The following is a 111,813-nucleotide window of genomic DNA, read 5'->3' on the forward strand; positions in this document are numbered from 1 at the left end:
CGCAGCCTGTGTGCTGCGATGGGGTTTTTGGGTTTGTGGGTCTGATTTGTGCATCGGGCGTTTCGAAAACGCCCGACCTGCGTGCCGCTTAGAAAATGTGGCGGAAGCCCACGGCGGCGCCGATCTGGTGGTTCTTGCCGGCGATTTCGTCGCTGGCGGCGCTGCTGACCTTGTTCCAGTCCACCGTGCCGTACACCTGCGAGCGCTTGGACAGCGAATATTCGGCCACCGCGACCAGGGCGTAACGCTTGCCCTTGTCGCCGTCTTCGACCACGTTCTTGCTTTGGTCGTAGTAGCCCGCGCCGGTAATGGCCCAGCGCGGCGTGGCTTGCCACGTGGCGCCCACGAAATAGCCGTTGTCCTTGCGGTCCAGGCTGGCGGTGGTGGTGCCGCCCATGACGGCGTTGACCCAGCCCGTTTCGTCGCGGCCATTGAAGTAACCGGCGAACACCTTGGTGGTTTCAAACTGGTAGGACGCGTTCAGGTTCCACACGCGCTGGCGCAGGTCGGAATCCAGGCCGTCGTAGGTCTGCTGGTAGGCCGCGCCCAGACCCAGCTTGCCGATCATGTAGCGCAGGCTGGCGCCGTATTGCTGGCCGGCCTTGTGGTCTTCCCAGCTTTCGCCGTTGGCCCACGACAACGCCAACGACAGGTCGCCGATGGTGTTGGAATACTTGGTCATGTTGTTGGTGCGCACGCGCGACATCGCGGCGGGCAACCAGGCGTTCTGATCGTAGTTGCCCACGGTCAGCGGATCGAAGTAGTCGGCCAGCAGGTCGAACATCGGCGTGTTTTGCAGACCCAGCGTCAGCTGGCCGATGTTGCCGCCGTCCAGGCCCACGTAGGCCAGGCGGCCGAACGTCTTGCCCGTGGCCGACGAATTGCCGTTCTGCATGTTGAAGCCGTTTTCCAGGCGGAAGAAGGCACGGTTGCCGTTGCCCAGGTCTTCCGAGCCGCGCAGGCCCCAGCGGCTGTTCGAGATGGCGCCGTTTTCCATCGACACACGGCTGCCGTCTTCGCCCACGCTGCCGGCGCTGGTGCTCAGGTAGCGGATGCTGACGTCGGCGATGCCGTACAGGGTGACGCTGGTTTCCGCCGATGCGGCGCCCGCGGCCAGGCCCAGGCCTGCGGCGGCGAGCGTAAGAGTGATGCGTTTCACTGAGGACTCCTCCTGTGTAGCTGTTTTGTAGTGTGTGACCTGGCTTGTGGCCGGGTTGACCGCGCCGGGCGGATCGTCCGACGTTGGGCCGTTGCACCGACGCTGCTTGATGGCAGCGCGGGTCCGGAGCATTGGCCCAAAAGGTTGGCTGCCACGGCATTGCGCCAAACTGGTGCAAGGGGGCAGCGCCTGGGGATTCTAAAAAAGTTACGGGATGTGCAGGGCCAAATTGTTTTTGGCGTTTTCCCTGGTTTACAGATCAAAAAAATAGTCGGGCGCCGGGACAATGGCGCGATTGTTCCAAAAAAAACCCCGGTTCAGGACCGGGGTTCTTGGAGGTCGTGCCTGGGCGTGCAGGCAGCGGCATCACAGCATTACAGCGTCATAGCGTCACAGCGTCATGTGCAAGGGCAGCCACGTGGCAATGCCCGGAATGAAATACAGCAGCAGCACCGCCACAATCATCAGCAGGAACATGGGCATTGACGCTCGCGCGATGTAAGGCAATTCACGCCCGCTCATGCCGGACAGCACGAACAGGTTGAAGCCCACCGGCGGCGTGATTTGTGCCATTTCCACCACGAAAACGATGAAGATGCCGAACCAGATCAGGTCGATGCCGGCAGCCTGCACGGTGGGCAACAGCACGCCCATGGTCAGCACCACGATGGAAATGCCGTCCAGGAAGCAGCCCAGCACCACAAAGAAGACCATCAGCGCCATGATCAGACCGAACTGCGACAAGCCCAGTCCGCCGATCCATTCCGCCAACGCGCGCGGCAGGCCGATATAGCCCATTGCCAGCGTCAGGAACTGTGCGCCGGCCAAGATCAGCGCAATCATGCAGTACAGCCGGGTGGCGCTCAGCAGCGATTGCATGAAGGTCGAGCGGTTCAGCGAGCCTTGCAGCGCCGACAACAGCAGTGCGCCCACCACGCCCACCGCCGCCGCTTCCGTGGCGGTGGCGATGCCGCTGTAGATGGAGCCGAGCACCGCGCCGATCAGCACCATGACCGGAATCAGGTGGCGCGATTGCGACAGCTTCTGCATGAACGACATGCCGGGGTCCGCCGCCGGCACCTGCCCGGGGTTGCGGATGGCCCACCAGCCGATATAGCCCATGAACAACAGCGCAAGCACGATGCCGGGGAAGATGCCCGCGATGAACAGCTTGGCAATCGACACGTCGGCCGCCACGCCGTACACGATCATGATGATCGAAGGCGGAATCAACAGGCCCAGGGTGCCCGCGCCCGACAGCGTGCCCAGGATCTTGTCTTCGGGGTAGCCACGGCGCGTCAGTTCGGGAATGGTCATCTTGCCGACCGTCGCGCAGGTCGCCGCGCTGGAGCCCGACACCGCCGCGAAAATCGCGCAACCGATCACATTGGTGTGCAGCAGCCGACCCGGCAAACGGTTCAGCCACGGCGCCAGACCCTTGAACAGGTCTTCGGACAAGCGCGTGCGAAACAGGATTTCGCCCATCCACAGGAACAAGGGCAGGGCGGTCAGCGTCCAGCTGGACGAAGCGCCCCAGATGGTGACGGCCATGGCGTCGCCGGCCGGACGGCTGGAGAAAATCTCCATGCCGATCCACGCCGTGCCTGCCAGCGTCAGGCCGACCCAGACCCCGCAACCCAACAGCGCGAAGATCGAAACGACCAATAGGGTGATGACAAGAAGTTCATTCATGGGTTTGCTGCGAAGTAGCGGCGGCCACGCCGCGTGAACGACGGATCAATTCGTCGACAAGGGCGACCAGGAACAACACCGTGCCCACCGCCATGCTGATCTGCGGAATCCAGAGCGGCGTGGCGTCGTTGGACGTGGAGATGTCGTTGTACAGCCAGGAGTCGTACGTCAGCTTGATGCTGAAAAAGGCAAAGGCCGAGGCCAGCAGCGAGCCCACGGCCAGCGCAAAAATGTCCAGGCGGCGGCTGCCCGCCGGTGCCAACGAATTGAGCAACAGCGTGACCCGGATGTGTTCGCCGTGCTTGAACGTGCTGGATAACGCCAGGAACCCCGCCGCGGCCATGAAGTAGCCTGCGTACGCATCGGTGCCAGGAATGTTCAGGCTGAGCTGGCGGGCGATGATCGCCGCCAGCACCGAGACCAGAACGCCGATCGTGCACAGGCCGGCCAACAGGCCGGCCGCGCCGTAAAGACCATCTAGAAAGCGGCGCATAAAAAGATCACTGCTTCTTGTAGGCGTCGATCATGGCCTGGCCGTCGGCGCCTGCCTTCTTCAGCCAATCATCCAGCATGCGCTTGCCGATTACCGACAGGCCTTCCTTCAGTTCCACGGTCGGCTTGATGGTTTCCATGCCGTTCTTGGCCAGCTCTTCCTGGTACCACTTGTTCTTTTCCTGCGACAGCTTCCAGCCGCGTTCCTCGGCTTGCGCGGCAGCCTTCTTCAAGGCGTCTTGCGTAGCCGGGTCCAGCGCGTCAAATGCCTTCTTGTTGACGATGATGGCGTTCTTGGGCAGCCAGGCCTGCGTGTCGTAGAACTTCTTGATGTACTCGTACGTCTTGGTGTCGTAACCGGTCGAGGCCGACGACATGTACGAATCGATCACGCCGGTAGCCAGCGCCTGAGCCAGTTCCGCCTGCTGCACCGTGACCGGCTGCGCGCCGACCAGTTCGGCGATCTTGGCGGTGACGGGGCTGTAGGCGCGCCACTTCAGGCCCTTCATGTCGCTGATCTGCTTGATGTCCTTGTTGGCGAAGATGCCTTGGGGCGGCCACGCCACGGCGTACAGCAGCGTCATGCCTTGCGAGGCCAGCTTCTTTTCCAGGAAGGGCTTTTGCGCCTGGTACAGCTTGAACGAGGCTTCGTAGCCGGTGGCCAGGAAGGGCAGGCCGTCCAGTTCGTAGATCGGGTCTTCGTTGGCGAAGTTGGTCAGCAGGATTTCGCCGATCTGTGCTTGGTTGCCTTGCACCGCGCGCTTGATTTCCGGCGCCTTGTACAGCGAAGCGTTGTTGTGCAGCTGGATCTTCAGCTTGCCTTGCGACAGCGTGTCCACGTCCTTGATGAACGTGGTCAGGTTTTCAACGTGGAAGTTGCTGGCGGGGTAGGCGCTGGGCAGGTCCCATTTGGTTTGGGCCTGTGCGCCCGCGCTGAACGCCAGGACGATGCTGCCGGCCAGCAATGAGATTTTCTTGTACATGGAAGGTCCTTCTGTGCGAATGGTGAAGACGGGTTTTGCCCGATAGGCATTCTTGAAAGAGACTGCTGCGCGGATGACGCGCGGCCTAAAAGCCGTGCCATTCTATGGTGCTGCGCGGCAACAACGCGCACAAAAAATGGGGTTTTACGGGTTAATCCTAGGCCCGGACGCGACACATCGTTGAAGGCTAAAACTTTGCGCGCGCACCGTCCGCGACACCTTTACGCACCGATTTTTCTTCTAAGATTGCGGGATCGAAGCGTGCTGCAGAGGCTCTAGTGAATTTCGTTTTCCGCCGTGATGAATTGCTGGTCGAAGAAGCGTCCAGCGTGTTGCCGGATTTGGCGTTGTGCGAACGCATCGGTCTGGCGTCGCCGGCCTTGCAAGCCATCTGGTCCGTACCCGATTCGCCGTATCGCACGGCGCACGTGGACCCCACGCTTGAAGCGCCCGAGGGTTACGCGTTCAAGAAGCTGCGTTCGCTGTTCGGCGTGCTGGACGATGAACGCATGGCCCTGGCCGGCCGGGCGTATCAAATCGCCGAATGGGCTCGCACGCACCGGTTCTGCGGCGCCTGCGGCACGCCCGCCGAGCGCGTGCCGCACGAGTTCTGCCTGCGCTGCCCCGCCTGCGGCTTTTCCGCGTACCCGCGCATTTCGCCCGCCATGATGGTGCTGATCCGTAAAGGCGACAGCATCCTGCTGGCTCGGCACACCACGACCGCGACTTCGCGCTATACGGCGCTGGCCGGTTTTGTCGAACCCGGCGAGAGCATCGAAGAGACCGTGCACCGCGAAGTCTTCGAGGAAGTCGGCCTGAAGGTCGGCAACCTGCAGTACTTCGGCAGCCAGCCCTGGCCCTTTCCGCATTCGCTGATGGTGGCGTTCACAGCTGACTACGTGTCGGGCGAGATCCGCGTGCAGGAAGACGAGATTGCCGATGCGCGCTGGTTCGGCCCCGGCGACCCCATGCCGGACATCGCGCCGCGCATTTCGATTGCCGGCTGGCTGATCCGGGCCAATCTGCCGCAGGGCTGGTCGGCGCCATAACGGTGTCATAACGGCGGGCCCAGTGCCCACGCTCCCCCCGCTGGAACGTTCGAAACGCTAGGGGATTTCCCTTGAAATGGCTGTTTACGGCCGTTTTTGGCCGTCCAGGTCATATTTTTTATGGATGAAATACACATAAATTATTAGTATTTCATCCATATAAACTTGGCTTGAGCGTTCCATGAGCCCCACGTTGATCGCGTCGTCAGCCCACTTGGCTGGCGGCAGCGCGCCCGATTTGTCCGAGGTCGAATTCGGCCTGATGATCGCCAGCCACGCCTTTGACCGCTGGACGGTGCGCTGCATGGCAGCCGCCGGCCTGCCGGACCTGACGCCCACCGACGTCATGGTGTTTCACCACGTCTACCACCGGCAACGCGCCAAGAAGCTGGCGGACATCTGCTTCACGCTCAATGTCGAAGACACGCACATCGTCAGCTATGCGTTGAAAAAGCTGGAGCGGCTGGGCGTGGTCAAGGGCGAACGCAACAGCAAGGAAGTTTTCTACAGCGTTACGCCCGACGGCGCGGACATCCTCAAGCGCTACGGCGACATCCGCGAACAATGCCTGACGTCCGGCCTGGATGGGCCGGGCGGGGGCGGGCTGGATTTCAGCCGCCAATTGGCCCACGCCTTGCGCTCGCTGTCCGGCCTGTACGACCAGGCCGCAAGGGCGGCAACCTCACTCTGAACCTGATCGGGCCTGGCCCGGCACACCGCAACCCGACCGCGGCGGCACCCGCCGTGGCCGTTTGTTTTCAAGGATTACGCATGAAGAAGTGGCAATTCTGGATCGATCGTGGGGGCACCTTCACCGATATCGTGGCGCGCCGCCCCGATGGCACCACCACCACGGCAAAGATGCTGTCGGAAAACCCCGAGCAGTATCGCGACGCGGCCGTGGCCGGCATCCGCAAGCTGCTGGGCGTGGCGCCCGGACAGCCGGTGCCCGTGGACCAGGTTGAATGCGTGAAGATGGGCACGACGGTGGCCACCAACGCCTTGCTGGAACGCAAGGGCGAACGCACGCTGCTGGTGACCACGCGCGGGTTCCGCGATGCGCTGCGCATTGCGTATCAGAACCGGCCCCGGCTGTTCGACCGCAACGTCGTGCTGCCCGAAATGCTTTACGAATCGGTCGTTGAAGCCGATGAGCGCGTGGCCGCCGACGGCGAAGTCATTCGCGACCTGGACGAAGCCGGCTTGCGGGCCGGCATGCAAGCCGCCTACGACAGCGGCATCCGCGCCGTGGCCATCGTGTTCATGCACGCCTGGCACGCCACGGACCACGAGCAGCGCGCGGCGCGCATCGCCCGCGAAGTGGGCTTCACCCAGGTGTCGGCCTCGCACGAGGTCAGCCCGCTGATCAAGTTCGTGTCGCGCGGCGACACAACGGTGGTCGACGCGTATCTGTCGCCCATCTTGAAGCGCTATGTGGATCAGGTGGCGGGCGAACTGCCCGGCATCCGCCTGATGTTCATGCAATCGAGCGGTGGCCTGACGGACGCGCACCGTTTCCGCGGCAAGGACGCCATTTTGTCCGGCCCGGCCGGTGGCATCGTCGGCATGGTGCGCACCAGCGAGATCGCGGGGTTTCCCAAGGTCATCGGCTTTGACATGGGGGGCACGTCCACCGACGTGTCGCACTACGCGGGCGAATTCGAACGCGAATTCGAAACCCAGGTCGCCGGCGTGCGCATGCGCGCGCCCATGATGAGCATCCACACGGTGGCAGCAGGCGGCGGGTCTATCCTGCATTTCGACGGCGCGCGCCTGCGCGTCGGCCCGGATTCGGCGGGCGCCAACCCCGGCCCCGCCTGCTATCGCCGTGGCGGCCCCCTGGCCGTGACGGACTGCAACGTCCTGTTGGGCAAGATCCAGCCCGACTTCTTCCCCAATGTGTTCGGCCCCGACGCGAATGAAGCGCTGGACCGCGACGCGGTGGTCTCGCGCTTCACCGCGATGGCCGACGAAGTGCGCACGGCCACTGGCCGCGAGATGACGCCGGAGCAATTGGCGGAAGGCTTCCTGGAAATTGCCGTGGGCAACATGGCGGAAGCCATCAAGCGCATTTCGGTGCAGCGCGGCCACGACGTCACGGAATACGCCTTGACGGTGTTCGGCGGCGCCGGCGGCCAGCACGCCTGCCTGGTGGCCGACGCCTTGGGCATGACGACGGTGTTTGCGCATCCGCTGGGCGGCGTGTTGTCTGCCTACGGCATGGGCTTGGCCGACCAGACCGATATGCGCCAAAAGACCGTTGAAAAGGTGCTGGACGCCGGCCTGATGGGCGAGCTTCAGGACGAACTGGATGTGCTGGCCGGACAAGCCGTGGGCGAACTGCGCCGCCAGCATGTGCCCGACGGCGATATCTCCGTGCAACGCCGTCTGCATCTGAAATATCGCGGCACCGACACCGCGCTGGAAGTGGCGTTTTCCACTTTGGAGCAGGCACGCAGCGACTTCGAGGCCGCCTATCGCCAGCGCTATTCCTTCTTGATGCCCAACCGCGAATTGGTCGTGGAGACCATTTCGGTGGAAGCCACGGGCGGCGGCGAACGAGTCAGCGAAGCGGCCGTGCCGCGTACCCGCGACGGCGCCTTGGCGGCCCGCCGAGTCGTCAGCATGTACAGCGCGGGCGAGTGGCGCGACACGCCGCTGTACGTGCGCGAAGACATGGCCGGCGGTGACGTGGTGACGGGCCCCGCCATCATCTCCGAGCCCAACCAGACCACGGTGGTGGAACCGGGCTGGCAAGCGGAATTGACGTCGCAAGACCATTTCGTGATCCGCCGCATCGAAGCGCGCGCCGATCGTCGCAGCATCGGCACGCAAGCGGATCCGGTCATGCTGGAGGTGTTCAACAACCTGTTCATGTCGATTGCCGAGCAGATGGGCTACCGCCTGCAGAACACGGCGTACTCGGTGAACATCAAGGAGCGGCTGGACTTTTCCTGCGCCATTTTCGATTCGCAGGCCCGCCTGATCGCCAACGCGCCGCACATGCCGGTGCACCTGGGGTCGATGGGCGAGTCGGTGCGCACGGTGATGAACGCCAACGCCGGGCGCATGATGCCGGGCGATGCCTATGTGGTGAACGATCCTTACCACGGCGGCACGCACTTGCCGGACGTGACGGTCATCACGCCGGTGTTCGATCACGCCGGCCGCGAGATCCTGTTCTACGTCGGTTCGCGTGGTCACCACGCGGATATCGGCGGCACCACGCCGGGCTCCATGCCGCCGGACTCCAAGACGGTGGAAGACGAGGGCGTGCTGTTCACCAATTTCCAATTGGTCAAGAACGGCGAATTCCGCGATCAGGCCGCGCGCGACATCCTGGGCTCGGGTCGTTGGCCCGCGCGCAATCCGGATCAGAACATCGCCGACATGCACGCGCAGATCGCCGCGAATGAAAAGGGCGTGCAAGAGCTGCTGCGCATGTGCGACCACTTCGGGCTGGACGTTGTGCGCGCCTACATGGGCCACGTGCAGGACAACGCCGAAGAAGCGGTGCGCCGGGTGATTTCAGTGCTGAAAGACGGCAGCTACGAATACCCGCTGGACAACGGCGCGGTGATCCGCGTGGCCGTCAAGGTGGACACGCAGGCACGCAGCGCGGTGGTCGATTTCACCGGCACGTCGCCGCAGCTGGACAATAACTTCAACGCACCCGGCGCGATTGCCGTGGCGGCGGTGCTGTATGTGTTCCGCACGATGGTCAACGACGACATCCCGCTGAACGACGGGTGCCTTGCCCCGCTGTCGATCATCTTGCCGGAAGGCTCGATGCTGCGTCCCAACCCGCCGGCCTCGGTGGTGGCGGGCAACGTGGAAACGTCGATGTGCATCGTGAACGCGCTGTATGGTGCGTTGGGCGTGCTGGCGGCCAGCCAGGGCACGATGAACAACTTCACCTTCGGCAACGCGCGTCATCAGTATTACGAGACGATCTCGGGCGGTACGGGCGCGGGGCCGGTTCGCATCGACGCGGCGGGCCCGCACGACGAAGGCTTCGCGGGCACGTCGGTGGTCCAGGCGCACATGACCAATTCGCGCCTGACGGACCCCGAAGTGCTGGAATTCCGGTTCCCGGTGCGGCTTGAGTCTTACGAAATCCGCAAGGGTTCGGGCGGTGCGGGGCGCTATCCGGGCGGCGAGGGCGGCGTGCGCCGGATCCGTTTCCTGGAAGACATGACGGCGGCCATCCTGTCCAACAACCGCCGCTACGCGCCGTTTGGTTTGGCGGGTGGGGAACCGGGCGCGATGGGCCGTAACTCGATCGAACGGGTGGACGGCACGATTCAAGAGCTTGGCCCGCAAGACAGCGCCCAGCTGCATCCGGGCGACATCTTCGTCGTCGAAACCCCCGGGGGCGGAGGCTACGGCGCGGTGTGATGGCGGGGGGTGTGATGGCGCTGACTACAGAGCCGGGTCATTCCGGCTCTGACATCACATCCAACGCAATGTCCGCCATCGTGCGGCGGTCATAGACGCGCAGCGTCACGTCATCGTCGCGGATTTCGAACACGGCGGTGGCCAGTGTGTTTTCGCCGTCCGGATCCGCGGCGTCCGTGCGTAGGATGGGCAGGGCGCCCAGCGTATCGTGCAGCGCGGCCAACAGGTCCGCGCTGCCGGTCTGCGGCGACCAGCCGTCCACGATGCCTTCGATTCTGTTCTGCCGGTCGCGCGATGACTCGGTCACCACCTGGGGTTGCGCCCGGGTCTTGGCGTGAATCATATGGTTGGCATGGCCGTAGCGCGTGCCGATGTCCAGCACCGACACCGCGCCCGGGGTTACTTCGGCGCTGATCAGTCGCGGGTCGGTTGCGCTGCCCAGCGTGTGGTGAAAGCCGCCGGAATGGGGCAGGTCGCGCAGCAGCGCAAGGGCCTCGTCCAATGTGGCGCAGTCCAGCACCGCGCGCGCCAGGAACATGCGCGGCACGCCGGGATGGCGTTGGCGGGTGCGCAGGTTGTTGATGGTCTGGACGAGCCCCGCGCGGTTGGCGCCGAAGGTGTGGCCGGGCAACGACCCCGGGTAATAGAAGCTGACGTAGCCCGGCGCGTCGTCCAGCGCCACGTCGACCAGATGGCAGCGTCCATACAGATAGGGGTCGCCGTCTTCGTTGTGGCCGATCCACCGGGCGCCGTCCGCGCCTTTTAACGCGACGGTCGTGCAACCATCGTTCGTGCTGTGCAAGAGATCGCCACGGCAGTTCCAGAGCAGCACGTCCTGGACCGGCATGCGCAGCCCTTCCGCCATGCCTTCCAGTTCTTCCCATATTGCCGGCAGCGCCGTCTGCGCATGCTGGGCCAATTCTTCCACGTATCGATGATCGCGCCAGCGCCGCAGCGCTTCCCAGGTGCTGCTTTGCGCCAGGTAGACCGACATGAGCGGGCGGGCCAACTTGCCCAGCGCCAGGCCGACCTGACGCCGGTTTCCGGCAATGCGTACATATTTGTAGGGCATGGGGATTCTCCGGGGTGTCATGCGGATTGTAATTTTTCTAAGCTCTGCCGGGTGGGGACGGATGCGTTAAGATCGCCGATAAGCCGCGCCGGAGACCCCGGCGCCGCCCAGGAATCATGCCCCTACAACAACCCCGGGGTGCCGACGGTCCCCAAGAGGAGAGTTTCATGATCAAACGTAAAGTCGCCGCCGCCTTGGTCGGCCTGTCCGTGGCCATGTTCGGCGCTGCCTCCGGCGCGCAAGCCCAAGGCAAGGAATTGGTGGTGGCCACCGATACCGCTTTCGTGCCGTTCGAGTTCAAGCAGGGCAATACCTACGTGGGCTTTGACGTAGACCTGTGGGCCGCGATCGCCAAGGAACTCAAGCTGAAGTACAAGCTTCAGCCGATGGACTTCAACGGCATCATCCCGGGCCTGCAAACCAAGAATATCGACGCTGCGCTGGCGGGCATCACGATCCGCGACGACCGCAAGAAAGTCATCGACTTCTCGGACCCCTACTATGAAAGCGGCCTGGCCATTCTGGTCAGCGAAAAGAACACCGACATCAAGGACGCCAAGTCCCTGGCCGGCAAGACCGTCGCCGTCAAGACGGGCACCGCCACCGTCGACTTCCTGAAAGCGCAGGTGCCGGACGCCAAGTTGAAGCTGTTCCCCAACATCGACAACGCCTACCTTGAACTGGCCACCGGCCGGGTCGATGCCGCCGTGCACGACACCCCCAACGTGCAGTACTACGCCAACTCGGCCGGCAAGGGCCGCGTGAAGGTCGTGGGCTCGGTCAAGAGCGGCGACTTCTACGGTATCGCCTTCCCCAAGGGCAGCGAATTGGTGCCGCAAGTGAACAAGGCGCTGGCCGCACTGAAGGCCAACGGCCAGTACGACGCCATCTACGAAAAGTGGTTCGGCAAGAAGCCGTAAGCAGATAGGTGTTTTTGGCGCCGCCCGTGGGAATTGCCCGCGCGCGGCGCCGCCATGATGCGGCGCCCGTCGGTGCCTTGGGGGGAAGATCGTGGAGTTTGACTGGACTGTAATCGAGGGCGCGTTACCCAATCTGCTTGAGGGTACGCTGATGACCATCAAGATCACGTTCTGGGGTTTGTTTGGTGGTTTTCTGCTGGGCGCGCTGTCGGGCGTGACGCGGGCCTACGGCAATATTGTCCTGTCGGTCATCGCGCAGGTTTATGTGGCGGTCATTCGCGGCACGCCGATTGTCGTGCAGGTGATGTTCATCTACTTTGCCTTGCCGTTGCTTGCCGATATCCGGGTGGATGCGGAATGGGCGGCCATCGTCACATTGATCATCAACTCGGGCGCCTATATTTCTGAAATCGTGCGCGGCGCGCTGTTGTCGGTGCACAAGGGGCTGAAAGAAGCCGGGCAGGCAATGGGCCTGCCGTTTCACAAGATCTTGTTCCACATCATCGGACCGGTGGCGTTTCGCCGCATGATCCCGCCGCTGGGCAACCAGTGCATCATCAGCTTGAAGGATTCCTCGCTGTTCATCGTGATCGGCGTGGCTGAACTGACGCGCCAGGGCCAGGAAATCATGGCCAGCAACTTCCGCGCGGTCGAAATCTGGTCCGCCGTGGCGATCGTCTACCTGATCCTGACCGGCCTGATGGCGCTGACGCTGCACATGGTGGAAAGAAGGATGCGCATATTATGAGCATGGTTGAATTTCATAACGTCACCAAGAACTTCGGCGAATCGATGGTGCTGAACGGCATCTCGCTGAACATCGATGCAGGCGAGGTCGTAGTGGTGGTGGGGCCGTCGGGTTCGGGCAAGTCCACCTTCCTGCGGTGCATCAACGTACTGGAGACCATCAACGATGGCGATCTTCTGGTCGATGGCCTGAGCGTCAAGGGCGACGCCGCGCAGGTGCGCGAAATTCGCCGTGAAGCGGGCATGGTGTTTCAGCAGTTCAACCTTTTCCCGCAAATGACCGCGCTGCAAAACGTGATGTTCGGCCCCGTGCACACGCGTGGCCAAAGTCGCGACGAAGCGCGCGAGCTGGCGATAGGCTTGCTGGACAAGGTGGGCTTGGCCGAACGCATGAACCACTTTCCGTCCGAGCTATCCGGTGGACAGCAGCAACGCGTGGCCATCGCGCGCGCATTGGCCATCAAACCCAAGCTGATGCTGTTCGACGAACCCACCTCGGCGTTGGACCCGGAACTGCGTCACGAAGTGCTGAAGGTGATGCGCGATCTGGCGGAAGAGGGCATGACGATGGTGGTCGTCACGCACGAGATGGAATTTGCCCGCAAGGTGGGCAGCCGCTTGATCTTCATCGACGCCGGCAAAATCGCGCACGACGGCCCGCCGGCTGAACTGCTCAGCAACCCGCCCAGCCAACGCTTGAAGGACTTTCTGCAACACGTGGCCTGATGGCGGTTGCGGTGGGACGGCGCGGGAATTGCGAATTGAGCATGGCGAATTGCTGCCCAGGCGCCGCCTGAAAGTTCGAATGCCCGAGTTGCTACGCGAGAGCCCTTCAGCATTCAGCATTCAGCGCACATAAAAAAACCGGCATCTGCCGGTTTTTTTAAGTCGCGCGGTGTGGATGCGGCTTCAACCCTTTACCCGGACGATCTTCTGCACCTGCGGCACATGCCGGATGGCGCGGATGACCTGCGCCAGATGCTTGCGGCTGTCGACCTGGATGGTCAGGTGCAGAGACACCGTGGACACCGCGTCATCGTGCATGGTTACGTGCATGATGTTGGCGTCGGCGGCGGTGACTTCCGCCGCCAGTCGGCCAAGCACGCCGCGTTCGTTGCGGGTGATGATGTCCAGGCGGGTGGCCAGGTGCTTGGCCGTGTGCGCGTCCCAGGCCACATTGATCCAGCGTTCGGGTTCGCGCAGGCGCTGGCGCATGGCGACCGGGCAGTCGGCGGTATGCACCACCAGCCCGTGACCCATGCGCATGCCGGCCACGATGGGGTCGCCGGGCAGCGGGCCGCAGCAAGGCGCCAACTGCACGGCCTGGCCTTCGTTGCCCTGGATCAGGATGGGCGCGCTGCGCGCCGAGGTCAGTTCGTCAACTGCCGCCGCCGTGGTGGCAACCAATTGATGTTCAGGCGCGAAGCGGCGGGCCACCACGGCGGCCAGTCGCTTGCCCAGCCCGATATCGGCCAGGATCTCTTCGCGCGAGCTTGCGCCCGTGCTGCGCGCCAGTTTTTGCCAGGCCGGGTCGTCGGTCGCCGGCATCGGCATGTGCAGTTCTTGCAGCGCCTGGCTTAGCAGCCGTTCGCCGAACGCCACGGATTCCTCGTACTTGACGGTACGCAGGTAATGGCGGATTTCGGAACGGGCGCGGCCGGTGCGCACGTAATTGAGCCACTGCGCGTTGGGGCGCGAGGCCGGCGAGGTCACGATTTCCACCGTGTCGCCGCTGTTCAGTTCAGTGCGCAGCGGCACGAATTCGCCGTTGACCTTGGCCGCCACGGCCTGGTTGCCGATGTCCGTGTGGATGGCGTAGGCAAAGTCCACCGGCGTTGCGCCGCGGGGCAGCGAAATGATCTTGCCGCGCGGCGTGAACACATAGACCGCGTCCGGGAACAGGTCGACCTTGACGTGCTCAAGGAATTCGCCGGAATCGCCCGTCTGGCTTTGAATGTCCAGCAGCGATTGCAGCCATTGGTGCGTGCGCTTTTGCAGGTCGTTCAGCGTCAGGTCGGCGCCCTTGTACAGCCAGTGCGACGCCACGCCTTCTTCGGCCACATGATGCATGTCGCGCGTGCGGAACTGGAATTCCACCGGCGTGCCGTACGGGCCAACCAGCGTGGTGTGCAGCGACTGATAGCCGTTTACCTTCGGGATGGCGATGTAGTCCTTGAACTTGCCGGGCACCGGGCGATACAGCTGATGCAGCGTGCCTAGCGCCAGATAGCACTCGGGCAGCGTGTGCACGATGACGCGAAAGCCATAGATATCCAGCACGTCGGAAAACGATTTTTTCTGGTCCACCATTTTGCGGTAGATGCCATAAAGCGTTTTCTCGCGGCCGGTGACTTCGGCTTCGATGCCGGCGGCGGGCAACGACGCCCGCACGGAATCGGCAATTTTGGTGATGACTTCGCGCCGGTTGCCGCGCGCGGCTAGCACGGCCTTGTACAGCACCTGATAGCGGTTCGGGTACATCGCCGCGAAACACAGGTCCTGCAATTCCCGGAACAGCAGGTTCAGGCCCAGGCGATGGGCAATGGGCGCGTAAATATCCAGCGTTTCGCGTGCAATGCGCCGGCGCTTTTCGGGGTTGACCGCGTCCAGCGTGCGCATGTTGTGCAGGCGGTCGGCCAGCTTGATGAGGATGACGCGCACATCGCGCGCCATCGCCAGCAGCATCTTGCGAAAGCTCTCGGCCTGCTGCTCGGCCTTGGTGGCAAAGTCCAGGCGGTCCAGCTTGGACAGCCCATCAACCAGCTCGGCAACTTCAGGGCCGAATTTTTCGGCAAGCTCGTGCTTGGCGATGCCCTGGTCTTCCATCACGTCATGCAGCAGGGCCGCCGACAACGCGTTGACGTCGAGCTTCCAGCCTGCGCAGATTTCCGTGACAGCGATGGGATGCGAGATGTAGGGCGAACCGCTGGCGCGGAACTGGCCCAGGTGTGCCTGGTCCGCGAAGCGATAGGCTTCGCGCACGCGCTCTACATCTTTGGGATCGAGATAGCTGCCGATGATTTCGGTCAGCGGTGCCAGCGAAGCGACCGGCGAGGCGGTCGCGTCCGCCGCTTCTTGCGCGGCGACGGACGGTGGCGTAGCGGGGTTTTTGCCTTTCTTACCCGTGCGGCGCCCAAGACGGGAGCCGGCACGTAGCGCGGCAAGCAGACCAGATGAAGCGTACTTCAGCCCGGGAAAAGCCATACTTGCCGCCCCCCGAGACTATCAGGTGGGAACTTTACGCAGCATTTCCACGCCGGTTAGGCCGCCCGCGATTTCGCGCAGTGCAGTGACCGTGGGCTTGTCTTTGCTGTCCAGGCGCGGGGCATGGCCTTGCGCCAACTCGCGGGCGCGATACGTCGCGGCCAGCGTGAGCTTGAAACGATTGGGGATTTGATTCAGACAGTCTTCGACAGTGATGCGAGCCATTAGGACACCTGGTGCTGATGGATGATAGGGAGAATGCAGTCGGCTCAATGCTCGGCAGGGATGCCAAGTTGCGAGAACAACTGAGCGTGCCGGGCGGCCTGAGACGAAAAGCGCAGCCTTGCGGCACTGACGATTTGTATCAGCTCCGACAAGGCTACGCTAAATTCTTGATTAATAATAACATATTCGCATTCAGGCGCGTGGGCGATTTCGCCGCCCGCCGCCATGAGCCGGCGCGCAATCACTTGCGGCGCATCCTGGCCCCGCGCCTTCAGGCGGCTTTCCAATTCTTCGATCGACGGCGGCAGCACGAAAATGCCGATTGCGCCCGGAAAACGCTGCTTTACCTGACGCGCGCCTTGCCAATCGATTTCAAGCAGCACATCGCGGCCTTCCCGCGTTGCGGTGTCGATACGGTCGCGCGGCGTACCGTAAAAATTGCCATGTACTTCGGCCCATTCCAGCAGGTTTTGCCCGTCGCGCATCTCTTTGAAATCGTCCGTCGAGACAAAGCGATATTCGCGGCCGTCTTCTTCGCCGGGGCGAGGCGCGCGCGTGGTGCACGAGATGGAAAGTTCGATGGAAGGGTCTTGCGCTAGCAAGGCCTTCACCAGGCTGGATTTGCCCGCGCCGCTGGGAGCGACGACCATGAAGACGTTTCCGGGATTGGCGTACATGAATAAAGACCGGCGTGTGATGCTAAGACCGGAAGTCTAGCAAATCAGACGGCAGGGCAGGGGAAAACCCGCTGTCACGCCGCCTGTTCGCCGTTGCGGTAGCGCCTGGACCAGGCTAGCCGGCCGGTTTGGCCGCCGCTTGGATCAACTTGCCGCCCGGTGCCGGGGAATCGCTACCCAACAGGTGCCCGTTGACTTCAATGCCGTAAAGCGAGTCGTCGGAGTCATGGTATTTGGCCCGGGTTGCCGCAACCGAGTCCTTGTAACGCGGGTCTTGCGGCCGTTCGTGCGCATTCATGAAGTAGGCCACGTCCCAGGCTTCCTGGTCGCTCAGCATGCCGGCTTGACCCAGCGGCATGTTGGCCTTGATGAAGCCGGCCGCGTTGCCGATCTGGTGCATGCCCGCGCCCCAGTTAAACGAATCGGCGCCCCACAACGCCGGGAAGACCCAGTGCTGGCCGTTCTTTTGGCCCTGGCCTTGCGTGCCATGGCAAACCGCACAGTACTGCCCATAGACCTCGCTGCCGCGCACGTAGTCGGCCTTCTGCGCCGGCGCGGGCAGTTTGCGATATCCCTGGCCTTGCAGCACGACGCCCGTGGGCGCTTTGCTGGCCAGCCAGAACATATAGCTTTGCAACGCGACCAGCGTGGAATCGTCCGCCGCCGGGGCCTTGCCGTTCATGCTGAAACGAAAGCAGCCCTGCAGGCGTTCCGCGAGCGTGTTGACGTGTTCGTTCTTGGCGCGATAGGCCGGATACAGCACGTACGCGGCCCACATCGGCGCGGAGTCCGGGCGGCGGCCGGCATCCAGATGGCAGCTGGCACAGGTCAGGTCGTTGCCCACGAATTTGCCTGCCATTTGCGGGGTGTGCAGGAAAATCTGCTCGCCTTGGCGCACGATCTTGCCGAATTCGGTGTCGGGCAGCGACGATGCCGAGGGCGGTGTGAAGGCCGGGCGCGGTTCGGCGGCCGGCGCATTCGCGGCGGCAAGCAGCCCCAGCGCGGCGGCGGCCGCAAGCACGGCGCGGCGAATTGCGCCCGACGTGATGGCGCCGGACGTGATGGCCGACTCGGCCTTGATGGCGGCTTCGCGCACGTTGTCGGGCGTGGCAGTCCGGGTGGATACAAGCGTCATGGGCGGGCTCCCGGCACGGCCGGTGCTTGCGCGGCCAGTAAATCAGCGGCCTTGGGCAGGCCGGCGTAGTAGGCCGAAACGGCATCGATTTCGGCATCGGTCAGCCGTGTTGCCACCGCCGGCATCAACGCAAGCGGTCCGGGCGGGCGTTGCCCTTGGCGCCAGGCCCGCAGTTGACCCGCTATGTACGCGGCCGGCTGGCCGGCCAGACCAGGGAAATTCTCGCCCACGCCGATGCCGCCGGGGCCGTGGCACTGATTACAGGCCGGGACGTTTTTGTCCCACGCCCCACGCGTCGCCAACCAGGCTCCCGTATCGGCCGGCGTGACGGGATTCATCGCCGTGGCCGCCAAACGGTCGATGTTCAAAGGCGAGGGCAATGACGCGTAATAGCGCGCCACCGCCGCCTGCTGCTCGGCGTTCAGCGCCTTGGCGGTTGCCGCCATGACCGGGCTTACTCGCGACCCGTTAGCCATGGCTTGCAGTTGTTCGGTCAGATACTTGGCGCCGATGCCCGCCAACTGCGGGAACCCCGCAGCGGGGTTGCCTTCACCGCGTGCGCCGTGACAGGTCACACAGGCAGGCGCGCCATTCGCGCCTTGCATACTGATCTGCTTGCCGTCGGGACCAGCCGCGCCCTGCGCCTGTGCGGCAGCAACGCCCGCCAGACTCAAGAGCAACGCGGCGGGTAAAGACCGTGGGGTCATGGTTGCCTGCTCCGATATTGTTATTGACTATGGGTAATAAGCTAATTGCCGCAGATTATATAAAGACTTGTGACAGATCTGCGCATTTGTCTGATTTCGCGCGCGTGTTCCGCTCGCTTCCTCTCGCAGGAACCGAGCCAGAACTGTGTCTGATTTGGAAACTTTGCTTGCAGCATCGCGCTAATGATTGCGGTAGCATCTCGCCGATTGATAACAAGGAGAATCCGATGCACGCAAACGAGATCGAACCACCACGCGTGGCCCTGGTAACCGGTGCAGGGACGGGAATTGGCCGCGCCGTGGCGCTGGAATTCCTGGCGCAGGGCTATCGCGTCGTGCTGGCGGGACGCCGCCGCGACCCGCTGGAAGCTACCCGCACGGCTGCGGGCGAAGACGGCGTGCGAGCGCTGGTGGTGCCGACCGACGTCTCGGACGAGCATGCGGTGCGTGATCTTTTCGACACGACGCAGCGTGAATATGGCCGGCTGGATGTGCTGTTTAACAATGCCGGCCGCGGCGCGCCCGCCATGCCCATCGAAGAACTGCCCGTGTCGGTGTGGCGCGAAGTCGTCGACACCAATCTGACCGGCATGTTCCTGTGCGCGCAAGCGGCTATCCGCGTGATGAAGGGGCAAACGCCGCAGGGCGGTCGCATTATTAACAACGGGTCGATTTCGGCGCATGCGCCGCGTCCGTTCTCGATTGCCTACACGGCAACCAAGCACGCCGTGACCGGCCTGACCAAATCGATTTCGCTGGATTGCCGGCCGTATGGCATCGCCTGCGGGCAGATCGACATCGGCAATGCGGCCACCGACATGACCGAGCGCATGGCCAACGGCATCTTGCAGGCCGACGGCAGCACCAAGGTCGAACCGCGCATGGACGTCGCGCACGTGGCGCAGGCCGTTGCCGCCATGGCGCGCCTGCCGCTGGACGCGAATGTGCAGTTCATGACCATCATGGCCACCAACATGCCCTTCGTGGGCCGGGGCTGAATGCGGAACAGCCTGTCGGGAAATTCCCGACGGGCTGCTTGCTTACCCCTGATCGTCAGGCGCCCGGCAGGCGCCTTTTTTTCGTCCGCGGTTTGGCGAGATTTATCGCGACGCCTGGGCCAGCATCTGGCCCTGCGTGGTGTCCAGATAACGGCGGGCGCCAACGTAGCGCTTGGTCCAGTACGGGTTCTTCATCTCGTCAACGCGCACTTTCGTGCCACGGCGGGGAGCATGAACGAATTTGTTCTGGCCAATATAGATGCCGACGTGCGAGGTGACGCCGCGACCGCGCGTGGCAAAAAATACCAGGTCGCCAGGACGCAGTTCTTTTTTGTTGGGCACGGATTTGCCCTCGCTGCGCTGGGCACGCGCCGTGCGGGGCAGTTCAAGACCGGCGATTTCGCGGAATACGTACAGCACCAGGCCGCTGCAATCAAAACCTTCGGCGTCGTCGCCACCCCAGCTGTAGGGGGTGCCAATGGCGTCCAGGCCGGCCTGCACGACGCGTTCACTCAGGGTGGGAACGGTGGGCTCTTGCGCCAGGCGCAGGCCGCTAAGCGTCGGGCGGGCTTGTTCGGTGGGCAGTGACGCCTGGGCGGCGTTGGGCAGCCACGAAAGGGTCAGTGCAAAGAGGGGGGCTGACAGGAAAACGGGAATGCGGAAACTGGCAAATCGGACTTTTCGCGTGGGCGGAGTCATTACGTCACTTCAAAAATCGGAGTAGGCGGCATGGCTTTGCCTAAGGGGGCAAGCCGGCGGAAAGGGGGCGTCCCGGGCCACGCAAGCCACGGAAGCCGTTGAATTATAATGGAATAAAGTTTCATTACATTTGTAGTGCAATGCAGCATTATCGCCGCCTCGTCGTTACTTTCGGCCGGGAAACGTTGTAACGGGCGCAGCAATTTCGGCTGGACGCGGTGACCGGCCCGCCCGAGCAGGGCAGTGGCAAATATGACGCTTCATGCGCGAACGCCTCGGGCATAATCGACCGCATCGGCGCTGGCGGGCCTGACAGACCCCGGGCGCCGAGCAAACCGATAAGACAGATAAGAAGCGGAGCAGAGCTCAATGATGAATGCAGTACACCCCGTGTCTTCGATGAACCGGCCCGATGCCTTGCCCTTTGAACCCTTTCAGGACGCCCGCGCCGCCGTCGCCCGGCTGGCCGAGATCTACGCGCGCAACACGGCATTCCTGCGGGCGGCATTCCGCGAGGTGCTGAAGGAAGGGGCGAAAGAGCACGCAAAGGAAGGCGCAAAGGAAGGCGCAAAGGAAGGCGCCAACGAGGGCGCGAAGGAAGGCAGCGGCACCGCGCCTGAGCGTGCGCGGGCCTACTACCCGGCGATCCGTATCGTGGTGGAAACCTACGACCCCATCGATACTCGCTTGTCGTACGGCCACGTGGCCGAACCCGGCATCTACCAAACCACCATTACCCAGCCCGAACTGTTTCGCGACTACCTGATCGAGCAGGTCGGCCAGCTGCTGCAAAACCATCGCGTGGCAGTCGAAGTGGGCGAGTCCGATTCGCCTATCCCGCTGCATTTCGCCTTCCCGGAAGGCGCGTATGTCGAGGGCGAGCACCTTGAAGCCTTAAAGCGCCCGCTACGCGACCTGTTCGATGTGCCCGACCTGGCCGTTACCGACGACGCCATCGTCAACGGTTCCTGGCGCGGCAAGGACGGCGAGCCCAAGCCGCTTGCTCCGTTCACCGCCCAGCGCGTTGACTACTCTTTGCACCGTTTGCAGCACTACACGTCAACCGCGCCGGCGCATTTTCAGAACTTTGTGCTGTTCACCAATTACCAGTTCTACGTCGACGAATTCTGCGCGCGCGCCCGTGCGCTGATGGCCAGCGGCAACGAAGACTACGAGATGCTGGTAGAGCCCGGCAACCGTATTACCCGGCGCGGCGAAAACGGCCCGGGCGACGAAGGCCAGGGCGTGCGCCTGCCGCAAATGCCCGCCTATCACCTGGTGCGCGGCGACCATTCCGGCATCACGCTGGTCAATATCGGCGTGGGCCCGTCCAACGCCAAGACCATCACCGACCACATTGCCGTGCTGCGTCCGCACGCCTGGCTGATGCTGGGCCATTGCGCCGGCTTGCGGGATTCCCAGCGTTTGGGCGACTACGTGCTGGCGCACGGCTATGTCCGCGAAGACCATGTGCTGGATGCCGATCTGCCCACCTGGGTGCCGGTGCCCGCGCTGGCCGAAGTGCAGGTGGCGCTGGAACAGGCGGTGCAGGAAGTGGCGGGGCTGTCGGGCTGGGACTTGAAGCGCATCATGCGTACTGGCACCGTGGCCACCATCGACAATCGCAACTGGGAACTGCGCGACCACGTTGAACTGGTGGAACGTTTTGCGCAGTCGCGCGCGATTGCACTGGACATGGAATCGGCCACCATTGCCGCCAACGGTTTCCGCTTCCGGGTGCCGTATGGCACGTTACTGTGCGTGTCAGACAAGCCCCTGCATGGCGAACTGAAACTGCCCGGAATGGCCAGCGTGTTCTATCGCCGGCAGGTCAACCAGCATCTTGAAATTGGCATCCGTGCCCTGGAGCGCCTGCGGGACATGCCGCCGGAACGCCTGCATTCCCGCAAGCTGCGCACCTTCATGGAAACGGCCTTCCAGTAGGCGCGATCCGTCCCCAAACGGCCGCCATTTTTCGAGGCGAGCCCGTTTGCGCTATTCTCGCGCGTTGCTCGGTAATCCCAGGCTTTCGCGAGATGTCCGCGCGGACGCCTTCAAGACGTGAAGGAATGCATTTTGGCTCCATCGGAACACGATGATCGCCGCTCTGGCGGCACGCGCGCAGCGAAGGCGAATCCGCCTTCGGAACTGCGGCGCACCTTGTCCGCGCGCCATCTGACAATGATCGCGGTGGGCGGGTCCATCGGCACCGGCCTGTTCGTGGCGTCCGGCGCCACCATTGCTCGCGCCGGCCCCGGCGGTGCGCTGCTGGGCTATGTGCTGATCGGCGTCATGGTCTATTTTCTGATGACCAGCCTGGGCGAACTGGCCGCCGCCATGCCCGTGTCGGGCTCGTTTTCCACCTATGGCGCGCGCTACGTCGAAGACGGTTTCGGCTTCGCGCTGGGCTGGAACTATTGGTACAACTGGGCAGTGACGGTGGCCGTGGATCTGGTGGCGGCGCAGCTGGTCATGGCCTATTGGTTTCCCGACGTGCCCGGCTTCTACTGGAGCGCCTTGTTCCTGGCCATCACCTTCGGCTTGAACGCCATGTCGGCGCGCGGTTTCGGCGAAGCGGAATTCTGGTTCGCGCTAATCAAGGTCGTGGCGGTGCTGGGTTTTGTCGCGATGGGCGTGATGATGCTGCTTGGCATCATCCGTGGCGGCGAAACGGGAGGGTTGGCGAATTGGACGGTGGGCGACGCGCCCTTCGCGGGCGGCTTTGCCGCACTGATCGGCGTGGCGATGGTGGTGGGCTTTTCGTTCCAGGGCACCGAATTGATCGGCATTGCCGCGGGCGAATCCAAGGACCCCGCGCGCAACCTGCCGCGCGCCGTGCGCCAGGTTTTCTGGCGCATCCTGCTGTTCTACGTCATGGCCATCCTGGTGATCGGCCTGCTGATCCCGTACACCGACCCGCACCTGCTGCGTAACGATGTCGAAGACATCAGCGTCAGTCCGTTCGCGCTGATCTTCGAACGCGCCGGCTTGCTGGGCGCGGCCTCCGTCATGAACGCCGTGGTGCTCACTTCGGTGCTGTCCGCGGGCAATTCGGGCATGTACGCCGCCACGCGCATGCTGTACAGCTTGGCCCGCGAGGGCAAGGCACCGCGCATTTTCGGTCGCATTTCGCGTAACGGCGTCCCGCTGTGGGCTCTGCTGGCGACCACCGTCGTGGCCGCCTTGTGCTTCTTCACGTTTATCTTCAGCCCGAACGCGGTCTACATCTGGCTGCTGAACACCTCGGGCATGACGGGTTTCATCGCGTGGCTGGGCATCGCCATCAGCCATTACCGATTCCGGCGCGGCTACGTCAAACAGGGTCACAGCCTGGCTGACCTGCCGTACGTGTCGCCGTTCTTTCCCTTCGGTCCGATTTTTGCCTTTGTACTGTGCCTGATCATCACGCTGGGCCAGAACTACCAGGCGTTCCTGCAGGACCGTATTGACTGGGGCGGCGTGGTGGCCACGTATATCGGCATCCCGCTGTTCCTGTTGATCTGGCTGGGGTATCGGGTCACGCGCGGCTCGCGTTTCATCAGCTACCGCGACATGCGTTTCCCGGATGCGCGGGCTCGCAGCGAATATCTGGATTCCGCCTTGCGAGGCGAACCAGCGGCAGGCGAGGCGCGCTAGTCGCTCCTTGCCCCAGGACAACCGCCCTTAGATGATGTTCTTTTCAAGCAGGGGGCGGTTGTCCAGAACGCGCTGGAACGACAGGGCAGACAAGTCCAGGCTGCGGTAGGCGCCGTACCGTAGCAGCTCTGCGATGCCTCGTCCGGTAGCGGGCGCCTGCTGAAGCCCATGGCCCGAAAAGCCGTTGGCGAAATACAGGTTGGGGCAATCGGGATGGGCGCCGATGATTGCGTTGTGGTCGAACACGTTCATTTCGTAATAACCGGCCCAGGCGCTGCGCACGCGCACGGCCTCGAACGCGGGCACCCGGGCCGCAAGCGCCGGCCAGACGCGGTTGTCGAACGCATCGAGCTGGGCGTCAAGCGGCAAGTCGTCGGCGTCGTCCGCCGCGTCAGGCGAATAACCGCACAGAAATTTGTCGCCGTCCGGACGAAACCAGATGCCCGACGGGTCGATCAGCAAGGGGCAGTGCGGCAGCGCCTGCGGGCAGCTGAAGCTGAACACGGTACGGCGGCGGGCGCGCACGGGCAACGCGATGCCAGCCCATTGGGCCACGCGTGCCGCCCACGGGCCTGCCGCGTTGACGGCCACATCGCAGGGCAGGGCGGCGCCGTCGCTTGTCCAAACCCCGTTCACGCGTGCGCCGTCGCGCAGCAAGCCCACCGCTTGCGCGCGCCGGTACGTTACGCCTTGCGATATCGCCTTCTTGCGTAGCGCCTGCATCAACCCGTAGCCATCGAACCAGCCTTCGCCGGACAAGCCCAGCGCGCCCAGCGCCAAGTCGGCAGTATTCAGCCACGGGAATCGCGCTTGCAATTGAATCGGCTCAAGCAAGGCGACGTCGACGCCTTGCGAGCGCTGCGTGTCGTAGTTGCTACGCAGCGTGGCGCAGCCGGCGGCGCTGGCCAGGTACAGATAGCCGGGCTCGGTCAAGCCGATATCGGGCGCCGGATCGTCCACATACAAGGTAGCAGCCAAGTCGCGCAGGAACGCAATGCCCATTTGCGACATGCCGATATTGACGGGCGTCGAGAACTGCTGACGAATGGAACTGGCCGATAGCGCGGACGAAGCCTGGGCATACGTCGGGTCACGTTCCAGCACCGTGACGTCAAAAGCGTCCGGACTTTGGCTTAGAAAGTAGGCGATAGAGCTGCCAACGGCACCTCCGCCAATGATGACGACGCGTTGCAAGGCTTGTAGTCCCGTTTTGTATCCAGGGCCAGTTCGGCTTAGCGGCAGCTTGACGGCTTCTGTGCAGCGGCGCAAGCCCCTGCGCGTGTGGCGCCAAGCTGCCCACCGGGTGGGGCGGCGCTTACGGCGCCACGCGGCATTGCTCCAGCATCCAGGCGCCAAATTCGCGCACCAGCGGCGATTCGGCCTGGGTATGGGGATAGACGAAGTAGTAGGCGTCGGCGCTGCTGAGCGCTTGGGGAAACAGCTGGATGAGTTCGCCGGTGTCCAGTTCGCGTTCCACCAGGAAGCGCGGCAACAAGGCCGCGCCCAGGCTGGAGGCGGCCGCTTGCGCCAGCATGGACGCCTGCTCGAACTGAGGGCCCTGCATGGCGCGCGCCGCGCTGGCGCCGTGTTGGTCAAACCACGAGGCCCATTGCGCGGGGCGGGACGTCTGGTGCAGCAGCACGACGTTGGACAGGTCCGCGATGTGCCGGATACCGTGCAAGCGTTGATAGCGCGGGCTGCTGACGGCGATGACCTCTTCGTGCATCAGGTACTCGCACACGGCGCCAGCCCAGTAAGGGGCGCCGAAATGGATCGCCGCGTCAAACGGCTCTTGCGAGAACTCAAAGGGCAGGGTGCGCGACGTGAAGTTGATGGTGACTTCGGGCTTGCGGGCCATGAAATCCCCCAGGCGCGGAATCAGCCAGCGGGTGCCCAGCGTGGGCAGCACCGCCAGATTGAGCTGGTCGCGGCGCGTGCAGGCCATGGTGCGGCGGGTGGCTTCGGAAAGCTGGTGCAGCAGGATGCGCACCTCGGACGCGTAGGCGCGGCCGGCATCGCTTAGGACCACGCGCTGGCGCACGCGGTGGAACATCGTCACGCCCAGCTGGGTTTCAAGCTGGTGGATCTGGCGCGATACGGCGCTTTGGGTCAGGTGAAGTTCGTCCGCCGCGCGCGACACGCTGTTGCGCCGGGCGACTGCTTCGAAGGCCAGCAGGTTGGCGACGGGCGGCAGAAAGGTCTTGCGGAACATGGGGCTTCCTAATGGATACAGCCTTGGAATACAGCCTTGACGTAAACCCCCCATGACAACACGCCCTTGCGGCCGACCCTATAGGAAAAGTCTGGAATGCAAAGAGGCCGCTTGCGCGGCCCCTCGAATCGCATCAAACCGCCATGGCTTATTCGATGTTCTGCGCCTGTTCGCGCATCTGCTCGATCAGCAGTTTCAGGTCCATGGCGGCGCGGGTGACCTCCATGCTGCCTGCCTTGGAACCCAGCGTATTGGCTTCGCGGTTCATTTCCTGGAACAGAAAATCCAGGCGCTTGCCCGCGCTGCCGGCGTTTTTCTTACCCGATGCGGACTTGCCGCCGCCGTCGGTCAGCAGGTGACGCAATTCTTCCAAGTGGGAACGCAGCCGCGACAGTTCTTCCGCAACGTCGATACGCAGCGCAAACAGGTTGGCTTCTTGCGACAGGCGTTCGGACAGCTCGGTACCCGAGATGTGCGTGAAGCCGCCAGGGAAGGCCGATTCCACGCTTTCGCGAAGCTTGGCGGCCAGCTTGTCGCGGTGGTCCGACAGCAGTTGCGGCAGATGCGCCTGGACGATGTCGACCACGCGGGCGACGCCGTCGGCGCATTCGCGCATCATGCCTGCCAGGCGTTCGCCTTCGCGCGCGCGGCCCTCCTGCAATTGGGTCAGCGCTTGCTGCGCCGCTTGCAGGCACGCCGCGCCCCACACCTGCGGGTCCAGCGCGTCGTTGCCGCGTTGGCCGGGCCAGTTGAACAATTCCACCAGCCGGGGGGGCGCGATGTCGGGAACAATGCGGCGGGCGGCCTGCAACTGCTCGGCCAGGCTTTCCAGCCACGTCGGGTCCAGCTTGGACAGGTCGGTGCTGGCGTTGCGCGTGAATGACACCCGGATCTCGACCTTACCGCGCGCCAGGTTGGCGGTCAGCAGTTCGCGCAGCGGCGTTTCAACGTGCCGCAACTCGTCGGGCAAGCGGAAATACAAATCAAGGAAGCGGCTGTTGACGCTGCGCAGTTCAATGGCAAGCGTGCCTTGTTCTAGGTCTGCTCGGGCGTTGCCGAATGCGGTCATGCTGCGAATCATGGTCGTGTCCTGGTAAAGCTTGGGTAAGAGCCGGTTGCGCCGGGGCCCGCAGCGCCCCGGTAAAAGGGGGCGGGTCTGTGTTTTCAACCGGATATATCGCGGCAGGATACTCCAAGCGGCAATTTCCTGCGGCGCCTGCCCGTACAATGCCGCGAACCAATATCTAGACTGGAGTTTGCCTGTGACCACTACGCCCACCATCGCCCGTCCGTCCGGCCGCGCTGTAGACGAACTGCGGCCGTTCAGCCTGGAACGCGGCTTTACGCGCTATGCCGAAGGCTCGGTGCTGGTCAAGGCCGGCGACACCCACGTGCTGTGCACCGCCAGCGTGCTGGAAAAAGTACCGCCGTTCCTGAAGGGCAAGGGCGAAGGCTGGGTCACGGCGGAATACGGCATGCTGCCGCGCGCCACCCATACGCGTGGCGACCGCGAGGCGGCCCGTGGCAAGCAAAGTGGCCGCACACTGGAAATCCAACGCCTGATCGGCCGCAGCCTGCGCGCCGTCTTCGACATGCGCGCACTGGGCGAACGCACGCTGCATTTGGACTGCGACGTGTTGCAAGCCGACGGCGGCACGCGCTGCGCCAGCATTACCGGCGCGTGGGTGGCGGCGGCCGATGCCGTCGCCTTGCTGATGAAGCGTGGCGACCTGGCCGTCAACCCGATCCGCGATGCGGTTGCCGCCGTGTCGGTGGGCTTGGTGCAAGGGCGTTCAGTGCTGGACCTGGACTACCAGGAAGATTCCGCGTGCGATGCCGACGTCAACGTCATCATGACGGGCAGCGGGGCCTTTGTTGAAGTGCAGGGCACCGGCGAAGGCGCCACGTTCACCCGCGCGGAATTGGACACCATGCTGGTGCTGGCCGAAAACGGCATCGCCAGCCTGGTCCGTGCCCAGCGCGCGGCGTTGGTGTAAGCAGCAGTCGTGAAAAGGGATCCGGGCAAAGCCTGCGCGGATCCCATAAGTAGGCGGGCATACCGGTACCGGTTCCCGCCCGTCTCAGCCGGGCAGCAACGCGCCAAGCTTGTCAATTTTCTCCAAGCCCCAGATCGACGCGATCAACGTGCGCAGTTCCGCTTCCGTTGCGGCGTCGGCGTAGCGGCCCAGGCTTAGCGTCTTGTCCTCGATTTCCGCGCGGCTCAAGGTATTGCCCGGGTCGCCCTTCGGCTCGTCGACGCGGCCTTGCAGCGTGCGGCCATCTTGCGTGGTGACGGTGACCTTGCCGATCCAGCGTTGCGGATAAGCGTTGTCCACTTCCTCGTCCAGCACCATCTCGACCTTGCCCCGGAACGCCGCCACGGCCGGGTCGTCCAGGCCGGCATCAAATTCAGCCAGCCCGGCGCGCCCCTGGCGAGCGATCAGGCCCAGCACCGTTCCCATCGAAAACTTGGACTGATGCACCGTCTGCGGGTTGACGACGGGCCCCAGCACGTCGATGGCGCCTTGATGCACATGCGCCACCACGCGCGCCACGTCGGACTCAGCCAGCTTGTGTTCGCGCAGCACCTGTTGCAGCGCATCCGCTGCCGGGTGCGTATGGCGGCACGACGCATGGAACTTGAATGAGGTTTCGGCCAGCGCCCAGCGTTCGCCCAGGCGGTCGCACAGCTTGGACGGGTCCGCGTCGGATGACATGCCCGCCGCCATCCCCTGCGGACCTTCCAGGATGTGGCGCGCGCCCGTGAAGCCCTCGCGCGCCAGATAGGCGGCGGTGATGCCGTCCGCCGCCGCCTTGGCGGTGTGCAGTTGCTTGGAGTCGGCGGCATCGCGCAAAAATTCCCACAGCCCGGCGGCCTGCGTGCCCGCCGAACCCAACGCATGCAGCATCTGTTCAGGCGTCAGCTTCAGCAAGCGGCCGGTAGTGACGGCGGCGGCCAGGGTGCCGGCCGTGCCCGTCGTGTGGAAGATCTTGTAGTGCGAACGTCCTAAAAATTCCCCCACGCGAATGCCGACTTCGTAGCCGGCCACGGCGGCCACCAGCACGTCGCGCCCCGAACTACCCAGGGCCTGGGCCACGGCCAACGCCGGCGGAAACACCACGGCGGCAGGGTGGAACACCGAGCCATTGTGCACGTCGTCCTGCTCCACCACGTGGGCGGCGGCCGCGTTCACCATGGCGGCGAACAAGGGCGTGGTGCGGCGCCGCGTGATCAGCACTTCGCTGGGGCCGTCGGCCGGGCCCATGGCGCCGGCGTAGCGGTCGATGGCTTGCACCGCGCGCGCGGAGGCGCCGGCAAGTATCGACGCCAGGCAATCCAGCAGCAGGTCTTCGGCGCGGCGCAATACGGGCGCGGGGATGTCTTCGTAGCGCAGGTTGGCCGCAAAGGCGGCAAGCTCGGCGCTAAGGTGGGGCGTGTCGTTGGCAGCGGTCATGGTCCGGGGCAGTTGGTGGTGGCGTCGGGTCAGAACGAGCGGGGCAGACCCAGGATGTGTTCGGCGACGTAGGACAGGATCAGGTTCGTCGAAATGGGCGCCACCTGATACAGCCGCGTCTCGCGGAATTTGCGTTCCACGTCGTACTCGGTGGCAAAGCCGAAACCGCCGTGAAATTGCAGGCAGGCGTTGGCTGCTTCCCACGATGCGTCGGCGGCCAGCAGCTTGGCCATGTTGGCCTGCGCGCCGCAAGGCTGGTGCGCGTCGAACAGGCGGCAGGCTTCATAGCGCATCAGGCTGGCGGCTTCGACGTTGATGTGGGCGCGCGCGATGGGAAACTGCACGCCCTGGTTCTGCCCGATGGGGCGGCCGAACACCATGCGTTCCTTGGCGTAGGCGGTGACCTTGTCCACGAACCAATAGCCGTCGCCGATGCACTCGGCGGCGATCAGCGTGCGTTCGGCGTTCAGGCCGTCCAGGATGTACTTGAAGCCTTTGCCTTCTTCGCCGATCAGGTTTTCGACGGGAATTTCCAGGTTGTCGAAAAACAGTTCATTGGTTTCGTGATTGACCATGTTCGGAATCGGCCGGATCGTCATGCCATGCTTGACGGCATGATGCAGGTCCACCAGAAAGATCGACATGCCTTCGGACTTTCGGGTCACCTGGTCCAGCGGCGTGGTGCGCGCCAGCAGGATCATCAGGTCGGAATGCTGCACGCGCGAGATCCAGACTTTCTGGCCGTTGATGACGTAGCGGTCGCCACGGCGCACGGCGGTGGTCTTGATCTTGGTGGTGTCGGTGCCGGTGGTGGGTTCGGTAACGCCCATCGATTGCAGGCGCAGCTCGCCGGCTGCGATGCGCGGCAGGTATTCGCGCTTTTGCGCTTCGGACCCGTGCCGCAGCAAGGTACCCATGTTGTACATCTGGCCGTGGCAGGCGCCGGAGTTGCCGCCGCTGCGGTTGATTTCTTCCATGATGACCGACGCTTCGGTCAGCCCCAGGCCCGAACCGCCGTATTCCTGCGGGATCAGCGCGGCCAGCCAGCCGGCCTCGGTCAGTGCGCGGACAAAGTCTTCGGGGTAGCCGCGTTCTTCATCGATCTTGCGGAAATACTCTGACGGGAATTGCGCGCAAAGGTCGCGCACGGCTTCGCGGATGTCCTGATAGTCGTGTGAGGCGTGGGGCATAGGGCTGCTGTGATAGGCAAAGGGATGGTTCGGTTCAGCATCGAATGTGCCGCATGGGCGCGGTGCTGCCAATTCACAATTGCTTAATACGGGGTTCCTGTTCGCAAAAGCGCATTCATGACGGGCGTGCGTTCGCCCATCGGGCGGCGGCGCCGGCAGTTGTGTCAAGAAATTGCCAAACTGCGTGTCCATAATCCGAGGCACTGCGCCCCAGGGCGCCTGGTTATAGATGGATGGATATGCGTAAAAATCTCAGGGTCACCACGGCGGTATCGGCCATTCTGGCGTTATTCGTGCTGCTGTTTGCCATAGCGGCCGGCGCCGGCATCGCCGTCCTGCGCGAGAACCGGGCGGATATCGAAGCCTTGGGCCGGGGCAGCGTGGAACGCGCCAGCGACCTGGCCGAACTGACCAGCCGGCTGTTCCAGGCACGCGCGGCGTTGACCGACGCCAAGACCAGCATGGAAGGCGGGCTTGAAGACGCGCGCAACGCATCGCTGGCGCAGGCGGACGCGCTGCTCAAGCAGGCCGGCGCCAGCCTGGCGCGCCTGCGTGCCAACCCGGACACCAGCGCGGCAGGCGGTGCGCTGTTCGACCAGATGCTGGCCGCCCACGCCGCGTTCGCCGACCAGACCTTGGCGCCCATGCTCAGCGCCATCCAGGGCTGGAACGGGATCGAGGTCAACCGGTTGGTGGACAAGGTGCTGCCCGCCAGCGGCGCGGCCTACGTGAAGCAGGCCGACGGATACCAGCGCTATGCGCGCGAGCAGGGCCAGGCCGCCGTGGCCGATGCCAGCCGCACGCTGGAGCGGGTAAGCGCGGTGGCCGCCGCCGTATTGGCCGTGGTGTTGCTGCTGGCCGTGCTGATCCGCTTGGCGTTTCGGCGCGGCATCCTGCGCCCGCTGAACGAAGCCGGCGCGCATTTTGACCGCATCGCCGACGGCGATCTGACGGGCGCCATTGCCATGCGCGGCGACAACGAGATCGGCGTGCTGTATTCGGCGATGCGCCGCATGCAAACGGGGCTGTCGGCGGCGGTGGCCTCCGTGCGCCGGGGTGTCGAAGAGATCCATACCGGCTCGGGCGAGATCGCGGCGGGTGGGGCCGATATGTCGGACCGCACCGCGCGCCAGGCCGGTTCGTTGCAAGAGGCCGCCGCCAATATGACGCAGTTGGCGCACACCGTGCAGGTCACGGCAGGCAACGCCGACCTGGCCAGCCGGCAAGCGCAAAGCGCCACGCAGCTGGCCAAGCAGGGCGGCCGCGCGGTGGATGAAGTGGTGCAAAGCATGCAAGGCATTGCCGAAAGCGCGCGCCGCATCGGCGAAATCGTGGGCGTGGTCGACAGCATTGCCTTTCAGACCAACATCCTGGCGTTGAACGCGGCGGTTGAGGCGGCACGCGCGGGCGAGCAGGGCAAGGGGTTCGCTGTGGTCGCGGGCGAAGTGCGTTCACTGGCGCAACGCAGCGCGCAGGCCGCCAAGGAAATCAAGGGCTTGATCGACGACTCGGCCCTGCGTGTCCAGGCCGGCGTGCGCCAGGTGAATCTGGCGGGCGACACCATGCGCGACATGGTGGTGTCGGTGGATCGCGTGACCCAGATCGTCGCCGAGATTTCCAGCGCGACGGCCGAGCAGGCCGCCGGGATCGCCTCAGTGAACGACGCGGTGGCGGACATTGAACGGTCTACGCAAGAAAACGCCGCCATGGTCGAGCAAACGGCGGCTGCGGCAGCCGCCTTGGAAAGCCAGGCGCAAGGGCTGCGCCGCGCGGTGGCCGTGTTCCAGATCGAACAGGCGGTGCGCAATGCCACCGCCGTCGAGGCGTCCGTGGGCGAATTAATCGGACAGCTGGGACAGGATGCCGCCGCTGTAGCGCTCGATCACCAGCGACAGGTTCCCATGCTTGACCTTGTGCTTGACGTGCGCGGCAGCCGACGCGATGTCTTCCGGGCGGATGCGCTCGCATAGCGATGGCGTAACGGTCAATGCGCCCACGCCCAAGGTCACGAACGGGAAGAAGCGCGGCACGCCGTAGCGGTCTTCGGCCTCGATGCCGCCGTTCTGGCGGCCTTGGTCGTCGTACAGCGCCGTGGCCTGTTCGTTGAATTCGGCGATGATGCGCTGGACGCGTTCAGCCCAATCGGCGCTGCGAAACAGCACCACAAAATCGTCGCCGCCCACGTGTCCGACAAAGTCGCGCAGCGGGTCGCAATGCTGCTTGATGACTTCGGCGGTCAGCATGATCATGTCGTCGCCGCGCCAGTAGCCGTAGACGTCGTTGAACGGCTTGAAGTTGTTCAGGTCGCCATAGCAGACGGTGAAGTCGGCGGCGTCTTCCAGCAGCGTGGCGATGTGGCGGCTGATGGGGATGTTGCCCGGCAGCGAGGTCAAGGGGTTGGCGTAGCGCGCAGCCTCGATTCGCATTTCGGTCACCGAACGCACCAGGGTCTCGCCGGTAGCCAGGCCGTCGTAGCGGCCGTCGCGCGTAATGATCAGGCCGTCCATCAGGTAGCGCTGGTCTTCCGAGATCAGCACATGGCTGAGCTGGTCGATGGACACGTTCAGGTCCACCAGTACCGGTTCGGCATTCATGAAGGTGGAGCAACGGTCGCGGCCGAACAGTTCGCGCGTGTAGCGCTGCGCATAATGTTCGGAAAAATCGCGGCGGTTGATGATGCCGACGGGCCGGTTTTCGGCGTCCACCACCGCCACGGCATGCATGGTCTTGTGTTCGATAAACAGCCGGTGCACGTCATCGTTCGTGTGCTTGTCCAGCAGCGCGGCCGGCGCTTCCACGCGCAGGCTGGCCGCGGTGCCGCCCGCTGCGCGCTGCGACAGGGGCGCCGAGCTGCGCGCGCGCAACGAGTCGCGCAGCGGCGGCGTCAGTTCGGTCAGCAACGTTTCTTCCGGGCGGCCCAGGAACCAGCCCTGCGCATAGCGGATATCCAGCTCGCGCACCATGGCCAGGTCCTCGGCGGTTTCGATGCCCTCGGCGACGATCGCGGTGCCCAGGTGCTGCGCCACTTTCAGAATGGCGCGCACCATGCTTTGCTTGCGGTCGTCATGGCCGATGCCGTCAAAGAAGTAGCGGTCGATCTTGACCAGGTCCGGCTGCATTTCCGACCACAGCTGCAAATTGGAATTGCCCACGCCGTAGTCGTCCAGCGCGATGCGCATGCCGTGTTCGCGCAGGCAGGCAAACGCGCTGCCCAGTTCGCTCATGTGGTCTGACAGCGGGTCCTGTTCCGTGAGTTCGACGATGATGCTGGAGGCGGGCAGGGCGCAATCTTTCAGCAGCCGCTCCGGCATGTCGGCGCCCCACAGCGTCCAGAAGTGAATCAGCGCCGACCCCGACAGGTTCAGGAACAGCTTGCCGGGGGCGTCCTGAAAACCCTGGGCGCCCGCCCGAAAACTGGCCAGTTCCAGTTGCGGGTGCAGTCCGCGTCGGCGGGCTTCGGCAAACAAGGCATCGGGAAAGTGCAGGGCGGTGTCGGCAGGGCCGCGGATCAGGCTTTCATGCCCATAGATGCGGCTGTGGGACAGATCCACCACCGGTTGATAGCGTGGCCGCAGCAGGCGGTCACGCAAGATGCCGGCCAGGCCGACGGGTGCGGGCGCATCGCCCGGTATGGAGTGGGGCGCGCGGGCCGTGGCCTGCCGTGGCATAGCTTGTAGGGAAGTCATCGCCGGGGGCGTCAGATACGTTCAGTGACAAGATTCGTCATGTTGACAACAAAATATGTCTGCGTTGTTGCCGCTACCGGCGACGCGCCATATTCAGCCGCTGTTACATAGCTGTCAACCGAGATTTCCCCTTGCTTTGCTTGCCGACGCGGCGCCGTGGCGACAGCCGCCGCGTACCTCTTGCGCCCTATACAATTTGCGCTATGACTTCCCCCAAGATTCCCGAATCCCTGCGTCGTATCGTGCTGGCGTCCAACAACCCCGGCAAGCTGCGCGAATTTTCCGCCTTGTTTGCGCCGCTCGGCATCGAACTGGTGCCCCAAGGCGACCTGGGCGTGCCCGAAGCCGAAGAGCCCCACGTCACCTTTGTTGAAAACGCCTTGGCCAAAGCGCGGCACGCCAGCCGCCTGACCGGGCTGCCGGCGTTGGCCGACGACTCCGGCCTGTGCGTCGCCGCGCTGGATGCCGCGCCCGGCGTGTATTCGGCCCGCTACGCCAAGATGCACGGGGGCGAAAAATCAGACCAAGCGAACAATGCCCTGCTGGTACAGAACCTGGCAGGGGTTACCGACCGCCGCGCCTGGTATGTGGCCGTGCTGGCTTTGGTGCGTTTGGAAAACGACCCGTGCCCGATCATCGGAGAAGGGTTGTGGCATGGCGAAATCATCGACGTGCCGGAAGGGGTGAATGGCTTTGGCTACGACCCGCACTTCTATCTGCCCGATATGGCACTGACCGCGGCGTCGCTGGACCCCGAGGAAAAGAACCGCGTCAGCCACCGCGCCCGCGCGCTGCGCGAATTGTTGAGCAAGCTTAGCCACGCCTAGGCGCTTAAGCGAAACCGCATGTCCATCACTATTCCCATCCGCAACGACATGGGCGCGTCGCCGTCGCGCGTCCGTGTCTCCGCAGGCGCCACGCTGACCAGCCTGCCGCCGCTTTCCCTCTATGTGCACGTGCCCTGGTGCGTGCGCAAATGCCCGTATTGCGACTTCAATTCCCACGCCGCGCCCGGCGAAATACCGGAACGCGCCTATCTGGACGCTCTGCGCAGCGACCTTGAACAGGCGTTGCCGTCCATCTGGGGCCGGCAGGTCGTGTCCGTTTTCATCGGAGGCGGCACGCCCAGCCTGCTGTCGTCGGCGGGATTGGACGAACTGCTGGCCATGTTGCGCGCCTGTCTGAACCTGTGGCCCGACGCCGAAATCACCATGGAAGCCAACCCCGGCACGGCCGAAGCCAGCCGGTTTCGCGACTATGCCGCCAGCGGCGTCACCCGCTTTTCGTTGGGCATCCAGAGCTTTGACGACGCGCAGCTAAAGAAGCTGGGCCGCATCCACGACGCCGCGCAGGCTCGGGCGGCGATCGACATGGCCCAGCGCGCGGTCTCGCGCGTGAACCTGGACATGATGTTCGCCTTGCCGGGCCAGACGCTGGACGCCTGTGTGGCAGACCTGCGCCATGCCATTTCGTTTGGCACGGAACACCTGTCGCTGTACCACCTGACGATGGAGCCGAACACCGTCTTCGCAAAATTTCCGCCCGCCGAATTGCCCGACGACGACACCAGCGCCGCCATGCAAGACGCCGTTGAAGCCGAATTGGCGGCGGCGGGGTTGGCGCGGTACGAAGTTTCAGCCTATGCACGGCCGGGCGCGCGGTGCCGCCACAACATGAACTACTGGGAATTTGGCGACTACCTGGGCATCGGCCCTGGCGCGCACGGCAAGCTGTCATTTCATGACCGTATCGTGCGCGAGGCGCGGTTGCGCAACCCGGATTCCTGGATGCAGGCGGCCATGGCGCGCGACGGCAGTCATCTGGCCGAAAGCCGCCAGGTCGGGCCGGACGAACTGCCCTTTGAATTCATGCTCAATGCACTGCGCCTGAAAGAGGGCGTGCCCACCACAACGTTCAACGAACGCACCGGTTTGTCGCTTGCCGCCATCGCGCACCAATTGGAGGCAGCCTCGAAACGGGGCTTGCTGGACGCGGACCCGACGCGTTTGAAGGCTACGCCCTTGGGGTGGCGCTTCTTGAACGACCTGCAGGAAATGTTCCTGTAGTTGCTTTTGCACCAAAACGGGGCAATCATGCCCCACGCTTTGCACCATGCCGGTGCTACATTTTTCCGTGACCGTGCAGCCTTCCCCTGGGAATCCCTGGGGTAAAACCTGGCACGCTTATTGCTTCCCTCTTTATGCCAGTCGAGCGGCAAAGCCCTCGACCCTTTTATCTAATGGAGATGACATGGCAAGCCCGAAAGACGTCCTGAAACAGATCGCCGATAACGAAGTCAAATTCGTGGATTTCCGCTTTACCGATACGGTTGGCCGTGAGCACCACGTGTCCGTGCCCACCAGCCAGATCGATGAAGACAAGCTGGAAAGCGGCCAGGCTTTCGACGGTTCGTCGATTCCGGGTTGGAAGGGTATCGAAGCTTCCGACATGCTGCTCATCCCCGATTGCGCCACCGGCAACCTGGACCCGTTCCGCGAAGAGCCGACCCTGATCCTGTCGTGCGACGTCGTCGAGCCGTCGGACCTGAAGGGCTATGACCGCGACCCGCGTTCGCTGGCCAAGCGCGCCGAAGCCTACCTGAAGTCCTCCGGCCTGGGCGACACCGCCTACTTTGGTCCGGAACCCGAATTCTTCGTGTTCGACGGCGTAACGTGGAACACCGACATGTCGGGCACGTTCGTCAAGATCAAGTCCGAAGAAGCCTCGTGGTCGACCGGCCTGGAATTCGAGGGCGGCAACACCGGCCATCGTCCCGCCGTCAAGGGTGGCTACTTCCCCGTTCCCCCGGTTGATTCGTTCCAGGACATGCGTTCGGAAATGTGCCTGCTGATGGAACAAATGGGCGTGCCGGTTGAAGTGCACCACCATGAAGTGGCCGGCGCCGGCCAGCTGGAAATCGGCACCAAGTTCAGCACGCTGGTTCAGCGCGCCGACTGGACCCAGATCGTCAAGTACGTCGTGCACAACGTTGCCCACGCTTACGGCAAGACCGCCACGTTCATGCCCAAGCCCATCGTTGGCGACAACGGCTCCGGCATGCACGTGCACCAATCCATCTGGAAGGATGGCCAGAACCTGTTCGCGGGCAATGGCTACGCCGGCCTGTCGGAATTCGCCCTGTACTACATCGGCGGCATCATCAAGCACGCCCGCGCCCTGAACGCCATCACCAACCCGGGCACGAACTCGTACAAGCGTCTGGTTCCGCACTACGAAGCCCCGGTCAAGCTGGCTTACTCGGCCCGCAACCGCTCGGCTTCGATCCGCATTCCGTACGTCGGCAACCCGAAGGGCCGCCGCGTCGAAGCGCGTTTCCCGGACCCCCTGGCCAACCCGTACCTGGCTTTCTCGGCGCTGATGATGGCCGGCCTGGACGGCGTCCAGAACAAGATCCACCCGGGCGATCCGGCCGACAAGAACCTGTACGACCTGCCGCCGGAAGAAGACGCAAAGATCCCGACCGTGTGCTCCTCGCTGGAACAAGCGCTGGAAGCCCTGGACGCCGATCGCGAATTCCTGACCCGCGGTGGCGTGTTCAGCAACGACATGCTCAACGCCTACATCGACCTGAAGATGGGCGATGTGAACCGTCTGCGCATGACCACGCACCCGGTCGAATTCGACATGTACTACAGCCTCTGATCGTTTAGAGGCTGTGGCGGGGGGGAGCGCGATGATGGCGGCAGAAACCAGGGCCCACACATCGCGCACCACCAGGTCGCGGCTCGACGGTTTGTCCGCCAGGCGTTACGCCCGGCGGGCAGGGCGCCGGGTTCCGGCGCCGCCGTCGCGGGCGCGTTCCGCTTTTCCCCTGTCATTCGGGTACGTTGAAAAATGAATGTAGAAGCTCTCGATCTGCTTGCCACGTCCGTTTTCCTGGTCAACGAGCGCGGTCACATTGAGTACGCCAACGCCGCCGCCGAAGATCTGTTCGGCCGCTCGCGCAAGCAACTCTGCGGGCACTCCGCCGCCACGCTGTTCGACACCCCAGAAAACATCCAGTCCTCCATCGACCGCGCCGCTGCCGGCAGGTACGCCGACGTCAGGCAATTGGCCTCGTTGCGCCGCGCCGCCGAATCCGTCGAAGTCGCCGTCACCACGGTGGGGCTGACCGGTCAACGCTGGCCGGTATTGATCGAGACGCGCGAGATAGAACAGCGCGTGCTGGCTGACCGCAACCATCGCCTGGTTGACGAGATCGAAGCGCATCGTGAACTGCTGCGCAACCTGGCGCATGAAGTGAAGAACCCCTTGGGCGGTTTGCGCGGCGCCGCGCAATTGCTCGAAGCCGAGCTGCCCAGCGCAGCGCTGGCCGAATACACCCAAGTCATTATTTCCGAAGCCGATCGCTTGCAGGCGCTGGTGGACCGCTTGAGCGGCCCGCAACGTGTGCCGCTGAACGCGCGGCCGGTGAACATCCACGAGATCTGCGAGCGCGTCTGCGCCCTGATCCAGGCTGAATTCCGCAACGACGTGACGATCCTGCGTGACTACGACGCGTCGGTGCCTGATTTGAAGGGCGATGCGGCCCGCTTGATGCAGGCGGTGCTGAACGTGGCCCGCAATGCCGCACAAGAGTTGGTCGCGCGCCCGCAGGGGCCGCAGACGGAGCCCGGCGTGGTAACGCTGCGCACCCGCGTGGCCCGCCAGGTCATGCTGGCCCATCGGCAACACCGGCTGGCGCTGGTGCTGTCCATTATCGATAACGGTCCCGGCGTGCCGGACCACATCCGCGACCGCATTTTCCACCCGCTGGTCACGGCCAGGGCCGGCGGTACCGGGCTGGGCTTGAGCCTTGCCCAGGACTTCGTGCAACAGCACGGCGGCATCATCGAATTTGAATCCCGACCCGGTCGTACCGAGTTTCGCCTGGTCCTACCGATGGAGCCCGCACACTGATGAAACCCGTATGGATCGTCGACGACGACCAGGCCATCCGCTGGGTCCTCGAAAAGGCCCTGGCCCGCGCTGGTGTCCCCACCCGTAGTTTTTCCCAATCGGCTGACGTGCTGGAAGCGCTGTCGCGGGAAACGCCCGTCGCCTTGGTCTCCGATATCCGCATGCCAGGCGGCAACGGCCTGGAGCTGTTGCGCCAACTGAAGGAACGCCACCCCGGCCTGCCGGTCATTGTGATGACGGCGTTTGCCGACCTGGACAGTACCGTGTCCGCCTTCCAGGGCGGCGCGTTCGACTACCTGGCCAAGCCGTTCGACGTGAACGAGGCGGTGGCGCTGATTCAACGCGCCATGCAGGAATCCGCGCAGCCCGAAACGCCCGAAGGGCAGGGCGAGTCCGCGCAGAACAACGAACGCTGGATGATGACGCAGTCGTCATCGACGGCGATGCAGGAAGTGTTCCGCGCCATTGGCCGGCTGGCCCAGTCCAAGGTCACGGTGTTGATCACCGGCGAATCGGGCACGGGCAAGGAACTGGTGGCCCGTGCGCTGCATGGCCACGGCGTGCGCGCCAGCGGCCCCTTCGTGGCGCTGAACGCGGCGGCCATTCCGCGTGATCTGCTGGAAGCCGAACTGTTCGGCCACGAGCGCGGCGCCTTTACCGGCGCCAACAACCTGCGTCGTGGCCGCTTCGAAGAAGCGCATGGTGGCACGCTGTTCCTGGATGAAATCGGCGATATGCCGATCGAATTGCAGACGCGATTGCTGCGTGTGCTGGCCGAAGGCAGCTTCTATCGCGTCGGCGGCGCGCAGCCGGTGCGCGTGGACGTGCGCATCGTGGCAGCGACCCACCAGCCGCTGGAGCAACGGGTTGAGCAAGGCTTGTTCCGCGAAGACTTGTTCCACCGTCTGAACGTGATCCGCCTGCGTCTGCCGCCATTGCGCGAGCGGGTCGAAGACATCCCGGCGCTGGCACAACATTTTCTGACCGCCAGCGCCCGTACGCTGGGCGTGCCGGTCAAGCGCTTGACCCCGGACGCCTTGGCCGTGCTGACCAAGTTCGACTTTCCCGGCAACGTGCGCCAGCTGGAAAACTTTTGCCATTGGCTGACGGTGATGGCGCCCGGGCAGACGGTGGATCGGCAAGATCTTCCGCCGGAAATCCGCGCACTGGAACATCAGCAGCAACAGCCCGCGATGGCGCCGTTGCGTCCGGCCGCGCCCATCTCGGGTATTGGTACCGTGGTGCAGGCCGGGCAGGGGCAGGGCGTGGACGACGGCGCGCCGCGCAACTGGCAGGACTCCTTGCTGCGCGATGCCCAGTATCGTTTGGAGCGCGGCGAGCCGGCGGTCATGGCAACGCTGACCCGCCAGTTTGAAAAAATCCTGCTGCAAAGCGCGCTGGACGCCAGCCGTGGCCGCCGCGTGGAAGCGGCGTCGCGGCTGGGAATTGGCCGCAACACCATCACGCGCAAACTGCGCGAACTGGGTATTGAGGACGAGTGATGTGACGGGGCATGATGTGGCGCGGACGCCAGCCCATCACCCCCGTCACCCTTCATCCCTGCACCGCTTCACCCGCTACCCCAGCCCCAGCAGGCTTTCGCACAATCGCGGCGACTTCAGCTTCTGCAACCACCACTTCAGCGCTTCACCCGGCGCTTCCGCGCGCCAGGCGTAGGCGACGTGCTCGGTCAGCGACATCCCCTCATCGGTTTCGCACACCACCAGCAAGCCTTGCGACAAGTACGGCGCCGCCATCGTCATCGGCAAGTAGCCGCAACCCAACCCACGCACCTGCGCGTCGATCTTGGCCTGCATCGACGGCATCACCAGCGTGGCTTGGTCGGCCAGAATGCCGCGCGATTGCGGCGGCAGGTTGCGTGACGTATCCGCGACCACCACGGCACAGTATTGCGTGATGTCGCCCCGGCTTAGGGGCTGCGGCAGCGACGCCAAGGGGTGATGCGCGGCCACGCAGAACGCAAACTGCGTCGTGCCGATGGCTTGCGCCCGATACGGCCCCGTGGGCTCGGCATTGGCGCCGGCGCCTATCACCAGGTCGGCGCGGCCCGACGTCAAGGCGTCCCAGTTTCCACTTAGCACTTCGCTGGAAAAACGCAGCGTCGTCGCGCTTTCCAGCGTCTGGAATTCCTCGATCAGGTCATACAACGGCCGCCAGGGCAGTACGGCGCTGACCGCAATCCGCAATTCCACTTCCCAGCCCGTGGCGATGCGTTTGACGCGGCACGCCAGGTCATCCAGCGACTGCAACACGTGCCGGCCATCTTTCAGCAGCGTTTCGCCGGCCGGCGTCAGCAGCGCGCGGTGGCCCGAGCGATCGAACAACAGCACATCCAGCCCGTCTTCCAGCTTGCGGATGGAATAAGTAACGGCCGAGGGCACTTTGCCCAACTCGCGCGCCGCCTTGGCAAAGCTGCCATGACGGGCAATGGCGTCCACCAGGATGAGCAATTCGGGGGTAATGGGCTGCATGAGGGGCAACGCCAGGGGCGTTCAAAAAAGTTGAATGATCTCGTCAAAATATAGCGCCAAACGGCGGTTCCAGCGCGCGCAGAATATCACTCATGCCAGGGATGCAGCACACAGGCAACAGCAAGAAGCCAGGCCCGCACCCCTACAACCATTCATATTATTGAAACAGGAGTCCACAATGCTTACGATTCGCCGCGCTAACGAACGGGGTCATGCCAACCACGGATGGCTGGATTCTTTTCATACCTTTTCATTCGCCAACTACTACGATCCCGCCCACATGGGCTTTGGCTCGCTGCGCGTGATCAACGATGACCGCATCGCCGCCGCTCGCGGTTTTGGCACCCACGGCCATCGCGACATGGAAATCATTACCTATGTGCTGGATGGCGCCATCGCCCACAAGGACAGCATGGGCAGCGGCTCGACCATCAAGCCGGGCAATGTGCAGCGCATGAGCGCCGGGCGTGGCGTGATGCACTCCGAGTTCAACCCGCTGTCGGATGCCGAAACGCACATGCTGCAAATCTGGATCGAGCCCAACGTCACCGGTATTGCCCCGGAATACGAAGAGCGCGAGTTCAGCGACGCGCAAAAGCGTGGCCGCCTGCAAGCCCTGGTGTCGCCGGATGGCGATGACGGGTCGATGAAGATTCATCAAGACGCGCGCCTTTATGGCGGCCTGTTTGATGGCGACGAATCGGCCACGCTGACGTTGGCGGCCGGCCGGCGCGCCTGGGTGCACGTGGCGCGTGGCAGCGTGACGGTCAACGGGGTTGAACTGTCCGGCGGCGACGCCGTGGCGATCACGGACGAAACCCGTGTCGAGCTGTCCGGCGGCAAGAACGCCGAAGTGCTGGTGTTTGACCTGGCGTAAGCCTTGAGCGCCGGGCGGAAATGGATTCCGCCCGGCGATTTGTTTTGACGAGGCCGCTGGGCCTTAACATGGCCCTTGGCCTATTCATGCGGAGTACTGCACCATGTCCACCTTGTCTGAAGCCGGCGAAAGCCAGATCGAAACCGTCGTTGTGCCGCGCACCACCGACTTGGGCGGTTTTTCCGTCCGCCGCGCCATCCCTTCGGCGCAGCGTCGCACGGTCGGTCCGTTTGTTTTTCTGGACCACATGGGTCCCGCCGATTTCGACGTGGGGTCTGGCATTGATGTGCGGCCGCATCCGCATATTGGCCTGTCTACCGTCACCTATCTGTACGAGGGCTCGATGGTGCACCGCGACGGCGCGGGCAATACCAAAACCATTCTTCCGGGCGAAGTGAACTGGATGACGGCGGGGCGCGGCATCGTGCACTCCGAGCGTTCGTCGCCCGAAGCGCGCCTAGCGCCGCAACGCCTCTGTGGCCTGCAAATCTGGGTGGGCCTGCCCACCAAGTACGAAGAGACGGACCCCGGCTTCACGCACTACGGCCTGGATGCCCAGCCGGTGATCGAAGGCGAGGGCGTGCGTGCGCAAGTGGTGGCGGGCTCGCTGTTTGGCAAGACGTCGTCGGTCAAGACGCTGTCGCCGCTGTTCTATGGCGACCTGCAGTTGCAGGCGGGTGCCACGACGGTGCTGCCGGCGGAGTACGAAGAGCGTGCGGCGTATCTGGCGCAAGGCACGGTCGAAGTCGACGGGCAGGTGTTTGAAAGCGGGCGTCTGGTGGTCTTTGCGCCCGGCCGGCCGGTTCAGATCCGCGCCATCACGGCAGCCCGCTTCGCCGTCATTGGCGGCGAGCCGCTGGATGGTCCGCGTTATGTCTGGTGGAACTTCGTGTCCAGCAGCAAGGACCGGATCGAGCAAGCCAAGCAGGATTGGCAACGCACCCGTTTCGACCAGGTCGTGCCTGGCGACGAGACGGAATTCATCCCGCTGCCCGAACCGCGCGCCTGACCGCGTAGTCGTCGCGGAAAGTCATCGCGAACAGACGTCGCAAATAGTCCCGACGCCCCTGCCGCGCAAGCCCTGCGCGGCAGTATGATGCGCCTCCAATCTTTGACAACAACAGGATGGAGACACATGCATCGCTATACGTTCAATCTGGTGCGCGGCGTGGCCGCGCTGGCGCTGGTGCACGGCGCGTCCGTGGCGGTGGCCGCGGGCTACCCGGCCAAGCCCATCACCTTCATCGTGCCGTACACGGCAGGCGGCACCACCGATTTGGTGGCGCGCACGGCGGGCCAGAAGGTCGCCGAAAAACTGGGGCAACCCGTCATTGTTGAAAACCGCCCCGGCGCGGGCGGCAATATCGGCATGGACGCGGTGGCCAAGGCCGCGCCGGACGGCTACACGATCGGGTTCGGCGCCATTTCGACCAACGCGTTGAACCCCTTCGTCTATCCGAAGATGCCGTTCGATCCCACCAAGGACTTCACGGGCGTCAGCATGTTGGGCGCGTCGTCCGTGGTGCTGGAAACGGGCCCGGCCTTGAAGGTCGACAGCGTGAAGGATCTGGTCGCCTACGCCAAGCAGCATCCGGGCACGTCGTTCGGCACGCCGGGCACGGGCACGTCCATGCATCTGGCCGGCGTGATGTTCGACCAGCTGACTGGCGCGGGCATGCAGCACATTCCGTACAAGGGCAGCGCGCAGGCGCTGAACGATTTGCTGGGCGGGCACTTGCCTGTGATGTTCGACAACCTGCCGGCGTCCCTGCCGCACATCAAGTCCGGCAAGGTGCACCCGCTGGCGGTTACGGGCAGCAAGCGCGCGCCCGCGTTGCCGGACGTGCCGACGCTGGCCGAGCTCGGGTACTCGGGTGCGGTGGTCGACCCCTGGTTTGCCGTGTACGGCCCGGCGAACATGTCGCCGGAAGCCACGCGCGCCTTAAGCGAAGCTTTCCAGTGGGCGTTGGCGTTGCCCGAAGTCAAAGACAAGCTCGAGCAAGCTGGCTTCATGCCCTATGGCTCGACGCCGCAAGAAGTGCAACGCCTGACCGCCAGCCAGTACGAGTCGTTCAAGGCGCTGTCGCAAAAGGTGAAGCTGTCGGCGGACTAAGCGCCGACGCGTGTCGCCACGACTGCGCGCCGAATGCGGGATGGAAATGCAGAATGGAAATCAGCGCCCGCGGGCGAAAGCCTGCTCGCGCTGTTCTTCCAACGCTTCGCGGCGGATGAAGTCGCGCACGAAATCGTTGCTGGGCTGATGGTGCAGGTTGTATGGGGTGTCCCATTGCGCGATGCTGCCCCGCGTCATGACGCCGATGCGGTCGGCAATAGCGAAGGCTTCCGCCTGGTTGTGCGTGACGAGGATGGCCGTGTGGCCGGTCGTTTTCAGGATGTCGCGCACTTCAAACGCCAGGCGTTCGCGCGTGTCCACATCCAGGTTTGAAAACGGTTCATCCAGCAACAACAGGTCGGGCGAGGGCGCCAGCGCGCGCGCCAGCGCTACCCGCTGCTGCTGCCCGCCCGAGATTTCATGCGGATAGCTGGCGGCGGCGTGGGCCAGGCCCACCAGTTCCAGCATTTCTTCGACGCGCCGCGCACGCTCGGCACGCGGCAGCTTGCGCAGGCCAAAAGCCACATTCAGCGCCACCGTCAGATGCGGGAACAGAGCGTAATCCTGGAACATCATGCCCACGCGTCGGTGTTCGGGCGCGACCTGTTCGGTGGCCGACGAAATGACGGTGCCGTCCAGCAGGATGCGGCCCGCGCGTACCGGCTCGAAGCCGGCAATGGCACGCAGCACGGTCGTCTTGCCGCAGCCCGATTCACCCAGCAGGCAGCCGATATGCCCGACAGGCAGGCCCAGTGACAGATCTTGCACCACGGGCTTCAGGCCCTTGGGCGTGTCGTAGGCCAGGGAAAGATGTTCGATTTCTAGCAGATCGGGCACGATGATCAATGTCCCATTTTCAGATTGGTGCGCGCCAGCAGGATGACGGGCAAAAGGCCGGCCAGCACGATTGCCAGCGCCGCGACGGCGCCTTCCTCGTACGTGCCGCGCGCGGCTTCGGCGTAGAGCCAGGTGGCCAGCGTGTCGAAATTCATGGGGCGCAGCAGCAGGGTGGCGGGCAGTTCTTTCATGGCGTCCACGAACACCAGCAGCGCGCTGGCCGCCAGGGCGGGGCGCAGCAGGGGCAAGTGCACGCGGCGCAGCGTGCCGCCGGATGTCTCGCCCAACAGGCGCGACGCCTGTTCCAGCGAAGGCGGAATGCGGGCGAGTCCGGCTTCCAGCGCGCCGGTCGAAATGGCCAGGAAGCGGATCACATATGCGCACACCAGCGCCGCCATGGAACCCATCAGGAACAGGCCCGTTCCGCCAAAGACCTTGGCCACCGCCGTGTCGATCCAAACGAACGGCGTCAGCAGGCCAATGGCCAGCACGGTGCCCGGCACGGCGTAGCCCAGGCTGGCAATGCGGGCGCAGGCGCGGCCGGGGTTGAAGCCGGCACTTTCGCGCAGGGTGCGCCCCGCCCAAGCCACGATCAGGCCGCATAGCAACGTGACGATGGTGGCGCTGAACGCCACGATCAGCGTGTTCGACAGGCCGTTAATGAGCTGGTCCGATACGCCACCGACCTGGTCCAGGCGCTTGTAGGTTTCCACGATCAGATAAAGCGCGGGCGCCACAAAGCCCAGCACCACGGGTATCCACCCCAGCAGCGTGGCGATGGCGGCGGCCGGGCCACGCAGGCGGCGCGGCTGCATCGGGCGCATGCGCTGCGTGTTGGCATAACGCTGGCGTTTGCGGCCGTGCCGTTCCAGCAGGATCAGGCCGATCACGATAGCCAGCATGGTCAGCGCGATCTGCGCCGCGCCGGCCAGGTCGGAACGCGTGACCCAGGTGGTGTAGACCGAGACGGTCAAAGTCTGCACGCCCAGGAATTCCGAGGCGCCGATGTCGTTCAGCGTTTCCAGCAGCGCCAAGCTCACGCCGACCACGATGGCGGGCCGTGCCAGCGGCAAGGCCACGCGGCAGAACACGGCGATGCGGCCGGCGCCCAGCGTGCGCGCGGCTTCCAGCAGACTGGCCGCCTGTGTCATGAACATCACGCGGGTGCTGAGGTAGACGTAGGGGTACAGCACGAAGCCAAGCACGAAAATCGCGCCATAGATGGAACGCAGGTCGGGCAAGCGGAACTGGCGCGGGCTGTCATACCCCAGCAGCGCGCGGATGGCGGTCTGGATGGGGCCAATGGGGTGCAGCAGATCCAGGTAAGCGAACGCGATGATGTAGGTGGGCACCGCCAGCGGCAGCAGCAGCGCCCAGGTCAGTACGCGACGCGTGGGGAAGTCGTAAGCGGTCACCAGCCAGGCGGCGCCCGTCCCCAATAGCGTAACGACCACGCCCACCCCGGCAAGCAGGATGGCGGTGTTCGCAAGCGCCTGCGGCAGCACGTAGCTGGCCAGATGCTGCCAGTGCGAAAGTTCCCCGCCCAGCGCCCACCAGCCCAGCGTCAGCACCGGGGCCAGGACGGCCAGGGCAATCAGGCCCGCGCCCGCCAGCCAGCCGGCGCCGCGTTCGGTCCAGCGCAGACGCATCGGCCGGGGCAAAGATTCAGTGTGCATGCTTCAACGTTGATGGCATCAATGGCAAGGCCTGTTCCCTTCAAAAAAGGGAACAGGCCCAATACTGTTCGATGGCCACCGGACGCTTGTGGCGTCAGGCGGCCATCCAGGGATCAGTTGTCGAAGCCGACCTTGTCGACCAATTCGCTGGCTTGTTTGCGATGCTTGGCGATTTCGGTCAGGGGCAGGGGATCCACCTTCAATTCACCAAAGCTGGCGATGACCGGGTCCAGCTTCACGCCCTTGCGCACGGGGTATTCGTAATTGGCCTGGGCATACAGCGCCTGGGCCGGTTCGGATACCAGGAAGTCCAGCAGCTTGATGGCGTTGGCCTTGTTGGGCGCGTGCGCGGCCACGGCGGCGCCGCTGACGTTCACGTGCGTGCCACCGCTTTTTTCGCTGGCGAACGTGGGGCGGATGACCTTGATGGCGTCGCCCCATTTGCGGGCGTCGGTGCCGGGTTCGGCGTTCTTCATGTGGCCGACGTAGTAGGCGTTGGCCAGGCCGATATCGCAAATGCCGCCCAGGATGTCACGCGCCACGTCGCGGTCGCCACCGGCTGCCTTCCGGGCCAGATTGGCCTTGACGCCACGCAGCCATTTTTCAGTGGCCTCGGCGCCGTCATGCGCAATCATGGAGGCGACCATGGCGGTGTTGTAGGGATGCTGGCCCGAACGGATGCAGACCTTGCCCTTCCACTTCGGGTCGGCCAGGTCTTCGTAGCGGAAAGATTCCAACTTCAAATCCTTTTCCACGTACAGCACGCGGTCGCGCAACGACAGGGCGTACCACTTGCCGTCGGCGCCGCGCAGGTTGGCGGGGATCACCGACTCCAGCGTTTGCGACTTGACGGCCTGCGTCACGCCGCCATCAACCAGGTCCAGAAGGTTACCGATGTCCACGGTCATCAGCACGTCGGCGGGCGACTTGGCGCCTTCGGCCTTGACGCGTTCCAGCAGGCCGTCCTTGACGAATACCGTGTTGACCTTGATGCCGCTTTCCTTGGTGAAGGCGTCCAGCAACGGCTGGATCAGCTTGGGTTCCCGGGTGGTATACAGGCTGACTTCTTCCGCGGCGTTGGCCGATACGGTGAAGGCGGCGGCGCCGGCCAGCGCCAGGGCGCGCAGCAGCGAATTCAATTGGGGACGCTTGGTCATGTCGGGAAACTCCGGCTAGGGCTGCAACGGAAAGGGCAGGGTCTCGCAAGCCTTTCCGCTGCTTAAAACAGTCTGCTAACGAAAATGATTATCAACTGAGAACGCGACAATAACAGGAAGCAAAGACGCGTTCAACTCTTCGTAAGCGGCACTGTTCCAGCCTTGATTCCTATCAATACGTCATAAGCGTATTACGGAATAATGAGACAAGTTCCCAACAAGACCTGTAGAATAGGGACAACCCTAATAAGCGAATTCCGACATGGCTGCTTTCAACACAGAGCGCGTACTTAGCGTGCACCACTGGAACGACACCCTGTTCTCCTTCACCACGACGCGTGACGCGGCCTTGCGGTTCCACAACGGCCACTTCGTCATGATCGGCCTGGAAGTTGAAGGCAAGCCGCTGCTGCGTGCCTACAGTATCGCCAGCGCCAACTACGAAGAAAACCTCGAATTTCTCAGCATCAAGGTGCAAAACGGCCCGCTGACGTCGCGGCTGCAGCATCTGAAAGAAGGCGATACCATCCTGGTCAGCCGCAAGCCGGTTGGCACGCTGGTCGTCGACGACCTCAAGCCCGGCAAGCATCTGTTCCTGTTCGGCACGGGCACCGGCCTGGCGCCATTCATGAGCATCATCAAAGACCCGGACATCTACGAACGCTTCGACAAGGTCATTCTGGTGCATGGCGTGCGTTGGGTCAGCGAACTGGCCTACGCTGACTTCATCGAGAAAGAACTGCCAAACAATGAATTCTTCGGCGATGTCGTGCGCGAAAAGCTGGTGTACTACCCCACCGTCACGCGCGAGCCGTTCCGCAACCAGGGCCGCATCACCGAGCTGATGGAAAACGGCAAACTGTGCGATGACATCGGCATCCCGCAGATCAATCCGGAAACCGATCGCGCCATGATCTGCGGTAGCCCGCATATGCTGGCCGACATTAGCGCCATGCTGGATAAGCGCGGCTTCACCGTGTCGCCGGGCGTGGGTCAGCCGGGTGACTACGTAGTTGAACGCGCATTCGTGGACAAATAAGTCACCGTCTTGCGGCAGTAAAAAGCCCCATCGCATGCGATGGGGCTTTTTTATGTTCGTCAGGCGGAGACGTCGGGGATCATTCCGGCTGAATGCCGGCCTTTTTGATGATGTCGCCCCACTTCTTCGATTCCGCTTGCTGGAAGGCAGCCAGCTCGTCCGGCGTGGACGTGGCGGCGTCGGTGCCCGTCTGTGCGTAGAACTGCTGGGCCGGCTTGGTCTTGGTGGCCTTCACCAGCAATTCGTTCAGACGCTTGACGACATCGGGCGGCGTGCCGGCCGGCGCATAGGCCGCGAACCAATAGCCCATTTCGTAACCCGGCACACCGGCTTCCGCAATCGTCGGCACGTCGGGCGCCAACGGCGAACGCGCGGTGCCCGTCACGCCCAGCGCGCGCAATTTGCCCGACTTGACCTGCGGCAGGCCGGTAGCGGTGTCGGTGATCATCATGTCGATCTGGCCGCCCAGCAGGTCGGTGACCGCCAGCGGGTTGCTCTTGTACGGCACATGCAGCAGTTGCACGCCAGCCATCTGCTGCAACAGTTCGCCTGCGATCCGGCTGCTGGAGCTGCCGCTGCCAAAACTCAGCTTGCCCGGCGACTTCTTGGCTTGCGCCAGGAAGTCGGCCACGGTCTTGGCCTGGGAATTCGGGTTCACCACCATGATCTGGCCGCCTTTGCCCAACAACGAGATCGGCGCAAAGTCCTTGACCGGCTGGTAGGTCAGCGATTTGTACAGATGTTCGTTGGCGGCGTGCGTGGTGTTGGTGGTGATGAGTACGGTGTAGCCGTCGGGCGCGGCGCGTGCGCCCGCCGCGGCGCCGATCATTGCGCTGGCACCCGGCTTGTTTTCAATGACGACCGCCTGACCGGTCTGCTCGGTGACACCCTGGCCAATCGCGCGGCCGATCTGGTCGGTGGCGCTGCCGGCCGCAAAGGGCACGATGAACGTGATCGGCTTGGTGGGGAACGACTGGGCCAGCGCGGTCAGGGGCAGGGCGGCGGCCAGCAACAAGGCCAGGCGGCCCTTCGATGAAATTCGCATGTTGTGTCTCCTGTGATGCTTTTTTTATAAGGGGTGGAAAATTCAGGCGGCCGCTGGGCGGTCACCGGGTACGTCTGGCAGCCGGCGTGCCAGTTCAGGGCTGACCTCCACCGTCAGGTCCAGCAATCGAAAAGACAGGCTCTTGCCGTGCGTGTCCAGGTTCAGGGCATCGTTTACACCGCCGTCCAGCACGCCTTCCAGTACGAAATTCATGGCGTGCAATGTCGGCAGCAGATAGCGCGTGACGCGCGCGGGGTGGCGATACGCGAACCACTCGGCCACGCGCGCTTCAGTCACTTGGGACGTCAGCACGTCGTAGCACTCCGGATCCCAGGCGATCAGGCTCAGGTTCGAGATGTCGCCCTTGTCGCCCGAACGGCTATGGGCCAGGCGGTACAGCGGCACGGCCTGCATGTTGGAAGAATTCATGGCGCGATGGCCTCCAGGAAAGTCCAGCCGCTGTGCACGGCATCGCGGGCGATGGTGCAGGACACCATGTTCAGACGCGGACGCAACGCGGTGCGCACGCCGCCGCCGCCAGCCGGGCCGCAGGTGTACAACGCGGTCACTTCGCGCAGGATGCGTTCGGCTTGGGCGCGGTCGGCGTGTTCGCCAGCCAGGCGCAGGCGCACGTCGCGCGCGTGTGTGTCGGGCAGCGAGCGCCGCATTTCGCCCGCGTCATCGCCCAGGATGCTGATCGCGCCGATCAGGTCGGCGCGCAGCGTAAAGCCGGACCCAAGCCGTTTTTGCACGATGTCCGCAGCCAGGCGCGCGCGGGCTTCCGCTTGCACACCCGCGTAGGAAATCTCGGCTTCGGCCAACCAGCCGCCTCGGTAGCAGACGTTGACCTTGAGCTCGTCCGGGCGGGCGTGGCCCGTAATGCCGTGCACCGCGACGCGGTTGCCGCCCAGTTCCACAACGCGAGCCTGGCTCAGGTCCGCCACCACATCGGGTGTCAGGTAGCGCGCCGGGTCGTGGACTTCGTACAGCAGTTGTTCCTTCACCGTGCGCGCGTCCACCGCGCCGCCCGTGCCATCCGCTTTGCCGATGACGAATTCGCCGTCGGCATCGATTTGCGCAATCGGAAAGCCCGCCGCGTGCACGTCGGGCACTTCTTTCAAACCGGGCACGCAGAAATAGCCGCCCGTCACTTGCAAGCCGCATTCCAGCATGTGGCCGGCCATGGTGGCGCGACCCAGGCGCGGCCAGTCCGCCGTGTCCCAGCCGAAGTGAGCCAGGGCGGGGCCCAGCGTCAACGAAGGGTCCGCCACACGGCCCGCCACGACGATCTGGGCGCCGGCCATCAGCGCTTGCGCGATTTCGGTGGCGCCCAGATAGGCGGTTGCGCTGACGACATCGTGTCCGGTCAACGCGTCGCCCAGCCGTTCTTGTAGCAGCGCGCGTTGCTCCGGCGTGTTCAACGCATCGCCGTAGACGACGGCGATGCGCGGCGTGGGCAGGCCCTGTTCGCGCGCAATGGCGGCAATGCGCCGGGCGGCGGCTTCCGGGTTGGCCGCGCCAAAGTTGCTGACAATGTTGATGCCATGGCGCAGGCAGTCGGCCAGCACGGGCGACACCAGGTCGTCCAGCAGCGGCTCGTAGCCTCGGTTGGGGTCGTCGTTGCGTGCCAGTTGCGCCAGCGCCAGCGTGCGCTCGGCCAGTGTTTCGAAGATCAGCGTGCCGCCGCCCTGGGCGGCCAGCGTGCGCACCACGGCGGCGGCGCCGTCGCTGCGGTCGCCGGAAAAGCCAGAGGCGCAGCCGATAAGCAGGGGAGATTGAGGCATAGGGGGTCCAGTCGGGCCTTGCGATGTCAAGCCACTATAGGCATGCGCCCATCATCCGTAAAATAGAAAGATCGGATCAATTGATAGAGAAAAGCCATGAATCTATCCGCCCGGCAGTTACGCGCTTTTGTCGCCCTGGCCGACGAACGCCATTTCACGCGCGCAGCCCAGCGCTGCCACCTGACGCAGCCGGCGTTCAGCGCCCTGATCCGCCAGCTGGAAGACAGCGCCGGCCTGCGGCTGTTCGACCGCAATACCCGCCACGTTGAATTGACCGCCGAAGGGCGGGTGCTGGACGCCTCGGCCCGCCGACTGCTGGCGGACATGGACCTGGTCATGGAAGACATGCGGGACCACGCGGCGCGTCGACGCGGCCGGGTTGCCTTGGCCGCGCTGCCGTCGCTGGCGGCGGGCTGGTTGCCGGGCCTGCTGGCGCGCTTTGGACAAGCACACCCCGGTATCGTGGTGGATCTGCGCGATGCCTTGCTGGACCCGTGCCTGGACATGGTCCAAAGCGGGCAAGTGGATTTCGCCCTGGCGTCGCGGCGCGCCGACATGACCGACCTGGACAGCGAATTCCTGCACGCCGACCGCTACTTCCTGGTGTGCCGGGCCGACCACCCGCTGGCGACCCAGCCCCGCGTCCGGCTGCGTGATATCGCAAAATTTCCCGTCATCCAGCTTGCGCGCGGCAGCAGTGTGCGCAAACATCTGGACGAAGCGTTCGGTGCCGACGCGCCCTTGCCAGTATTTGAAGTCGAGCATCTGGCCACTGTGACCGGCCTGGTGCGTGCCGGCCTGGGCGTATGCGTTGTGCCCGCCATGACGCTTTTTCACTTTGCCAGCAATGACTTGCGCGTGGTGCCTCTGGCGGGTCGCGCATTGACCCGGCCGCTGTACCTGGTGCAGCGCCGTGGCCGCAGCCTGTCGGTTGCGGCGCAGGCGCTGGCCGACTTGCTGATCGCGCATCGCGGCGATATTGGCGGGGCCGGCCATCAGCCGTCTGCATGAAACCGGATTTCGTCCGTGCCTGCGTCATCCGGCCACTTTCGCAAATGTCTATTGCTGGATAAACTTCGATAGTTGTAGCTTTCTATCCGTCAACCGAAGGATTCCGCCCATGAGCAAGCAAATCATCCATACCGACGCAGCGCCCGCCGCCGTTGGCCCTTACTCGCAAGCGGTTGCCGTTACCGGCACCAAGACTGTCTACTTGTCGGGCCAGATCGGCCTGGAGCCGGGCACGGGCGATCTGGTCTCTGAAAACTTCGACGCGCAAGTGCGTCAGGCCTTCGCCAACATGCAGGCCGTAATCACCGAAGCCGGCGGCACGCTGGACAACGTCGTCAAGCTGACCTTGTTCCTGACCGACCTGGGCAAATTCACCGCCGCCAATTCCATCATGGCCGAGATCATTCCGCAGCCGTTCCCGGCCCGCTCGACGATTGGCGTGGCCAGCCTGCCCAAGGGCGCGCAGTTTGAAGTCGAAGCCATCATGGTTCTGTAAGGCGGCCCCGTACGCAGCATTCCGAGGTTCGTTTCTTGATGCCGGCCGCGGCCGTGGCTTCCAAGCGACCCGGCGCCGATAAGAACGGCGCCGGCAAACCGATGACGGATACCGAGCGCAAGCTTCGGAATCTGGGTCTGGTGCTGCCCGAGGACTTCGTGCTGCATCTGCCACTGCGCTACGAAGACGAAACCCGCGTTGTCCCCATCAGCGCCTTGCGGCCCGGTTATGCCGGGCAGGTCGAAGGCGAGATCACCAAGTCCGAGGTCCAGTACCGGCCTCGGCGCCAACTTACTGCCACGCTGGCGGACGAGACCGGCGAAATCCAATTGCGCTGGCTGAACTTCTACCCCAGCCAGCAAAAGCAGATCAGCGTGGGCAAGCGCCTGCGCGCCCGGGGCGAAGTGCGCAGCAACCTGTTCGGGCGCCAGATGGTGCACCCGCGCATGACCAATGCCGACGCGCCTTTGCCCACGGCCCTGACGCCTGTGTATCCCACCACCGAAGGCCTGCCGCAACTGACGTTGCGCCGCGCCATCGCCCAGGCGCTGGACCGCGCCGACCTGTCCGACACCTTGCCGCCCGAAGCGCTTGAACGCTACGACCTGCCGCCGTTCGAGCCCGCCATTCGTGCGCTGCACACCCCCGCGCAAGGCGAATCGGAACAGGCGCTGCTGGACCGCGTGCATCCCGCATGGCGCCGCATCAAGTTCGATGAACTGCTGGCGCAGCAGTTGTCGCTGGCCGCCGCGCGCGCGGCCCGTCGCATCAAGGAAGCGGAATCGCTGCCCGTGCGCAATGAGCCGGGTGGCCTCGTCGCCAAGCTGTACGCGAATCTGCCGTTCAAATTGACCGCCGCACAAGAACGCGTTGTGCAGGAAATCTCGGCCGATCTGGCCAAGCCCTATCCCATGCACCGTTTGCTGCAAGGCGATGTGGGTAGCGGCAAAACCGTGGTCGCCGCCATTGCTGCCGCGCAGGCCATCGCGGGCGGGGCGCAGGTTGCGCTGATGGCCCCCACAGAAATCCTGGCCGAGCAGCACTTTCACAAGCTGGTGTCGTGGTTGCAGCCGCTGGGCGTGAACGTCGCGTGGCTTAGTGGCAGCTTGACCGCCAAGGCGCGCCGCGAGGCCGCCGCTGCTGCGGCTGACGGCAGCGTGCAACTGGTCGTCGGCACCCAGGCCATTATTCAAGACCACGTTGAATTTCATCGACTGGGTCTATCTATTGTTGACGAGCAGCACCGCTTTGGCGTGGGGCAGCGCCTTGCGCTGACCAAGAAGGGCGAAACTGTGCGCGGCCGCATCGTGCCGCATCAGCTGAACATGAGCGCCACGCCCATTCCGCGCACGCTGGCCATGACGTTCTTTGCCGACCTTGACGTGTCCGTCATCGACGAACTACCACCCGGCCGCACGCCTGTGTTGACCAAGCTGGTGTCGGACGCGCGGCGCGAAGAAGTCATCGCGCACGTCGCCCAGGCGGCCCGCGGCGGCCAACAAGTGTATTGGGTATGCCCGCTGGTCGAAGAAAGCGAAGCGCTGGATTTGCAAACGGCGGTGGACACCTACGAAGGCATGCGGGTCGACCTTCCCGATTTGCGCATCGGCCTGGTTCACGGCCGCTTGCCGCAAGCGGAAAAGGCCGCCGTCATGCAGGCATTTCGCGAAGGCGAAGTGGACCTGCTTGTCGCCACCACCGTCATCGAAGTGGGTGTGGACGTGCCCAACGCCTCGCTGATGGTCATTGAACACGCCGAACGTTTCGGGCTGGCGCAGTTGCACCAGCTGCGCGGGCGGGTAGGGCGCGGCACCGCTGAATCGGTTTGTGTGCTGCTGTACCAGACCCCGTTGTCCCAGGTCGCGCGCGAACGTCTGCGTGCCATGTTTGAAACGTCGGACGGCTTCGAGATTGCCCGACGCGACCTGGAACAGCGCGGGCCAGGCGAATTCCTGGGCACGCGCCAATCGGGCATGGCGCTGCTGCGCTTTGCCGACCTGGAAACCGATGCCTCTATCGCGGAAGACGCGCGCGATGCCGCGGTGTGGTTGCGCGCCGAACATCCCGCCGCCGTCCAGGCGCACCTGGCCCGCTGGATGCGCGGCCGCGAAGACTTCCTGCGGACCTGATGCGATGCGGCCCGTCCTACACCTGACTCATTCAAGCGCCGGCCCGAAGGCCCGCGCGTAACTTCCCGGGGGCGCAGTCCACCATGACTCTCACCGAACTCAAGTACATCGTCGCCGTCGCGCGTGAACGCCATTTCGGGCGGGCGGCCGAAGCCTGTTTCGTCAGCCAGCCCACGCTGTCGGTCGCGATACGCAAGCTGGAAGACGAACTGGGCGTGACGCTGTTCGAGCGCGGCGGCGCCGAGGTCGGTGTTACCCCCATCGGTCAACGCATCGTCGCGCAAGCCCAGAAGGTGCTGGAAGAAAGCGCCAGCATCAAAGAGATCGCGCGGCAAGGCCACGACCCGCTGGCCGGGCCGTTGCGCGTCGGCGTGATCCATACCATCGGCCCGTACTTGCTGCCCAAGCTCGTCCCCGTGCAAATCGGCCGCACGCCGCAGATGCCATTGCTGCTGCAAGAGAACTTCACCGTGCGTCTGGTGGAACTGCTGCGCCAGGGCGAAATCGATTGCGCCATCATGGCACTGCCGCTGCCCGAGGCGGGCTTGGTGATGCAGCCGTTGTACGACGAACCCTTCATCGTCGCGGTACCCAATGACCACGAACTGGCGCAAAGAAAATCCATCGACGCGCAGGACCTGAAGCAGCAGACGATGTTGCTGCTGGGCAGCGGTCACTGCTTTCGCGACCAGGTGCTGGAGGTCTGTCCAGAACTGTCGCGGTTCTCGGCGGCCAGCGACGGCATCCAGCGCACCTTCGAGGGCTCATCGCTGGAGACGATCCGCCACATGGTGGCCGCAGGCATCGGCGTGACCGTGTTGCCGATCACCGCCGTCCCCGAGCATCCGCCCAGCAACAGCCTGCTGCGCTATCTTCCGTTCGACGGCCACGTGCCCGAGCGCCGCGTCGTCCTGGCATGGCGCCGCAGCTTCCCACGCCTGGCCGCCATCGAAGCCTTGGCGCAAGCGGTGTACGAGTGCGAGTTGCCGGGCGTGAAGATGCTGTCTGACGAAGCGGCGGCGGTGCAGGACTGATCTGTTGTCTGGCGCCGTGCCCGCCGTGCCGCCGTAGCGCCGTCCGCGGCCCCTTGCGGCACATTTGCGCAGGGTCAAAGCGGCGGCTTGGAAGCCCTTGTTTTATGCGGATTCCCCGCCATTTCATCATCTTTGCAGTGGTATCCTTCTTTCGTACTTTTCCTAATAGGAGCTAGCAATGGCCAAGTCCCCCAAGAAGACCCCGAGCGTTCCGCGCATCAACATCGGCATTTCGGACAAGGACCGCGCGGCCGTCGCCGGCGAATTATCCAAGCTGCTGGCCGACTCGTACACGCTGTACCTGATGACGCACAACTTCCACTGGAACGTCACGGGGCCCATGTTCAACACGCTGCACCAGATGTTCATGACGCAGTACACGGAAGAGTGGACCGCGTTGGACAGCATCGCTGAACGCATCCGCGCCCTGGGCCACTACGCGCCGGGCACGTACCGCGAATATTCCAAGCTGTCGTCGATTGCCGAACCGGAAACCGTGCCGGAAGCGCTGGAAATGGTGCGCCTTTTGGTTAGCGGCAATGAGTCGGTCGCCAAGACGGCACGTTCGGCGTTCGAGAAGGCCGACGCGGCTAACGACCAGCCCACGGCTGATCTGCTGACGCAGCGCTTGGATGTGCATGAAAAGAATGCATGGATGCTGCGGAGCTTGCTGCAGTAAGCTCCACATCGGATCTCTTGGGGATTTGATCGGACGGACATAGCCGTCCAGCAAGTCTGACAAAAGCCGATTCGGGACCACAAACGGCCGCCTACTGGCGGCCGTGTTCATTCTGTGCCGTTTTGTTACGTGGCTTTCCCGCGAACCACCTACGTCTATCTATCAAGGCGAGTTCAAAATATCCCACACGCCGGCACCGGCGGGATTCTCTTCGCCGGCGTCGGGATCCTCCAGGACGCCCGGCGTCTCAGCGCCCCAAATATCTTCAACCCCTGCGGCCATTCCTCCAGCCCGCTTTCCGCGTTGATATGCCCCGCGCCCGAAAGCACCACGACCCGGCTGCCCCAATCCTCGGCAAATTTGCGCGCGCGTTCCAATCGGCAGTAGGGGTCGTCGTCGCTGGCCACGACCACGCTTTGAAAGGGCAGGGGTTGGCGGGGGATAGGTGCGAAGGCGCGCAGGCAGGCGGGGGCGTCGGGGCGTTCGACGTCGGCCGGGGCGACCAGCAGCGCGCCGGCGACTTTGGCGCGCAGGGGGATGGGCAGGGAGGCGCTGATCAGGCAGCCCAGGCTGTGGGCGACCAGCAGGACGGGGCTGCGCGCGCGGTCGACTTCGGCGGCCAGCGTGGACACCCATTCGGCGGGCAACGGGTTTTCCCAGTCGCGTTGTTCGATGCGCACGGCGTGGGGCAGCGTGGCTGCCCAGCGGGATTGCCAGTGCTCGGGTCCGGAGTTTTTCCATCCGGGGACGATGATCGGTTGGAGTCTCATGGCGGCCATCTTGCCGCGCGGCGCTTGTAACTCAAACGAATAAATCGTCTTTTGCATATACCGCACCGGGTATAAGGCCAGGCCAGCCCGGAATGCGGCCTGCCTGTCCGACCTCGCCCTACCGGAAGGCAGCCCTTCCTATCAAACGTAGCCCGGGCTGAAGCGGGCGCCGCGTATCGAAGAAGGCTTTGCACGATGCGGCACCACCGCGCCCGGACCCCGCCGGAAGTCGGGCCGGATGGGCATAAAAGCCGCATTCTTTCGGTGTATGCTTGCCGTGCAAAAGCACCGTGGCGGGGCGTGAACTTATTGGTATCCGGCGTCCGCCCGCTACGAAAACCAATGATTAAAGCGATTAAAGGAGTCCACTCATGAAGCCAGTATTTCGTCTGACCCCGGTCATCGCGGCGCTGGGAGTCGCCGCTGGCCTGACGTTTGCCGCGGGAGCGCACGCGCAAACCATCAAGATCGGCGTGGTCGGCCCCACCACGGGCGCCGTTACGCAATATGGCGACATGGTCCGCGAAGGGGTGGATACCGCCATTGAACGCATCAACGCCGCGGGCGGCGTCAACGGCAAGAAGCTGGAAGCCGTGGTGATCGACGACGGCTGCGAGCCCAAGCAAGGCCCGGTTGCCGCGAACCGCGTCGTGAACAGCAAGATCGGTTTTGTGGTGGGCCACGTGTGCTCGGGCGCGACCATCGCTGCCGCTGATATCTATAACAACGAAGGCGTGGTCATGGTGACGCCGTCGGCCACGGCGCCCGCGGTCACTGACGGCAAGAACTACGAGTTCATCTTCCGCACCATCGGCCGCGATGACCAGCAAGGTCCCGCCGCCGCCAAGTTCGTGCTGGAAAAGATCAAGCCGAAGAAGGCCGCCGTGCTGCACGACAAGCAGTCGTATGGCCAGGGCATCGCCACCGCCGTCAAGAACGACCTGGAAAAGGGCGGCGTGCCCGTCGCGATTTTCGAAGGCGTCAATGCCGGCGACAGCGACTACTCGGCCGTCATCACCAAGCTCAAGGCCCAAGGCGTGGACTTCGTCTACTACGGCGGCTACCACCCCGAAATGGGGCTGTTGCTGCGCCAGGCCGCCGAGCAAGGCGTGAAGGCCAAGTGGATGGGTCCGGAAGGCGCGGGCAACCCGGACATCAACGCCATTGCCGGCGATGCCGTCGAAGGCATGTTGCTGACCCTGCCGGCCGACTTCACCCAGAACGCCGCCAACGCAGACATCGTCAAGGCGTTTGAAGCCAAGAAGCGCAACGCGGGTGGCGCGTTCCAGATGACGGCTTACACGGCCACCCAGGTCATTGCCGACGGCATCAAGGGCGCCGGTAGCGACGACCCGACCAAGGTGGCCAAGTACCTGCACGCCAATTCCTTCGACACGCCGATCGGCAAGGTGTCGTGGAACAAGCAGGGCGACCTGACGAACTTCCAGTTCGAGGTGTTCACCTGGCACAAGGACGGTTCCAAGACCGTCTATAAGTAATACCCAGCAAGTAATACCGGGAAGTCATGCGCGGGCGGGCGCAAGCCCGCCGCTGCATAAGAAAACGGACCGCAAGCCATAAGGCGTGCGGTCCGTTTTTTTTATTGCCGGGCAGGCGGGGGAACGCGGCGGCCGGATGGCCGGCCGGGGGCGCGCCCGCCGATAGGCTTACAGCCCCTGTACGCGCCGACCGGTGTCGGCTTCGAACCAGTGCAGCGGGTGGCGGCCGTCCGGGCCGACGTTGACGCGGTTGCCCACCTTGGCGGACGACTCCGACAATTGGCGCGTCGTGCAGCGCACGACCAGGGTAGTCTTGCCGCAGCGGCAGTGCACCAGCTGTTCCGAACCCAGTGTCTCGACCATTTCAACTTCGGCCGGCACGCCTTGCGTGTTCAGCAGCATGTGCTCCGGACGCATGCCCATGATGATCTTGCGGCCGCGCACTTGCGAGGGCACTTGCAGCGGCGAGATTTCCAGCGGCGTGCCGTCGGCCGTTTGCACGGTACCGTCGCCTGCCACCTGTACTTCCATCAAGTTCATCGGGGGCGAGCCGATGAAGCCGGCTACGAACGTCGAGGCGGGCTTTTCGAACACTTCCATCGGCGTGCCGATCTGCTCGGGCACGCCTTGGTACATGACGATCATGCGGTGCGCCAAGGTCATGGCTTCGACCTGATCGTGCGTCACGTACAGGCTGGTCGTGCCCAGGCGGCGGTGCAGCTTCATGATTTCAAGGCGCATCGCCACGCGCAGCTTGGCATCCAGGTTCGACAACGGTTCGTCAAACAGGAACACCTTGGGTTCACGCACGATGGCGCGGCCCATGGCCACGCGTTGGCGCTGGCCGCCGGACAGCGCGCGGGGACGGCGGTCCAGCAGGTGGCCCAGTTCAAGAATCTGCGCGGCGATGTCCACGCGCTTTTTGATCTCGTCCTTGGAGAACTTGCGGATCTTCAAGCCATAGGCCATGTTTTCAAACACGGTCATGTGCGGGTAGAGCGCGTAGTTCTGGAACACCATCGCGATGTCGCGTTCGGCGGGTTCCAGGTTGTTGACGACCTTGTCGTCGATGACGATGTCGCCGCTGGTCACGGTTTCCAGGCCGGCCACCATGCGCATCAGCGTGGATTTGCCGCAGCCGGACGGGCCGACGATGACGATGAATTCGCCGTCTTTGACATCCATGTCGATGCCATGGATGACCGGCACATTACCGGCATAGGTTTTCTTGACGTTACGGAAGCTGAGAGTAGCCATGTTTATTCGTGTTCGGAGTCGTGTTCGGGTAGGCGAGGGCGGGCAAGCGTCACTTTTCAGTGTCGACCAGACCCTTGACGAACCATTTCTGCATCAGGATGACGACGAGCGCCGGCGGAATCATGGCCAGCATGGCGGTGGCCATGGTGATGTTCCATTCGGTCACGCTGTCGCCGCCGCTGATCATCCGCTTGATGCCGATGACGACGGGGTACATGTCTTCCTGCGTGGTGATGAGCAGCGGCCACAAGTATTGGTTCCAGCCGTAGATGAACTGGATCACGAACAGGGCGGCGATGCTGGTCTTGGACAGCGGCAGCAGGACGTCGAAGAAGAACCGCACGGGGCCTGCGCCGTCGATGCGCGCTGCTTCGATGAGCTCGTCCGGCACCGTCAGGAAGAACTGGCGGAACAGGAAAGTGGCGGTGGCCGAGGCGATCAGCGGCAACGTCAGACCGGCGTAGCTATTGAGCAGCCCCAGGTCTGCGACCACTTTGTAGGTAGGCGCGATCCGGACTTCGACGGGCAGCATCAGCGTGACGAAGATCATCCAGAAAAAGAACATGCGGCCGGGGAAGCGGAAGTACACGACCGCGAACGCCGACAGCAGCGAGATCGCGATCTTGCCGATGGAAATCGACAACGCCATGATCAGGCTGACGTACATCATGCGGCCGACGGGCGCGCCCGACGAACCGCCGGACGAGCCGCCGAACAGCGCCTGCATGTAGTTATCGACAAAGTGCGGGCCGGGAATCAGCGACATCGGCGCTTGCGCCACTTCCTGAGCAGTCTGCGTGGACGCGACGAAAGTGATGTAGAGCGGAAATGCCACCATCGCCACGCCGCAGAGCAGAATGAAGTGGGCCAGAATATCCAGCCAGGGACGGCGTTCAACCATTGTTATTAGCCTCGAACAAAATCAATACTGCACTTTGCGGTCGACGTAGCGGAACTGTACGACCGTCAAGGCAACCACAATGAACATCAAGATGACCGACTGGGCAGCGGACGAACCCAGGTCCAGGCCACGGAAACCGTCGCTGTACACCTTGTAGACCAGGATCGAGGTCGACGTGCCGGGACCGCCTTGCGTCGTGGTGTCCACAACGGCGAAGGTGTCAAAGAAGGCATAGATGATGTTGACCACCAGCAGGAAGAACGTGGTGGGCGACAGCAGCGGGAACACGATGCTCCAGAAGCGGCGCGCCGGGCTGGCACCGTCGATCGCGGCGGCTTCGATAAGCGAGCGCGGAATCGATTGCAGGCCTGCCAGGAAGAACAGGAAGTTGTACGAGATCTGCTTCCAGACGGCGGCGACAAGTACCAGCATCATGGCCTGGTTGCCGTCCAGGCGCGGGTTCCAGTCCACGCCGGACTTGCGCAGCGCGACAGCCAGAATGCCCACGGAAGGCGAAAACATGAACAGCCACAGCACGCCGACCACGGCGGGCGCCACGGCGTAAGGCCAGATCAGAAGGGTCTTGTAGAGCCCCGCGCCGCGGATCACGCGGTCGGCCATGACGGCCAGCAGCAAGGACACGCCCAGACCGACAACGGCCACCAGCACCGAGAACACGGCGGTGACACGGAAGGAATCAAGGTAGGCCTGTTGCGAGAACAGTTCCATGAAGTTGTCGAGGCCGACGAACTCGGACGACAAACCGAAGGCGTCTTCCAACCGCATGGACTGCCACATGGCTTGTCCGGCGGGCAGGAAAAAGAAGACCACGGTAATGATCAGCTGCGGCAGAAGCAGCAGATAGGGCAGGGTCTTATGCCCGAATACAACGCGTTTTTCCATAGGGGGTACCCAAGGTACAGAAAAGCGGCGGTTGGATTAACCGCCGCTTGAAACCGCTTTCATAAAAATACGATAGGCTTAAAGCCCTAAAAAAACCAGGGCTTTAAGCCTTGCGCTCGTATCCGGATTGGCCGTTAAGTCATTGTCACGCTTGAGAAATGCGCGAAGGCAATCGACTGACGGAATCCCGGAAAGGGCGCTACTTTACACTCTTCTCGAACTTTTCCAGCAACTCGTTGCCGCGCTTGACGATGTTCTCGGCGCCGTCCTTGGCCGCAACCTTGCCGGACACGATGCGTTCGATTTCAGCGTCTTCGATTTCGCGGATCTGCGGCAGGAAGCCCAGGCGCAAACCACGCGATTGCGCGGTGGTTTCAACGTTCAACTGCTTGACGCCAACTTCGGTACCCGGGTTCTTTTCATAGAAGCCGTCTTTCTTGGTCAGTTCGTAGGCCGCCTTGGTGACCGGCACGTAGCCGGTCTGCTGGTGCCAGCGAGCCGCGATTTCCGGGCTGGCCAGGAACTTGAAGAACGCGGTCACGCCCTTGTAGGTTTCCGGCTTCTTGTTGGCGAAGACCCACAGCGAAGCGCCGCCGATGATGGTGTTCTGCGGGGCGCCTTGCACGTCGGCGTAGTAGGGCACGGTGGAAGTGCCGAATTCGAACTTGGCGTTCTTGGCGATGTTGGCGCGCAGGCCCGACGAACCGGTGATCATGGCGCACTTGCCGCTGATGAACAGCGAGTTCGGCTCGTCGCCGCGACCGCCGTACATGAAGATGCCTTCCTTGCCCAGCTTGGCCAGGTTTTCCAGATGGCGCACGTGCAGCGGGGTGTTGATCGCGATGCGGGCGTCCAGGCCACCGAAACCGTTGTCCTTGGTGGCGTACGGCACGTTATGCCAGGCCGAGAACGTTTCCAGCTGAACCCACGACGGCCACGACGTGGTGTAGCCACATTCCTGGCCGGCGGCCTTGAGCTTCTGACCGGCGGCGGCCAGCTCTTCCCAGGTCTTGGGCGGCTTGTCGGCGTCCAGGCCGGCCTTCTTGAAGGCGTCCTTGTTGTAGTAGAAGACAACGGTCGAGCTGTTGAAGGGCATCGACACCAGCTTGCCGTCGGCCGACGAGTAGTAGCCGGCCACGGCGCCGATGAATTCCTTCGGATCGATCGGGTTGCCGACTTCTTCCGACATCTGTTGGACCGGCTTGATGGCGCCCTTGGCGTACATCATCGTGGCGGTGCCGACTTCGAACACTTGGAGGATGTCCGGCGCATTGCCGGCGCGGAACGCGGCGATGCCGGCATTCATGGATTCGCCGTAGTTGCCCTTGTAGATCGCCTTGACCTGGTAGTCAGGGTTCTTCTTGTTGAACTCGTCAACCAGACCGTTGACGCGGTCGCCCAGGGCGCCTTCCATCGAGTGCCAGAACTGGATCTCGGTGGCGGCATGCGCGGACGCGCCCGCGAACGCAGCCATGACGGCGGCGAAGGTTAAAGCAATACGGTGTGATCGCATGGTGAAGTTCCTCCTGATGGGCGTGTTGTGACCGGGTTGTCCGGACACGGAAAACACGACACCTTATGAATTGTTTGTGACAAAACCGTGACTTTCACATCACTCCAAACGCCTGTCAAATTGCGCGTTTCAGGCGCGAACGAACATTTTCTTTTTTTTCCCCAACGTAGTTGACCGATTACAATGCTGCGCTATGAAAAACGAACTTTCGATTGCGTTCATTGGCGGCGGCAATATGGCGGCCGCTTTGGCCTCCGGTCTGGCCGGCAAAGTATGCCCCGCCGGGAACATCCATGTCATTGACATTAATAAGGATAGCCACGCGGCGTGGCAGGCGCGCGGCATGACCACGGCGGTGGCTCCCGACGAGGCCCTGGCGCGGTGCCGCGTTTGGGTGTTCGCGGTCAAGCCACAGAACATGAAAGATGTTGTGGCTTCCACACGTCAGTGGCTTCGGGACGACACCTTGGTGGTAAGCGTTGCCGCTGGCATTCGCGCCGACACGCTGGCCGGCTGGCTCGGCACGCCCGACGCGCCGTTCAAGCGGCTGGTGCGCTGCATGCCCAATACGCCCGCGCTGGTGGGCGCCGGCATGACGGGCCTGGCCGCGCTGGACGGCGTGGGTGAGGCCGACCGCGAACTGGCTGCGCAGTTGCTGTCCAGCGTGGGGCAGGTGGTGTGGGTGGCCGACGACGCCGCGCTGGACGGCGTGACCGCGTTGTCGGGCAGCGGGCCGGCCTATGTGTTCCTGTTCCTGGAAGCCCTGGTGTCCGGCGGCTTGAAGGTCGGTCTGACCGAAGCGCAAGCCAAGCAGTTGGCCTTGGGCACGCTGGCCGGCGCTACCAAGCTTGCGGCGGAATCTGACGAACCCTTGTCCGTGCTGCGCGAGCGCGTTACGTCCAAGGGCGGCACCACGGCGGCGGCGCTGGCGGCATTCGGCGCGGCGGGGTTTACCGGCATCGTTGAAGACGCCATGGCCGCCGCGGCCCGCCGGTCGGGCGAGCTGGCAGAGGAATTTGGGAAATGATCAAGGCAAGCCGGGGCTTTCCCGCCATGAGCCGCACGCAATTCGGCATCGCCGTGTTGTGCATGCTGCTGGTGGTGGTGGGCTCCAACATTCTGGTGCAGGTGCCGCTAAACGATTGGTTGACGTGGGGCGGGCTGTCGTACCCCATCGCCTTCCTGGTGACCGACGTACTGAACCGCCGTTTTGGCCCGGGCGCCGCGCGGCGCGTGGTCTGGTTCGGCTTTGCGGCCGCATTGGTGGTGTCGTTCTGGGTGGCCTCGCCGCGCATTGCGCTGGCGTCCGGCCTGGCTTACATCTGCGCGCAGCTGGTTGACATCCAGGTGTTTGACCGCCTGCGCGACCAACGCTGGTGGCGCGCGCCGCTGGTGTCGGGCGTGTTGGGCGCCATTCTGGATACGGTGGTGTTCTTCAGCGTGGCGTTCGCCGCCACGGGGGCGCCCTGGACGACCTGGCTGATGGGCGATCTGGCCATCAAGCTGGTGGTCAATATCAGCATGTTGGCGCCGTTCCGTGCGCTGATGTGGAACCTGGCCCGGCCGGCCAACGCCTGAAGGTAACGGGCCCGGATCGCAACGTCGGTTCGCAGTGCCAAAAAAAGCGCGTATGGACAGCGGTTTCTCCGCTTGCCATACGCGCTTTTTTATTAACCGGATAATGATTATTCGTAAGTCCGGCGTAAGCAGTGTATTTAAATGCGAGACCCCGCCTGATTCGAACGCTGTATTAATGATTATTCATATATCCGCAGGTGGCAGCGGTGGCGCGAAGCAGGCCCTGTCCCGCCTGTAAATTCCGCGATTTTCCCAGCGATTTCATGGGCTTGCAAAACTGATCCGTCACGATTAAACGTTTGGCGCTAAATATTGGGGATTACACGCAGTGACAGTATGGCGGCTTGCTTCCAGAATACCGCCCACACCGTGTTTTTGCCCAAGAAGCCGGCGACGCGCGATACGGATTGCGGGGTATCCACCCGACTAACCGTTTCGATCAGAGCCGCTCAAAACCTCGCTGGAGAACTCCGCATGAAGTTTCTGAATCGCCTTACCCCGGTTGCCATGGCGCTTGGGGCACTTGCCTTGGCTGGCGCCGCGCACGCCGCCGACACGATCAAGATTGGCATTCCCCAGCCTATGACCGGCCCCAACACCCAATACGGTGACCAGATCCAGGCCGGCGCCCTGACCGCCATTGAAACCATCAACGCCAAGGGCGGGGTCAAGGGCAAGAAGCTTGAACCCATCCTGATCGACGACGGTTGCGAACCCAAGCAGGCCGTTCCGGCCGCCAACCGCGTGGTCAACTCCGGCGCCAAGTTCGCCGTGGCCCACGCTTGCTCGGGCGTGACCGTGGCCGCCGTGAAGGTCTACGAGGAAGAGGGCATTGTCGGCATCACCCCGGGCGCCACGTCGCCGCTGGTTACCGACACCATCAAGCCGCATTTCTTCTTCCGCACGATCGGCCGCGACGACCAGCAAGGCCCGTACGCCGCCGCGTACATCGCCAAGACGCTGAAGCCGCAGAAGGTTGCCGTGCTGCACGACAAGCAGACGTACGGCTCGGGCGTGGCCACGCAAGTGAAGGACGCGCTGGCCAAGCAGAACGTCAACGTGGCGCTGTTCGAAGGTATCAACGTTGGCGACAGCGACTACTCGGCCATCATCACCAAGCTGAAGTCGGCGGGCGTGGACCTGGTCTACTTCGGCGGCTATCACCCTGAACTGGGCCTGCTGCTGCGCCAGTCGCGTGAACAAGGCCTGAAGGTTCAGTACATGGGTCCGGAAGGCACGGCCAACCAGGATCTGGTGGCGATTGCCGGCCCGGCCATCGACGGCCTCTTGGTCACGCTGCCGGCTGACTTCACCAAGCTGCCCGGCAACGAAAGCATCGTCAAGGCCTTCAAGGACGCCAAGCGCGATCCGGACGGCGCCTTCCAGATGCCCGCGTACGCCGCCGTGCAGATCCTGGCCGACAGCATCAACGCCGTGGGCGAAGATCCCGCCAAGGTCGCGGACTACATGCACAAGACCACGTTCAATACCGGCATCGGCAAGGTCGAATACGACGCCAAGGGCGATTTGAAGAACTTCGAATTCGCCGTCTACAAGTGGGACAAGGACGGAAAGAAGACCCAGCTGTAAACTCGCGATCCCGCCGGCACGGTGCCGGCGTGTAGGGCCTGTCGTCTTCGTTGTGCCGTAATCCGCGTAGCGATGCGCCAAAAGCGCTGTGCGGCCGGCAAGCGGTGACCACAGGCCCTTATAAAATACGCCCAGGTTTCCGGCTCCGGGTCTTCTCACCGGGGCCGGAACCATTTGGAGCAAGAGAATAATGTCTGACCTCATACCCCAACTTACCCAGCAATTCTTCAACGGATTGTCTCTGGGCGCGATCTACGCGTTGATCGCCATCGGCTACACAATGGTCTACGGCATCATCGGTATGATCAACTTCGCCCACGGCGAAATCTATATGATCGGCGCCTATGTCGGCCTGGTCACCTTGACGTCCATCGGCACCAATAGCGGGCTGCCGGTGCCGTTCATCATTGCCGCCATGCTGCTTGTGGCCATTACCGTGACCGGCATCTACGGCTTCTCGGTCGAACGCGTGGCGTACCGCCCCGTACGAGGCAGCCCCCGCCTGGTGGCGCTGATCTCGGCAATCGGGATGTCGATCTTCCTGCAGAACTGGGTGGCCCTGGGCCAAGGCGCGCGCGACATGGCCGTGCCGTCGCTGGTATCCGGCGCCGTGCAGTTCCACATGGGATCCGACTTCGACGTGACGGTGCCGTATTCGCGCATCATGATCATCGTCGTGACGGTGGTGCTGATGATCGGCCTGACGCTGTTCATTAAGTATTCGCGCATGGGCCGCGCTTCGCGCGCCTGCTCGCAAGACATGCACATGGCCAATCTGCTGGGCATCGACACCAACCGCGTGATCTCGTTCACGTTCGTGATGGGCGCGATCCTGGCGGCGGTGGGCGGTGTGCTGATCGCCATCACCATCGGCAAGCTCAACCCGTTCATCGGCTTTCTGGCCGGCATCAAGGCCTTTACGGCGGCGGTGCTGGGCGGCATCGGCAGCATCCCCGGCGCGATGCTGGGCGGCGTGCTGCTGGGCCTGGCCGAGACCTTCGCGGCTGCCTATATCTCGTCACAGTACAAGGACATCGTGGCGTTTTCGCTGCTGGTCCTGATTCTGTTGTTCCGTCCCACCGGGCTGTTGGGCAAACCTGAGGTGGAAAAAGTCTGATGTCCAAAAACAATATTAAAAACGCCACGATGGCGGCCGTGCTGACGGCGGTCATCGTTACCCCGGTGTTTGGCCTGCAACTGATTCGTCAGGGTGCGCGCACGTCGATGGAATCGCACTGGGGCCTGGTGGCCCTTGCCGCGGCCGTGGTGTTTGTGTTCCAGATGCTGCGCCCGTGGATCGCCATTCCGTTCCAGAAGCTCAAGACGGGCCTGCCGACACTGCCGTCGGCGCCCGCCAAGAGCCACAAGGGGCTGGCGCTGTTGCTGCTTGCCATCGCGGTCATCTGGCCATTCTTCGCGGGACGCAGCTCGGTCGACATCGCGACCCTGGTGCTGATCTACGTGATGTTGGGCCTGGGTCTGAACATCGTGGTGGGCTTTGCGGGGCTGCTGGATCTGGGCTTCGTGGGCTTTTATGCCGTGGGCGCGTACACCTACGCCTTGCTGTATCACTGGGGCGGCTGGAGCTTCTGGGAAGCGCTGCCGTTCTCGGGCGCGATGGCGGCCTTGTTCGGCTTCGTGCTGGGCTTTCCGGTGCTGCGGTTGCGGGGCGATTACCTGGCCATCGTGACGCTGGGTTTCGGCGAAATGATCCGCCTGCTGCTCATCAACCTGAACACGCTGACCGGCGGCCCGGACGGCATTTCCGGCATTCCGAAGCCCACGGTGTTCGGCCTGGAAATGACCCGTCGCGCCAGCACCGAAGGCGGCACCACGTTCCACGACTTTTTCGGCCTGACGTTCCAGAACCAGCACATGGTCATCTATCTGTACATGATGGCGCTGCTGCTGGCCCTGATTACGTTGTTCGTTTCCACGCGTTTGATCCGCATGCCGGTCGGACGCGCCTGGGAAGCGCTGCGCGAAGACGAAATCGCGTGCCGCTCGCTGGGGCTCAACCCCACGCGCATCAAGCTGTCTGCCTTCACGCTGGGCGCGACGTTCGCCGGTTTTGGCGGGGCGTTTTTTGCCGCTCGCCAGGGCATGGTGAACCCGGAATCCTTCACCTTCATCGAATCCGCGTTGATCCTGGCCATTGTGGTGCTGGGCGGCATGGGCTCGCAGGTGGGTGTGATTCTGGCGGCCATCCTGCTGACCGTGCTGCCCGAGCTGGCGCGCGAGTTCGCCGAGTACCGGATGCTGATGTTCGGCTTGGTGATGGTGTTGATGATGATGTGGCGTCCGCAGGGGTTGTTGCCCATGAAGCGTCCCCACGTGGAGCTGTCTAAATGAGCGAGGCATTGCTGAAAGTATCCGGGCTCACCATGCGGTTCGGCGGCCTGTTGGCCGTGGACAGCGTGGGGTTTGAAGTCCAATCCGACGAGGTCTTCGCCATCATCGGCCCCAACGGGGCCGGCAAGACCACCGTGTTCAACTGCGTGGGCGGCTTCTATGCGCCCACGGCCGGCGACATCATCATGGACGGCAAGCCGATCACCGGTTTGCCCAGCCACAAGGTGGCGCGCCATGGCCTGGTGCGCACGTTTCAGAACGTGCGCCTGTTCAAGCAGCTGACCGTGCTGGAAAACCTGCTGGTGGCGCAGCACACGCAGGTGGAATCGCGGCTGCTGCCGGGCTTGTTGAAGCTCAAGGGCTATCGACAGTCGGAAGCCGAAGCGCTGTCGCGCGCGGCGCAGTGGCTGGATTTCATGGGTTTGCGCGAATTCGCCAACCGCGAAGCGGGCAACCTGGCCTATGGCCACCAGCGCCGTCTGGAAATCGCGCGCTGCATGATCACCAAGCCACGTCTGTTGATGCTGGATGAACCGGCAGCCGGCCTGAATCCGCAGGAAAAGCGCGATCTGCAATCGCTGATCGACCAGCTGCGCCGCGAGTTCGGCGTGGCGGTGCTGCTGATCGAGCACGACATGAGCCTGATCATGGGCATTTCCGACCGTATCCTGGTCATGGAACACGGCAAGCCGATCACCACCGGCACCCCCGAGCAGGTGCGCAACGACGAGCGCGTCATCAAAGCGTACCTGGGGGAGGAATGATGCTTAAGCTGGAAAACATACACACCTTTTACGGGGCCATCCAGGCGTTGAACGGCGTGTCGGTAGAGGTCAACAAGGGCGAAATCGTCACCTTGATCGGCGCTAACGGTGCCGGCAAGACGACGCTGTTGATGACGGTCTGCGGCAACCCGCGCGCGCGTGAAGGCAAGATCACGTTCGAAGGAGAGGACATCACCCACAAGGACACGCACCACATCATGCGCAATGGCATCGCCATTTCGCCTGAAGGCCGGCGCGTGTTCAAGGACCTGACCGTTGCTGAAAACCTGATGATGGGCGGCTTTTTTTCCAAGCGCGCTGAAATCGAAGAGGGCATCGATCACGTCTACGGCCTGTTCCCGCGTTTGAAAGAGCGTTCGGCCCAGCGCGCGGGGCTGATGTCGGGCGGCGAGCAGCAGATGCTGGCGATCGGCCGCGCGCTGATGACGCGCCCGCGCCTGCTGCTGCTGGACGAGCCCACGCTGGGGCTCGCGCCGCTGGTGATTGCGCAGATTTTCGACATCATCCGCGAAATCCGCGAGCAGGGCGTGACGGTATTCCTGGTGGAGCAGAACGCGAACAAGGCGCTGGGCGTGGCCGATCGCGGTTATGTGCTTGAAAACGGCCGCGTCGTGTTGCAAGACACGGGCGCCAATTTGCTGGTCAACGATCAAGTCCGCAAGTCGTACCTGGGCGGATAAGAACCGCGTTGACACATTCCCCGCGAAGGGAAATTCGGGCGCATCGAAAGATGCGCTTTTTTTTTCCGCCCGTTCCGGTCAGGCCGCGATCAGCTGCTTGGCCAGATCCGCTTCATAGTGCGCGATGGCGGCGCGGGCCAAGGCGTCGATGGAGTCCGTCAGCGTCACGCCCAGACTGGCGCGCAGCGCGTGCGGCACGGCCAGCGGCAGTTCAGTGCAGCCCAGCACCACGGCGTCGGCGCCGCGCGCTTTCAGGCGGGCGATGTATTCCGCGGCGGGCGCGAACGCGTCTTCCAGGCGGTTGCCTTTGACGGCGCGAATCGAACCCATGCAATAGCGTTCGACCTCGTCGTCATCCGGCACGATGCACTCGTAGCCTTGCGCCAGCAGGTGCTTCTGGTACAAGCCCAGCTTCAACGTAGCAGCCGTGCCCATCAGGCCGATACGCCCGCCCGGCAAGCCCAGGCGGCGCAGGTCGTCAATGACGGCCTGGATGATGTGCAGCACCGGTACGCCGGTGGCGGCCGCGATGTCGTGGTACCAGAGATGCGCCGTGTTGCAGGGGATGGCGATCAGTTGCGCGCCCGCCTGTTCCAGAAAGCGCACGCCTTCGACCATATGGGGCAGGGGGCTTTCGCCGCCGGCCATGTAGGCGCTGGACCGGTCGGGAATGCGGGGATCGTTGCGCAGCAGCGTGGGGATGTGCTGCTGGTCAATCGCGGCGGGCGTCAGCGCCGCCAGGCGTAGGGCAAAGGCCGCGCCGGCCATGGGACCCATACCGCCCAATACACCCAGGTAGCATCCCTGGGAAAACGTCTTCACTTTATACACTCCGGGCTAAGGCATCACCGGGCGTCAAAACCTGGCCCGGGCGTTGCGTGGTGGTCCGTTCCCCATCCCACACCTGGCGGCCATTGACCCACACCGCGTGGATGCCCTGGCTTGCCTGAATGGGAGCTGAAAAAGTGGCCACATCCGTTACCGTGGCAGGATCGAACAGCACCAGGTCAGCATGATACCCCTGGCGCAGCAGACCGCGTTCGGCGATGCCATATTGGTCAGCCGCCAGGCCGGTCATCTTGTGGATGGCGGCTTCCAGCGACAGTAGCTGCTGTTCGCGCACCATCGTGCGCAGCACATTGGTGAAGGTGCCCCATTGGCGGGGGTGCGGGTGCGGATCGAACGGCAGGCCGTCCGAACCGACCATCGTCAGCGGATGCGCAAAAATGCGGTTGACGTCGGCGGGGTCCATCAAAAAGTAGATGGCGCCAGCGGGAGCCAGGCGCGCCACGGCGGCCTCGTCGTCCAGGCCCAGCTCTTGCATGACGTCGCTGAAGTCACGGCCCGTGGCGTCGGGGTAGCCTTTGGACCACGTGATCATCGTGCGGCTGGCCAGCCGCGCGCGGTCCAGGCGCAGCATCGTGGACGTGGCGGGGTAGGGATGGCAGTCCAGGCAAACGGGCTGATTGGCGGCGGCGCGGTTGATCAGGTCCAGCGTTTCGCGCGTGCGGCCATGGTTGCGTTCGCCGGCCAGCTTGTGATGCGAGAAGACCACGCGGCAGTCCAGTTCACGGCCGATCAGCAGCGCCTCTTGCATGGCGGGCACGATATGGTCGGCCTCGTCGCGCAGGTGGGTGGCGTACAGGCCGCGCCGGCCCGCGTTATGCGCGGGAAGCAAAGGCCGGCACACGTCGATGATTTCGTCGGTGGGCGCGGCGCTGGCGGGCGGATAGAACGTTCCCGTCGACACGCCGAAGGCGCCCGCGTCCAGCGCTTCTTGCAGCAGCGCCCGCATGGCGGCACGCTCAGCGTCGTCGGCGGGGCGCGAGGTGTCGTCCATGACGGCCACGCGCAAGGTGGTGTGGCCCACCAGCGCAATGACGTTCACGGCGGCGGGCGTGTCGCGCAAGGCGTCCATCCACGCGCGAAACGTACCAAAGCGGAACAGCTCGGGCGGCCCCAGCAGGTCCAGCGGTTGGGGAATGCTGTCGCATTCCAACGGCGCCAGGCTGATGCCGCAGTTGCCGGTCACCACCGTGGTGATGCCCTGCGACACCTTGGGCAGCATGTCGGGGTGCGCCAGCAGGTAGCCGTCATCGTGGGTGTGGGAATCGATGAAGCCGGGCGCCAGCACCTGGCCCCGGCCATCGATGACCGGCACCCCCGCGGGGTGCGCAAAACTGCCCACGGCCACGATGCGTTTGCCCAGCACGGCCACGTCGCCCTGGCGGGCGGGCGCGCCCGAACCGTCGATAAGCGTGGCGCCGGCCACGATGAAGTCTGCCTGCAAGGTGTGCTGCGTCATGAAGGCTTAGTCCAGTTTCTCGATGCCGGCAGTGTCGATGATCTTCTGCCACTTGGCGGTTTCACGGTCGATCAACTGCTTGAACTCTTCCGGCGAGCCCGTTGCCGGTTCGGCGCCCAGCGTGGCCAGGCCGGTGCGCACGTCCGGTGCGGCCAGGGCTTTCTGGATGGCGGCGTTCAGCTTGGTAACGACGTCGGCCGGCGTACCCTTGGGCGCGACCACGCCGCCCCAGGCCACCGTTTCATAGCCCTTCAGGCCGGATTCGTCCAGCGTGGGCACATCAGGCATCAGCGCCAGGCGCTTCAGGCTGCTGACCCCGATGGCTCGCACCTTGCCGCTCTTGACCAGCGGTGCGGCTTCGGACGTGTTGACGAACAGGTAGTCCAGGCGACCGCCCAGCAAGTCCTGAATGGCGGCGGGGCCGCCGTTGTACGGGATGAACATGACGTCCAGCTTGGCCATGCTCTTGAACAGTTCGCCGCCCATGTGGCCGGTGGTGCCCACGCCCGACGCGCCATACGACAAGCGGCCCGGTTCCTTGCGGGCGCGGTCGATCAGGTCTTGCACGCTTTTGACGGGCGATTCGGCCGGCACGATCAGCGCGTTGTACAGGTCGAACATATGCGCGACCGGCGTCAGGTCCTGGTCGACGTCGTAGGGCAGGCGCTTGAACAGCGAGCGGTTAACCGCCAGCGTGTTGATGTTGCCGTAGCCCACCGTGTAGCCGTCCGGGGCGGCGCGCTTGACCAGCGCAATGCCGATGTTGCCGGCCGCGCCGGGACGGTTTTCGATCACCATCGTGGCGCCGGTGTCCTTGGCGATCTGGGTGGTGATCAGGCGCGACAGCACATCGGGCGAACCGCCGGCGGCGGACGGCACGACGAACGTGATGGGCTTGTCGGGATAGCCGTTGGCGGCCGATGCGGTGGCCACCAGTGTGGCGCTGACGGCCAGCGCGCAAAGGCTGCGGATAAATTGACGATGCATGGTGGTATTCCCCTTGTTTTGTTGTGGTGACGGGCGCAGATTACACCCGCGTTGCGGCGCTGCATCATCGAAAAATGTGGCAATCCTATAATCCGCCGTTATCGATAAGGGGAAGAAAAAATGGTTGCGGACGGCTATGCGGACGAGGTCGGACCCAGCGCGGGACGGCCGTTGAACCTGCGTCAGATCGAGGTCTTCCGGGCGATCATGATGGCCGGCTCGATCAGTGGCGCGGGCCGCATGCTGCATGTGTCGCAGCCGGCCGTCAGCCGCGTGCTGGCGCTGACGGAAAGCCGGCTGGGCTATCGCTTGTTTGAACGCGTCAAAAGCCGCTTGTCGCCCACGGCTGAAGCGCGGCGGCTGTATGCGGAAGTAGAGCAGGTGTATGGCGGCATCCAGCGCGTGAACGACCTTGCCGCCAGCCTGGGTCAATCCGGCGCGGGCATGCTGAAGATCGTGGCCAGCGCCAGCTTTGGGCAGCGGCTGATTCCGATGGCGCTTGAGCGCTTTCGCGGCCGTAATGCGGACGCCCGGGTGGACTACCGCAGCGTGACGTTCGACGAACTGGCGGCGTACTTTTTGTCGGGCCAGGCGGACATCGGCATTTCCATGCAGCCGCCCGATCATCCCAATTTGACGTCGGTGCGGCTGGCGCGTGTTCCCGTGGTGTGCGTGATGCCCGCTGCGCACCCGCTGGCCAGCCACAAGGTGGTGCATCCCGAGGATTTTTCATCCGCCGCGTGGATCGGCTATCCGCGCGACACGCCGCTGGGCCGAGCGCTGGTCACTTTTTTTGGCGCAGGGCCACGCCATGCCGCCGCCATAGAAGTGCATTCGCCGGTGACGGCGTGTTCGTTCGTACAGCAGGGGTTGGGGCCGGCGCTGGTGGACGCGTGGTGCGTATCGCCCGAGCAGTCCGCAAACATGGTGCTGCGGCCGATCGCGCCCGAGGCCAGCGTTGAAATCTGGGCCACGCATTCGAACCTGAGCGCGCCGCCGCTGCTGGCGCGCAGGTTTTTGGCGGCGGTGAAAAAAACGCTGGAGCTGGAAAGCGCCGCCGACACGCAGTGAATGCGTCCGTTGTCGGCGGGTTAAGAGCAAGCGCGGAGTGTTTCCGGCGCGGTGCGCGGTGCGGGGCTCGCAGGGCGCGGTACGCAGGACGCCGGACGCAGGACCGCGGACTTGGGATTACGCCAGCCCTTCGGCCTTCAAGGCGGCCTGGACGCCCTTGTCGGCTTCCATGCGCTTTTCAAACGCCGCCAGATTGTCCTGGCCGACCAGGTCGATTTCCTTGGCGCGCGCCCAGCGCAGCACCACGTACAGATAGGCATCGGCGATGGAAGGCGCGTCGCCCGCCAGATACGGCTTGCCGGCCAATTGTGCATCCAGCTGCGCGAACAGCTTGGTCAGTAGCTTGGACGCCGAACCCGCCAGCTCTTTCTGCGCGGCTTCATCGCCCAGGAAGCGAGACGCGCCAAAGATCATCGAGAAGGTCTTGTGGATGTCGGAATTGATGAAGCCCAGCCAACGGCGGACATCGGCGCGCGAGCGCGCGCTGCCGTCGCCCAGCAACTTGGCCTGCGGGGCCTGCTCGGCGATGTATTCCAGGATGGCTACGTTCTGCGTAAGGGTCCAGTCACCGTCGCTCAATGCGGGCACGGCGCCAAGCGGATTCACCTTCAGAAAGTCGGGCCCCTTGAGCGCTTCGCGGCTCAATTGATGCGTTTCATAGGGCTTGCCCACCCACTCCAGAACAATATGGGAAGCGAGCGAACACGCGCCGGGCATGTAGTAAAGTTTCATGTGATCGGGTCTCCTGAACGAAAGAACGGGCGGGCCCCCGTCCTTGGGCGCTATGGTACGCCACCTCCGGCGCGCTTGGCGCCAACTTGTCATGCCACCCGCGCCCGCATTCCCACTCGTTGCCGCCGGAGATGTCCATGCAGTCACGCACCGCCGCAAGCTCGCGCGCGATTCCCCGTTTTGCTTTCTCCACGTTGATACTGGCCGGCGCCATCTGGGCCGCAACGCCGGCTCGCGCCGCGCAGGAGCCCGCGTCGGTGCCGGCGAACGTGACGGCGGTTGTCGGGGGGCTGGATCATCCTTGGGCATTGGCTTTCCTGCCCGATGGCGGCGGTGTGCTGATCACCGAACGACCCGGCAATCTGCGTCTGTTGCGCACGCCGGGCGGGTTGTCCAAGCCGCTGGCGGGCGTGCCCAACGTGGCGGCGCGCGGGCAGGGTGGTTTGCTGGACGTGGCGCTGTCGCCCGACTTCGCTAAGGATCGCTACGTGTACTTGTCGTATGCCGAGTCCGACGGTGATAAAAGCGGCACCGCCGTGGGCCGTGGCCGGCTGTCCGACGATGCGACCGCGCTGGAAGACTTCAAAGTGCTGTTCCGGCAGGCGCCCAAGCTATCCTCGGGTCTGCATTTTGGGTCGCGCCTGGTGTTTGACGGCAAAGGCCACCTGTTCATCTCGCTGGGCGAGAACAACCAGCGCCCCACGGCGCAGGACCTGGACAAGCTGCAAGGCAAGATCGTGCGCCTCAAGCTGGATGGTTCGGTGCCCGACGACAACCCCTTCGTGGGCAAGACCGGTGCGCGGCCGGAAATCTGGTCGTATGGGCATCGCAACCCGCAGGGCATGGCGATGAACCCCTGGACCGGCGAGCTTTGGGAAAACGAACACGGCCCGCGCGGCGGCGATGAAATCAATGTGGTGCAGCCGGGCAAGAACTATGGCTGGCCGCTGGCGACTTACGGCATCAACTATTCGGGCCAGCCCATCCCCGAGGCCAAGGGCGAGACCGCGCCGGGCACCGAGCCGCCGCTGTTCTGGTGGGCCAAGTCACCCGCTATCAGCGGCATGGCGTTCTACAACGCCGACCGCTTTCCGGCCTGGAAGCATTCCGTCTTTATCGGCGCGCTGGGCAATCAGAATTTGATCCGCCTGACGCTGGACGGCAAGCGCGTCGTGGGCCAGGAATGGCTGCTGGTGGATCGCAAGAGCCGCATACGTGACGTGCGGCAAGGGCCGGACGGTTATGTGTATGTGTTGACGGACGCATCGCCGGGGCAACTGCTGCGGGTAGCGCCAGCGCAATCAGGAGGGTAAGCGATGAAGACGTACGAATTGATCGGGTCAGCCGGCTGCGGGTCGGCCATTGTGGAAATGGCGCTGGTGCTGGCCAATGTGCCGCACAGGCTGACGGACGTGCCGTACCTGAAGCCCGGCCCCGAGCGCGACCGCTTGCTTGCCCTGAACCCGCTGGGACAGGTGCCTACGCTGATCACGCCCGAAGGCGAGGTCATGACGGAAAGCGCCGCGATGATCCTGCATCTGCAGGATGTGGCGCCGCAAGCGGGCCTGGTGCCGGCCGCCGACAAGCCCGAGCGAGCGCATTTCCTGAATCTGCTGTTGCGGCTGGTCGCCGCGGTATACCCGACGTTCACCTATGGCGACATTCCCGCGCAATGGGCGGGCGAAGGCGCCGGGGCGGATCTGCTGCGGGAACGCATCCATACGCGGCGCGCCGAGTTGTGGAAAGAGCTGGAGCAGCAGGCCGGTGCGCCGCATATGCTGGGGCGGCGCTTCTCGGCGCTGGACCTGTATGTGACGGTCATGACGCACTGGCGGCCGGGGCAGGCATGGTTCCAGGCCGAATGCCCGGCGTTGACGTCCGTGGCGCGACAGGCCGCGCAGGAACCCAATGTGGCGCGGGTGCTGCGGCGGCATTTCCCGGCGCCGACCGAATAGCGCGTCGCATCGCTGGGTTGGTGGCCGGGTGGCGGGCCGCTGGATCTTGAAGAACGCGCGGCGCCGGGCCTATCAGGCCTTGCCGCGCCGCCGGCTCTTGGCGCGGGCTTCGCGCACTGCGATGTACACGCCGCTGCCGGCGATGATCAGCGCGCCCAGATAAGCGTAGGCGTCGGGGGCTTCGCGCCAGAAGATCCACCCCAGGATCGTGGCCCAGATCAGACCGGTGTAGTCGAACGGCGCAACGACCGATGCCGGCCCGATCCGGAAACCCTGCGTGATCAATGCCAGCCCCAATGTGCTGAAAAGCGCGATGCCGCCGAAGTAGGGCAGGTGTTCGGCGGCCGGCGTCTGCCACACCCACGGCAAGCCCACCGCGCTACAAATCAATTGCCCAAGCACGATATAGAACGTGGTTGTCAACATGCCTTCGGCGCGGCTGATGCCGCGCGCGGTAATCATCATGACGGCGTATAGCAAGGCTGTGGTCAGCGGATACAGCGTGGCCGCCTGAAAGGCATCCGAGCCCGGGCGCACCACGATCAGCACGCCCACGAACCCGGCCAGCACCGCCAGCCAGCGCTTGCCGTCGACGCGCTCTTTCAGGATCAGCACGGACAGCGCCGTCACGAACAAGGGTGCGGCAAATGCGATGGCGGTGGCTTCGGCCAGGGGCAGTGCGCGCAAGCCCAGGTAGAAACAACAGGCCGACACGACGTTGATTGCGCCGCGCAGCAGATGCAAGCCGGGATGCGCGGTGCGCATGACGCGGCGCCCACCCAGCCACAAAGCCAGCGCGGTGACGAAGGGCAGCGCGATCAGGGCGCGCAGGAACAGGATCTGAAGCGGGTTGTAGTGGGCGCCCAGCCATTTGGCGTTGGCGTCGCTGAGGGTAAGAAAGAAGATGCCGCCCACCACGCAGGCGATGCCTGCAAAGGCGGAGTGTTCCCGGGCGGCGGGCAATACAGTCGAGGAAGACATCGGAAACCTGCAAAGGCGGCGCTTCCTGCCGCCGTTAGAGAAAAAACGGGTAAAAACCGGGGTAAAAAACGGCGCCGCTTAAAAACGCGATAAACCCGGGCGCGCAGCGAAATGACTTGGCGTGTTCAGCCCTGGGCGCGATAGGCGGCCAGGGCCACCATGGCCCATGCGGCCAGGAACGCGGTGCCGCCCAGCGGCGTGACGGCCCCCAGCCAGTGGATGCCCGTCAGCGACAGCGTGTAGAGGCTGCCCGAAAACAGCACGATGCCCACGAACATCACCAACCCCGCAGCAGATAGCAGCGGCGACCCAAAGCGTGCGCCCAGCAGCGCGATAACGAACAAGCCCAGCGCATGCACCAGGTGATACAGCACACCGGTCTGCCAGACGGACAGCAGCTCGGGCGTCAGCATCCGCTTCAGACCATGCGCGCCAAACGCGCCCGCGCCCACCGCCACCATGAGATTAAGCGCCGCAAGTATCGTCAACTGCCGGTCCGTCATTGCCAATCCTTATCGTTGTTCGTGTGTAACGCCGCCTATGATATGCCCAAATACGGTGCATGCCCGGCAGAACAGCGGCGCATTTGGCCCTTGCGACACGAATTCCAAATGAGATATTATAAATTCTGTTTGGAACATCCCTGTTTGACTTTGAGCGGCGCCCGCTGTCCGCCCAGCCGCCAACCGGAGCGCAACATGACCCTGTCCATTACCGGAAAATCCGCCGAAAAGCGTGACGCCTCGTCGGCCCGGCCGCCGCGCCGCGCCGTGCCGCGCGCCAAGCAGTTGTTCCAGGAATTGGTGGATAGCCCGCTGAGCGATATGGCGCGCGATGTGCGGCGCGGCCTGCCCGCGCAGATGGTGGACGACGCGGCCGATTTCCTTCAGGTGCCCAAGTCCGAAATCATGGCCATTACCGAAGTCAAAGCGGCGTCGCTGTCGCGTTGGACCCGCGAAGGGCAGATGCTGCCGTTGGGGGAATCCGACCGCCTGGCGCGCGTGGCCCGGGTGGCGCGTGTGGCGCGACAGGTGCTGGGCAGCGATGAAGAAGCGGTGCAATGGCTGAACACGCCGGTGCCCGCGTTGGGCAACGTCAAGCCCTTGTCGCTGCTGACGTCCGACGCCAGCAGCCGGATCGTGGAGGACACCCTGGCCCGGGCGGCGGCGGGCGTGTACGCATGAGCGACTTCATTTCGCTGTGGCGCATTGGCACCACGGCGGGAAAATACCGCGCTGACGACCTGAGCGGCGCGGGGGCGGCAGCGGTGGGCGGGCGCTACAACAGCCCCGGCACGGCGGTGGTTTACACGTCGGCCAGCGTGGCGCTGGCGGTGCTGGAAACCGTGGTGCATTTTGCCGCGCGCGCATCCGAGCAGGCCAACCGTTACCTGATTGAAGTGGCGGTGCCACGCGCCGTGCATGAAGCGCGCCAGGTGCTCACGGTGGATCAGTTGCAGCGCAACTATCCGTTCTGGGAAGCGGTGCCGTTTGCCGAGGCCTCGCAGACGGTGGGCGATAACTGGGTCGCGTCCGGCGTGTCCGCAGTGCTGGAACTGCCCAGCGCGATCGTGCCGTATCGCGGGGTGCCCGACTGCAATCTGCTGATCAACCCGGCGCACCCGGACGCGGAGAACATCGTGGTGGTGCGTCGCGAACGTTTCGTTTATGACCCACGCCTGAAAGCGGCGTGAACGGTGCCTAACGGCAAAAAAAGGGAGCCCTGGGGCTCCCTTTTTCATGGCGCGGCCAGCCCGTCAATCGTTGGTCAATACCGCGCGGCCGACCACCTTGCCGGCCCGCAGCGCGGCCAGCACGCTGTCGGCCTCGGCCAAGGCGTGGCGGTGCACCGGCATCGGCGGCACCTTGCCCGCGCGCACCAGTTCCATCAGCTCTTGCAATTCGGCCAGGTTGCCGACGTAGCTGCCGATGATGGACATGGCCTTCATTGGAATCAGCGCGATGGGCCACGACGACGCGCCGCCGAACAGGCCCACGATGATCAGCTTGCCGCCCTTGGTCAGGAAGTCGAATGCCAGCGACGTCGTGGCGGGCGCGCCAACCAAATCGATAGCGGCCTGCACCGGCTTGCCGCCGGCGGCCTTGATGATTTGCTGCGCGGCGTCGGGCGCGGCGCCATCAATGGCGGCCAGCGCGCCGGCGTCCAGGGCTGCCTGGCGCTTGGCCGGGTCGATATCGACCACGATGGCGCCGGCGCCGCCCAGGGCCTTGATCAGTGTCAGGCTCATCAAGCCCAGGCCGCCCGCGCCGAAGATCACCACGGGGTGCTCGCGGTATACGTCCGCGCCGATTTTCTTCAGCGCGGAATAAGTGGTCAGGCCCGAGCAGGCATAGGGGGCGATCTGTGCCGGTTCCAGGTCGCCGATGTCGATCAGGTATTTGGGGTGCGGCACCAGGATGTGGTCGGCGTAGCCGCCGGCGCGATGCACGCCCAGGCAGGCCGGCGCGCTGCAATGGTTTTCCATGCCCGCCTGGCACGGTGCGCATTGTCCGCAGCCGATCCACGGGTACACCAGGTAATTCTTGTCGCTGGACAGGCCCTGCGCGTCGGGTCCGGCGGCCGCCACGCTACCCACGGTTTCATGGCCCATGGTCAGCGGCAGCGACACGCCGCGATCTTTCAGCGCCAGGGTGCGCCCCTGGCCCAGGTCGTAGCCGCCTTCCCACAAGTGGATATCGCTGTGGCACACCCCCGCGGCGCGAACCTTCAACAGCACCTGCGTGCCTTGCGGGGTCGGCGTGGGTGCGTCCATTTCCTGCAAGGGTTCGCGAAAGTTCACAACGCAATAGCACTTCATGGAAAGGTCTCCTTCGTGGTTTTTTATAGCCAGCAGACTACACCCGGCCGCGGGGGAACGATATTCACTTTTTTACCAGGGGGCATTCGCTGTCGGCCAGCGATACGAATACCTTGTTGCCCGGCACGGTGGACAGGATGCGGTAGAAGTCGCCGGGGTACTTGGATTCGGCGGGCTTTTTCACTTCGACCAGATACAGGTCCATGATGACGCGCCCGTCTTCGGGGCGGATGCGGGCGTTTTTGATGAGCTTGGTGGTGATGGGCAATTCGCGCATCTTCTTGTTGACCGCGGCGCCTTCGAAGGTGCCCGCCGCCTGGGCGGCCTGCAAATAGTGGGTGGTGGCCACGTAGCTCAGCGCCTGCACGATGGAAGGCGGGCGCGTCACGCCCATCTTTTTCTGCCAGCGCTGCGTCCAGGCGCGGGTGTCGTCGTCGGCGTCCCAATAAAAGCCGGTGGGAAAGGTCAGCCCTTGCGCTACCGGCAAGCCCATGGCTTGCACGTCGTTGATGAAGGTCAGGAACGTCAGCAGGCGCTGCTTGCCGCCTGTCAGCCCAAATTCCTGCGCCTGCTTGATCAGGTTGACCAGGTCGCCGCCCGCGCTAGCCAGCCCCACGACGTCCGCCTTCGATGCCTGCGCCTGCACCAGGAACGATGCAAAATCCATGGCCCCCAGCGGGTGGCGCGTACTGCCGATCACCTTGCCGCCCGCGTCCTGCACGAAGCGGCTGGCGTTGCTTTCCAGGGACTTGCCGAATACGTAGTCGGTGGTGATGAAGTACCAGGACTTGCCGCCGCCTTCGACCACGCTTTTGACCACGGCGTTGGCAAGCGCGTAGGTGTCTGGCGCCCATTGCGTGCTGAGGTTGCTGCATTGCTTGCCGCTGAAGTCTCCGGCAAACCCGCCGCTGATCAGCGCCGTGCCGCCTTTTTCGCGAGCCACGCCCTGGGCCGCCAAGCCGGCCGAGCTGGCGCCGCCGTCCACCACGGCAACCAGACCCTGGGTGTCAAACCAGCGCCGCACCAGTGCCGAGGCCACATCGGCCTTGTTCTGATTGTCCGCACCCACGACTTCGACGGTCTTGCCGGCGACCTTGCCGTTGAAATCCTCGACCGCCATTCGCACGGCCATTTCGGAACCCAGCCCGCCAAGGTCAGAATAAATGCCCGAACGGTCATTGGACACGCCAAGGCGCACGACATCCGACTGGGCATGGGCCGCGCACGCGGCCATCGTGGCGGCCAGGGCCGCCAACAGGGGTTTGATACGCATCTGTCTGTCTCCCCGACCCTTTGCCGGGCCGTATGGTTTGAATTTTCTGGTGTTGACGCGGTACCGCTGACGGGCAGCCGGACCTCTGGCCCGCTGAAAAGGAATTCCTATTGGTGAAAGATAATTCCTGTGCAAGAATTTAGGTTCGCCCATATGAAAAGTCAACATAGTGGAATACCTAGCAGATTTGCACTTTTTGCGACGGTAAATCCGCACAGGGGTCGCCACCATGGAAGTGAAACTTGTAGCCCGCACGCTGGACTTGATCGAGCTTTTTGCGCAGGCGCGCCGGCCCATGCCGCTAACCGAATTGGCACAAGGGCTGGGCGCGCCCATGTCCAGTTGCCTGGCGCTTGTGCGCACGTTGGTGGCGCGCGGCTATCTGTACGAAGTGCGGCGGCGCGGCGGCTATTACCCCACGGCGCGGCTGCAAGCGATGAGCGCGCTGATACAGGCGGGTGACCCCTGGCTGGCACAGGTCCGGCCGCATCTGCTGGCATTGCGCGACGCGGCCAATGAGACGGTCATGCTGGGCAAGATCCAGGATGGCGCCGTGGTGTTTCTGGACGTGGTGGAATCCACGCAACCGGTGCATTACGCCGCGCGCCCCGGCGAGCGCCGGCCGCTGCACACCAGCGCGGTGGCCAAGGCGGTGCTGGCGCGCCTGCCGCCCGCCGAGCGCGACAGCGTCTTGGCCAGCGTCAGCTACGCCCCCCACACGGAACGGACCTTGACCACGCGCGACGCCTTGCTGGCAGACATTCTGCAAGTGCAGACGCGCGGTTGGGCGGCCAACGTGGGTGAAAGCGTGGCTGACCTGACGGGGCTTGCCGTGGCGCTGGATCTAGGCGGGGAATGGTACGCGCTGTGCATGGCCGGCCCGACCCCGCGCGTGTGGGAACGGCGGGATCAGAACCTGGCCTATCTGACGGACGCGGCCGACGCCATCAGGCGGGCGCGCGCGGGGTAGGGGGTGTTAGCAGCGGGGGGTGTACATCCGGGCTGTCGGCAGCGGGCGCACCAGCAGCGGGGCACCAGCATCGGGGCAGCAGCAGCGGCGCACCAGCAGGGATGCTTCAGGCGGCGGGCCTCAGCTGCCCCGGCGCATCAACGTCGATTTGCCGAACAGGCTTTCGATCAAGTCCACCGCGACTTCGGCCGTCTTGTTGCGCACGTCCAGCGCGGGGTTCAGCTCCACCACGTCCAGCGAGCGCATCAGGCCGGTGTCGGCAATCATTTCCATGCACAGCTGCGCTTCGCGGTAGGTGGGGCCGCCGGGCACCGTCGTGCCCACGCCGGGCGCGATGTCGGGGTCAAGAAAGTCCACGTCAAAGCTCACGTGCAGATGGGTGTCGGCATCCAGCCCGGCCAGCGCGGTTTCCATGGTGGCGCGCATGCCCATTTCGTCCAGATAGCGCATGTCGAACACTTCCAGGCCGGCTTCGTGCACCAGGCGCTTCTCGCCCTGGTCCACGCTGCGTATGCCGATCTGGCGGACCCAGCCGGCTTCGATATCGGGCGTCTGACCGGACATGCCCGTGATCTGCGCCGGTCCGTACCCACACAGGCAGGCCACCGGCATGCCGTGGATATTGCCTGTGGGCGTCAGCGCGTGTGTGTTGAAATCCGCGTGCGCATCCAGCCATAAAACGCGCAGCTTCTTGCCGGACTCGCGGCAATGGCGCGCCACGGCGCTGATGGACCCGATGCCTAAGCAGTGATCGCCGCCCAGCAGAATCGGCAGGCGGTTCAGCGTCAGTTCGGCATAGACGGCATCGTGTACCACCTGGTTCCAGGCCGCCACTTCCTCCAGATGCCGATAGCCGTTTTCCGGAGGCAGCCACGGGTTGGCCGGGCCGTAAAGGTTGCCGCGATCGATCACTTCAAAACCCTGTGCCTCGATCACGGGGCCCAGGTTGGCAACCCGCAGGGCCTCGGGGCCCATCGACGCGCCGCGTGCGCCCGCGCCGATGTCGGTAGGCGCGCCGATCAGGGTGATTTGGGTGGGCAAGCTGGCGGGGGTGTGCAAGTGGTGGACTCCGGTGGGGTTCATCATGGGCGGATAGTAACGCGCGCGTTGGCAGGCTGCTGCACAATAGCGCCTGCGCCGTCACGTCGATACCAATCACGCCGGCCGATTCTTCATGACTTCTGGATGGCTCTCATGCTTTTGCATTCCTTGCTTTCAACGTTGACGCGCGGCGCCACCGTGGCGGCCTTGTCCGTGGTGCTGTGCGCCACCGCCGCTGCCCAGGAAAAGCCCTTGCGCATCGGCGTCATTCCCAGCGTGGCTAACGAAGCCACCGAAATTGCCATTGCCCAGGCCAAGAAAGAAGGCCTGGACGTGAAGCTGGTCGAATTCAACGACTGGGTGTTGCCCAACATTGCCGTGGCCGACGGCTCGGTGGATGCAAACTTCTTTCAGCACGAGCCATTCCTGCAACTGTTCAACCAGCGACGGGGCGCCAACCTGACGCCGATTGCCTATGGCTATTCGACCACCATCGGCCTGTTCTCGAAGAAGCTGAAAAAGGGCGACACGGTGCCCGACGGCGCCACCATTGCCGTGCCCAACGACCCCGTCAATACCGGCCGCGCCTTATTGCTGCTGGAGTCGATCGGGCTGATCAAGCTGACCCCGGGCGTGGCGCACCAGGCCACCTTGCAAGACGTGGTGGCCAACCCCAAGCGCTTGAAGTTCGTGCAGATTGAAGGCTCGCAGTCGGCCCGCACCTTTGACGACGTGACAGCGTCGGTGACGTACACCACGTTTGCCAAGCAGGCCGGGCTGAACGAAAAGGACGGGCTGGCGTTCGACAATACGGACCCGGCCAGCATCCGCCGCTACGCGATCCGCTGGGTGACCACGCCCGACAAGGCGCAGGACCCGCGCCTGTTGAAATTCATTTCGATCTACCAGAACTCGCCCGAGGTCAAAACGACCCTGAAGCGTCTTTACGGCGACCTGATCAGCTTCCCCTGGTAAGGTGGCCTGCGCGGCTGCCCGGGGGCGCTTGTGTGGCTTGTGTGGCTTGTGTGGCTTGTGCGGCTTGTGCGGCCCCTTGTGTCGCAGACCGCGTGGCAGCCCGTATGCCGCCTACGCCGCAGCCTCGCGCCGACCTGCGCGCCGCCCGTTCAGGCGCCAGTGCAAACCCAGCGCTGCCACGCCCACGGCGGCCGCTGCGCACAGGCCCAGCGCTTCAAAGCCCATATGCGTGTACAGCGTGCCGGCCACCGCCGTCCCCACGCTGGCGCCCAGGTAGGTGGTGCAGGTGTTCAAGCCCAGCACGGCGCCGCGCTCTTCCGGCCGGGCGCGAGACAGCAGCAACACCAGCAGGTTCAGGCTGATCTGCGACGCCGCGCCCCACAGCACGGCAAGCGCCAACACCGCCGCCAACGCGTGAGCGGCGGGCAGCAACACCAGATACACCAAGGCAATCGTGGCCAGCGCCAGCGGCAATGCGCGGCGCGGCCCCAACCTTTCGATCAGCGGCGCGCCGGCAAAACCCGCCAGCATGAAGCCCGCGCCATAGGCGAAGGCAATGAAGCCGACCTGGCCGGCCGACAGCGCCAGCAACGCCCGGACGTGGTCGGCCAGAAACGCGTACACGCCATAGAACGCGGACGAGAACGCCAGGCAGGCCAACAACAGCACCGGCACATCGCGATAGGACAGCGGCGCCAGCAGCCGCGACAAGCGTAGCGGCGTGGCGTTCTGCACGCGACGCTCGGGCAGCTTGCGCAGGCCAAGCAGCGCAATCGTGGCGCACAGCGCCAACGTGCCATAGGTGGCGCGCCAGCCGACGGCATCCGAGATCAGCGCGGACAAGGGCACGCCCGCCACCAGCGACACCGACCACCCCGCGATCACGCGGCCCAAGGTGCGCGCCTCTTGGCCCGCGGGCGCCACCAGCGACGCCGACCCGTAGGCGGCGGGCAGAATCACCCCGGCGGCGGCGCCGGCCAAGGCTTGCGCGGCGGTCAGCACCAGCCAGTGCGGCGCCGTGGCGGAAAGCAGCAGGGCGGCAATCAGCACCAGCATTGCGCCCAGCAGCGAACGGCGGATGCCGATGCGGTCGATGCGACCCGCCAGGAAGAAGGCGCTGGCAGCGGTGGCTGCGCCGTAGGCCGAAATGGCGGTGCTGATGGTTAACGCCGAAGTTGAAAAGGACTGCGCCACATCGGTCAGTATCGGACTGAGCGCCAGGCCGTTAGACCCGACCACGCTGACGGCGAACATCAGTGCGGGTACGGGCGACGCCTGCTTCGAAGTTTGATTGCCAGGATTTTGCATGTGCCGAATTTTATTGGAATAATATAAGGGTTTACGCCGATAACTCCTTATTCCATAAAAGTTCGAATGCCGTAAGGCAGAACTTGATTCCGATGCCAGACCTAGACGATCGCGACAGAAAACTATTAACGCTGCTGGCTGGCGACGCTACCCCCAGTTACGCCGAACTGGGCAAGTTATTGAACCTTTCCGCCCCGGCCGTGCATGAACGCGTCAAGCGCTTGAAGCGCGACGGGCTGATCAAAGGCATCGCGGCCCGCCTGGACGGCGCGCGTATTGGCCGACCATTGCTGGCTTTCGTGCATGTGGACACCGCCAACTGGAGCATTACGCAGCAGGTGCTGGGCCTGGCCGAACTGACCGAAGTGGAAGAGATCCACACCATCACCGGCAAGAGCGCCATGCTGTTGAAAGTGCGGGTGCGCGACACGCAGGCGCTGGAATTACTGCTGGCGCGCATCCATCAGATAGACGGCATCACTAACACCACCAGCGATATCGCCCTGACCAGCTATCTGGAACGCGGGCCGCTGCCCGACAACGCGGCGGAAGTGGCGGACTAGGAAGCACCGGGAGAGGGCGGCGTGTAGGGGGGGTGGACCGAGCGGCTGGCAGAACGTGAAGGCGGGACGGGACGGCGGAACGGAGCGGCCAAACGTGATGGCCGAAGCTGACGGCCGAACCTGACGGCCGAGGCTTACTACGCCGGTCGCGCCACCCGCAGCCGCAGCCGCGTGATTTCGGACGGCGCGCCCAGCCGCTTGGGCGGGCCCCAGTATCCCGTGCCCCGGCTGGTGTACACCCACATCTTGCCCAGGCGATGCAGGCCCGCCGTGTAGGGTTGCTGAAAGCGCACGAAAAACCCCCACGGAAAGAACTGGCCGCCATGGGTGTGTCCCGACAACTGCAAGTGATAGCCCAGCGGTTGCGCGGCGGCGGCGCTGCGCGGTTGATGCGCCAACAGGATGCGGGCGCAGGCATCGGGCGGCGCGCCTGCCAGCGCGGCCTTGGGGTTGCTGCGCTGCTGCGGATCGAACGCACCGGCGCTGTAATCCGTCACGCCCGCCACCACCACGGGCAGGCCCGAGGGGTGAATAACAGCATGCTCGTTCAACAACACCCGCAGTCCCATGCGCCGGAATTCGGCAATCCAGGCCGTGGCGCCTGAATAATATTCATGGTTTCCGGTCACCAGGTATACGCCGTAAGGGGCGCGCAAGGTTCCTAGCGGGCTGGCCTGATCGGACAGATGCTCGACGCTGCCGTCCACCACATCGCCGGTGATGGCGACCATGTCCGGCAGCAATTCGTTGACGCCATCCACGATGGCTTGCACATAGCGTTTCTTGATGGTGGGCCCGACGTGGACATCGCTGATCTGCACGATGGTGAACCCGTCCAGGTCTTGCGGCAGGCCGTCGATGGGGACGTCCACATCGACCACCCGCGCCCGGCTGCGCGCGTTGTAGAAGCCGACAAGCGTGCCCGCCAATGCCAGCCCGGCCACCGCCCACGCACTGTAGCGCCGCACGTCGGGCCAGGGCAGGTCGGCATTAGCCAGCCACGCCACACCCCAGGTCACCAGCAATGCCGCGTCGCGAATGACGGTCAGCACGAACAGGGACGAAAACAGCCCCATCGCCAAGAGGCCGACCCATGCAATGCGGTCGCCCCAGGGCGGGTTGATGGAAGAGCGGGCCAGCATGCCCAACGGAATCAGGATGCACGACAGCAGCAAGCCGATGATGGCGGCGGCGCCGGCGGCGGACAGTTGCGCGTCGGGAATCAGGCGCGCGCCCACATAGACGTGGGCCAGGGCGCCCAGGGTCAAAAAGCGCAGGAAGAACGAGGATTGGCGTAGGGACACGGCGGGCGCGGGGCGGGCAAGGGAAACGCCATTCTATGCCGGGCCGTGGGTTTAAGACGCGCCGGCAACCGTTGCGTCGCGCCACAGCAAGCCCGCGTTCATCTCGTGCACGCTATTGATGCCCAGCATTGCCATGTTGCGGTCCACTTCGGCCCGCAAAAGATTGATGGCATGGGCGACACCCGCCTGGCCGCCCACGGCCGCCGCGTAGTTGAACGGCCTGCCCACGAACACAAAGCGCGCGCCCAGCGCCAGGGCCTTGAGCACATCGCCGCCGCGCCGCACGCCGCTGTCCATCATCACGGTCATGTCACCCGCCGCGTCCACCACGCCGGGCAGCGCGCGCAGCGGCGAGATCGCGCCATCCAGTTGGCGTCCGCCATGGTTGGACACGATCACGCCGTCCACGCCATGCTGCCGGGCCAGCGCCGCATCTTGCGGATGCAGGATGCCCTTGATGATCAAGGTGCCCGGCCATTGCCGCCGGATGCGGGCCACGTGCTGCCAGCTGAGGTGATCGCGCGCGGTGAAGTCGCGCAACACCGACGCGGATACGATCGGCGCGCCGCGCGTGGCGAACGAGTTTTCAAAGTGCGGCATGCCGTGCGCCATCAGCGTGCGCAGGAACGTGCCCGCCAGCCAGCGCGGCCGGGTCAGGCCGTCCCACGCCAATCGCAAGCTGGGCTTGAGCGGCGTAGAGAAGCCGGTGCGCACATTGTTTTCTCGGTTCGCGGACACCGGAATATCCACAGTCAGCACCAAGGTCTCGTAGCCGGCGCGCCGGGCGCGTTCGACCAGCGCGTCGATCTTGGCCGGATCGCCCGGCAGATAGGCCTGGAACCAGGTGCCCGGCGCTTGCTGGATGACCTCTTCCAAGGGGATCAGCGAGGTGCCGCTGAGAATGGCCGGAATACCGGCGTCGCGCGCGGCGCGGGCCAGCACCACGTCGCCGCGATAGGCCGACAGCGCGCTGATGCCCATCGGCGCAATGCCGAAAGGCGAGTCGTAGCTGCGTCCGAACAACTCGGTGCGCTGCGTGCGCTTGGACACGTCGACCAACACACGTGGCGCAAAACCGTATTGCGCGAACGCGCGTCGGTTGTCTTGCAGGGATTGGTTGTCTTCCGCCGCGCCCGCCACGTAGCCGAAGATGGGGCGGGGCAGGCGTCGGCGCGCAGCGGCTTCAAAATCGTCCAACGACAGCATTCGCGCCAGCGCGCGCGGCAGCGGCTGTGCGGCAGTAGCCGCCGAGGGGGCGGGCGGAGCGGCCGAGGTCGTGGCTGCGTTGCCCGCCGAGGTATCGGCAGGAGGCGTGGTCAGCGTGGATGTCGTCATGGCAGAGGGCGTCAGAAGAAGACTGGACCTGGGAAAGTCCGTAATCTACCGACGCAGCATGACTGCGAAAAGCGAATAAATGGCGACGAACTTATTCGCTTTTAATGAAAGACCCGGCCAGGGTCAGCGCATTCAACGATGCTTGGGCAGAGCCAGCAGTTCGCCCATGCGCACCGGGCCCAGCACCGACGGCGTGTCGGCCCACCGGATCTTGTCCGGGCCGAACAAAACGATGGCGGTGGACCCCAGCTTGAACCGGCCCATTTCCGCGCCTTTTTCCAGATGAATCGGCGCGCGCGCGGCGGCGTCATAGCGCACCGCTTTCACGCGGCGCTTGAAGGGCGTGACCAGGCCGGCCCACACGGTTTCGATCGACGCAACGATCATCGCACCCACCAGCACCAGCGCCATCGGACCATGCTCGGTATCAAAGATGCAGACCACGCGTTCGTTGCGCGCGAACAGGCGCGGCACGTTGCGCGCCGTCAGCGGGTTGACCGAGAACAAGCGGCCTGGCACATGGATCATTTCGCGCAGCGTGCCGGCCACCGGCATGTGCACGCGGTGATAGTCCTTGGGCGACAGGTAGACCGTGGCAAATTCGCCACCTTGAAACGGCGCGGCACGCTCAACGTCGCCGCCCAGCAGGTCAACCAGCCCGTAGCTGTGGCCCTTGGCCTGGAAAATGCGGCCTTGCTCGATGGCGCCCAACTGGCTGATCGCGCCGTCGGCCGGACAGAGCACCGAACCGGGTTCGTCGTCCAGCGGGCGAGCGTCGTCTTTCAGCGCGCGCGTGAAGAAGTCATTGAAGCAGTCGTAGGCCAACGGGTCTTCTTGCAGCGCTTCGCGCATGTCGACGCCGTACTTGCGGACAAAGCGCGAAATCATCCAGTTCTTGACCGCGGGTTCCCGGCAGTCTGAGGCGTATCCGAAGAAGCGCGACACCAGGTGATGGGGCGCAAGATACTGGCTGGCGAGAAATAGTTGGTCTTTGATCGTCATCTACGAGCGCTGAAAAAACGCGTCCCGCGGACAGCGGGACGTGGTTGAAGGCCGCCTCGCAAACGACGCATCAAGGACGCGTGCGGGCAATTCGCGGGATTGTATCGCGATCAGGCGGCTTTGGCGGCCAGTTTGGTTTTGTAGAGCCAGTCCTTGTAGTCGTCCAGGTCGCCATCGAACGGACGCACGGCGCCGTCGGCCACGATGATGAACTCGTCGGTGGTGGCGCGCAGCAGGTGGCGGTCGTGGGATACGAGCATCAAGGTGCCTTCGAATTGCGCCAGCGCGGTAGTCAGTGCTTCACGCGTTTCCAGGTCCAGGTGGTTGGTGGGCTCGTCAAGCAGCAAGAGGTTGGGGCGCTGCCAGACGATCAGCGCCAACGCCAGGCGCGCCTTTTCACCGCCGGAGAACGGCGCGATCGAGCTGGTGGCCATGTTGCCGTTGAAGTTGAAGCTGCCCAGGAAGTTGCGCAGTTCCTGTTCGCGCACCGTGGGCGCCAGCTTCGTCATGTGCCACAGCGGCGATTCGTCGTGGCGCAGCATTTCGACCTGGTGCTGGGCAAAGTAGCCGATGGACAGGCCCTTGTTGAATTGCGTGTCGCCGGCCAACGTGGTCAGGTCGCCGGCGATGGTCTTGATGAACGTGGACTTGCCCGCGCCGTTGATGCCCAGCAAGCCGATGCGTTGCCCGGCTTGCAGCGAAAAGTTGATGCCGGACACGATGATCTTGTCGGACACGGCCTGCGTGTCTTCGCATTCCACGCGGTAGCCCGCGCTGACCTTGTCCATGGTCAGCAAGGGGTTGGGCGCGCGCAGCGGCTCGCGGAATTCGAACGAGAATTCGGCGGCGGCACGCAGGGGCGCCATCTCTTCCATGCGGGCCAGCGCCTTGATGCGGCTTTGCGCCTGGCGCGCCTTGCTGGCCTGGGCCTTGAAGCGGTCGATAAAGGATTGCAGGTGCGAGCGTTGGCGCATCTGCTTTTCCATCATGCCTTGCGCCAGTTCCAGTTGCGCGGCGCGCTGGCGTTCAAACGACGAATAGTTGCCCGAGTAGCGGCGGAGCTTGCGTTCGTCGATATGGACGATGACGTTGACCACGCCGTCCAGGAAGTCGCGATCGTGCGAGATGACGATCAGCGTGCCGGCATAGCGCTTGAGCCAGTCTTCCAGCCAGATGATGGCGTCCAGGTCCAAGTGGTTGGTGGGCTCGTCCAGCAACAGCAGGTCGGACGGGCACATCAGCGCTTGCGCCAGATTCAGGCGCATGCGCCAGCCGCCGGAAAAACTGGTCAGCGGCAGGTGCATCTGTTCTTGCGTGAAGCCCAGTCCGGTCAGCAGTTGTTCGGCGCGCGAGTGCACGGTGTAGGCATCGGCGTCGGCCAGCGCGGCATAAATGTCGCCCATGCGCAGGCCATTTTCGGCGCTTTCCGGTTCGGCTTCCAAGGCGGCAAGTTCGGCTTCCAGCTTGCGCAAGGTGACGTCGCCGTCAATCGCGTATTCGATGGCGGGGCGGTCCAACGCGGGGGTTTCCTGCGCCACGTAGGCCATGCGCCAGCTGGACGGGTAGTCCAGGTCGCCCTGGTCCGCGTGCAGCGTGCCGCGCAAAAGGCCGAACAGGCTGGACTTGCCGGCGCCGTTGGCGCCGATCAGGCCGATCTTGTCGCCGGGGTTCAAGAGCAGGTCGACCTTGTCGAGCAAGGGCTTGACGCCGCGCATGAGTGAAACTTGTTGGAAGCGGATCATGAATCTTGGGGCAGGGGGGTGGCGCGGCAAGCGCGCGGCGTGGCTCCCGCCACAAGGGGCGGCGCAAAAAAGGGAACCGGGCGAGTTCGCGCGCAAATGCCTGGGTGGCCGGCGCCGCGGCCAAAGGCAGCGACAAAACATCGGCAAGACAATAACCAAACAGCGGCAGGACAGCGGGCGCGAATAGAAAAAAGACACGCCCCAGGGGTAGGGGCGTCGTCCAATCGTGGGCGCTATTGTACCGGGCCGCGCGCCTTGGCGCAGCCGGCGCTGTGCCGTGGGCAGGATTCGAGTGGGATCCTGGCAGGATTCAGACGTGTTTTGCTCTGATTGTTGCGGCAAAACAGCAGCATATTGCCCGCGTGCTGGCTTCGGGTCACCAGAATCGGGCTACGCGCCCGCGATGGCGGCAGCCAAAGCCAAGACGCGCTCGGCCTCTTGCGCATGCAGGTTTTCAACCAGCGCCCCGTCCACCACGGCCACGCCCAAGCCTTCGGCCTGGGCCGCCCGCCACGCGTCCAGGCGCTTGCGGGCAAGCGCCACTTCATCGTCGGTCGGTGCAAACGCTGCGTTGGCGGCCGCGATCTGCTTGGGATGAATCAGCGTCTTGCCGTCGAACCCCTGGTCGCGCCCCTGGCGGCAGGTGGCGGCGTAACCGGCGTCGTCGTGTAAGTCCAGATGCACGCCGTCCAGCACCGCCAGGCCGTGGGCCCGCGCGGCCATGACGGCCATCGACCGCGCCAGCAATGTTTCTTCGCGGCCCGGGGTATGGCGCGCGTGCAGGTCCTTGACCAGGTCCGACGTACCGACCACGATGGCGCGCAACCTGGGGTGGCCGCCCGCAATGGCGTCCAGGCGCAGAAAGCCCAGCGGCGTCTCGGCCATGGCCCACAGCGGCAGATCCGGCGGCGCGCCGGCGGCATCCAGCGCGTCGGCCAGGGCGTGCAACTGCGCGGAGGATTGCACCTTGGGCAGCAGCACGGCGTCAGCGCCCGCTCGCGCAATGGCTGCTACATCGTCCAGCCCCCAGGGCGTGTCCAGCGCGTTGATGCGCACGATGCGCTCGCGCCGGCCATAGCCGCCCGCCGTCAGCGCCGCGGCCACTTGCACGCGCGCCTGGGCCTTGGCATCGGGCGCGACGGCGTCTTCCAGGTCAAGAATCAACGCGTCGGCGTCCAGGCTGCGGGCCTTGTCCAGCGCACGCGCGTTGGCGCCGGGCATGTAGAGGACGGAGCGGCGGGGGCGGATGGCAGAAGTCATGAAATCGGGAAGGATCGGCTCAGGGTTTGGAATTGCCCACGACCTGCACGGGCGTGGTGCAGACATAGCCTACGCCGTACACGGTGCGGATGCCCATGTCGCCGCCCGCCAGCGCGCGCAGTTTGCGGCGCAGGCGATGCATGTGGGCGTCCAGCCTGTGGGTGTCGTAGGCGTCGACGCTGGCGCCCAGCGCTTCCACCAGCCGCCCGCGTGATAGCGGCAGCGGCGCGGCCTGGATCAGCGCGCCGATCAAGCGGCATTCGGTGTCGGTGATGTCCACGCAGACGCGCTCGGGCGAAACCAGCGTACGGCGCGAGGGATCAAAACGCCACGCATCGGATTCGGCATCGTGCATGCCTGTCGCGGGCACCACGCGCAGCCGCCGCGACAACGACACCAGGGTAGCGCCCAGCTCAGCCAGGTTGACGGGCTTGGTCAGGTAATGGTCGGCGCCCAGGCTCAGGCCGGACACCTTGTCTTCGCTGAGCAGGCGGCCGGTCAGCATGATGATGCCCATCGATGGATAGCAGGTCCGCAGATGCGCAATGCGGGTGAAGGCGTCGCCGTCGGGCAGCATGGCGTCCAGCACGAGGATGCCCGGCGTGACGGTCAGCAGCAGTTGGTCCAGTTCGGCCAGCGATCCCGCGGTCAGGATGGCTTTGTCCAGCCCCAGGTCCTGGATGGTCTCGACGATGGTGTCGCGCCAGTCACCGTGATCGTCGACAACGATGATGGTCACGGCGGGGTACGCGCCGGCGTACGCACGTGACGCGATCCAAGGGCAAGCACGCGGGTGGCTGCTGACATGCTGTGGCTATCTGTTTTGGGAAGAGAGTCCGCTTGCGCGGGCACGTGGCCGGCCAGATACGTTTCGTATCGTGGCGCCTGCGGAGAATATCACCAACGACGTTGCGGCGGCGCGGCAAACGTGGCGGATGCCATCCGGGCGGCGCCAAAACCGTGCCTGATCAAACTTTGCGCAGCCCGTTGCGCATCCCCCAAAAGGCCGCCCACCTTGCATCGGCGGCTGCCTTATCCACAGAAATTGTGGATAAGGCGCTACCGGCTGGCGCCATCCGATTTATGTAGGCAGGTATTCGATCGGCACGCCCGCCGGCACCTTGCGCATGCGGTCACGCTCGATGCGCGCCGAGGCGAAACGGGTCTTGCGGGCGGCGGCATTTTGCAGCAACACCGACAACACCGATCCCTTGTCCTGGATCCATTGCGTTTTGCCCCGCAGCAATTTCATCGCGCTCTCGGCGCTGCCCAGGCGGTACGACATGGCGTTGATCTGCACCGAGGTCTTGCCGTCGAACGCCGCGGGCTCGTGTTCCGTAATGGCGGCGGCGTCCAGATTGCTGCTTTCGTGATCCACACGGTAGATGAACTTCAAGCCGCTGTGCGGGTCCTGCACCACCAGCAGTTTTTCGGAGCCGGAAATATCGGACAGCATGCCGATAACCGGGGATTCAACCAGCTGGTTGCCGCGCTGTTCTTCGGTGTAGATGAATACGCTGTGGCGCGATACGGAAAGGGCGGCGGGAATAAGGGGAGAGCTGTCCATACCTGACTTGAAAGTGGCGGCCCGGACAACGGCGTCCGGCAATCTGAAGAGGCTGGCGCGTACGGTCAACGCGGCCATGCCGACGCGCATGATACCAATTGTTTCAGATGTTTGCCGAAGCAGCGTGAATTTGATGAGGGGGCCGACGAGCGCGATTCTACGATGCGCGTCGCTTGCCGAACATGGGGCGCAAGCGCAGAATTCGGCGCATGAAAACAGACGTTGTGGTTCTGGGCGCGGGCATAGTCGGCGTCAGTACGGCCCTGCATCTCTTGGCGCGCGGCCGCTCGGTGGTGCTGTTGGACCGAAAGGGGCCTGGCGAAGAAACCAGCTATGGCAACGCGGGCCTGATTGAACGGGCCAGCGTGATTCCGTACGCCTTTCCCCGGGATTGGCGCAGCCTGTGGCGCTATGCCCGCAACAACACGCCCGACGTCAGCTACCATGTGCGCTTTCTGCCGCGCATTGCGCCATGGCTGCTGCGTTATTGGTGGCATTCGTCGCCAACGCGGCTGGCGCGTGCGGCCGAGGCGATGCTGCCGCTGATCGAGCGCAGCGTGGCCGAGCACGACGCGCTGAAAGACGACGCGAATCTGGCGCCGCTGTTTCGCCGCAATGGCTGGATTGACGCCGCGCGCACCGAAGCCGGCCTGGCGCAGGCAATCGCCGACGCCGAGGCACTGGCGCCGTATGCGCTGAATTACCGGGTGTTGGACCGGCAGGCCTTGACGGCGCTGGAGCCGTCCCTGTCGGAGCGGGCGGTGGGTGCCGTGCATTGGCTGGACCCCGTCAACGTGTCGGACCCCGGCGCCGTCACGCGCGGCTACGCGGCGCTGTTTCAACAACGGGGCGGGCAACTGGTACGCGGCGACGCCCGCACCCTTCAGGACTCGGGCGCCGGGCGTTGGCAGGTGCAGGCCGACGGCGGCCGGATCGAGGCGCGCGATGTAGTGGTGGCGATGGGCCCGTGGTCGCTGGATATCCTGCGGCCGTTGGGCTACCGCATTCCCATGGCGGTCAAGCGCGGCTATCACCAGCACTTTGCGCTGGACGCGGGCGCGACCTTGTCGCATCCGGTGGCGGACATCGACAGCGGTTTTGTGGTGACGCCGATGACGCGGGGCGTGCGACTGACCACGGGGGCCGAGTTTGCGCATCGGGATGCGCCGCCGTCGCCCATCCAGATCCAGCGTACGCGGGCATTGGCGGGGCAATTGCTGCCCCTGGGCGCGGCGGTGGAGCAGGAACCGTGGATGGGTTGCCGGCCTTGCATGCCGGACATGCGGCCGGTGATCGGCCCCGCGCCTGGGCATAAGGGGTTGTGGATGGCCTTCGGCCACGCGCATCATGGCTTCACGTTGGGCCCGGTGACCGGCAAGCTGCTTGCCAGCCTGATCACCGGCCAGACGCCGGACATGGACCCCGCGCCTTACGCATTGCGCCGCTAAGCAAGCGGCAGGGGTGGCGGTGGCGCTGGGGCAGGGCAGTCGCGTTGACGGCCCCCCCGTGGGCGTGTGGTTACGCCGTACCGGCCACTTTCAAGCGGCGCTGGCGCACCGCCTGTGCCAGCGTTTCCAGCACCGGTTCGGTCTGGCTCCAGCCCAGGCAGGCGTCGGTGATCGACACGCCACGGCGCAGCGGTTGGCCGGGCTTCAGGTCCTGGCGGCCTTCTTCCAGATGGCTTTCGATCATGACGCCGGTGATGCGCGCATCGCCTTGCGCCAGCTGCGCGGCGATGTCGTTGGCCACGTCGATCTGGCGCAGGTGCGACTTGTTGGAGTTGGCGTGCGAGCAGTCGATCATGACCTGTTCGCGCTGGCCGGCGGCGCGCAGGGCGGCGCAACAGGCGTCGACGCTGGCTGCGTCATAGTTGGGGCCCTGCTTGCCGCCGCGCAGAATCACATGCGTGTCCTGGTTGCCGCGCGTCTCGAAAATGGCGGCCATGCCCATCTTGGTCATGCCCATGAACGCGTGCTTGGCACTGGCGGCAACCATGGCGTCGGCTGCGATCTGCACGCCGCCGTCGGTACCGTTCTTGAACCCCAGCGGGCAGCTCAGGCCCGAGCTCAGCTGGCGGTGGCTGGGGCTTTCGGTGGTGCGCGCGCCGATGGCGCCCCAGGCGATCAGGTCAGCGATGTACTGCGGGCTGAGCAAGTCCAGGAATTCGGTGGCAATCGGCAGACCCAGGCCGCTGATGTCCAGCAACAGTTCGCGCGCGCGGCGCAGGCCTTCGTTGATGCGGAAGCTGCCGTCCAGGCGCGGATCGTTGATGTAACCCTTCCAGCCCACCGTGGTGCGCGGCTTTTCAAAGTACACGCGCATGACGATCAGCAGGTCTTTCTTGTGCTGATCGACGGCGGCGCGCAATTGGCGCGCGTAGTCCATGGCCTGGCCATGGTCGTGAATGGAGCAGGGACCCACGACGATCAGCAGGCGGTCGTCGCGGCCGTGCAGCACGTTGGCGATCTGCGCGCGGCTTTCCTCGACCAGCGTCTGGATAGCGGTGGATACGGGCAGTTCGTCCTGCAGGAGCGCGGGCGAAATCAGGGGACGAACGGCGCTGATGCGGGTGTCGTCGGTGCGCGTGTTGTCCTGGGTCGAGTCGGCCGTGCCGACCTCGCGGTCGTGCTGGGGGTCGTCAATGCGGGTCAAGGGAAGCTCCGTGCCGTGGTTGCGCAAGCTGCGCAAGATGCGTAAAGGCGGCCATTATCGCACCCGCGCGCCCACCCCCGGGCGGCGGGGCGGCGTCCGTCTGGACGAGCCGGTGCGTTGTGCGTGGACAACGGGACGAGGCAATTGCGGCCAGGGTGTTCTTAAACCTACGCCTATCGGCCCGGAAATTGCCTTAGCCCTTTGCCGTCGACGACAGATCGCAAGTGAATGCCGTAGCATGGGAACCCGAACAGAACCAGCGGCCGCCTGCCAGGGCTCGACCTATAAGCTAGGACGAAAACGAATGCCAAAAACCGACGCCGGAGCCGCTCGACGAATTCTTCTCGTTGAAGATCACCCCGTTGAACGTGCTTATCTGCAGAACATGCTGCTGGCGTTGGGATATCGGCGGGTTGCCGGGTTGGGCAGCAGCACGGAAGCGGTCAGCGCGTTAAGCCGGCAGTACTACGACCTGGTGATCAGCGACATCGTGATGAGCGACGGCGACGGCACCCACATGCCCAACGAATTGCGGCGCCTGGTGGATGTGGGCCGGCTAAAAAGCATGCCTCCCATCATCTGGATCAGCAGCCTGAGCGAAGAGCTGTTGCAGTCACATGTACGGCTGGCGCTGCAAGCCGGCTGTCCGTCGGCGCAGGCGCTGTCCAAGCCGGTATCCCGCACGGCCATGCACCAGGCCATCAAGGCCGGGCTTGCCGCCGAGGACGTGACCACGCCCCAACATCCATCCATCCGCCGCGAAGTGGTCGAGGCCGAACTTGGCCGGGCCTTGATCACGGGCGTGGGCATGAGCGTGGTGTTGCAACCGCAAATGAGCCTGTCCACCGGCAAGGTGCTGGCCGCCGAAGCGCTGTCGCGTTGGGATCATCCCGAGCTGGGCGCCATATCCGCCGTGGATTTTGTGCCGGCCGCGCATCGCCTGGGCATGGATCGCATGCTGTTTCTGCGCGTGACGGATCGCGTGCTGGAGGTGCAGAAAACGCTGCACGCCGAAGGCATCGCCGTGCCCATCGCCATTAACGCATCGGCGTCCACGCTGTGTTCTCGCGATATGCCGGCCGTGCTGGAAAAGCGGGTGGCGCAGGCGGGACTGCCGGCGCGCCTGATCAAGATTGAACTGACCGAGGACGAGCCCGTCAACGATTGGCTGGCGCTGTCTTCCGCGTTGAACCTGCTGCGCGTGCGCGGCTTTGAACTGGCCATGGACGACTTCGGCGCGGGCATCGCCTCGATGCGGCTGTTTTCCGCCATGCCTTTTACAGAACTCAAGATCGACCGGGACTTTATCGTCCACATGCACCGCGAAGCCGCCTCACGCGCGGTGGTGGCCGCGGCCATCGAAATGGGCCGGGTGCTGGGCCGGCGCGTGGTCGCCGAAGGGGTCGAGCAGGAACGCGACCTGCAACTGCTGCGCGAGCTGGGTTGCGACGTGGCCCAGGGCTATGGCCTGTCCATCCCCCTGGAGCCGCAAGCGTTCATCGAATTCTGCCGCCAGCACTGAAGCGGCCGGCGGCAGGCGGGGCAATCAGATGCCGGACACGTCGATGTCGCCGGGATAGTCGATCGAGAACTTCAGAACGGTCTCGCGCGATTTGCCCGGTTCAAGGTCCCAATTCCAGACCAGCTTGCCGTCTTCTTCGCGCTTGATGTCGCGGTCGGCGGGCGAGAGCAGCTTGACGACGATTTTCTCGTTGCGCGAGACCGGCAGGCGGTCCTTGAACGACACCTGTTCCTTGGTGGCCTTGTTGTTCTTGACCGTGATCTTGTATTCGTACGTCACCCGCTTGCCGCTGCCCGAAAAACCCGTGCTTTCGGTGTAGCGGTTGACCAGCTGGCGCTTGATCGAGATGCCGTCGTCGGCGCCCATCGCCAGTTCGACCTTTTCGCCCGGCATCACCGCCTTCATGGCGCTGGACGCGACGAATGCGTCGTCCAGGAAGGTGTTGAGCGGGCCGGCCAGGAACGGAAAATCGGTGTTGTTGCTGGCCTGCGCCGTCAGGAATACCGCTTCGCGCAGCGCGGGCGTGGATTGATATTGCAGCGTGGCCGGCAGCTTGGCGGTTGCGATCGCCACACGCTGGGTAGAGTTGTCCGAGGGCAGCGTGGCCGGGTTCTGGATCTGGAACGACGCGCTGGTGGCCTCGTTTTGTACCTGCGCGGTGCGCACGTCGATCGGTTCCGGCATGACGTCGGCCTGCGCGCTTTCGGCATAGGCCTGGCTGGCGCCGCGCGGCGCGCGCTTCATGGCCATTTCGCTGGATACGGCAGGCGCGGGCGCGGCGATGGGGCGCGGCGGCGGAGGCGGTGGGGCGGCCACATCGATGATCCACGGTTGCAAGGTCGGCGCGCCACCGCCCAAGGCGGGCCGGGCAGTGGACAACGTCAACTTGACGTTGTTCCAGTCTTCGCCGGAATTCTGGCGAATGACGCCGAAGTAACCCAGATCCACGCTGCGGTCGGCGGGACGCAGGCGGGCGTCATAGGCAGGCGTCCAGCGCGCGCCGCCGACGGCGTACGACACTGCCAGGTCGACCTTGCCCGCACGCGCCAGGTTGACCCGTAACGTAACGGTCTTGGTGCGGCGGCTCATCTGGCCTTGCACCACGTTCAGCTGGTTTTGCAATGCGGCAAGCTCGCGTTCCAGCGCTTCTTTGCGCGTTGCGACCTGACGCAATCCGGCCAGTGCCTTGGCCAGGCTGTCCGCGCTAAGCGTCTGGATGGCCTTGAGTTCTTCCAAGGTCAGCCGGGCGCTGTCCTTGGAGGGCTCGGTGGCGCCGCGCTGCATCATCAAGACCAGCTCGCGCTGGTTGTCCAGGACGGCGGCCTCGTCATCCAGCTGGGCCATCTGACCTTCCAGCTTGCGCACCTGCTCCTGCAAGGCGCGAACGCGTTCGTTGGCCGTGTCGGCGTTGAAGGCGTCGCGCACCTTGACGTCCAGCAACGAGGCCTGGCCGGTGCTTTTGGCCGACACTTGCAGGGAATTCTCCTGCAATGATGCGGGCAGGTTTTCCAGGGTCAGCTCATGCTCGCCCGCCGCCAACTCGCTGGTGGCCGAGCGCGTGACGACCGCGCGGTCCTGATAGACCGTCACCGCGCCGATGGCGGAGGTCAGCGCGGCGGCTGCGCCCAAGCCGGGAATCGTTGCAAGGGCCAAGGCCAAGAGAGTACGTCGCACGGGTTCACCTTTGAAAAGGTTGATATCTGAAGCTGCGTCCCGGCTCAGGGACGGATCAGCGGTAGCGCAATTTACTCTGGTGTCCCAGGCGCGGGCTTTACAGAAGATGACAAACGCGACAGGGCACTACGGCGGCGATGCGGCCGGCTGCGCGCGTTCGGGATGGGCCAGTTGGCGCAGCAACGACACGGCGTTGCCTGCGGCCATGGACCGGTCATGGCGGCGGTAGGCCATGTCCAGTAAAGCGTGCGGGGCGTCGCCCTTGATGGGGCGATACTCAATGCCCTGCGCGCCCATGTGGCGCATGGCGGCGGGCACGATGGAAATGCCGACGCCGGCTGCCACCAAGCTGACGATGGACGCCATTTGCGGCGCCTCTTGAATGACGCGCGGTGCAAAGCCCGCGCGCTGGCAGGCGGACTGGATGGCGTCGTACAGGCCGGCGCCGATGGGGCGCGGGTACAGCACGAAGTCCTCATCGGCCAGCGCCGCAATCGGTACGCTGCGGCGGCGGCTTAAGGCGTGATCGGGGGGCAGGGCGACCAGCATGGGTTCGTCCAGGACGCGTTCGGATTCAAATTCCGCGTCCAGCAAGTAGGGCGGCCGTACAAAGGCGATGTCTACCTCGCCCACGCGCAGCCCGCGCAGCAGTGAAATGGTGTTGCTTTCCGTCAAGGTGATGCGCACGTCGGGATAGCGGTCGCGATAAGCGCGAATGGCGCGAGGCAGGTACGGGTGGAATACGGCCGATGCCGTGAAGCCCACGGTGATCGCGCCGCGCTCGCCTCGTCCCAGCCGCCGGGCCGTGTCTATCGCGCGGTCGGCGCTGGCCAGGATGGCGCGGGCGTCTTCCAGGAACTGGGCGCCGGCTTCGGTCATCTCGATGCCGCGGGGAAGCCGGAGAAATAGCGGTGTGCCGATTTCGCGTTCCAGCTGCTGAATCTGCTGGCTCAACGGCGGCTGGCCAATTCCCAGGCGCGCCGCTGCCCGCGTGAAATGCAATTCTTCGGCCACCGCAGTGAAATAGCGCAGATGTCGTAATTCCATCGTTTTAAAGTATGGACGGTAGGGGTTTCATATATTGGACATATCAAGGCGAAAAGTCTACTTTTGATCTGCGGGCGCGTCGCCCGCTTGTCTTTCAGAGATTTCCCATGTCTGCCCCTAGCGCCAGTTCTCCCACCCCCACGCCCGCCCCTTATCTGGCGCGCGGCACGCCAGAACTGCATCGCGCGCAATGGGCCTTGTTCGCTGCGGGCTTTTCCACGTTTTCGCTGTTGTATTGCGTGCAGCCACTGATGCCGCTGTTCACTGGCGCCTTCGGCGTGTCGCCCGCGCAAAGCAGCCTGGTCCTGTCCTTGTGCACCGGCTTGCTGGCGATCGCGATCTTCTTTGTCGGCCTGTTCTCCCAAGCATTGCCGCGCAAGCGCGTCATGGCCTGGTCGTTGCTGGCTTCCGCCGCGCTGGGCACCATCGCGGCCGTGGCGCCCGACTGGCACAGCCTGTTGGCGCTGCGCGCGCTGCAAGGCGTGGCGATGGGCGGCGTCCCCGCCGTCGCCATGGCCTACCTGGCCGAGGAAGTCGAACCGGACACGCTGGGCTTCGTGATGGGCCTGTATATCAGCGGAAGCGCGTTTGGCGGGCTGTCCGGCCGCGTCATCACCGGGCTGGTCTCGGATCACTTTGGCTGGCGCGCCGCGATGGGCACGCTGGGGGTCGTGGGCATCGTGGCCGCGGCGCTGTTCATGTGGTTGCTGCCCGCCTCGCGCCGCTTCACGCCGCAACGCGGGCGTGGCTGGGCCGGTGTGCTGGGCGATGTGCGGGCCGGTGTCGGCGCGCACCTGAAGAACGGGCCCTTATGCGCGTTGTTCGCCATGGGCGGCCTGCTGATGGGCGCGTTTGTCACGGTCTACAACTACGTGGGATTCCGCCTGCTGCTGCCGCCGTTTTCGCTAAGCCAGACCTTCATCGGCTTCATCTTCGTCGTGTATCTGGTCGGCATCTTTGCCTCGACGTTTTTCGGCCGCCTTGCCGACCGTCACGGCCGGGGCGCCATGCTGTCCGCCGCCACAGGCTTGGCCCTGGCGGGGTTGCTGCTGACCTTGTCCGACTCCTTGCCCATCCTGATCGCCGGTATCGTGGTGTTTACCTTCGGCTTTTTCGCGGCGCATGCGGTCGCCAGCGGCTGGGTGGGCCAGATGGCCCGAGGCTACAAGGCACTGGCCGCATCGCTGTACCTGCTGGTGTATTACGTGGGGTCCAGCGTGCTGGGCGCCTGGGGCGGCCACTTCTGGGCGGCCCAGCAATGGCCGGGCGTGGCCGCGATGGCCGGCGGTTTGTTGGCATTGGCATTGGCCATCAGCGCCGGCCTGGCCTGGCGCACCAGCGGCGCACGTCGCGGGGACGCAGGTCAACCGGCTTGATTGCGCGGCTGAACCTGCCGCCCCTTGTGGTCGACAAAGATCACACCCTTGTCCATTCCAGCGTAGCGATAGAAGTAGCGGGCGCTGGACTTGACGGGGCGCGTGTCGTAGGCGGATAGATCAGCGCCCGGGGTGCATAGGCGTTCGACTTCTTCTGGCCAGCGAAAGGTGCTGGCTTTGTGTTTGATCCAGCGGTCGAGAAGAGGCTTGAGGGTGAAGAGGTTGAAGAGGATGTCGTAGATGTTGAAGATATCGCTCCATCCGCCCGTTCTGGTGACGTTGTTGTCACCGGTGGGTTTACGGACAAGGCCTTGCTCGACAAATTTTGGGTCGGCTTGAATTGCCTTCAGCCCGTGCTCCATATAGCGGCGGATGAACTCCAGCCGGTGAAGGTTCTTGTCGAAGAACGTCTGATCATGCACGTCAAAGTCGCCTTCAACGATCAACGGCCATTTGCTTTTTCTAATGCTCTCGGGATCCTGGGACGGCAGTTGCATCAATTCTAGGTAGGGTCTAGGGAAACATAAACGTAGCGCGTATCCATGCCCGAATTCTGTGTAGGGCCGCACATCGCGCCATGGCAGGTGTAGCACCGTATTCCCATAACAGACGTGCACCAATTGCGCTTGCCGGTTAAACCGTACCGGCGACATGGCCGCATCGGCTCCCAACCACAAACCCGCCGCAGCCATCAGTAAAAACGGAATACAGATGAGGGCGCCCTTGTGCTGGTACTCCCCGAACAGGGGGGCCAGAATGAACACGATGGTCACGGACATGGACACGCCAAGCGTCGACAGTTGCAGCAAAAACGTAATCTGCCCTTCCGTACGCGGCTCAATATATTGCTCATTGAATTGCTCGGGGTCGGACACGTCTTCGGTCAGCCATAGCTGCTCGGGATCCATGGCGTAGCGTATGTCGGGCAGGGCGGCGAAATCCATGCTCTCGTCAAGACGTGCGCATTGACGCTTGAACTCGACTGCGGCGTCCGGGATTGTTGAGGGGTCGATGATGCGAAGCTGTTTGCTTGCCATGTCTTCTCTTACTACTCCGAGCTACGCAAATGAACTTGCCTGCCTTTGTGATCCACAAAGATCACACCCTTGTCCATTCCAGCGTAACGATAGAAGTAGCGGGCGCTGGACTTGACGGGGCGCGTGTCGTAGGCGGATAGATCGGCGCCCGGCGTGCATAGGCGTTCGACTTCTTCCGGCCAGCGAAAGGTGCTGGCTTTGTGCTTGATCCAGCGGTCGAGAAGAGGCTTGAGGGTGAAGAGGTTGAAGAAGAAAAGGAAGACGACTGCGATATTGTTCAGCCCGTTCAACCATTCCAACTTGTCGTCGCCGGTCGGCTTGCGAACCAGGCCTTGCTCGACAAACTTTGGGTCGGCTTGAATTGCCTTCAGCCCGTGCTCCATATAGCGGCGGATGAACTCCAGCCGGTGAAGGTTTTTGTCGAAGAACGTCTTATCATGCACGTCAAAGTCGCCTTCAACGATCAACGGCCATTTGCTTTTTCTAATGCTCTCGGGATCCTGGGACGGCAGTTGCATCATTTCTAGGTAGGGCCTAGGGAAACATAAACGTAGCGCGTATCCATGGCCGAATTCTGTGTAGGGCCGCACATCGCGCCATGGCAGGTGTAGCACCGTATTCCCATAACAGACGTGCACCAATTGCGCTTGCCGGTTAAACCGTACCGGCGACATGGCCGCATCGGCTCCCAACCACAAACCCGCCGCAGCCATCAGTAAAAACGGAATACAGATGAGGGCGCCCTTGTGCTGGTACTCCCCGAACAGGGGGGCCAGAATGAATACGATGGTCACGGACATGGACACGCCAAGCGTCGACAGTTGCAGCAAAAACGTAAGCTGCCCTTCCGTACGCGGCTCAATATATTGCTCATTGAACTGCTCTGGATCGGACACGTCTTCGGTCAGCCATAGTTGCTCGGGATCCATGGCGTAGCGAATGTCGGGCAAGGCGGCGAAATCCACGCTCTCGTCAAGACGTGCGCATTGACGCTTGAATTCGACTGCGGCGTCCGGGATGGTGGCGGGGTCGATGGCGCGGAGCTTTTTCACCATGACGAGCTGGCCTCCATCTCGTAATCGGCATCCGTGAAACCATTTGGGCGATAGTTCACTGTCGTCGTACCGAACAGGGCGTTCGTGGCAATTTTGACGACGCCGACGCCGTTTATCACGGTGACTCGGTCCGGGTCGTCGTAGCGCACCTCGCGGCCTGAAAACTCGCCCAAGCGCGGGGCCTGTTGCTGGCTGATCGAGTACTGGCTGATTTGCGACCGCCATCCTGGCAAGAAAACGGAAACGGTTCGGACATCGTTCGGCAATCCTGCCACCCTCGCTAGCTTCGCTTTCAGGGAAGAAGCCAATACCTCGGATACCGCGATGTCGCTTTGCATGCTTGGAGCTTGGAACAACCGATGGAATTCTTGCAGCTCTTCTTCATCGCTCGCAAAAGGCTCCAGGCCGCCCGGCATGCCCCACACACTACGTCGGATCCATGTCTCGACCCTTGCCTCGTCGACTGCGGCTTGGTGGAGATGGCGAAGGCCAAGATAAAGGGCCTCGATTCCGAGAAGGATCCACCCGATCGTGCCGGCGCTAAGTCGAGCCACTCCGGGTGTGCCTTTTATCAGTAAAGAGCTTGATTCGGCCGCGCTAATGGCGCTCAGAGGACGTAGCCTACTCCACAGGTGAAAAAGGCCCAGCCCCCCTGCGGCAAATTGCACTGAACCACTGACGAAGCTGATTGCCGCGACTTGGCCGCTCTCTTGCATGGCGGCCTGCCACCAGTCCTTTGCGCCAATCGCGATCGCGGCCACAGCGGCCGTCCCGATCGCCACCATCTCCCATTTCTTGGCCGCCCCATCAAACGCAGCAGCCGCCCCCGTCTCCCCCCGCACCTTCGCCAAGTCGCGCTGTTTCTCAAACCAAAACCTCGTCATCGTCGCCCCAGCCGCGCCCACCCCCAAAACCTTGCCAGTCGCATTCAGCGCATTCCCCAAAGTCAATCCATCCTCACGCCCCAGCGCCTTGAATGCTTCGCCCGCGCTGTACACCGTGGCGAACGCCGCGACGCCGCCTAGCGCCAGGCGGGCGTTGTGCCAGAAGCGCAAGCGTCCGGGCAATTTTCGGCATTGCTCCAGCCGCTCCTGCACGTCCTCGGTGTCATACAAGGTGACAAGGGTCTGCACGGCGCGGTCGACGGTCTGTGGACGAAAGCCGTTGACGCCGGTGAGGCCCATGCTGTTTCGCACCCAATTACCCACTTCGGGCAGCGGTACGTCGTGGGCGCGCGCCAGGGTGCCGTCCAGCACTTCCATGATCGGGCGGTACACACTGGTCCAGAATGCGCCGGGCGATTTCAATTGGCCGTGCGCGACCAAGGCGCCCAGCATCACGCTCAGCTGATTGGATGCGCCGTCCGCCGGTAGCGTCTCCAGCACTTTTTGCAGCGCGGCCAAGGACGCATTGACCGCTGCCTGGCGGACGGTGCCGCTGGCCAGCTTGGCGTAGCTGACGACTTCCGGCGCGCCCAGCACGGCTTTTTGCAATAAGCCCACCGGGCCGTCGGGTTCGACTTGCGCCAGCAAGAAGTCCTTGCCGGCTGTGCAGTGGATCAGGGCGGGCAGGGTGTGCCCCGCAAGGCAGCGCAGGTCCAGATAGCCCTGGGTGTCGGGCGCGTGCACGTCGACGATGGCGTCGTAGGCTTTGCGCTGGCTGTTGAACAACGCCCAAAGATCGGCGGCGGCACGGACGACGTCATCGGCGTGCGCTTGCAGCTGCTTGGGGTGGTGTTCGGCGAAGTGGGCGCGTGCGACATTTCGAGCGTGCATAGTGCGCTTGCGGTACGCGGCCAGGCGCGCCTGGTTGGCGCGGTCGCGAGAGGCCAGGACGTCCGGGCCGGTGACACCCGGCCCCATGGCGCTGCCGATAGGGTCATTTCGTAGGGTTTGGTGTCCGGCCTCATCGCCGGCCAGATTGCCCAACTGATCGATCATCTGGGACACCCGCAGCTTGTGAGCCGCGTCGGCGCCGTAGGTCTGCAAATCCGCCAGCCTGCTGCCCACGAACATGTTCAATTCACTTAGCATCCCGGCCAGATCCTGCACGACAACGGCTTGGGGTTGGATGTCCGTGCGGGGCCGCGTCGCGGCCGTCATGGCGTTCTGGGTGGACAGGACGCCGTCGGTGTGTGGCCGGCTTTCACTCCAGGGATACTGGCGCAGCACGGTCTGGGACAGCTCGCGGACTTCTGGCAGCAAGGTAGCGGGAAAGACGTGCGCTTGCTTGCCGCCCGCAATTTTTACGGGGGTGGCCAGCAGGCTGCGCCAACTTTCTTTGTTGTTTTCAATGGCCCATAGCGCGGCGTGGCTCAGTAGCGTGTCGCTGACCATGACATGCACGGTCTCGTCTTGCAGGTCAGGAGGCGCAAGCAGGTAGCGCGCTGCGCCCGTTTCATCCGGTACGGCCGCGCGGCCCGGCACGTCGCCTTTGTAGTCGGCTTCGGTCCACCAGATAGGCGCGAAGCGGATGTTGTCGGTGACCTGATAGTGGATCGTCCACATGCGTCCGCTCTGGCGCACGAACAGGTAGACATAGCTGCGTGGCCGCAGTACCCGCAAGCCGTAGGCTTTGCCGTCGCTCAACGCCGGATAGCCGACGGTACTCAGCGTAGGGAACACCTTGGCATCAAAGGGCTTGTCCGTGATGCCATAGCGCAGGGGATACAAGGGGATGCCACGCTGGCAAGGCGGCGGGGATATCGCCTTGCCCAGTATCTTGGCGCTAGGGTGGGGCGGTTGCAGCGCCTTGGGACATTGCAGATGAATCATGATTGCGTTCCTGATGCCATCGCGGCGGTGATCGTGTTCAAGCGGTGTTCAGCGTGGTTCAGGCGCAACAGCCCGGATTCGTCGCGGCGGGCCAGATTGGCGCGCAATTCGGCATCTTTCTCGAATGGCAATTGCGGAAAGTAGAGGCGCAATTCGATGTAGTGATGAATGTCGCGTTCGAGCCGCAGGTTGATCAGCCCGGCTTCGTCGGTAAACAACGCGATCTGATGCAGCAGCTTGGCGTGGGCGGCCGGGTGCTTGGTCGCCATATCGGCAGGCACGTGGCGGCGCACGGCCTCGCGCATGAAGCAGGCAAAGCTGGCGCGGTTGACCGCGTCTACCTCAGCCGCCGACAACGCAAAGCCCCTAGGGTCGGGCGCGGTTTCATTCGGAACAGGAACATCGGCTTGCAGCCATAGCGCGCCCGCGTCGTCGGCGGTGCGCCAGATCAGCCTTTGTATCGGCCCCAGCAATTGCGCCAGGCGATCGGCAGGCAGACCTTCGCAAAGCTCTTCCAATTGGCGCGTGGCCGTCAGGTTGAATCGCATGGGCGCGCCATCGGGCGCCCGCATCAGACGCAGGTGCTTCAGGTGTGCACTTGCCGGCGCGTCATCGCCGGCAAACAACAGCACACCCATTTGCCGGGGTGCCCAATCGTCAATAAAGGCTTGCAGCAGCGGCGCGGTGACGGGCGTCAGCAACGGACCATGGCGATATCCCGGCGGCTGGTATTCCCAATCGGTGCCGCGCCATAACCAGTGACGATCCACGCCGGACTGCAATGACGACACCTCGTGTTCCAGCGTGGCAGACCGTGCGCCATCCAACCAAAGCCAGGCAGAGGCAGAGCCGTAGCCAGGGCAAGAATTCGTATCCGCGCTCGCGCGATCGTCGGCCAGGCTGTCCATGCTGGGGGCTTGCACGACGCGGACGGTTTGACGGGGCCAGCCGGCATGTTCCGGGAAGGACATCGTCAGGCTCCTTGCATGCCGCAAGGGCAGGGCACACGGGGGCAGGTGCCGTCGGCGCGCAATGCGCAAAGCAGGTCCATGGCAAGCCCTGGGGTAGCGGCGCCCGCCATCGACGGGCCGCTGGCCGCGCCGGATTGCTGATTGATGGGCCCTTTGAATACAAGGGCGCCTGCGTCCAGCGTGATGCCCGAATCGTCGATGTTGATGGTGCCGCCCGGCCCCTTGATGACCACGCTTTGCGCGGCCTGCAATTCCAGCGTCACCGTCTTGCCCTCGATGCGCTCGCCCGCATGCACCTGGAAATGCCCCTGCACCTTATGTTCCACATGGCCGCCCGTTTCAATCCAGTGATTGGCCACCGTCTTGTCGCGCCGGTTGTTGCCCACGTCTTCCGTGCGGTCGCGGCCGGTGGCGATGGTGTGGTTGCGGTCGATGGTCAGGAAGTCGTCCTGGCCGATGGTGTGGCGGCGGTCCTGGCCGATGTGGACCTTTTCATCGCTGCCCACCGATTCGCTGCGGTCGTGGCCGATGGTGATGGTTTCGTCATGCTCGACCTGTTCGCTGCGGTCGTTGCCGACGAAGGTGGTCTCGTTGTGATTGACGTGGATGTTCTGGTCTTTCTGCGCGTGGATGTAGATCTCTTCCTGGTCCCGTTCGTCTTCAAAGCGCAGCTCGTTATAGCCCTCGCCCTTATGCGTCTGGCTTTTGATCGTCATGCGCGTTTTGTGGCGCGGCAGCTCGTAGGGCGGCGGGTTGATCGACCGGTGCGTTCTGCCCGTGACGATCGGCTGCGAGCTATCGCCATCCAGAAAGCTGACGATGACTTCCTGGCCGATGCGCGGGATGGCCATGTGGCCCCAGCCCGCACCCGCCCAGTTCTGCGACACGCGGATCCAGCACGAACTGTGTTCGTTGTTCTGCCCCAGCCGGTCCCACGGAAACTGCACCTTGATGCGGCCGAATTCGTCGCAGTAGATTTCTTCATTGGGCGGGCCGACCACGCTGGCGATCTGCGGGCCGTCCACTAGCGGCTTGCGGCTGGGCGCGGGTTTCCAGTCGACCT

General features: G+C 64.1%; 97 protein-coding genes and 1 pseudogene. 44 read left to right on the forward strand and 54 right to left on the reverse strand.

What is annotated here, in order from left to right:
* Positions 1–88: 88 nt before the first annotated feature.
* The 4 genes from AC6LJY_RS15505 to AC6LJY_RS15520 all read right to left on the reverse strand — a co-directional run bounded on the left by AC6LJY_RS15505 (position 89) and on the right by AC6LJY_RS15520 (position 4,326).
* Complete coding sequence (locus tag AC6LJY_RS15505; RefSeq protein ID WP_046804962.1) at positions 89–1,159, reverse strand: porin; 1,071 nt, start codon at positions 1,157–1,159, stop codon at positions 89–91.
* 390 nt (positions 1,160–1,549) lie between these two features.
* Positions 1,550–2,851 (reverse strand): TRAP transporter large permease subunit, encoded by a 1,302-nt coding sequence (locus AC6LJY_RS15510; RefSeq protein ID WP_314355633.1) that lies wholly within the window; start codon positions 2,849–2,851, stop codon positions 1,550–1,552.
* A complete protein-coding gene (locus tag AC6LJY_RS15515; protein ID WP_046804960.1) occupies positions 2,844–3,344 on the reverse strand; it encodes a TRAP transporter small permease in 501 nt (166 codons plus the stop codon). The genes AC6LJY_RS15510 and AC6LJY_RS15515 overlap by 8 nt, the downstream gene beginning before the upstream one ends.
* 7 nt (positions 3,345–3,351) lie before the next feature.
* On the reverse strand, positions 3,352–4,326 hold the full coding sequence (locus tag AC6LJY_RS15520) for a TRAP transporter substrate-binding protein (protein ID WP_104143906.1): 975 nt from the start codon (positions 4,324–4,326) through the stop codon (positions 3,352–3,354).
* Positions 4,327–4,604: 278 nt separating this feature from the next.
* Between AC6LJY_RS15520 and nudC the strand changes: the two genes are divergently transcribed.
* From nudC to AC6LJY_RS15535, 3 genes are all read left to right on the forward strand, one after another.
* Entirely contained in the window at positions 4,605–5,375 is a 771-nt protein-coding gene (gene nudC, locus AC6LJY_RS15525) for an NAD(+) diphosphatase (protein ID WP_498136311.1), read from the forward strand.
* Between the two features lie 181 nt (positions 5,376–5,556).
* Entirely contained in the window at positions 5,557–6,066 is a 510-nt protein-coding gene (locus AC6LJY_RS15530) for a winged helix DNA-binding protein (RefSeq protein ID WP_046804957.1), read from the forward strand.
* A gap of 80 nt (positions 6,067–6,146) precedes the next feature.
* Complete coding sequence (locus AC6LJY_RS15535; RefSeq protein ID WP_498136312.1) at positions 6,147–9,773, forward strand: hydantoinase B/oxoprolinase family protein; 3,627 nt, start codon at positions 6,147–6,149, stop codon at positions 9,771–9,773.
* 37 nt (positions 9,774–9,810) lie between these two features.
* On the opposite strand, the gene AC6LJY_RS15540 is transcribed toward AC6LJY_RS15535, so the two are convergent.
* On the reverse strand, positions 9,811–10,845 hold the full coding sequence (locus AC6LJY_RS15540; protein ID WP_120155435.1) for a C45 family autoproteolytic acyltransferase/hydrolase: 1,035 nt from the start codon (positions 10,843–10,845) through the stop codon (positions 9,811–9,813).
* A gap of 167 nt (positions 10,846–11,012) precedes the next feature.
* On the opposite strand from AC6LJY_RS15540, the gene glnH reads away from it, so the two are divergent.
* The 3 genes from glnH (at position 11,013) to glnQ (ending at position 13,238) form a co-directional block, all read left to right on the forward strand.
* A complete protein-coding gene (gene glnH, locus AC6LJY_RS15545; protein WP_046804954.1) occupies positions 11,013–11,765 on the forward strand; it encodes a glutamine ABC transporter substrate-binding protein GlnH in 753 nt (250 codons plus the stop codon).
* Positions 11,766–11,856: 91 nt separating this feature from the next.
* On the forward strand, positions 11,857–12,513 hold the full coding sequence (gene glnP / locus AC6LJY_RS15550) for a glutamine ABC transporter permease GlnP (protein ID WP_046804953.1): 657 nt from the start codon (positions 11,857–11,859) through the stop codon (positions 12,511–12,513).
* On the forward strand, positions 12,510–13,238 hold the full coding sequence (glnQ, locus tag AC6LJY_RS15555; RefSeq protein ID WP_046804952.1) for a glutamine ABC transporter ATP-binding protein GlnQ: 729 nt from the start codon (positions 12,510–12,512) through the stop codon (positions 13,236–13,238). The genes glnP and glnQ overlap by 4 nt, the downstream gene beginning before the upstream one ends.
* A gap of 183 nt (positions 13,239–13,421) precedes the next feature.
* Here the strand turns inward: glnQ and AC6LJY_RS15560 are convergent, their stop codons facing one another.
* From AC6LJY_RS15560 to AC6LJY_RS15580, 5 genes are all read right to left on the reverse strand, one after another.
* On the reverse strand, positions 13,422–15,716 hold the full coding sequence (locus AC6LJY_RS15560) for a RelA/SpoT family protein (RefSeq protein WP_046804951.1): 2,295 nt from the start codon (positions 15,714–15,716) through the stop codon (positions 13,422–13,424).
* A gap of 21 nt (positions 15,717–15,737) precedes the next feature.
* The gene (rpoZ, locus tag AC6LJY_RS15565) at positions 15,738–15,941 is read right to left on the reverse strand and encodes a DNA-directed RNA polymerase subunit omega (RefSeq protein WP_006219679.1); all 204 of its coding nucleotides are present in this window, start codon (positions 15,939–15,941) and stop codon (positions 15,738–15,740) included.
* A 44-nt stretch (positions 15,942–15,985) separates the two neighbouring features.
* Positions 15,986–16,618, reverse strand: coding sequence for a guanylate kinase (gene gmk, locus AC6LJY_RS15570; RefSeq protein WP_082134487.1), 633 nt, complete (start codon positions 16,616–16,618; stop codon positions 15,986–15,988).
* 115 nt (positions 16,619–16,733) lie between these two features.
* Positions 16,734–17,753 carry a c-type cytochrome gene (locus tag AC6LJY_RS15575; protein WP_498136313.1) on the reverse strand — a complete coding sequence of 340 codons (1,020 nt, stop codon included), beginning with the start codon at positions 17,751–17,753 and terminating at the stop codon, positions 16,734–16,736.
* A complete protein-coding gene (locus AC6LJY_RS15580) occupies positions 17,750–18,460 on the reverse strand; it encodes a c-type cytochrome (RefSeq protein ID WP_314355638.1) in 711 nt (236 codons plus the stop codon). Before AC6LJY_RS15580 ends, AC6LJY_RS15575 begins: the two co-directional genes overlap by 4 nt.
* Positions 18,461–18,687: 227 nt before the next feature.
* Between AC6LJY_RS15580 and AC6LJY_RS15585 the strand changes: the two genes are divergently transcribed.
* A complete protein-coding gene (locus tag AC6LJY_RS15585) occupies positions 18,688–19,458 on the forward strand; it encodes an SDR family oxidoreductase (protein ID WP_046804948.1) in 771 nt (256 codons plus the stop codon).
* Between the two features lie 102 nt (positions 19,459–19,560).
* On the opposite strand, the gene AC6LJY_RS15590 is transcribed toward AC6LJY_RS15585, so the two are convergent.
* Complete coding sequence (locus AC6LJY_RS15590) at positions 19,561–20,157, reverse strand: C40 family peptidase (protein WP_046804947.1); 597 nt, start codon at positions 20,155–20,157, stop codon at positions 19,561–19,563.
* Between the two features lie 369 nt (positions 20,158–20,526).
* Here AC6LJY_RS15590 and AC6LJY_RS15595 point away from each other — a divergent pair, with 369 nt between their 5' ends.
* Positions 20,527–22,101 (forward strand): AMP nucleosidase, encoded by a 1,575-nt coding sequence (locus tag AC6LJY_RS15595; RefSeq protein WP_485798341.1) that lies wholly within the window; start codon positions 20,527–20,529, stop codon positions 22,099–22,101.
* A 132-nt stretch (positions 22,102–22,233) separates the two neighbouring features.
* The gene (locus tag AC6LJY_RS15600; protein WP_046804946.1) at positions 22,234–23,793 is read left to right on the forward strand and encodes an amino acid permease; all 1,560 of its coding nucleotides are present in this window, start codon (positions 22,234–22,236) and stop codon (positions 23,791–23,793) included.
* 27 nt (positions 23,794–23,820) lie between these two features.
* On the opposite strand, the gene AC6LJY_RS15605 is transcribed toward AC6LJY_RS15600, so the two are convergent.
* The 3 genes from AC6LJY_RS15605 to AC6LJY_RS15615 all read right to left on the reverse strand — a co-directional run bounded on the left by AC6LJY_RS15605 (position 23,821) and on the right by AC6LJY_RS15615 (position 27,086).
* Entirely contained in the window at positions 23,821–24,987 is a 1,167-nt protein-coding gene (locus AC6LJY_RS15605) for an NAD(P)/FAD-dependent oxidoreductase (RefSeq protein ID WP_498136314.1), read from the reverse strand.
* Between the two features lie 121 nt (positions 24,988–25,108).
* A complete protein-coding gene (locus tag AC6LJY_RS15610; RefSeq protein WP_046804944.1) occupies positions 25,109–26,005 on the reverse strand; it encodes a LysR family transcriptional regulator in 897 nt (298 codons plus the stop codon).
* A gap of 148 nt (positions 26,006–26,153) precedes the next feature.
* A complete protein-coding gene (locus AC6LJY_RS15615) occupies positions 26,154–27,086 on the reverse strand; it encodes a YicC/YloC family endoribonuclease (protein WP_046804943.1) in 933 nt (310 codons plus the stop codon).
* Positions 27,087–27,267: 181 nt separating this feature from the next.
* On the opposite strand from AC6LJY_RS15615, the gene rph reads away from it, so the two are divergent.
* Positions 27,268–28,002 (forward strand): ribonuclease PH, encoded by a 735-nt coding sequence (gene rph, locus AC6LJY_RS15620; RefSeq protein WP_498136315.1) that lies wholly within the window; start codon positions 27,268–27,270, stop codon positions 28,000–28,002.
* 84 nt (positions 28,003–28,086) lie between these two features.
* Here rph and AC6LJY_RS15625 read toward each other — a convergent pair whose 3' ends face one another.
* Positions 28,087–29,460 (reverse strand): MmgE/PrpD family protein, encoded by a 1,374-nt coding sequence (locus tag AC6LJY_RS15625; RefSeq protein WP_498136316.1) that lies wholly within the window; start codon positions 29,458–29,460, stop codon positions 28,087–28,089.
* Between the two features lie 29 nt (positions 29,461–29,489).
* Positions 29,490–30,650: an acyl-CoA dehydrogenase family protein gene (locus AC6LJY_RS15630; RefSeq protein WP_104143913.1), complete on the reverse strand. Its 1,161-nt coding sequence runs from the start codon at positions 30,648–30,650 to the stop codon at positions 29,490–29,492.
* Between the two features lie 239 nt (positions 30,651–30,889).
* Between AC6LJY_RS15630 and AC6LJY_RS15635 the strand changes: the two are divergent.
* Positions 30,890–32,323 (forward strand): annotated as a pseudogene (locus tag AC6LJY_RS15635) (methyl-accepting chemotaxis protein); the annotation flags it as partial.
* Positions 32,324–32,488: 165 nt separating this feature from the next.
* Here the strand turns inward: AC6LJY_RS15635 and AC6LJY_RS15640 are convergent.
* The gene (locus AC6LJY_RS15640) at positions 32,489–34,336 is read right to left on the reverse strand and encodes an EAL domain-containing protein (RefSeq protein ID WP_255444458.1); all 1,848 of its coding nucleotides are present in this window, start codon (positions 34,334–34,336) and stop codon (positions 32,489–32,491) included.
* Between the two features lie 203 nt (positions 34,337–34,539).
* Between AC6LJY_RS15640 and rdgB the strand changes: the two genes are divergently transcribed.
* The 5 genes from rdgB to ntrC all read left to right on the forward strand — a co-directional run bounded on the left by rdgB (position 34,540) and on the right by ntrC (position 40,758).
* The gene (gene rdgB, locus AC6LJY_RS15645) at positions 34,540–35,163 is read left to right on the forward strand and encodes an RdgB/HAM1 family non-canonical purine NTP pyrophosphatase (protein ID WP_498136317.1); all 624 of its coding nucleotides are present in this window, start codon (positions 34,540–34,542) and stop codon (positions 35,161–35,163) included.
* An 18-nt stretch (positions 35,164–35,181) separates the two neighbouring features.
* Positions 35,182–36,402, forward strand: a complete 1,221-nt coding sequence (gene hemW / locus AC6LJY_RS15650; RefSeq protein WP_498136318.1) for a radical SAM family heme chaperone HemW — start codon at positions 35,182–35,184, stop codon at positions 36,400–36,402.
* Between the two features lie 184 nt (positions 36,403–36,586).
* Entirely contained in the window at positions 36,587–37,999 is a 1,413-nt protein-coding gene (gene glnA, locus AC6LJY_RS15655) for a type I glutamate--ammonia ligase (RefSeq protein WP_006219661.1), read from the forward strand.
* A gap of 192 nt (positions 38,000–38,191) precedes the next feature.
* Entirely contained in the window at positions 38,192–39,256 is a 1,065-nt protein-coding gene (gene glnL, locus AC6LJY_RS15660; protein ID WP_046804936.1) for a nitrogen regulation protein NR(II), read from the forward strand.
* A complete protein-coding gene (gene ntrC / locus AC6LJY_RS15665) occupies positions 39,256–40,758 on the forward strand; it encodes a nitrogen regulation protein NR(I) (protein ID WP_046804935.1) in 1,503 nt (500 codons plus the stop codon). The genes glnL and ntrC overlap by 1 nt, the downstream gene beginning before the upstream one ends.
* Before the next feature lie 75 nt (positions 40,759–40,833).
* Here the strand turns inward: ntrC and AC6LJY_RS15670 are convergent, their stop codons facing one another.
* On the reverse strand, positions 40,834–41,748 hold the full coding sequence (locus AC6LJY_RS15670; protein ID WP_498136319.1) for a LysR family transcriptional regulator: 915 nt from the start codon (positions 41,746–41,748) through the stop codon (positions 40,834–40,836).
* Between the two features lie 178 nt (positions 41,749–41,926).
* Here AC6LJY_RS15670 and AC6LJY_RS15675 point away from each other — a divergent pair, with 178 nt between their 5' ends.
* From AC6LJY_RS15675 to AC6LJY_RS15685, 3 genes are all read left to right on the forward strand, one after another.
* Entirely contained in the window at positions 41,927–42,625 is a 699-nt protein-coding gene (locus tag AC6LJY_RS15675) for a pirin family protein (RefSeq protein ID WP_046804933.1), read from the forward strand.
* Positions 42,626–42,728: 103 nt separating this feature from the next.
* Positions 42,729–43,634, forward strand: coding sequence for a pirin family protein (locus AC6LJY_RS15680; RefSeq protein WP_046804932.1), 906 nt, complete (start codon positions 42,729–42,731; stop codon positions 43,632–43,634).
* Between the two features lie 126 nt (positions 43,635–43,760).
* Entirely contained in the window at positions 43,761–44,738 is a 978-nt protein-coding gene (locus AC6LJY_RS15685) for a Bug family tripartite tricarboxylate transporter substrate binding protein (RefSeq protein ID WP_498136320.1), read from the forward strand.
* 60 nt (positions 44,739–44,798) lie between these two features.
* Here the strand turns inward: AC6LJY_RS15685 and AC6LJY_RS15690 are convergent, their stop codons facing one another.
* The 3 genes from AC6LJY_RS15690 to AC6LJY_RS15700 form a co-directional block, all read right to left on the reverse strand.
* A complete protein-coding gene (locus AC6LJY_RS15690; RefSeq protein WP_104143983.1) occupies positions 44,799–45,575 on the reverse strand; it encodes an ABC transporter ATP-binding protein in 777 nt (258 codons plus the stop codon).
* 5 nt (positions 45,576–45,580) lie between these two features.
* On the reverse strand, positions 45,581–47,251 hold the full coding sequence (locus AC6LJY_RS15695; RefSeq protein ID WP_314355644.1) for an ABC transporter permease: 1,671 nt from the start codon (positions 47,249–47,251) through the stop codon (positions 45,581–45,583).
* 113 nt (positions 47,252–47,364) lie between these two features.
* Positions 47,365–48,408, reverse strand: coding sequence for a Fe(3+) ABC transporter substrate-binding protein (locus AC6LJY_RS15700; RefSeq protein ID WP_046804928.1), 1,044 nt, complete (start codon positions 48,406–48,408; stop codon positions 47,365–47,367).
* Positions 48,409–48,670: 262 nt separating this feature from the next.
* Between AC6LJY_RS15700 and AC6LJY_RS15705 the strand changes: the two genes are divergently transcribed.
* Positions 48,671–49,447: a ferredoxin--NADP reductase gene (locus AC6LJY_RS15705; protein WP_006219651.1), complete on the forward strand. Its 777-nt coding sequence runs from the start codon at positions 48,671–48,673 to the stop codon at positions 49,445–49,447.
* 79 nt (positions 49,448–49,526) lie between these two features.
* On the opposite strand, the gene AC6LJY_RS15710 is transcribed toward AC6LJY_RS15705, so the two are convergent.
* From AC6LJY_RS15710 to AC6LJY_RS15720, 3 genes are read right to left on the reverse strand one after another with little or no spacing between them, the layout of a single operon-like run.
* The gene (locus AC6LJY_RS15710; RefSeq protein WP_046804927.1) at positions 49,527–50,492 is read right to left on the reverse strand and encodes a Bug family tripartite tricarboxylate transporter substrate binding protein; all 966 of its coding nucleotides are present in this window, start codon (positions 50,490–50,492) and stop codon (positions 49,527–49,529) included.
* A 42-nt stretch (positions 50,493–50,534) separates the two neighbouring features.
* Positions 50,535–50,921, reverse strand: coding sequence for an AtuA-related protein (locus AC6LJY_RS15715; RefSeq protein ID WP_498136321.1), 387 nt, complete (start codon positions 50,919–50,921; stop codon positions 50,535–50,537).
* On the reverse strand, positions 50,918–52,276 hold the full coding sequence (locus AC6LJY_RS15720; RefSeq protein WP_498136322.1) for an acyclic terpene utilization AtuA family protein: 1,359 nt from the start codon (positions 52,274–52,276) through the stop codon (positions 50,918–50,920). The genes AC6LJY_RS15715 and AC6LJY_RS15720 overlap by 4 nt, the downstream gene beginning before the upstream one ends.
* 96 nt (positions 52,277–52,372) lie before the next feature.
* Between AC6LJY_RS15720 and AC6LJY_RS15725 the strand changes: the two genes are divergently transcribed.
* The 5 genes from AC6LJY_RS15725 (at position 52,373) to AC6LJY_RS15745 (ending at position 57,625) form a co-directional block, all read left to right on the forward strand.
* Positions 52,373–53,287, forward strand: coding sequence for a LysR family transcriptional regulator (locus AC6LJY_RS15725; protein ID WP_485859250.1), 915 nt, complete (start codon positions 52,373–52,375; stop codon positions 53,285–53,287).
* A gap of 109 nt (positions 53,288–53,396) precedes the next feature.
* On the forward strand, positions 53,397–53,783 hold the full coding sequence (locus tag AC6LJY_RS15730) for a Rid family detoxifying hydrolase (RefSeq protein WP_046804923.1): 387 nt from the start codon (positions 53,397–53,399) through the stop codon (positions 53,781–53,783).
* Between the two features lie 38 nt (positions 53,784–53,821).
* Positions 53,822–55,912, forward strand: coding sequence for an ATP-dependent DNA helicase RecG (gene recG / locus AC6LJY_RS15735; RefSeq protein ID WP_498136323.1), 2,091 nt, complete (start codon positions 53,822–53,824; stop codon positions 55,910–55,912).
* Positions 55,913–55,995: 83 nt separating this feature from the next.
* Complete coding sequence (locus tag AC6LJY_RS15740) at positions 55,996–56,946, forward strand: LysR substrate-binding domain-containing protein (RefSeq protein ID WP_046804921.1); 951 nt, start codon at positions 55,996–55,998, stop codon at positions 56,944–56,946.
* A 178-nt stretch (positions 56,947–57,124) separates the two neighbouring features.
* Complete coding sequence (locus AC6LJY_RS15745; RefSeq protein WP_046804920.1) at positions 57,125–57,625, forward strand: Dps family protein; 501 nt, start codon at positions 57,125–57,127, stop codon at positions 57,623–57,625.
* 173 nt (positions 57,626–57,798) lie between these two features.
* Here AC6LJY_RS15745 and AC6LJY_RS15750 read toward each other — a convergent pair whose 3' ends face one another.
* Entirely contained in the window at positions 57,799–58,395 is a 597-nt protein-coding gene (locus AC6LJY_RS15750; RefSeq protein WP_046806325.1) for an RBBP9/YdeN family alpha/beta hydrolase, read from the reverse strand.
* Between the two features lie 371 nt (positions 58,396–58,766).
* On the opposite strand from AC6LJY_RS15750, the gene AC6LJY_RS15755 reads away from it, so the two are divergent.
* Positions 58,767–59,894 (forward strand): branched-chain amino acid ABC transporter substrate-binding protein, encoded by a 1,128-nt coding sequence (locus AC6LJY_RS15755; RefSeq protein WP_046806307.1) that lies wholly within the window; start codon positions 58,767–58,769, stop codon positions 59,892–59,894.
* A gap of 168 nt (positions 59,895–60,062) precedes the next feature.
* Here AC6LJY_RS15755 and AC6LJY_RS15760 read toward each other — a convergent pair whose 3' ends face one another.
* The 4 genes from AC6LJY_RS15760 to ugpB all read right to left on the reverse strand — a co-directional run bounded on the left by AC6LJY_RS15760 (position 60,063) and on the right by ugpB (position 64,468).
* Positions 60,063–61,151: a sn-glycerol-3-phosphate import ATP-binding protein UgpC gene (locus AC6LJY_RS15760; protein WP_046806306.1), complete on the reverse strand. Its 1,089-nt coding sequence runs from the start codon at positions 61,149–61,151 to the stop codon at positions 60,063–60,065.
* 49 nt (positions 61,152–61,200) lie between these two features.
* Positions 61,201–62,052 carry a sn-glycerol-3-phosphate ABC transporter permease UgpE gene (gene ugpE / locus AC6LJY_RS15765; protein ID WP_046806305.1) on the reverse strand — a complete coding sequence of 284 codons (852 nt, stop codon included), beginning with the start codon at positions 62,050–62,052 and terminating at the stop codon, positions 61,201–61,203.
* Positions 62,053–62,073: 21 nt separating this feature from the next.
* Positions 62,074–62,955 (reverse strand): sn-glycerol-3-phosphate ABC transporter permease UgpA, encoded by an 882-nt coding sequence (gene ugpA, locus AC6LJY_RS15770; RefSeq protein ID WP_046806304.1) that lies wholly within the window; start codon positions 62,953–62,955, stop codon positions 62,074–62,076.
* A gap of 199 nt (positions 62,956–63,154) precedes the next feature.
* Positions 63,155–64,468, reverse strand: a complete 1,314-nt coding sequence (ugpB, locus tag AC6LJY_RS15775) for a sn-glycerol-3-phosphate ABC transporter substrate-binding protein UgpB (protein WP_046806303.1) — start codon at positions 64,466–64,468, stop codon at positions 63,155–63,157.
* A gap of 193 nt (positions 64,469–64,661) precedes the next feature.
* Here ugpB and proC point away from each other — a divergent pair, with 193 nt between their 5' ends.
* The 7 genes from proC to AC6LJY_RS15810 all read left to right on the forward strand — a co-directional run bounded on the left by proC (position 64,662) and on the right by AC6LJY_RS15810 (position 71,453).
* Positions 64,662–65,495 carry a pyrroline-5-carboxylate reductase gene (proC, locus tag AC6LJY_RS15780; RefSeq protein ID WP_219992473.1) on the forward strand — a complete coding sequence of 278 codons (834 nt, stop codon included), beginning with the start codon at positions 64,662–64,664 and terminating at the stop codon, positions 65,493–65,495.
* Complete coding sequence (locus tag AC6LJY_RS15785) at positions 65,492–66,046, forward strand: queuosine precursor transporter (RefSeq protein WP_046806301.1); 555 nt, start codon at positions 65,492–65,494, stop codon at positions 66,044–66,046. Before proC ends, AC6LJY_RS15785 begins: the two co-directional genes overlap by 4 nt.
* Positions 66,047–66,520: 474 nt before the next feature.
* Positions 66,521–67,636, forward strand: coding sequence for a high-affinity branched-chain amino acid ABC transporter substrate-binding protein (locus tag AC6LJY_RS15790; protein WP_104143925.1), 1,116 nt, complete (start codon positions 66,521–66,523; stop codon positions 67,634–67,636).
* A gap of 190 nt (positions 67,637–67,826) precedes the next feature.
* Complete coding sequence (gene livH, locus AC6LJY_RS15795; RefSeq protein ID WP_050728699.1) at positions 67,827–68,753, forward strand: high-affinity branched-chain amino acid ABC transporter permease LivH; 927 nt, start codon at positions 67,827–67,829, stop codon at positions 68,751–68,753.
* Positions 68,753–69,988: a high-affinity branched-chain amino acid ABC transporter permease LivM gene (locus AC6LJY_RS15800; protein ID WP_162941207.1), complete on the forward strand. Its 1,236-nt coding sequence runs from the start codon at positions 68,753–68,755 to the stop codon at positions 69,986–69,988. Before livH ends, AC6LJY_RS15800 begins: the two co-directional genes overlap by 1 nt.
* Positions 69,985–70,752 (forward strand): high-affinity branched-chain amino acid ABC transporter ATP-binding protein LivG, encoded by a 768-nt coding sequence (gene livG, locus AC6LJY_RS15805; RefSeq protein ID WP_046806298.1) that lies wholly within the window; start codon positions 69,985–69,987, stop codon positions 70,750–70,752. The genes AC6LJY_RS15800 and livG overlap by 4 nt, the downstream gene beginning before the upstream one ends.
* Entirely contained in the window at positions 70,752–71,453 is a 702-nt protein-coding gene (locus tag AC6LJY_RS15810) for an ABC transporter ATP-binding protein (RefSeq protein ID WP_498136340.1), read from the forward strand. The genes livG and AC6LJY_RS15810 overlap by 1 nt, the downstream gene beginning before the upstream one ends.
* 78 nt (positions 71,454–71,531) lie before the next feature.
* Here the strand turns inward: AC6LJY_RS15810 and cuyB are convergent, their stop codons facing one another.
* Genes cuyB through AC6LJY_RS15825 form a run of 3 tightly spaced genes read right to left on the reverse strand, consistent with a single transcriptional unit; the run spans position 71,532 to position 74,745 of the window.
* On the reverse strand, positions 71,532–72,275 hold the full coding sequence (cuyB, locus tag AC6LJY_RS15815; protein WP_498136324.1) for a cysteate racemase: 744 nt from the start codon (positions 72,273–72,275) through the stop codon (positions 71,532–71,534).
* Position 72,276: 1 nt separating this feature from the next.
* The gene (locus tag AC6LJY_RS15820; protein ID WP_485131782.1) at positions 72,277–73,758 is read right to left on the reverse strand and encodes an N-acyl-D-amino-acid deacylase family protein; all 1,482 of its coding nucleotides are present in this window, start codon (positions 73,756–73,758) and stop codon (positions 72,277–72,279) included.
* A gap of 6 nt (positions 73,759–73,764) precedes the next feature.
* Positions 73,765–74,745 (reverse strand): Bug family tripartite tricarboxylate transporter substrate binding protein, encoded by a 981-nt coding sequence (locus AC6LJY_RS15825; RefSeq protein WP_120155464.1) that lies wholly within the window; start codon positions 74,743–74,745, stop codon positions 73,765–73,767.
* A 120-nt stretch (positions 74,746–74,865) separates the two neighbouring features.
* On the opposite strand from AC6LJY_RS15825, the gene AC6LJY_RS15830 reads away from it, so the two are divergent.
* Positions 74,866–75,816 (forward strand): LysR family transcriptional regulator, encoded by a 951-nt coding sequence (locus tag AC6LJY_RS15830; RefSeq protein WP_314355653.1) that lies wholly within the window; start codon positions 74,866–74,868, stop codon positions 75,814–75,816.
* Positions 75,817–75,933: 117 nt separating this feature from the next.
* Here the strand turns inward: AC6LJY_RS15830 and AC6LJY_RS15835 are convergent, their stop codons facing one another.
* Positions 75,934–76,548, reverse strand: coding sequence for a glutathione S-transferase family protein (locus AC6LJY_RS15835; protein ID WP_498136325.1), 615 nt, complete (start codon positions 76,546–76,548; stop codon positions 75,934–75,936).
* A 137-nt stretch (positions 76,549–76,685) separates the two neighbouring features.
* Here AC6LJY_RS15835 and AC6LJY_RS15840 point away from each other — a divergent pair, with 137 nt between their 5' ends.
* Together AC6LJY_RS15840 and AC6LJY_RS15845 are read left to right on the forward strand one after the other, a co-directional pair.
* Positions 76,686–77,861 (forward strand): PQQ-dependent sugar dehydrogenase, encoded by a 1,176-nt coding sequence (locus AC6LJY_RS15840; protein ID WP_498136326.1) that lies wholly within the window; start codon positions 76,686–76,688, stop codon positions 77,859–77,861.
* Between the two features lie 3 nt (positions 77,862–77,864).
* A complete protein-coding gene (locus AC6LJY_RS15845) occupies positions 77,865–78,503 on the forward strand; it encodes a glutathione S-transferase family protein (RefSeq protein ID WP_498136327.1) in 639 nt (212 codons plus the stop codon).
* Between the two features lie 72 nt (positions 78,504–78,575).
* On the opposite strand, the gene AC6LJY_RS15850 is transcribed toward AC6LJY_RS15845, so the two are convergent.
* Positions 78,576–79,484 (reverse strand): EamA family transporter, encoded by a 909-nt coding sequence (locus tag AC6LJY_RS15850; protein WP_314355656.1) that lies wholly within the window; start codon positions 79,482–79,484, stop codon positions 78,576–78,578.
* A gap of 125 nt (positions 79,485–79,609) precedes the next feature.
* Complete coding sequence (locus tag AC6LJY_RS15855) at positions 79,610–79,987, reverse strand: DUF423 domain-containing protein (protein WP_104143935.1); 378 nt, start codon at positions 79,985–79,987, stop codon at positions 79,610–79,612.
* A 195-nt stretch (positions 79,988–80,182) separates the two neighbouring features.
* On the opposite strand from AC6LJY_RS15855, the gene parS reads away from it, so the two are divergent.
* Both parS and AC6LJY_RS15865 read left to right on the forward strand, forming a co-directional pair.
* A complete protein-coding gene (gene parS, locus AC6LJY_RS15860; protein WP_046806287.1) occupies positions 80,183–80,668 on the forward strand; it encodes a type II RES/Xre toxin-antitoxin system antitoxin in 486 nt (161 codons plus the stop codon).
* Positions 80,665–81,177 carry an RES family NAD+ phosphorylase gene (locus tag AC6LJY_RS15865; RefSeq protein ID WP_104143936.1) on the forward strand — a complete coding sequence of 171 codons (513 nt, stop codon included), beginning with the start codon at positions 80,665–80,667 and terminating at the stop codon, positions 81,175–81,177. Before parS ends, AC6LJY_RS15865 begins: the two co-directional genes overlap by 4 nt.
* Positions 81,178–81,240: 63 nt before the next feature.
* Here the strand turns inward: AC6LJY_RS15865 and AC6LJY_RS15870 are convergent, their stop codons facing one another.
* Both AC6LJY_RS15870 and AC6LJY_RS15875 read right to left on the reverse strand, forming a co-directional pair.
* The gene (locus tag AC6LJY_RS15870) at positions 81,241–82,302 is read right to left on the reverse strand and encodes an alcohol dehydrogenase (RefSeq protein WP_046806285.1); all 1,062 of its coding nucleotides are present in this window, start codon (positions 82,300–82,302) and stop codon (positions 81,241–81,243) included.
* 64 nt (positions 82,303–82,366) lie between these two features.
* Complete coding sequence (locus tag AC6LJY_RS15875) at positions 82,367–83,575, reverse strand: ABC transporter substrate-binding protein (protein WP_498136328.1); 1,209 nt, start codon at positions 83,573–83,575, stop codon at positions 82,367–82,369.
* A gap of 229 nt (positions 83,576–83,804) precedes the next feature.
* On the opposite strand from AC6LJY_RS15875, the gene AC6LJY_RS15880 reads away from it, so the two are divergent.
* On the forward strand, positions 83,805–84,545 hold the full coding sequence (locus tag AC6LJY_RS15880) for an IclR family transcriptional regulator (protein ID WP_498136329.1): 741 nt from the start codon (positions 83,805–83,807) through the stop codon (positions 84,543–84,545).
* A gap of 120 nt (positions 84,546–84,665) precedes the next feature.
* Here AC6LJY_RS15880 and rocF read toward each other — a convergent pair whose 3' ends face one another.
* Positions 84,666–85,631 carry an arginase gene (rocF, locus tag AC6LJY_RS15885; RefSeq protein WP_185975346.1) on the reverse strand — a complete coding sequence of 322 codons (966 nt, stop codon included), beginning with the start codon at positions 85,629–85,631 and terminating at the stop codon, positions 84,666–84,668.
* Positions 85,632–85,739: 108 nt separating this feature from the next.
* On the opposite strand from rocF, the gene AC6LJY_RS15890 reads away from it, so the two are divergent.
* Positions 85,740–86,561, forward strand: coding sequence for a MetQ/NlpA family ABC transporter substrate-binding protein (locus tag AC6LJY_RS15890; RefSeq protein ID WP_143215294.1), 822 nt, complete (start codon positions 85,740–85,742; stop codon positions 86,559–86,561).
* Positions 86,562–86,672: 111 nt separating this feature from the next.
* Here the strand turns inward: AC6LJY_RS15890 and AC6LJY_RS15895 are convergent, their stop codons facing one another.
* Entirely contained in the window at positions 86,673–87,869 is a 1,197-nt protein-coding gene (locus AC6LJY_RS15895; RefSeq protein ID WP_498136330.1) for an MFS transporter, read from the reverse strand.
* Between the two features lie 92 nt (positions 87,870–87,961).
* On the opposite strand from AC6LJY_RS15895, the gene AC6LJY_RS15900 reads away from it, so the two are divergent.
* A complete protein-coding gene (locus AC6LJY_RS15900) occupies positions 87,962–88,432 on the forward strand; it encodes an Lrp/AsnC family transcriptional regulator (protein ID WP_046806281.1) in 471 nt (156 codons plus the stop codon).
* Positions 88,433–88,569: 137 nt separating this feature from the next.
* On the opposite strand, the gene AC6LJY_RS15905 is transcribed toward AC6LJY_RS15900, so the two are convergent.
* From AC6LJY_RS15905 to AC6LJY_RS15935, 7 genes are all read right to left on the reverse strand, one after another.
* Positions 88,570–89,736, reverse strand: coding sequence for a metallophosphoesterase (locus AC6LJY_RS15905; protein WP_498136331.1), 1,167 nt, complete (start codon positions 89,734–89,736; stop codon positions 88,570–88,572).
* Between the two features lie 51 nt (positions 89,737–89,787).
* Positions 89,788–90,942, reverse strand: a complete 1,155-nt coding sequence (locus AC6LJY_RS15910) for an alpha-hydroxy acid oxidase (protein WP_498136341.1) — start codon at positions 90,940–90,942, stop codon at positions 89,788–89,790.
* A gap of 261 nt (positions 90,943–91,203) precedes the next feature.
* Positions 91,204–92,073, reverse strand: coding sequence for an archaetidylserine decarboxylase (asd, locus tag AC6LJY_RS15915; RefSeq protein WP_498136332.1), 870 nt, complete (start codon positions 92,071–92,073; stop codon positions 91,204–91,206).
* A 110-nt stretch (positions 92,074–92,183) separates the two neighbouring features.
* Positions 92,184–93,815 (reverse strand): ATP-binding cassette domain-containing protein, encoded by a 1,632-nt coding sequence (locus tag AC6LJY_RS15920; protein WP_120155490.1) that lies wholly within the window; start codon positions 93,813–93,815, stop codon positions 92,184–92,186.
* A gap of 390 nt (positions 93,816–94,205) precedes the next feature.
* The gene (locus AC6LJY_RS15925; RefSeq protein WP_498136333.1) at positions 94,206–95,075 is read right to left on the reverse strand and encodes an HpcH/HpaI aldolase/citrate lyase family protein; all 870 of its coding nucleotides are present in this window, start codon (positions 95,073–95,075) and stop codon (positions 94,206–94,208) included.
* A 19-nt stretch (positions 95,076–95,094) separates the two neighbouring features.
* On the reverse strand, positions 95,095–95,814 hold the full coding sequence (locus AC6LJY_RS15930; RefSeq protein WP_046806276.1) for a response regulator transcription factor: 720 nt from the start codon (positions 95,812–95,814) through the stop codon (positions 95,095–95,097).
* 342 nt (positions 95,815–96,156) lie between these two features.
* Positions 96,157–96,642 (reverse strand): hypothetical protein, encoded by a 486-nt coding sequence (locus AC6LJY_RS15935; RefSeq protein WP_046806321.1) that lies wholly within the window; start codon positions 96,640–96,642, stop codon positions 96,157–96,159.
* 209 nt (positions 96,643–96,851) lie between these two features.
* Here AC6LJY_RS15935 and AC6LJY_RS15940 point away from each other — a divergent pair, with 209 nt between their 5' ends.
* Positions 96,852–98,090, forward strand: a complete 1,239-nt coding sequence (locus tag AC6LJY_RS15940) for an NAD(P)/FAD-dependent oxidoreductase (RefSeq protein ID WP_498136334.1) — start codon at positions 96,852–96,854, stop codon at positions 98,088–98,090.
* A 70-nt stretch (positions 98,091–98,160) separates the two neighbouring features.
* On the opposite strand, the gene AC6LJY_RS15945 is transcribed toward AC6LJY_RS15940, so the two are convergent.
* Positions 98,161–99,294: a 3-deoxy-7-phosphoheptulonate synthase gene (locus tag AC6LJY_RS15945; RefSeq protein WP_120155501.1), complete on the reverse strand. Its 1,134-nt coding sequence runs from the start codon at positions 99,292–99,294 to the stop codon at positions 98,161–98,163.
* A gap of 304 nt (positions 99,295–99,598) precedes the next feature.
* On the opposite strand from AC6LJY_RS15945, the gene AC6LJY_RS15950 reads away from it, so the two are divergent.
* On the forward strand, positions 99,599–100,816 hold the full coding sequence (locus AC6LJY_RS15950) for an EAL domain-containing response regulator (RefSeq protein WP_104143949.1): 1,218 nt from the start codon (positions 99,599–99,601) through the stop codon (positions 100,814–100,816).
* 24 nt (positions 100,817–100,840) lie between these two features.
* Here AC6LJY_RS15950 and AC6LJY_RS15955 read toward each other — a convergent pair whose 3' ends face one another.
* Positions 100,841–102,490, reverse strand: coding sequence for a mucoidy inhibitor MuiA family protein (locus AC6LJY_RS15955; RefSeq protein ID WP_223264835.1), 1,650 nt, complete (start codon positions 102,488–102,490; stop codon positions 100,841–100,843).
* Between the two features lie 126 nt (positions 102,491–102,616).
* Positions 102,617–103,537, reverse strand: coding sequence for a LysR family transcriptional regulator (locus AC6LJY_RS15960; protein WP_104143951.1), 921 nt, complete (start codon positions 103,535–103,537; stop codon positions 102,617–102,619).
* A 107-nt stretch (positions 103,538–103,644) separates the two neighbouring features.
* Between AC6LJY_RS15960 and AC6LJY_RS15965 the strand changes: the two genes are divergently transcribed.
* Positions 103,645–104,913, forward strand: coding sequence for an MFS transporter (locus tag AC6LJY_RS15965; protein WP_046806270.1), 1,269 nt, complete (start codon positions 103,645–103,647; stop codon positions 104,911–104,913).
* Here AC6LJY_RS15965 and AC6LJY_RS15970 read toward each other — a convergent pair.
* The 5 genes from AC6LJY_RS15970 to AC6LJY_RS15990 form a co-directional block, all read right to left on the reverse strand.
* Positions 104,901–105,950, reverse strand: coding sequence for a hypothetical protein (locus tag AC6LJY_RS15970; RefSeq protein WP_498136335.1), 1,050 nt, complete (start codon positions 105,948–105,950; stop codon positions 104,901–104,903). The genes AC6LJY_RS15965 and AC6LJY_RS15970 overlap by 13 nt on opposite strands.
* Positions 105,951–105,961: 11 nt before the next feature.
* Positions 105,962–107,005: a hypothetical protein gene (locus AC6LJY_RS15975; RefSeq protein ID WP_498136336.1), complete on the reverse strand. Its 1,044-nt coding sequence runs from the start codon at positions 107,003–107,005 to the stop codon at positions 105,962–105,964.
* On the reverse strand, positions 106,999–109,779 hold the full coding sequence (locus AC6LJY_RS15980) for a toxin VasX (RefSeq protein WP_498136337.1): 2,781 nt from the start codon (positions 109,777–109,779) through the stop codon (positions 106,999–107,001). The genes AC6LJY_RS15975 and AC6LJY_RS15980 overlap by 7 nt, the downstream gene beginning before the upstream one ends.
* Positions 109,776–110,750: a DUF4123 domain-containing protein gene (locus tag AC6LJY_RS15985; RefSeq protein ID WP_498136338.1), complete on the reverse strand. Its 975-nt coding sequence runs from the start codon at positions 110,748–110,750 to the stop codon at positions 109,776–109,778. Before AC6LJY_RS15985 ends, AC6LJY_RS15980 begins: the two co-directional genes overlap by 4 nt.
* 2 nt (positions 110,751–110,752) lie before the next feature.
* The coding region (locus tag AC6LJY_RS15990; RefSeq protein ID WP_498136339.1) for a type VI secretion system Vgr family protein at positions 110,753–111,813 on the reverse strand (1,061 nt) is incomplete at its 5' end.

Source organism: Achromobacter sp. RT286_PF, assembly GCF_059760425.1.

Excerpts from the sequence above, each read along its gene's own strand:
- AC6LJY_RS15520 (WP_104143906.1), bottom strand. The coding sequence starts at position 4,326 with ATGTACAAGAAAATCTCATTGCTGGCCGGCAGCATCGTCCTGGCGTTC.
- AC6LJY_RS15850 (WP_314355656.1), bottom strand. The coding sequence starts at position 79,484 with ATGTCTTCCTCGACTGTATTGCCCGCCGCCCGGGAACACTCCGCCTTT.
- AC6LJY_RS15730 (WP_046804923.1), top strand. The coding sequence starts at position 53,397 with ATGAGCAAGCAAATCATCCATACCGACGCAGCGCCCGCCGCCGTTGGC.
- AC6LJY_RS15865 (WP_104143936.1), top strand. The coding sequence starts at position 80,665 with ATGAGCGACTTCATTTCGCTGTGGCGCATTGGCACCACGGCGGGAAAA.
- AC6LJY_RS15925 (WP_498136333.1), bottom strand. The coding sequence starts at position 95,075 with ATGACTTCTGCCATCCGCCCCCGCCGCTCCGTCCTCTACATGCCCGGC.
- AC6LJY_RS15510 (WP_314355633.1), bottom strand. The coding sequence starts at position 2,851 with ATGAATGAACTTCTTGTCATCACCCTATTGGTCGTTTCGATCTTCGCG.
- AC6LJY_RS15640 (WP_255444458.1), bottom strand. The coding sequence starts at position 34,336 with ATGACTTCCCTACAAGCTATGCCACGGCAGGCCACGGCCCGCGCGCCC.
- AC6LJY_RS15630 (WP_104143913.1), bottom strand. The coding sequence starts at position 30,650 with ATGCCCCACGCCTCACACGACTATCAGGACATCCGCGAAGCCGTGCGC.
- AC6LJY_RS15615 (WP_046804943.1), bottom strand. The coding sequence starts at position 27,086 with ATGATTCGCAGCATGACCGCATTCGGCAACGCCCGAGCAGACCTAGAA.
- AC6LJY_RS15935 (WP_046806321.1), bottom strand. The coding sequence starts at position 96,642 with ATGGACAGCTCTCCCCTTATTCCCGCCGCCCTTTCCGTATCGCGCCAC.
- AC6LJY_RS15575 (WP_498136313.1), bottom strand. The coding sequence starts at position 17,753 with ATGACGCTTGTATCCACCCGGACTGCCACGCCCGACAACGTGCGCGAA.
- AC6LJY_RS15970 (WP_498136335.1), bottom strand. The coding sequence starts at position 105,950 with ATGGCAAGCAAACAGCTTCGCATCATCGACCCCTCAACAATCCCGGAC.
- AC6LJY_RS15760 (WP_046806306.1), bottom strand. The coding sequence starts at position 61,151 with ATGGCTACTCTCAGCTTCCGTAACGTCAAGAAAACCTATGCCGGTAAT.
- AC6LJY_RS15755 (WP_046806307.1), top strand. The coding sequence starts at position 58,767 with ATGAAGCCAGTATTTCGTCTGACCCCGGTCATCGCGGCGCTGGGAGTC.
- AC6LJY_RS15875 (WP_498136328.1), bottom strand. The coding sequence starts at position 83,575 with ATGCGTATCAAACCCCTGTTGGCGGCCCTGGCCGCCACGATGGCCGCG.
- rdgB (WP_498136317.1), top strand. The coding sequence starts at position 34,540 with ATGACTTCCCCCAAGATTCCCGAATCCCTGCGTCGTATCGTGCTGGCG.
- AC6LJY_RS15790 (WP_104143925.1), top strand. The coding sequence starts at position 66,521 with ATGAAGTTTCTGAATCGCCTTACCCCGGTTGCCATGGCGCTTGGGGCA.
- AC6LJY_RS15900 (WP_046806281.1), top strand. The coding sequence starts at position 87,962 with ATGCCAGACCTAGACGATCGCGACAGAAAACTATTAACGCTGCTGGCT.
- AC6LJY_RS15750 (WP_046806325.1), bottom strand. The coding sequence starts at position 58,395 with ATGAGACTCCAACCGATCATCGTCCCCGGATGGAAAAACTCCGGACCC.
- AC6LJY_RS15830 (WP_314355653.1), top strand. The coding sequence starts at position 74,866 with ATGGTTGCGGACGGCTATGCGGACGAGGTCGGACCCAGCGCGGGACGG.
- AC6LJY_RS15785 (WP_046806301.1), top strand. The coding sequence starts at position 65,492 with ATGATCAAGGCAAGCCGGGGCTTTCCCGCCATGAGCCGCACGCAATTC.
- AC6LJY_RS15845 (WP_498136327.1), top strand. The coding sequence starts at position 77,865 with ATGAAGACGTACGAATTGATCGGGTCAGCCGGCTGCGGGTCGGCCATT.
- AC6LJY_RS15710 (WP_046804927.1), bottom strand. The coding sequence starts at position 50,492 with ATGCGAATTTCATCGAAGGGCCGCCTGGCCTTGTTGCTGGCCGCCGCC.
- AC6LJY_RS15840 (WP_498136326.1), top strand. The coding sequence starts at position 76,686 with ATGCAGTCACGCACCGCCGCAAGCTCGCGCGCGATTCCCCGTTTTGCT.
- AC6LJY_RS15580 (WP_314355638.1), bottom strand. The coding sequence starts at position 18,460 with ATGACCCCACGGTCTTTACCCGCCGCGTTGCTCTTGAGTCTGGCGGGC.
- AC6LJY_RS15965 (WP_046806270.1), top strand. The coding sequence starts at position 103,645 with ATGTCTGCCCCTAGCGCCAGTTCTCCCACCCCCACGCCCGCCCCTTAT.
- AC6LJY_RS15680 (WP_046804932.1), top strand. The coding sequence starts at position 42,729 with ATGTCCACCTTGTCTGAAGCCGGCGAAAGCCAGATCGAAACCGTCGTT.
- AC6LJY_RS15535 (WP_498136312.1), top strand. The coding sequence starts at position 6,147 with ATGAAGAAGTGGCAATTCTGGATCGATCGTGGGGGCACCTTCACCGAT.
- ugpB (WP_046806303.1), bottom strand. The coding sequence starts at position 64,468 with ATGCGATCACACCGTATTGCTTTAACCTTCGCCGCCGTCATGGCTGCG.
- AC6LJY_RS15590 (WP_046804947.1), bottom strand. The coding sequence starts at position 20,157 with ATGACTCCGCCCACGCGAAAAGTCCGATTTGCCAGTTTCCGCATTCCC.
- AC6LJY_RS15625 (WP_498136316.1), bottom strand. The coding sequence starts at position 29,460 with ATGACCGCTGCCAACGACACGCCCCACCTTAGCGCCGAGCTTGCCGCC.
- AC6LJY_RS15975 (WP_498136336.1), bottom strand. The coding sequence starts at position 107,005 with ATGGTGAAAAAGCTCCGCGCCATCGACCCCGCCACCATCCCGGACGCC.
- AC6LJY_RS15675 (WP_046804933.1), top strand. The coding sequence starts at position 41,927 with ATGCTTACGATTCGCCGCGCTAACGAACGGGGTCATGCCAACCACGGA.
- AC6LJY_RS15585 (WP_046804948.1), top strand. The coding sequence starts at position 18,688 with ATGCACGCAAACGAGATCGAACCACCACGCGTGGCCCTGGTAACCGGT.
- AC6LJY_RS15515 (WP_046804960.1), bottom strand. The coding sequence starts at position 3,344 with ATGCGCCGCTTTCTAGATGGTCTTTACGGCGCGGCCGGCCTGTTGGCC.
- AC6LJY_RS15530 (WP_046804957.1), top strand. The coding sequence starts at position 5,557 with ATGAGCCCCACGTTGATCGCGTCGTCAGCCCACTTGGCTGGCGGCAGC.
- AC6LJY_RS15695 (WP_314355644.1), bottom strand. The coding sequence starts at position 47,251 with ATGCACACTGAATCTTTGCCCCGGCCGATGCGTCTGCGCTGGACCGAA.
- ntrC (WP_046804935.1), top strand. The coding sequence starts at position 39,256 with ATGAAACCCGTATGGATCGTCGACGACGACCAGGCCATCCGCTGGGTC.
- rpoZ (WP_006219679.1), bottom strand. The coding sequence starts at position 15,941 with ATGGCTCGCATCACTGTCGAAGACTGTCTGAATCAAATCCCCAATCGT.
- AC6LJY_RS15950 (WP_104143949.1), top strand. The coding sequence starts at position 99,599 with ATGCCAAAAACCGACGCCGGAGCCGCTCGACGAATTCTTCTCGTTGAA.
- ugpA (WP_046806304.1), bottom strand. The coding sequence starts at position 62,955 with ATGGAAAAACGCGTTGTATTCGGGCATAAGACCCTGCCCTATCTGCTG.
- AC6LJY_RS15560 (WP_046804951.1), bottom strand. The coding sequence starts at position 15,716 with ATGGCTTTTCCCGGGCTGAAGTACGCTTCATCTGGTCTGCTTGCCGCG.
- AC6LJY_RS15940 (WP_498136334.1), top strand. The coding sequence starts at position 96,852 with ATGAAAACAGACGTTGTGGTTCTGGGCGCGGGCATAGTCGGCGTCAGT.
- glnL (WP_046804936.1), top strand. The coding sequence starts at position 38,192 with ATGAATGTAGAAGCTCTCGATCTGCTTGCCACGTCCGTTTTCCTGGTC.
- AC6LJY_RS15985 (WP_498136338.1), bottom strand. The coding sequence starts at position 110,750 with ATGTCCTTCCCGGAACATGCCGGCTGGCCCCGTCAAACCGTCCGCGTC.
- ugpE (WP_046806305.1), bottom strand. The coding sequence starts at position 62,052 with ATGGTTGAACGCCGTCCCTGGCTGGATATTCTGGCCCACTTCATTCTG.
- AC6LJY_RS15890 (WP_143215294.1), top strand. The coding sequence starts at position 85,740 with ATGCTTTTGCATTCCTTGCTTTCAACGTTGACGCGCGGCGCCACCGTG.
- AC6LJY_RS15910 (WP_498136341.1), bottom strand. The coding sequence starts at position 90,942 with ATGCTGTCGTTGGACGATTTTGAAGCCGCTGCGCGCCGACGCCTGCCC.
- AC6LJY_RS15980 (WP_498136337.1), bottom strand. The coding sequence starts at position 109,779 with ATGATTCATCTGCAATGTCCCAAGGCGCTGCAACCGCCCCACCCTAGC.
- AC6LJY_RS15740 (WP_046804921.1), top strand. The coding sequence starts at position 55,996 with ATGACTCTCACCGAACTCAAGTACATCGTCGCCGTCGCGCGTGAACGC.
- glnQ (WP_046804952.1), top strand. The coding sequence starts at position 12,510 with ATGAGCATGGTTGAATTTCATAACGTCACCAAGAACTTCGGCGAATCG.
- proC (WP_219992473.1), top strand. The coding sequence starts at position 64,662 with ATGAAAAACGAACTTTCGATTGCGTTCATTGGCGGCGGCAATATGGCG.
- AC6LJY_RS15715 (WP_498136321.1), bottom strand. The coding sequence starts at position 50,921 with ATGAATTCTTCCAACATGCAGGCCGTGCCGCTGTACCGCCTGGCCCAT.
- AC6LJY_RS15540 (WP_120155435.1), bottom strand. The coding sequence starts at position 10,845 with ATGCCCTACAAATATGTACGCATTGCCGGAAACCGGCGTCAGGTCGGC.
- AC6LJY_RS15825 (WP_120155464.1), bottom strand. The coding sequence starts at position 74,745 with ATGCATCGTCAATTTATCCGCAGCCTTTGCGCGCTGGCCGTCAGCGCC.
- AC6LJY_RS15725 (WP_485859250.1), top strand. The coding sequence starts at position 52,373 with ATGAATCTATCCGCCCGGCAGTTACGCGCTTTTGTCGCCCTGGCCGAC.
- AC6LJY_RS15610 (WP_046804944.1), bottom strand. The coding sequence starts at position 26,005 with ATGTTCCGCAAGACCTTTCTGCCGCCCGTCGCCAACCTGCTGGCCTTC.
- AC6LJY_RS15595 (WP_485798341.1), top strand. The coding sequence starts at position 20,527 with ATGATGAATGCAGTACACCCCGTGTCTTCGATGAACCGGCCCGATGCC.
- livH (WP_050728699.1), top strand. The coding sequence starts at position 67,827 with ATGTCTGACCTCATACCCCAACTTACCCAGCAATTCTTCAACGGATTG.
- parS (WP_046806287.1), top strand. The coding sequence starts at position 80,183 with ATGACCCTGTCCATTACCGGAAAATCCGCCGAAAAGCGTGACGCCTCG.
- AC6LJY_RS15870 (WP_046806285.1), bottom strand. The coding sequence starts at position 82,302 with ATGAAGTGCTATTGCGTTGTGAACTTTCGCGAACCCTTGCAGGAAATG.
- gmk (WP_082134487.1), bottom strand. The coding sequence starts at position 16,618 with ATGTACGCCAATCCCGGAAACGTCTTCATGGTCGTCGCTCCCAGCGGC.
- AC6LJY_RS15685 (WP_498136320.1), top strand. The coding sequence starts at position 43,761 with ATGCATCGCTATACGTTCAATCTGGTGCGCGGCGTGGCCGCGCTGGCG.
- AC6LJY_RS15960 (WP_104143951.1), bottom strand. The coding sequence starts at position 103,537 with ATGGAATTACGACATCTGCGCTATTTCACTGCGGTGGCCGAAGAATTG.
- AC6LJY_RS15820 (WP_485131782.1), bottom strand. The coding sequence starts at position 73,758 with ATGACGCAGCACACCTTGCAGGCAGACTTCATCGTGGCCGGCGCCACG.
- rocF (WP_185975346.1), bottom strand. The coding sequence starts at position 85,631 with ATGATGAACCCCACCGGAGTCCACCACTTGCACACCCCCGCCAGCTTG.
- AC6LJY_RS15810 (WP_498136340.1), top strand. The coding sequence starts at position 70,752 with ATGCTTAAGCTGGAAAACATACACACCTTTTACGGGGCCATCCAGGCG.
- AC6LJY_RS15745 (WP_046804920.1), top strand. The coding sequence starts at position 57,125 with ATGGCCAAGTCCCCCAAGAAGACCCCGAGCGTTCCGCGCATCAACATC.
- AC6LJY_RS15800 (WP_162941207.1), top strand. The coding sequence starts at position 68,753 with ATGTCCAAAAACAATATTAAAAACGCCACGATGGCGGCCGTGCTGACG.
- AC6LJY_RS15705 (WP_006219651.1), top strand. The coding sequence starts at position 48,671 with ATGGCTGCTTTCAACACAGAGCGCGTACTTAGCGTGCACCACTGGAAC.
- AC6LJY_RS15720 (WP_498136322.1), bottom strand. The coding sequence starts at position 52,276 with ATGCCTCAATCTCCCCTGCTTATCGGCTGCGCCTCTGGCTTTTCCGGC.
- glnH (WP_046804954.1), top strand. The coding sequence starts at position 11,013 with ATGATCAAACGTAAAGTCGCCGCCGCCTTGGTCGGCCTGTCCGTGGCC.
- hemW (WP_498136318.1), top strand. The coding sequence starts at position 35,182 with ATGTCCATCACTATTCCCATCCGCAACGACATGGGCGCGTCGCCGTCG.
- AC6LJY_RS15700 (WP_046804928.1), bottom strand. The coding sequence starts at position 48,408 with ATGACCAAGCGTCCCCAATTGAATTCGCTGCTGCGCGCCCTGGCGCTG.
- AC6LJY_RS15895 (WP_498136330.1), bottom strand. The coding sequence starts at position 87,869 with ATGCAAAATCCTGGCAATCAAACTTCGAAGCAGGCGTCGCCCGTACCC.
- asd (WP_498136332.1), bottom strand. The coding sequence starts at position 92,073 with ATGACGATCAAAGACCAACTATTTCTCGCCAGCCAGTATCTTGCGCCC.
- glnA (WP_006219661.1), top strand. The coding sequence starts at position 36,587 with ATGGCAAGCCCGAAAGACGTCCTGAAACAGATCGCCGATAACGAAGTC.
- livG (WP_046806298.1), top strand. The coding sequence starts at position 69,985 with ATGAGCGAGGCATTGCTGAAAGTATCCGGGCTCACCATGCGGTTCGGC.
- AC6LJY_RS15835 (WP_498136325.1), bottom strand. The coding sequence starts at position 76,548 with ATGAAACTTTACTACATGCCCGGCGCGTGTTCGCTCGCTTCCCATATT.
- AC6LJY_RS15880 (WP_498136329.1), top strand. The coding sequence starts at position 83,805 with ATGGAAGTGAAACTTGTAGCCCGCACGCTGGACTTGATCGAGCTTTTT.
- AC6LJY_RS15920 (WP_120155490.1), bottom strand. The coding sequence starts at position 93,815 with ATGATCCGCTTCCAACAAGTTTCACTCATGCGCGGCGTCAAGCCCTTG.
- AC6LJY_RS15670 (WP_498136319.1), bottom strand. The coding sequence starts at position 41,748 with ATGCAGCCCATTACCCCCGAATTGCTCATCCTGGTGGACGCCATTGCC.
- recG (WP_498136323.1), top strand. The coding sequence starts at position 53,822 with ATGCCGGCCGCGGCCGTGGCTTCCAAGCGACCCGGCGCCGATAAGAAC.
- AC6LJY_RS15855 (WP_104143935.1), bottom strand. The coding sequence starts at position 79,987 with ATGACGGACCGGCAGTTGACGATACTTGCGGCGCTTAATCTCATGGTG.